The 108,410-nt window shown below is 66.0% G+C and carries 129 protein-coding genes, 4 tRNA genes, 2 pseudogenes and 1 riboswitch (1 of these 136 only partly in view); of the genes and pseudogenes, 50 read left to right on the top strand and 85 right to left on the bottom strand.

The features are described 5' to 3' along the window. Positions 1–209: 209 nt before the first annotated feature. Positions 210–689, bottom strand: a complete 480-nt coding sequence (locus ACH49N_RS05685; RefSeq protein WP_358270995.1) for a thioredoxin family protein — start codon at positions 687–689, stop codon at positions 210–212. Continuing rightward, positions 686–1,465 carry an LmeA family phospholipid-binding protein gene (locus ACH49N_RS05680; protein WP_358270993.1) on the bottom strand — a complete coding sequence of 260 codons (780 nt, stop codon included), beginning with the start codon at positions 1,463–1,465 and terminating at the stop codon, positions 686–688. The genes ACH49N_RS05685 and ACH49N_RS05680 overlap by 4 nt, the downstream gene beginning before the upstream one ends. Before the next feature lie 204 nt (positions 1,466–1,669). Between ACH49N_RS05680 and ACH49N_RS05675 the strand changes: the two genes are divergently transcribed. From ACH49N_RS05675 to pstB, 6 genes are all read left to right on the top strand, one after another. Then, complete coding sequence (locus ACH49N_RS05675; protein WP_109327247.1) at positions 1,670–2,425, top strand: response regulator transcription factor; 756 nt, start codon at positions 1,670–1,672, stop codon at positions 2,423–2,425. Continuing rightward, positions 2,425–3,336 carry a mycothiol synthase gene (gene mshD, locus ACH49N_RS05670; RefSeq protein WP_358270991.1) on the top strand — a complete coding sequence of 304 codons (912 nt, stop codon included), beginning with the start codon at positions 2,425–2,427 and terminating at the stop codon, positions 3,334–3,336. The genes ACH49N_RS05675 and mshD overlap by 1 nt, the downstream gene beginning before the upstream one ends. Before the next feature lie 218 nt (positions 3,337–3,554). Then, positions 3,555–4,673, top strand: a complete 1,119-nt coding sequence (gene pstS, locus ACH49N_RS05665) for a phosphate ABC transporter substrate-binding protein PstS (RefSeq protein ID WP_159919659.1) — start codon at positions 3,555–3,557, stop codon at positions 4,671–4,673. A gap of 64 nt (positions 4,674–4,737) precedes the next feature. Then, positions 4,738–5,817, top strand: a complete 1,080-nt coding sequence (gene pstC / locus ACH49N_RS05660; protein ID WP_159919661.1) for a phosphate ABC transporter permease subunit PstC — start codon at positions 4,738–4,740, stop codon at positions 5,815–5,817. Between the two features lie 4 nt (positions 5,818–5,821). After that, complete coding sequence (gene pstA, locus ACH49N_RS05655) at positions 5,822–6,730, top strand: phosphate ABC transporter permease PstA (RefSeq protein WP_109327250.1); 909 nt, start codon at positions 5,822–5,824, stop codon at positions 6,728–6,730. A gap of 31 nt (positions 6,731–6,761) precedes the next feature. Beyond that, positions 6,762–7,538, top strand: coding sequence for a phosphate ABC transporter ATP-binding protein PstB (gene pstB, locus ACH49N_RS05650; protein ID WP_109327254.1), 777 nt, complete (start codon positions 6,762–6,764; stop codon positions 7,536–7,538). Between the two features lie 59 nt (positions 7,539–7,597). Here pstB and phoU read toward each other — a convergent pair whose 3' ends face one another. The 4 genes from phoU to ACH49N_RS05630 form a co-directional block, all read right to left on the bottom strand. Beyond that, positions 7,598–8,293, bottom strand: coding sequence for a phosphate signaling complex protein PhoU (gene phoU / locus ACH49N_RS05645; protein WP_109327259.1), 696 nt, complete (start codon positions 8,291–8,293; stop codon positions 7,598–7,600). 81 nt (positions 8,294–8,374) lie between these two features. After that, complete coding sequence (locus ACH49N_RS05640; protein WP_358270989.1) at positions 8,375–10,402, bottom strand: LCP family protein; 2,028 nt, start codon at positions 10,400–10,402, stop codon at positions 8,375–8,377. A gap of 118 nt (positions 10,403–10,520) precedes the next feature. Continuing rightward, positions 10,521–11,663, bottom strand: a complete 1,143-nt coding sequence (dusB, locus tag ACH49N_RS05635) for a tRNA dihydrouridine synthase DusB (RefSeq protein WP_109327263.1) — start codon at positions 11,661–11,663, stop codon at positions 10,521–10,523. Between the two features lie 78 nt (positions 11,664–11,741). Next, positions 11,742–12,698 (bottom strand): acyl-ACP desaturase, encoded by a 957-nt coding sequence (locus tag ACH49N_RS05630; RefSeq protein ID WP_109327265.1) that lies wholly within the window; start codon positions 12,696–12,698, stop codon positions 11,742–11,744. Positions 12,699–13,183: 485 nt separating this feature from the next. Here ACH49N_RS05630 and ACH49N_RS05625 point away from each other — a divergent pair, with 485 nt between their 5' ends. Continuing rightward, positions 13,184–13,771: a hypothetical protein gene (locus ACH49N_RS05625; RefSeq protein ID WP_159919665.1), complete on the top strand. Its 588-nt coding sequence runs from the start codon at positions 13,184–13,186 to the stop codon at positions 13,769–13,771. 10 nt (positions 13,772–13,781) lie between these two features. On the opposite strand, the gene ACH49N_RS05620 is transcribed toward ACH49N_RS05625, so the two are convergent. Together ACH49N_RS05620 and ACH49N_RS05615 are read right to left on the bottom strand one after the other, a co-directional pair. Then, on the bottom strand, positions 13,782–14,870 hold the full coding sequence (locus ACH49N_RS05620; protein WP_358270986.1) for an NAD(P)-dependent alcohol dehydrogenase: 1,089 nt from the start codon (positions 14,868–14,870) through the stop codon (positions 13,782–13,784). 48 nt (positions 14,871–14,918) lie between these two features. Beyond that, on the bottom strand, positions 14,919–15,392 hold the full coding sequence (locus ACH49N_RS05615; protein WP_358270985.1) for a DUF4334 domain-containing protein: 474 nt from the start codon (positions 15,390–15,392) through the stop codon (positions 14,919–14,921). Positions 15,393–15,520: 128 nt separating this feature from the next. On the opposite strand from ACH49N_RS05615, the gene ACH49N_RS05610 reads away from it, so the two are divergent. Beyond that, positions 15,521–16,105: a TetR family transcriptional regulator gene (locus tag ACH49N_RS05610; protein WP_358270983.1), complete on the top strand. Its 585-nt coding sequence runs from the start codon at positions 15,521–15,523 to the stop codon at positions 16,103–16,105. A gap of 249 nt (positions 16,106–16,354) precedes the next feature. Beyond that, positions 16,355–17,245, top strand: a complete 891-nt coding sequence (locus tag ACH49N_RS05605) for a tyrosine-type recombinase/integrase (protein ID WP_397504481.1) — start codon at positions 16,355–16,357, stop codon at positions 17,243–17,245. 360 nt (positions 17,246–17,605) lie between these two features. Here ACH49N_RS05605 and ACH49N_RS05600 read toward each other — a convergent pair. Next, positions 17,606–17,678 (bottom strand) — tRNA-Lys (locus ACH49N_RS05600). A 41-nt stretch (positions 17,679–17,719) separates the two neighbouring features. Between ACH49N_RS05600 and ACH49N_RS05595 the strand changes: the two genes are divergently transcribed. The 7 genes from ACH49N_RS05595 to ACH49N_RS05565 all read left to right on the top strand — a co-directional run bounded on the left by ACH49N_RS05595 (position 17,720) and on the right by ACH49N_RS05565 (position 20,311). Then, positions 17,720–18,088, top strand: a complete 369-nt coding sequence (locus ACH49N_RS05595; RefSeq protein ID WP_397504480.1) for a hypothetical protein — start codon at positions 17,720–17,722, stop codon at positions 18,086–18,088. A 12-nt stretch (positions 18,089–18,100) separates the two neighbouring features. Beyond that, positions 18,101–18,550: a hypothetical protein gene (locus ACH49N_RS05590; protein ID WP_397504479.1), complete on the top strand. Its 450-nt coding sequence runs from the start codon at positions 18,101–18,103 to the stop codon at positions 18,548–18,550. 111 nt (positions 18,551–18,661) lie between these two features. Then, positions 18,662–18,826: a hypothetical protein gene (locus ACH49N_RS05585; protein WP_397504478.1), complete on the top strand. Its 165-nt coding sequence runs from the start codon at positions 18,662–18,664 to the stop codon at positions 18,824–18,826. Positions 18,827–18,830: 4 nt separating this feature from the next. Beyond that, the gene (locus tag ACH49N_RS05580) at positions 18,831–19,259 is read left to right on the top strand and encodes a hypothetical protein (RefSeq protein WP_397504477.1); all 429 of its coding nucleotides are present in this window, start codon (positions 18,831–18,833) and stop codon (positions 19,257–19,259) included. Further along, positions 19,256–19,558, top strand: a complete 303-nt coding sequence (locus tag ACH49N_RS05575) for a hypothetical protein (RefSeq protein WP_397504476.1) — start codon at positions 19,256–19,258, stop codon at positions 19,556–19,558. Before ACH49N_RS05580 ends, ACH49N_RS05575 begins: the two co-directional genes overlap by 4 nt. 4 nt (positions 19,559–19,562) lie before the next feature. Then, entirely contained in the window at positions 19,563–20,102 is a 540-nt protein-coding gene (locus tag ACH49N_RS05570) for a hypothetical protein (protein WP_397504475.1), read from the top strand. Next, positions 20,102–20,311, top strand: coding sequence for a hypothetical protein (locus ACH49N_RS05565; protein WP_397504474.1), 210 nt, complete (start codon positions 20,102–20,104; stop codon positions 20,309–20,311). Before ACH49N_RS05570 ends, ACH49N_RS05565 begins: the two co-directional genes overlap by 1 nt. A 119-nt stretch (positions 20,312–20,430) precedes the next feature. Here ACH49N_RS05565 and ACH49N_RS05560 read toward each other — a convergent pair whose 3' ends face one another. The 59 genes and pseudogenes from ACH49N_RS05560 to ACH49N_RS05270 all read right to left on the bottom strand — a co-directional run bounded on the left by ACH49N_RS05560 (position 20,431) and on the right by ACH49N_RS05270 (position 58,760). After that, the gene (locus ACH49N_RS05560) at positions 20,431–20,961 is read right to left on the bottom strand and encodes a hypothetical protein (protein WP_397504473.1); all 531 of its coding nucleotides are present in this window, start codon (positions 20,959–20,961) and stop codon (positions 20,431–20,433) included. Positions 20,962–20,965: 4 nt separating this feature from the next. Next, complete coding sequence (locus ACH49N_RS05555; RefSeq protein WP_397504472.1) at positions 20,966–22,489, bottom strand: hypothetical protein; 1,524 nt, start codon at positions 22,487–22,489, stop codon at positions 20,966–20,968. 22 nt (positions 22,490–22,511) lie between these two features. Continuing rightward, positions 22,512–23,213 carry a hypothetical protein gene (locus ACH49N_RS05550; protein ID WP_397504471.1) on the bottom strand — a complete coding sequence of 234 codons (702 nt, stop codon included), beginning with the start codon at positions 23,211–23,213 and terminating at the stop codon, positions 22,512–22,514. A gap of 1 nt (position 23,214) precedes the next feature. Next, positions 23,215–24,282, bottom strand: coding sequence for a hypothetical protein (locus ACH49N_RS05545; RefSeq protein ID WP_397504470.1), 1,068 nt, complete (start codon positions 24,280–24,282; stop codon positions 23,215–23,217). Beyond that, a complete protein-coding gene (locus tag ACH49N_RS05540) occupies positions 24,282–24,662 on the bottom strand; it encodes a hypothetical protein (RefSeq protein ID WP_397504469.1) in 381 nt (126 codons plus the stop codon). Before ACH49N_RS05540 ends, ACH49N_RS05545 begins: the two co-directional genes overlap by 1 nt. Next, positions 24,655–25,020 carry a hypothetical protein gene (locus ACH49N_RS05535; protein WP_397504468.1) on the bottom strand — a complete coding sequence of 122 codons (366 nt, stop codon included), beginning with the start codon at positions 25,018–25,020 and terminating at the stop codon, positions 24,655–24,657. Before ACH49N_RS05535 ends, ACH49N_RS05540 begins: the two co-directional genes overlap by 8 nt. Next, positions 24,993–25,412, bottom strand: coding sequence for a hypothetical protein (locus ACH49N_RS05530; RefSeq protein ID WP_397504467.1), 420 nt, complete (start codon positions 25,410–25,412; stop codon positions 24,993–24,995). Before ACH49N_RS05530 ends, ACH49N_RS05535 begins: the two co-directional genes overlap by 28 nt. Beyond that, positions 25,409–25,792 (bottom strand): hypothetical protein, encoded by a 384-nt coding sequence (locus tag ACH49N_RS05525; protein ID WP_397504466.1) that lies wholly within the window; start codon positions 25,790–25,792, stop codon positions 25,409–25,411. The genes ACH49N_RS05530 and ACH49N_RS05525 overlap by 4 nt, the downstream gene beginning before the upstream one ends. Before the next feature lie 2 nt (positions 25,793–25,794). After that, positions 25,795–25,905, bottom strand: coding sequence for a hypothetical protein (locus ACH49N_RS05520; protein WP_397504486.1), 111 nt, complete (start codon positions 25,903–25,905; stop codon positions 25,795–25,797). Positions 25,906–25,932: 27 nt separating this feature from the next. Continuing rightward, positions 25,933–26,079: pseudogene (locus ACH49N_RS05515) on the bottom strand (hypothetical protein); the annotation flags it as partial. Between the two features lie 27 nt (positions 26,080–26,106). Next, positions 26,107–26,823 (bottom strand): annotated as a pseudogene (locus tag ACH49N_RS05510) (M15 family metallopeptidase); the annotation flags it as partial. Positions 26,824–26,836: 13 nt separating this feature from the next. Further along, complete coding sequence (locus ACH49N_RS05505) at positions 26,837–28,432, bottom strand: hypothetical protein (protein WP_397504465.1); 1,596 nt, start codon at positions 28,430–28,432, stop codon at positions 26,837–26,839. Further along, positions 28,429–29,307 (bottom strand): hypothetical protein, encoded by an 879-nt coding sequence (locus ACH49N_RS05500; RefSeq protein WP_397504464.1) that lies wholly within the window; start codon positions 29,305–29,307, stop codon positions 28,429–28,431. Before ACH49N_RS05500 ends, ACH49N_RS05505 begins: the two co-directional genes overlap by 4 nt. A gap of 2 nt (positions 29,308–29,309) precedes the next feature. Beyond that, positions 29,310–33,647 carry a phage tail tape measure protein gene (locus ACH49N_RS05495; RefSeq protein ID WP_397504463.1) on the bottom strand — a complete coding sequence of 1,446 codons (4,338 nt, stop codon included), beginning with the start codon at positions 33,645–33,647 and terminating at the stop codon, positions 29,310–29,312. 46 nt (positions 33,648–33,693) lie between these two features. Next, positions 33,694–34,017 carry a hypothetical protein gene (locus tag ACH49N_RS05490; protein WP_397504462.1) on the bottom strand — a complete coding sequence of 108 codons (324 nt, stop codon included), beginning with the start codon at positions 34,015–34,017 and terminating at the stop codon, positions 33,694–33,696. Between the two features lie 23 nt (positions 34,018–34,040). Next, complete coding sequence (locus tag ACH49N_RS05485) at positions 34,041–34,457, bottom strand: hypothetical protein (protein WP_397504461.1); 417 nt, start codon at positions 34,455–34,457, stop codon at positions 34,041–34,043. Positions 34,458–34,696: 239 nt separating this feature from the next. After that, positions 34,697–36,637, bottom strand: coding sequence for a hypothetical protein (locus ACH49N_RS05480; RefSeq protein WP_397504460.1), 1,941 nt, complete (start codon positions 36,635–36,637; stop codon positions 34,697–34,699). 183 nt (positions 36,638–36,820) lie between these two features. Then, positions 36,821–37,396 carry a hypothetical protein gene (locus tag ACH49N_RS05475; protein ID WP_397504459.1) on the bottom strand — a complete coding sequence of 192 codons (576 nt, stop codon included), beginning with the start codon at positions 37,394–37,396 and terminating at the stop codon, positions 36,821–36,823. A 10-nt stretch (positions 37,397–37,406) separates the two neighbouring features. Then, positions 37,407–37,793 carry a hypothetical protein gene (locus ACH49N_RS05470; RefSeq protein ID WP_397504458.1) on the bottom strand — a complete coding sequence of 129 codons (387 nt, stop codon included), beginning with the start codon at positions 37,791–37,793 and terminating at the stop codon, positions 37,407–37,409. Between the two features lie 6 nt (positions 37,794–37,799). Further along, the gene (locus ACH49N_RS05465; RefSeq protein ID WP_397504457.1) at positions 37,800–38,039 is read right to left on the bottom strand and encodes a hypothetical protein; all 240 of its coding nucleotides are present in this window, start codon (positions 38,037–38,039) and stop codon (positions 37,800–37,802) included. 2 nt (positions 38,040–38,041) lie between these two features. Next, the gene (locus ACH49N_RS05460) at positions 38,042–38,317 is read right to left on the bottom strand and encodes a hypothetical protein (protein WP_397504456.1); all 276 of its coding nucleotides are present in this window, start codon (positions 38,315–38,317) and stop codon (positions 38,042–38,044) included. Further along, on the bottom strand, positions 38,317–38,667 hold the full coding sequence (locus ACH49N_RS05455; protein ID WP_397504455.1) for a hypothetical protein: 351 nt from the start codon (positions 38,665–38,667) through the stop codon (positions 38,317–38,319). The genes ACH49N_RS05460 and ACH49N_RS05455 overlap by 1 nt, the downstream gene beginning before the upstream one ends. 2 nt (positions 38,668–38,669) lie before the next feature. Then, complete coding sequence (locus ACH49N_RS05450; protein ID WP_397504454.1) at positions 38,670–39,203, bottom strand: hypothetical protein; 534 nt, start codon at positions 39,201–39,203, stop codon at positions 38,670–38,672. Between the two features lie 208 nt (positions 39,204–39,411). Then, positions 39,412–40,731, bottom strand: a complete 1,320-nt coding sequence (locus ACH49N_RS05445; RefSeq protein WP_397504453.1) for a phage major capsid protein — start codon at positions 40,729–40,731, stop codon at positions 39,412–39,414. A 31-nt stretch (positions 40,732–40,762) separates the two neighbouring features. Continuing rightward, positions 40,763–41,551, bottom strand: a complete 789-nt coding sequence (locus ACH49N_RS05440; protein WP_397504452.1) for an HK97 family phage prohead protease — start codon at positions 41,549–41,551, stop codon at positions 40,763–40,765. Between the two features lie 2 nt (positions 41,552–41,553). Continuing rightward, entirely contained in the window at positions 41,554–42,816 is a 1,263-nt protein-coding gene (locus ACH49N_RS05435) for a phage portal protein (RefSeq protein ID WP_397504451.1), read from the bottom strand. Further along, positions 42,816–43,061: a hypothetical protein gene (locus ACH49N_RS05430; protein ID WP_397504450.1), complete on the bottom strand. Its 246-nt coding sequence runs from the start codon at positions 43,059–43,061 to the stop codon at positions 42,816–42,818. Before ACH49N_RS05430 ends, ACH49N_RS05435 begins: the two co-directional genes overlap by 1 nt. Continuing rightward, positions 43,058–44,557, bottom strand: a complete 1,500-nt coding sequence (locus tag ACH49N_RS05425; RefSeq protein ID WP_397504449.1) for a terminase — start codon at positions 44,555–44,557, stop codon at positions 43,058–43,060. Before ACH49N_RS05425 ends, ACH49N_RS05430 begins: the two co-directional genes overlap by 4 nt. Beyond that, a complete protein-coding gene (locus ACH49N_RS05420) occupies positions 44,538–44,858 on the bottom strand; it encodes a hypothetical protein (RefSeq protein ID WP_397504448.1) in 321 nt (106 codons plus the stop codon). The genes ACH49N_RS05425 and ACH49N_RS05420 overlap by 20 nt, the downstream gene beginning before the upstream one ends. Continuing rightward, positions 44,845–45,333 (bottom strand): hypothetical protein, encoded by a 489-nt coding sequence (locus tag ACH49N_RS05415; protein ID WP_397504447.1) that lies wholly within the window; start codon positions 45,331–45,333, stop codon positions 44,845–44,847. Before ACH49N_RS05415 ends, ACH49N_RS05420 begins: the two co-directional genes overlap by 14 nt. A 211-nt stretch (positions 45,334–45,544) precedes the next feature. Beyond that, positions 45,545–45,868: a hypothetical protein gene (locus ACH49N_RS05410; RefSeq protein ID WP_397504446.1), complete on the bottom strand. Its 324-nt coding sequence runs from the start codon at positions 45,866–45,868 to the stop codon at positions 45,545–45,547. Next, positions 45,862–46,212, bottom strand: coding sequence for a hypothetical protein (locus ACH49N_RS05405; protein WP_397504445.1), 351 nt, complete (start codon positions 46,210–46,212; stop codon positions 45,862–45,864). The genes ACH49N_RS05410 and ACH49N_RS05405 overlap by 7 nt, the downstream gene beginning before the upstream one ends. Then, entirely contained in the window at positions 46,209–46,580 is a 372-nt protein-coding gene (locus ACH49N_RS05400; protein WP_397504444.1) for a hypothetical protein, read from the bottom strand. Before ACH49N_RS05400 ends, ACH49N_RS05405 begins: the two co-directional genes overlap by 4 nt. Positions 46,581–46,732: 152 nt before the next feature. Beyond that, positions 46,733–46,885: a hypothetical protein gene (locus ACH49N_RS05395; protein ID WP_397504443.1), complete on the bottom strand. Its 153-nt coding sequence runs from the start codon at positions 46,883–46,885 to the stop codon at positions 46,733–46,735. Between the two features lie 20 nt (positions 46,886–46,905). Beyond that, positions 46,906–47,655 (bottom strand): hypothetical protein, encoded by a 750-nt coding sequence (locus ACH49N_RS05390; protein WP_397504442.1) that lies wholly within the window; start codon positions 47,653–47,655, stop codon positions 46,906–46,908. Continuing rightward, on the bottom strand, positions 47,648–47,878 hold the full coding sequence (locus ACH49N_RS05385; protein ID WP_397504441.1) for a hypothetical protein: 231 nt from the start codon (positions 47,876–47,878) through the stop codon (positions 47,648–47,650). The genes ACH49N_RS05390 and ACH49N_RS05385 overlap by 8 nt, the downstream gene beginning before the upstream one ends. After that, positions 47,875–48,015 (bottom strand): hypothetical protein, encoded by a 141-nt coding sequence (locus ACH49N_RS05380; protein ID WP_397504440.1) that lies wholly within the window; start codon positions 48,013–48,015, stop codon positions 47,875–47,877. Before ACH49N_RS05380 ends, ACH49N_RS05385 begins: the two co-directional genes overlap by 4 nt. Next, entirely contained in the window at positions 48,012–48,170 is a 159-nt protein-coding gene (locus tag ACH49N_RS05375) for a hypothetical protein (protein ID WP_397504439.1), read from the bottom strand. Before ACH49N_RS05375 ends, ACH49N_RS05380 begins: the two co-directional genes overlap by 4 nt. Continuing rightward, positions 48,167–48,460: a hypothetical protein gene (locus ACH49N_RS05370; RefSeq protein ID WP_397504438.1), complete on the bottom strand. Its 294-nt coding sequence runs from the start codon at positions 48,458–48,460 to the stop codon at positions 48,167–48,169. The genes ACH49N_RS05375 and ACH49N_RS05370 overlap by 4 nt, the downstream gene beginning before the upstream one ends. 295 nt (positions 48,461–48,755) lie before the next feature. Further along, positions 48,756–49,151: a hypothetical protein gene (locus tag ACH49N_RS05365; protein ID WP_397504437.1), complete on the bottom strand. Its 396-nt coding sequence runs from the start codon at positions 49,149–49,151 to the stop codon at positions 48,756–48,758. A gap of 69 nt (positions 49,152–49,220) precedes the next feature. Further along, a complete protein-coding gene (locus tag ACH49N_RS05360; RefSeq protein WP_397504436.1) occupies positions 49,221–50,000 on the bottom strand; it encodes a hypothetical protein in 780 nt (259 codons plus the stop codon). A gap of 2 nt (positions 50,001–50,002) precedes the next feature. Continuing rightward, a complete protein-coding gene (locus ACH49N_RS05355) occupies positions 50,003–50,209 on the bottom strand; it encodes a hypothetical protein (protein ID WP_397504435.1) in 207 nt (68 codons plus the stop codon). 4 nt (positions 50,210–50,213) lie between these two features. After that, positions 50,214–50,504 carry an HNH endonuclease gene (locus tag ACH49N_RS05350; RefSeq protein ID WP_397504434.1) on the bottom strand — a complete coding sequence of 97 codons (291 nt, stop codon included), beginning with the start codon at positions 50,502–50,504 and terminating at the stop codon, positions 50,214–50,216. Next, a complete protein-coding gene (locus ACH49N_RS05345) occupies positions 50,501–50,779 on the bottom strand; it encodes a P27 family phage terminase small subunit (protein WP_397504433.1) in 279 nt (92 codons plus the stop codon). The genes ACH49N_RS05350 and ACH49N_RS05345 overlap by 4 nt, the downstream gene beginning before the upstream one ends. After that, positions 50,772–51,425, bottom strand: a complete 654-nt coding sequence (locus ACH49N_RS05340) for a hypothetical protein (RefSeq protein WP_397504432.1) — start codon at positions 51,423–51,425, stop codon at positions 50,772–50,774. Before ACH49N_RS05340 ends, ACH49N_RS05345 begins: the two co-directional genes overlap by 8 nt. Before the next feature lie 3 nt (positions 51,426–51,428). After that, complete coding sequence (locus ACH49N_RS05335) at positions 51,429–52,058, bottom strand: DNA cytosine methyltransferase (RefSeq protein ID WP_397504431.1); 630 nt, start codon at positions 52,056–52,058, stop codon at positions 51,429–51,431. Between the two features lie 110 nt (positions 52,059–52,168). Next, the gene (locus ACH49N_RS05330; RefSeq protein ID WP_397504430.1) at positions 52,169–52,795 is read right to left on the bottom strand and encodes an endonuclease VII domain-containing protein; all 627 of its coding nucleotides are present in this window, start codon (positions 52,793–52,795) and stop codon (positions 52,169–52,171) included. Continuing rightward, positions 52,792–53,616 carry a hypothetical protein gene (locus tag ACH49N_RS05325; protein ID WP_397504429.1) on the bottom strand — a complete coding sequence of 275 codons (825 nt, stop codon included), beginning with the start codon at positions 53,614–53,616 and terminating at the stop codon, positions 52,792–52,794. Before ACH49N_RS05325 ends, ACH49N_RS05330 begins: the two co-directional genes overlap by 4 nt. Positions 53,617–53,645: 29 nt before the next feature. Next, a complete protein-coding gene (locus ACH49N_RS05320) occupies positions 53,646–53,978 on the bottom strand; it encodes a hypothetical protein (protein ID WP_397504428.1) in 333 nt (110 codons plus the stop codon). Positions 53,979–54,095: 117 nt separating this feature from the next. Next, positions 54,096–54,482 carry a hypothetical protein gene (locus tag ACH49N_RS05315; protein WP_397504427.1) on the bottom strand — a complete coding sequence of 129 codons (387 nt, stop codon included), beginning with the start codon at positions 54,480–54,482 and terminating at the stop codon, positions 54,096–54,098. Further along, the gene (locus ACH49N_RS05310; protein WP_397504426.1) at positions 54,479–55,540 is read right to left on the bottom strand and encodes a recombinase RecT; all 1,062 of its coding nucleotides are present in this window, start codon (positions 55,538–55,540) and stop codon (positions 54,479–54,481) included. The genes ACH49N_RS05315 and ACH49N_RS05310 overlap by 4 nt, the downstream gene beginning before the upstream one ends. Further along, on the bottom strand, positions 55,537–56,403 hold the full coding sequence (locus ACH49N_RS05305; protein ID WP_397504485.1) for a YqaJ viral recombinase family protein: 867 nt from the start codon (positions 56,401–56,403) through the stop codon (positions 55,537–55,539). The genes ACH49N_RS05310 and ACH49N_RS05305 overlap by 4 nt, the downstream gene beginning before the upstream one ends. 43 nt (positions 56,404–56,446) lie before the next feature. Continuing rightward, positions 56,447–56,794, bottom strand: a complete 348-nt coding sequence (locus ACH49N_RS05300; RefSeq protein ID WP_397504425.1) for a hypothetical protein — start codon at positions 56,792–56,794, stop codon at positions 56,447–56,449. After that, entirely contained in the window at positions 56,791–57,072 is a 282-nt protein-coding gene (locus ACH49N_RS05295; RefSeq protein WP_397504424.1) for a hypothetical protein, read from the bottom strand. Before ACH49N_RS05295 ends, ACH49N_RS05300 begins: the two co-directional genes overlap by 4 nt. After that, positions 57,069–57,578 carry a hypothetical protein gene (locus ACH49N_RS05290; protein WP_397504423.1) on the bottom strand — a complete coding sequence of 170 codons (510 nt, stop codon included), beginning with the start codon at positions 57,576–57,578 and terminating at the stop codon, positions 57,069–57,071. The genes ACH49N_RS05295 and ACH49N_RS05290 overlap by 4 nt, the downstream gene beginning before the upstream one ends. Before the next feature lie 3 nt (positions 57,579–57,581). Continuing rightward, positions 57,582–58,007 (bottom strand): hypothetical protein, encoded by a 426-nt coding sequence (locus ACH49N_RS05285; RefSeq protein ID WP_397504422.1) that lies wholly within the window; start codon positions 58,005–58,007, stop codon positions 57,582–57,584. Then, positions 58,007–58,270 (bottom strand): hypothetical protein, encoded by a 264-nt coding sequence (locus ACH49N_RS05280; RefSeq protein WP_397504421.1) that lies wholly within the window; start codon positions 58,268–58,270, stop codon positions 58,007–58,009. The genes ACH49N_RS05285 and ACH49N_RS05280 overlap by 1 nt, the downstream gene beginning before the upstream one ends. Continuing rightward, a complete protein-coding gene (locus tag ACH49N_RS05275; RefSeq protein ID WP_397504420.1) occupies positions 58,267–58,494 on the bottom strand; it encodes a hypothetical protein in 228 nt (75 codons plus the stop codon). Before ACH49N_RS05275 ends, ACH49N_RS05280 begins: the two co-directional genes overlap by 4 nt. Before the next feature lie 98 nt (positions 58,495–58,592). Next, a complete protein-coding gene (locus ACH49N_RS05270; RefSeq protein WP_397504419.1) occupies positions 58,593–58,760 on the bottom strand; it encodes a helix-turn-helix domain-containing protein in 168 nt (55 codons plus the stop codon). 168 nt (positions 58,761–58,928) lie between these two features. Here ACH49N_RS05270 and ACH49N_RS05265 point away from each other — a divergent pair, with 168 nt between their 5' ends. The 11 genes from ACH49N_RS05265 (at position 58,929) to ACH49N_RS05215 (ending at position 67,138) form a co-directional block, all read left to right on the top strand. Further along, positions 58,929–59,249, top strand: coding sequence for a helix-turn-helix domain-containing protein (locus ACH49N_RS05265; protein WP_397504418.1), 321 nt, complete (start codon positions 58,929–58,931; stop codon positions 59,247–59,249). A 351-nt stretch (positions 59,250–59,600) separates the two neighbouring features. Beyond that, positions 59,601–60,257 carry a TetR/AcrR family transcriptional regulator gene (locus ACH49N_RS05260; protein ID WP_250770647.1) on the top strand — a complete coding sequence of 219 codons (657 nt, stop codon included), beginning with the start codon at positions 59,601–59,603 and terminating at the stop codon, positions 60,255–60,257. Positions 60,258–60,355: 98 nt separating this feature from the next. Further along, positions 60,356–60,428: transfer RNA gene (locus ACH49N_RS05255), tRNA-Glu, on the top strand. A gap of 110 nt (positions 60,429–60,538) precedes the next feature. Beyond that, positions 60,539–60,612: transfer RNA gene (locus tag ACH49N_RS05250), tRNA-Asp, on the top strand. 66 nt (positions 60,613–60,678) lie between these two features. Further along, positions 60,679–60,755: transfer RNA gene (locus ACH49N_RS05245), tRNA-Phe, on the top strand. Positions 60,756–60,942: 187 nt separating this feature from the next. Next, complete coding sequence (locus tag ACH49N_RS05240; RefSeq protein WP_358270981.1) at positions 60,943–61,596, top strand: TetR family transcriptional regulator; 654 nt, start codon at positions 60,943–60,945, stop codon at positions 61,594–61,596. An 869-nt stretch (positions 61,597–62,465) separates the two neighbouring features. Next, on the top strand, positions 62,466–63,284 hold the full coding sequence (locus ACH49N_RS05235) for an SDR family oxidoreductase (RefSeq protein ID WP_358270979.1): 819 nt from the start codon (positions 62,466–62,468) through the stop codon (positions 63,282–63,284). Further along, positions 63,281–64,096, top strand: a complete 816-nt coding sequence (locus tag ACH49N_RS05230; RefSeq protein WP_358270977.1) for an enoyl-CoA hydratase-related protein — start codon at positions 63,281–63,283, stop codon at positions 64,094–64,096. Before ACH49N_RS05235 ends, ACH49N_RS05230 begins: the two co-directional genes overlap by 4 nt. Continuing rightward, positions 64,074–65,327: an acyl-CoA dehydrogenase family protein gene (locus tag ACH49N_RS05225; RefSeq protein WP_358270976.1), complete on the top strand. Its 1,254-nt coding sequence runs from the start codon at positions 64,074–64,076 to the stop codon at positions 65,325–65,327. The genes ACH49N_RS05230 and ACH49N_RS05225 overlap by 23 nt, the downstream gene beginning before the upstream one ends. 1 nt (position 65,328) lies before the next feature. After that, positions 65,329–66,111, top strand: coding sequence for an SDR family oxidoreductase (locus tag ACH49N_RS05220; protein WP_358270974.1), 783 nt, complete (start codon positions 65,329–65,331; stop codon positions 66,109–66,111). Then, entirely contained in the window at positions 66,104–67,138 is a 1,035-nt protein-coding gene (locus tag ACH49N_RS05215; protein WP_358270972.1) for a phosphotransferase family protein, read from the top strand. Before ACH49N_RS05220 ends, ACH49N_RS05215 begins: the two co-directional genes overlap by 8 nt. 232 nt (positions 67,139–67,370) lie before the next feature. Here ACH49N_RS05215 and ACH49N_RS05210 read toward each other — a convergent pair whose 3' ends face one another. Continuing rightward, positions 67,371–68,012 (bottom strand): TetR/AcrR family transcriptional regulator, encoded by a 642-nt coding sequence (locus ACH49N_RS05210; protein ID WP_358270970.1) that lies wholly within the window; start codon positions 68,010–68,012, stop codon positions 67,371–67,373. Between the two features lie 147 nt (positions 68,013–68,159). Between ACH49N_RS05210 and ACH49N_RS05205 the strand changes: the two genes are divergently transcribed. The 5 genes from ACH49N_RS05205 to ACH49N_RS05185 all read left to right on the top strand — a co-directional run bounded on the left by ACH49N_RS05205 (position 68,160) and on the right by ACH49N_RS05185 (position 73,259). Further along, positions 68,160–69,377: an acetyl-CoA C-acetyltransferase gene (locus tag ACH49N_RS05205; protein ID WP_358270968.1), complete on the top strand. Its 1,218-nt coding sequence runs from the start codon at positions 68,160–68,162 to the stop codon at positions 69,375–69,377. A 20-nt stretch (positions 69,378–69,397) separates the two neighbouring features. Then, on the top strand, positions 69,398–70,129 hold the full coding sequence (locus ACH49N_RS05200) for an SDR family NAD(P)-dependent oxidoreductase (protein ID WP_358270966.1): 732 nt from the start codon (positions 69,398–69,400) through the stop codon (positions 70,127–70,129). 31 nt (positions 70,130–70,160) lie between these two features. Beyond that, positions 70,161–71,957 (top strand): acyl-CoA dehydrogenase, encoded by a 1,797-nt coding sequence (locus ACH49N_RS05195; RefSeq protein ID WP_358270965.1) that lies wholly within the window; start codon positions 70,161–70,163, stop codon positions 71,955–71,957. A 15-nt stretch (positions 71,958–71,972) separates the two neighbouring features. Continuing rightward, entirely contained in the window at positions 71,973–72,734 is a 762-nt protein-coding gene (locus ACH49N_RS05190) for a glucose 1-dehydrogenase (protein WP_358270964.1), read from the top strand. 66 nt (positions 72,735–72,800) lie between these two features. Beyond that, positions 72,801–73,259 carry a MaoC family dehydratase gene (locus tag ACH49N_RS05185; RefSeq protein ID WP_358270963.1) on the top strand — a complete coding sequence of 153 codons (459 nt, stop codon included), beginning with the start codon at positions 72,801–72,803 and terminating at the stop codon, positions 73,257–73,259. A gap of 154 nt (positions 73,260–73,413) precedes the next feature. Here the strand turns inward: ACH49N_RS05185 and ACH49N_RS05180 are convergent, their stop codons facing one another. After that, positions 73,414–74,196, bottom strand: coding sequence for an SDR family oxidoreductase (locus ACH49N_RS05180; RefSeq protein WP_358270962.1), 783 nt, complete (start codon positions 74,194–74,196; stop codon positions 73,414–73,416). Between the two features lie 162 nt (positions 74,197–74,358). On the opposite strand from ACH49N_RS05180, the gene ACH49N_RS05175 reads away from it, so the two are divergent. Next, a complete protein-coding gene (locus ACH49N_RS05175) occupies positions 74,359–75,087 on the top strand; it encodes a VIT family protein (protein ID WP_250777204.1) in 729 nt (242 codons plus the stop codon). Between the two features lie 13 nt (positions 75,088–75,100). Here the strand turns inward: ACH49N_RS05175 and ACH49N_RS05170 are convergent, their stop codons facing one another. Further along, entirely contained in the window at positions 75,101–75,982 is an 882-nt protein-coding gene (locus ACH49N_RS05170) for a universal stress protein (RefSeq protein ID WP_358270960.1), read from the bottom strand. A 262-nt stretch (positions 75,983–76,244) separates the two neighbouring features. Between ACH49N_RS05170 and ACH49N_RS05165 the strand changes: the two genes are divergently transcribed. Then, entirely contained in the window at positions 76,245–76,853 is a 609-nt protein-coding gene (locus ACH49N_RS05165) for a transglycosylase family protein (RefSeq protein WP_358270959.1), read from the top strand. A 22-nt stretch (positions 76,854–76,875) separates the two neighbouring features. Here the strand turns inward: ACH49N_RS05165 and ACH49N_RS05160 are convergent, their stop codons facing one another. Continuing rightward, positions 76,876–77,850, bottom strand: a complete 975-nt coding sequence (locus tag ACH49N_RS05160; protein WP_397504417.1) for a pseudouridine synthase — start codon at positions 77,848–77,850, stop codon at positions 76,876–76,878. A 134-nt stretch (positions 77,851–77,984) separates the two neighbouring features. Between ACH49N_RS05160 and ACH49N_RS05155 the strand changes: the two genes are divergently transcribed. After that, the gene (locus ACH49N_RS05155) at positions 77,985–79,967 is read left to right on the top strand and encodes a CocE/NonD family hydrolase (protein ID WP_358270958.1); all 1,983 of its coding nucleotides are present in this window, start codon (positions 77,985–77,987) and stop codon (positions 79,965–79,967) included. Positions 79,968–80,007: 40 nt separating this feature from the next. Continuing rightward, positions 80,008–80,886, top strand: a complete 879-nt coding sequence (locus ACH49N_RS05150; RefSeq protein ID WP_358270957.1) for an oxidoreductase — start codon at positions 80,008–80,010, stop codon at positions 80,884–80,886. 19 nt (positions 80,887–80,905) lie between these two features. On the opposite strand, the gene ACH49N_RS05145 is transcribed toward ACH49N_RS05150, so the two are convergent. Together ACH49N_RS05145 and ACH49N_RS05140 are read right to left on the bottom strand one after the other, a co-directional pair. Then, positions 80,906–81,328, bottom strand: coding sequence for an organic hydroperoxide resistance protein (locus ACH49N_RS05145; protein ID WP_159919782.1), 423 nt, complete (start codon positions 81,326–81,328; stop codon positions 80,906–80,908). Between the two features lie 4 nt (positions 81,329–81,332). Further along, positions 81,333–81,791: a MarR family transcriptional regulator gene (locus ACH49N_RS05140; RefSeq protein ID WP_358270955.1), complete on the bottom strand. Its 459-nt coding sequence runs from the start codon at positions 81,789–81,791 to the stop codon at positions 81,333–81,335. Positions 81,792–81,873: 82 nt separating this feature from the next. Next, positions 81,874–81,977: riboswitch (TPP riboswitch) on the top strand. Positions 81,978–82,025: 48 nt separating this feature from the next. On the opposite strand from ACH49N_RS05140, the gene ACH49N_RS05135 reads away from it, so the two are divergent. The 3 genes from ACH49N_RS05135 to ACH49N_RS05125 all read left to right on the top strand — a co-directional run bounded on the left by ACH49N_RS05135 (position 82,026) and on the right by ACH49N_RS05125 (position 85,600). Further along, positions 82,026–82,790: a 3-oxoacyl-ACP reductase gene (locus tag ACH49N_RS05135; RefSeq protein ID WP_358270954.1), complete on the top strand. Its 765-nt coding sequence runs from the start codon at positions 82,026–82,028 to the stop codon at positions 82,788–82,790. Then, positions 82,790–84,088 (top strand): LLM class flavin-dependent oxidoreductase, encoded by a 1,299-nt coding sequence (locus ACH49N_RS05130; protein ID WP_358270953.1) that lies wholly within the window; start codon positions 82,790–82,792, stop codon positions 84,086–84,088. Before ACH49N_RS05135 ends, ACH49N_RS05130 begins: the two co-directional genes overlap by 1 nt. Before the next feature lie 108 nt (positions 84,089–84,196). Further along, positions 84,197–85,600, top strand: a complete 1,404-nt coding sequence (locus ACH49N_RS05125) for an SLC13 family permease (protein WP_358270951.1) — start codon at positions 84,197–84,199, stop codon at positions 85,598–85,600. Positions 85,601–85,611: 11 nt separating this feature from the next. Here ACH49N_RS05125 and ACH49N_RS05120 read toward each other — a convergent pair whose 3' ends face one another. Next, positions 85,612–85,803: a hypothetical protein gene (locus tag ACH49N_RS05120; RefSeq protein ID WP_159919791.1), complete on the bottom strand. Its 192-nt coding sequence runs from the start codon at positions 85,801–85,803 to the stop codon at positions 85,612–85,614. A gap of 119 nt (positions 85,804–85,922) precedes the next feature. Between ACH49N_RS05120 and ACH49N_RS05115 the strand changes: the two genes are divergently transcribed. Continuing rightward, positions 85,923–87,536 (top strand): FAD-dependent monooxygenase, encoded by a 1,614-nt coding sequence (locus ACH49N_RS05115; protein ID WP_358270949.1) that lies wholly within the window; start codon positions 85,923–85,925, stop codon positions 87,534–87,536. Positions 87,537–87,708: 172 nt separating this feature from the next. Next, a complete protein-coding gene (locus ACH49N_RS05110) occupies positions 87,709–90,129 on the top strand; it encodes an ATP-dependent Clp protease ATP-binding subunit (RefSeq protein WP_358270948.1) in 2,421 nt (806 codons plus the stop codon). 265 nt (positions 90,130–90,394) lie between these two features. Here ACH49N_RS05110 and ACH49N_RS05105 read toward each other — a convergent pair whose 3' ends face one another. Beyond that, positions 90,395–90,862 (bottom strand): DIP1984 family protein, encoded by a 468-nt coding sequence (locus ACH49N_RS05105; RefSeq protein WP_250777196.1) that lies wholly within the window; start codon positions 90,860–90,862, stop codon positions 90,395–90,397. A 261-nt stretch (positions 90,863–91,123) separates the two neighbouring features. Between ACH49N_RS05105 and ACH49N_RS05100 the strand changes: the two genes are divergently transcribed. Then, a complete protein-coding gene (locus ACH49N_RS05100) occupies positions 91,124–91,909 on the top strand; it encodes an IclR family transcriptional regulator (RefSeq protein ID WP_109327326.1) in 786 nt (261 codons plus the stop codon). Here ACH49N_RS05100 and ACH49N_RS05095 read toward each other — a convergent pair. From ACH49N_RS05095 to ACH49N_RS05075, 5 genes are read right to left on the bottom strand one after another with little or no spacing between them, the layout of a single operon-like run. Further along, the gene (locus tag ACH49N_RS05095; RefSeq protein ID WP_358270946.1) at positions 91,875–92,867 is read right to left on the bottom strand and encodes a glycerate kinase; all 993 of its coding nucleotides are present in this window, start codon (positions 92,865–92,867) and stop codon (positions 91,875–91,877) included. The genes ACH49N_RS05100 and ACH49N_RS05095 overlap by 35 nt on opposite strands. After that, positions 92,864–93,859: a D-glycerate dehydrogenase gene (locus tag ACH49N_RS05090; RefSeq protein WP_358270944.1), complete on the bottom strand. Its 996-nt coding sequence runs from the start codon at positions 93,857–93,859 to the stop codon at positions 92,864–92,866. Before ACH49N_RS05090 ends, ACH49N_RS05095 begins: the two co-directional genes overlap by 4 nt. After that, positions 93,856–94,794 carry a hydroxymethylglutaryl-CoA lyase gene (locus ACH49N_RS05085; RefSeq protein ID WP_358270942.1) on the bottom strand — a complete coding sequence of 313 codons (939 nt, stop codon included), beginning with the start codon at positions 94,792–94,794 and terminating at the stop codon, positions 93,856–93,858. The genes ACH49N_RS05090 and ACH49N_RS05085 overlap by 4 nt, the downstream gene beginning before the upstream one ends. Next, a complete protein-coding gene (locus tag ACH49N_RS05080) occupies positions 94,791–96,044 on the bottom strand; it encodes a CaiB/BaiF CoA-transferase family protein (protein ID WP_358271407.1) in 1,254 nt (417 codons plus the stop codon). Before ACH49N_RS05080 ends, ACH49N_RS05085 begins: the two co-directional genes overlap by 4 nt. Positions 96,045–96,069: 25 nt before the next feature. Then, entirely contained in the window at positions 96,070–97,521 is a 1,452-nt protein-coding gene (locus ACH49N_RS05075) for an SLC13 family permease (RefSeq protein ID WP_358270940.1), read from the bottom strand. Between the two features lie 360 nt (positions 97,522–97,881). Here ACH49N_RS05075 and ACH49N_RS05070 point away from each other — a divergent pair, with 360 nt between their 5' ends. After that, entirely contained in the window at positions 97,882–98,970 is a 1,089-nt protein-coding gene (locus ACH49N_RS05070) for a 3-deoxy-7-phosphoheptulonate synthase (protein ID WP_358270938.1), read from the top strand. A gap of 4 nt (positions 98,971–98,974) precedes the next feature. On the opposite strand, the gene ACH49N_RS05065 is transcribed toward ACH49N_RS05070, so the two are convergent. Beyond that, on the bottom strand, positions 98,975–99,622 hold the full coding sequence (locus tag ACH49N_RS05065; RefSeq protein WP_358270936.1) for an alpha-ketoglutarate-dependent dioxygenase AlkB: 648 nt from the start codon (positions 99,620–99,622) through the stop codon (positions 98,975–98,977). 222 nt (positions 99,623–99,844) lie between these two features. Here ACH49N_RS05065 and ACH49N_RS05060 point away from each other — a divergent pair, with 222 nt between their 5' ends. Beyond that, positions 99,845–100,492 (top strand): LysE family translocator, encoded by a 648-nt coding sequence (locus tag ACH49N_RS05060; protein WP_358270934.1) that lies wholly within the window; start codon positions 99,845–99,847, stop codon positions 100,490–100,492. Positions 100,493–100,562: 70 nt separating this feature from the next. Next, positions 100,563–100,988 (top strand): VOC family protein, encoded by a 426-nt coding sequence (locus ACH49N_RS05055; protein WP_109327342.1) that lies wholly within the window; start codon positions 100,563–100,565, stop codon positions 100,986–100,988. Between the two features lie 62 nt (positions 100,989–101,050). On the opposite strand, the gene ACH49N_RS05050 is transcribed toward ACH49N_RS05055, so the two are convergent. Next, positions 101,051–102,082, bottom strand: a complete 1,032-nt coding sequence (locus ACH49N_RS05050; RefSeq protein WP_358270932.1) for an AraC family transcriptional regulator — start codon at positions 102,080–102,082, stop codon at positions 101,051–101,053. Continuing rightward, positions 102,079–103,266 carry a pyridoxal phosphate-dependent aminotransferase gene (locus tag ACH49N_RS05045; protein WP_358271406.1) on the bottom strand — a complete coding sequence of 396 codons (1,188 nt, stop codon included), beginning with the start codon at positions 103,264–103,266 and terminating at the stop codon, positions 102,079–102,081. The genes ACH49N_RS05050 and ACH49N_RS05045 overlap by 4 nt, the downstream gene beginning before the upstream one ends. Positions 103,267–103,410: 144 nt before the next feature. On the opposite strand from ACH49N_RS05045, the gene ACH49N_RS05040 reads away from it, so the two are divergent. Beyond that, positions 103,411–104,013 carry a carboxymuconolactone decarboxylase family protein gene (locus ACH49N_RS05040; RefSeq protein WP_358270930.1) on the top strand — a complete coding sequence of 201 codons (603 nt, stop codon included), beginning with the start codon at positions 103,411–103,413 and terminating at the stop codon, positions 104,011–104,013. Here ACH49N_RS05040 and ACH49N_RS05035 read toward each other — a convergent pair. Next, a complete protein-coding gene (locus ACH49N_RS05035) occupies positions 103,988–104,908 on the bottom strand; it encodes a sigma-70 family RNA polymerase sigma factor (protein ID WP_358270929.1) in 921 nt (306 codons plus the stop codon). The two genes, ACH49N_RS05040 and ACH49N_RS05035, sit on opposite strands and share 26 nt — an antisense overlap. A 280-nt stretch (positions 104,909–105,188) precedes the next feature. On the opposite strand from ACH49N_RS05035, the gene ACH49N_RS05030 reads away from it, so the two are divergent. The 4 genes in view from ACH49N_RS05030 to ACH49N_RS05015 are tightly spaced (at most 43 nt apart) and all read left to right on the top strand, a layout consistent with a single transcriptional unit that may run on beyond the window. Further along, entirely contained in the window at positions 105,189–106,259 is a 1,071-nt protein-coding gene (locus tag ACH49N_RS05030) for an ABC transporter substrate-binding protein (protein WP_159919823.1), read from the top strand. A 43-nt stretch (positions 106,260–106,302) separates the two neighbouring features. Next, complete coding sequence (locus tag ACH49N_RS05025; RefSeq protein ID WP_159919825.1) at positions 106,303–107,139, top strand: ABC transporter ATP-binding protein; 837 nt, start codon at positions 106,303–106,305, stop codon at positions 107,137–107,139. Beyond that, on the top strand, positions 107,132–108,025 hold the full coding sequence (locus ACH49N_RS05020; protein WP_159919827.1) for an ABC transporter permease: 894 nt from the start codon (positions 107,132–107,134) through the stop codon (positions 108,023–108,025). The genes ACH49N_RS05025 and ACH49N_RS05020 overlap by 8 nt, the downstream gene beginning before the upstream one ends. Positions 108,026–108,060: 35 nt before the next feature. Continuing rightward, positions 108,061–108,410, top strand: partial view of an LLM class flavin-dependent oxidoreductase gene (locus ACH49N_RS05015; protein WP_358270927.1) — the 5' portion only. Its footprint extends 1,015 nt past the window's final position; only the first 350 of its 1,365 coding nucleotides appear in the window; the start codon lies at positions 108,061–108,063; its stop codon lies beyond the right edge, outside the window.

Below are 108,410 nucleotides of genomic sequence, written 5' to 3'. Positions count from 1 at the left end.
AATGCTTGCCTGGCTCCGACGGGCGACGAACATCGTCGTCATCGGTTTCGATCACGTGAGCGGAGTCCGCGGTGTCAGCAGAAAGTGACAGCCCTGGTGATCAGCAGCAGGTACAGCAACAAGCCCCGAGGCGGCACAGGTCAACCGTGCGGCGTCGGGTGAGCATGAGCTCGTGGCTGGATTGCACGTCGGTGAGTTTACCCGGTTCTTCAGGAATTTGAAGCGGGGGGCCGGGAGAGGGGCTCCAAGGCGGCGCGCAGGTCGGCTGCGGCAGGCACACCGGACACCCGAAAGCGTTCGCGCAGGTCGCTGTCCAGAATGAACGTCGTCGGCAGGGACAGAACGCCCAGTTCCTTGGCGAGAGCGGGGTATTCGTCGATGTCGAGTTCCACTTCCGCCGGTGGGTGCGGCTCGTCGGCGAGGTCCTGGACGACCTGTCCCACCACCCTGCGCACGGCGGCGCACGGGCCGCACCAGTCTGCGGAGAAATGCAGCACGGTCGCCGAATGGTGAGACGCTGCCGCTTCGGAGCCCACACCGGCGGCCGCGAGGAGCCGTCGCCGTTCGTCGGTCACGAGAGAATCAGGCGACCCGCTCGTGGTGCGAACCCTGCCTTGCCTCCGTTGCCACCAAAGCCCGAACGCGACGGCGACGAGCAGTGTGACGATCAACAATGTGATTCCGGTCATCTGTTCTGCAGTTCGTCGAGGTCGATCGTCACGTCGTTGCCCACACCTTCGATGACTATCTGCGAACCCTCGGCGTATACCTCTGTGGGCTGGACCCCGAAGGGCAGTTCTCTGGGGTCGATCGTCCGGGTGAAGAGTCCGAGGATGGCGGGAGCCAGGGGATCGGGGATGCTGAAGTCGGCGTGACCTTCCGGTCCGAAGTAGAAGTCGCTGGCCACGATCTTCACCTGGCCCCCCTCGAGAACGAGGTCGGCCTGCACGCTGACCGTCGTCTCGATCGGCCCGACCGGAACCGTGCCCGTGAGGACGACGCCCCCCGCCGTGGGCATGCCCGAGCCACCCGATCCGCCGGTGCCGTCCGATTTGCTCGCCGGTGGTGCCGACACCTGCAGGTCAGGTATGCCGAGGAATCTGCCAAGGTCGGTGGCGTCGATCAGCATCCGGCCTGTCAGGTGATCGACGGGAAGCGTCTGGACCGAGCCGTCCACCAGATCGGACAGCGGGGCCGAGACGCCCTGGAGAGTGGACTCGATCGTCACCTCGCCCACCACATCACTCTGTACCCCCTGTGCCCGGATTTCGATGTTGTCGTACTCGCCCTCCCAGGCCTGGGTGAGGAACGGGAACCCGTGAACGGTGACCTCCGGATCCGCCGTGAGCGAGGCACCCGCCCGCAGCTCCCTCGACACCCGGTACTCCGCGTAGGCCGCCGCCCCGAAGTCGACGACGAGACCGAGGGCGACGAGGAAGACGATTCCCATGATGAGTTTCCGCACGGCCCCATTGTGACCGACACGGTGACCGTGGGCGCCGGTGCAACCATCGGCGCCGGGCCTCGAGGGTTCGGTGCAACGAACAGCTCTGGTGGCGCGCTACTCTGTCACCGACAAAAGTGTCGATACCTTCAGGGTCGATCTACCTGCACCGGCTGTCTCACCAGTCGGCCGGTCGGGTACGACGGTGACGAGATGGGAGGCTGTGTGGAGCTACTGCTTCTTACCTCCGACCCCAACCCGGAGGCGGTCCTACCGGCCCTCTCCCTGTTGGCGCATTCGGTGCGGCCTGCTCCGACGGAGGTGTCTTCGCTTCTGGAAGCGAGCTCCGCTGATATCGCCCTGGTGGACGCGCGGACTGATCTTGCGGCCGCCCGTGGCCTGTGCAGGCTGCTGGGAAGTACCGGTTCTGCCGTACCGGTGGTGGCCGTGCTGACCGAGGGTGGCCTGGTGGCCGTCAATTCCGACTGGGGATTGGACGATATCCTTCTGCCCGGCACCGGACCTGCCGAGGTCGACGCACGTTTGCGTCTTCTCGTCGGGCGCAGCGGTGGAGTTGCCAGCCCGGAGGCCTCGGGCAAGATCACGCTGGGCGAACTCGTCATCGACGAGGGCACCTACACGGCCCGGCTTCGCGGCCGTCCCCTCGACCTCACCTACAAGGAATTCGAGCTCCTCAAGTACCTGGCGCAGCACGCGGGACGCGTCTTCACCCGCGCGCAGTTGCTGCAGGAAGTGTGGGGTTACGACTTCTTCGGCGGCACCCGCACCGTCGACGTCCACGTGCGGCGCCTCCGGGCGAAGCTGGGCAGCGAGTACGAATCCTTGATCGGTACAGTCCGCAACGTGGGATACAAGGCTGTTCGACCCGCCAGGACCAAGTCGGGTACACCGGTTGTGCCCGTCGACGACATGGATGCCGACGACATCGACTTCGAGTCGGCCGAGGGGCCGGCGATCTGATGAGTGCTTCGGTGCAGTCCTGGCAGGATCGACTCGACGCGGCTCAGGCCGTCGAAGTGTCCGCGCTGTTGGAGCGGGCAGCGGAGACGGATGGGACCGCCGCGGTGTCGGAGCAGGGTATCCACGCGCTGGCCGGCGTCGGCGAGGCGCGACATCTCGTGTGGACCGACGAACATCGCGTGGTCGGGTACGCGCAGTTGCAGCCGGGTCACGGCGAGCACCCTGCAATGGCGGAACTCGCGGTCGACCCGCAGGCCCGTGGCCGCGGAATCGGTGGCCGCCTGGTCGCCGAGGCGCTGGACGAGGGTGGCCCTGACTCGCGAGTCTGGGCGCACGGCAATCTGCCGGCCGCGCAGGCGGTAGCGCGGCGTCTCGAACTGACCGGTGCACGTGAATTGTTGCAGTTGAGGCGCCCGCTCGAGGGTGCCGATCTGCCAGAACTCGTTGCGCCGCAGGGGGTTACGCTGCGCGCCTACCGTGGAGTCGAGGACGACTCCGAGGTGTTGCGGGTCAACGCCGCCGCATTCGCCTGGCATCCCGAGCAGGGTTCGTGGACCGCCCGCGAGATCGCGGAGCGTCGCGCCGAGGACTGGTTCGATCCCGCGGGGCTGTTCATGGCCTTCGAGGCGTCGGACGAGCGCACCTTGCTCGGATTCCACTGGACGAAGGTGCATCCCGCGCAGGGTGAGAATCCGGCGATCGGTGAGGTCTACGTCGTGGCGATCGACCCGTCGGCGCAGGGGCGTGGACTCGGCCGATTCCTTACGCTCGCCGGACTGCATTATCTGCGCGACCGGGGAATCGGTGCAGTACTGCTCTATGTGGAAGGCGACAACGCTGCCGCGCTCCATACCTATGAGCGTCTGGGCTTCGCGCCGTTCCACGTCGACGTGGCCTACGCGCGCCGCTGACGGTCTCCACTACGTTCCGGTCGGCCGTACGTCCGGGAAATCTGGACGAATGCGTGGTCTGTTCACTTTCCGTTCACCGATCATGGTCCTACTGGACATTCACTACCCCTAGGTTTCTCCATGGGCAGCGCCGTGTTGCCTGGTGCAGGATTCAACCAGCGATCCGCGCCTCATGTCGCCGCCCGATCGTGGGCGAGACGATATTTCCGGAGGACTAGGTGAATTTCAAGCGCAATGGTGCCCTGCTCGGTGCAGTGGCCCTGGGTGCCATGACCTTGGCCGCGTGTGGCAGTGACAACAACGCCGCAACGAGCGGAGTCGACGTGTCGGCGTCCAACGCCACGTGCGAGGGCAAGGCCAACCTCTCTGCCGCTGGTTCCTCGGCGCAGAAGAACGCGATGGACCAGTTCGTGTCCACCTACATCTCCGTCTGCCAGGAAAAGGGCAAGACCGTCAACCTCGCGTACAACCCCAGCGGATCCGGTGACGGCCGTACGCAGTTCATCGCCGGCCAGATCGACTTCGCCGGTTCCGACTCGGCAATCAAGGCCGAGCAGGCCGAGCAGGCGAAGGCCCGCTGTGTCGGCGGCGAGGCCTGGAACCTTCCGCTCGTCTTCGGGCCCGTCGCCGTCGCGTACAACCTGGACGGCGTCGAGGACCTCGTGCTGAACGGCGAGGTGACGGCCAAGATCTTCAACGGCACCATCAAGAAGTGGAACGACCCGGCCATCGCCGCGCTCAACGAGGGCGCCACCCTGCCGGATCAGGACATCACCGCGATCATCCGCTCGGATTCGTCGGGCACCACCGACAACTTCCAGCAGTACCTCACCGCCGCCTCGAACGGCGCCTGGACCACCGGTGCCGGCTCCGACTTCACCGGTGGTATCGGTGAGGGTGCCAAGGGTTCGGCCGGTGTCGCGCAGGCAGTGGCCTCCGCCCCTGGTTCGATCACCTACGTCGAGAAGTCCTTCGCCGACCAGAACAAGCTGTCGGCCGCGCAGATCGACAACGGCTCCGGCCCCGTCACGCTGTCCGACGAGTCCGCGGCGAAGGCGATCGAGGGTGCGCAGTTCAAGGGTGAGGGCACGGGCGACCTGACCCTCGACCTCGCTTCGATCTTCGGTACCCAGGAGTCCGGCGCGTACCCGTTGGTGCTCGCCACCTACGAGATCGTGTGCTCCAAGGGATACGACGCCGACACCTCCGCTGCGATCAAGTCGTTCCTGACCAGTGCCGCGAACGAGGGTCAGGCCGACCTGGCCGAGCAGGGCTACGTGCCGCTGCCCGACACGTTCAAGGAGAAGCTGAACGCGTCGATCGCCGCCATCGGCTGATAGCACGCAGTTCGTTCGGACCGCTCATGTCTCTATATCCTGACGAGAAAGAATGCGAGCGCAGATGAGTGAAGCGCCCACCGAATCAGCACCTCGCACCTCCGGCTCCGCTTCAGGCGGGGCCGGGGTGGGCGGTCCGAACGGCACCCCGGAGGCCGAGTTGAGTTCTACCCAGGCCGAGACCCCGACCCCGACTTCGGCGGGAGGGACCCCCGGCAAGGCGGTCACCAGGCCCGGAGACCGGGTCTTCCGCTCGCTCGCGACCAGTTCGGCGATTTTTGTCTCCGTTCTCATCGGGGCGATCGGCATCTTCCTCGTGTGGCGCGCGGTTCCTGCTCTGAGCCGGAACGAGGTGAACTTCCTCACCAGCCGTGAGTGGGTCACCGTCGACATCAATGCGATGGCGTTCGGTGTGCTCGACCTCTTCCAGGTGACCCTGCTGGTGTCGGTGTTCGCGCTGGTGCTCGCAATGCCTGTGGCTCTAGGAATCGCGATCTTCCTCACGGCCTACTCACCGAGTTGGCTCAAGCGCCCGCTGGCATACGTCATCGACCTGCTCGCCGCGGTGCCGTCGATCGTGTACGGGTTGTGGGGTCTCCTCGTCTTCGCCCCGGCAATCAAGCCGTTCGCCATCTGGCTGAACGAAAATCTCGGCTGGTTTCCGCTGTTCGCGACCGGCAGCGGTTCCATCCTCGGCGGCGGCACCATCTTCACCGCGGGCATCGTTCTCGGTGTGATGATCTTGCCGGTAATCACCGCGGTCACCCGGGAAGTCTTCGTTCAGACGCCCACCGCGCACATCGAGGCGGCGCTCGCGCTCGGCGCCACCCGGTGGGAGGTCGTCCGGACCACGGTCATCCCGTTCGGCAAGTCCGGTTACATCAGTGGTTCCATGCTCGGCCTCGGCCGCGCTCTCGGTGAGACCATGGCGCTGTACCTGATCTTGCGGACCACCTCGCAGTCGTTCTCCTGGTCCTTGTTCGACGGCGGCGCCACCATCGCCTCCAAGATCGCTCTCGGCTACGCGGAGTTCAACAACGACATCCAGGCCGGCGCCTACATCGCCGCCGGTCTCGTGCTCTTCGTGCTCACCTTCGTCGTGAACGCCGCTGCCCGCGCCGTGATCGCAGGAAAGAAGGACTGATCCCATGACCGCGACCCTCGACAAGCCGGTCAAGGCGCCCACCTTCCGGGGTGTCGGTACCCGGCGCCGTATCACGGACGTCACCGCTACCGTGCTCGTCACGCTGGCCGTACTCATAGCGTTGATTCCGCTGGTGTGGGTGCTGTTCACCGCGATCGCCAAGGGAATTCCCGCCCTGACCTCGGCCACCTGGTTCACCCACTCGCTCAGTGGCCTGACGTCCTCGGCGGCCGGCGGTGGCGTTTACCACGCGCTGATCGGCACGATCCTGCAAGGACTCGTCTGCGCGCTGCTGTCCATCCCGCTCGGCCTCTTCGTGGCGATCTACCTCGTCGAGTACGCCGACCGGCAGTCGCGGCTGGCCAAGCTCACCACCTTCATGGTCGACATCCTGAGCGGTGTCCCGTCGATCGTGGCGGCCCTGTTCATTTATGCACTGTGGATCGCGACCTTCGGCTTCCCGAAGTCGGGATTCGCGGTGTCGCTCGCGCTGGTGTTGCTGATGGTTCCCGTCGTCATCCGCAGTACCGAGGAAATGCTCCGCATCGTCCCCCAGGACCTGCGGGAAGCGTCCTACGCACTCGGTGTTCCCAAGTGGAAGACGATCGCCAGGATCGTGCTTCCCACTGCGCTTCCCGGCATCATCACGGGTGTCATGCTGGCTCTCGCCCGCGTGATGGGAGAAACGGCTCCGCTGCTGATCCTCGTCGGCTACGCACCGTTCATCAACTTCGATCTGTTCGGTGGTGAGATGGGGACGCTGCCCGGCGTCATGGTGTCCGAGATGAACAACCCCACCGATGCGGGCACCAACCGCATCTGGGGCGCGGCGCTGACGCTGATCCTGCTCATCGCCATCCTCAACGTTCTGGCCAAGGTCATCGGCCACTTCTCACAGGTTCGTAGCAAGTGACACATACACATACATCAGTAGGGAGCCGGTAATGGCCAAGCGTCTGGATCTCAAGGACGTCAACATCTACTACGGCAAGTTTCATGCCGTCGCCGATGTCGGGCTGTCGGTTCCCCCGCGGAACGTGACTGCCTTCATCGGACCGTCCGGCTGCGGCAAGTCGACCGTCCTGCGCACCCTCAACCGGATGCACGAGGTGACTCCCGGTGCGCGCGTTGAGGGTTCGATCCTCCTCGACGGTGAGGACATCTACGGTTCGGGCACCGACCCGGTCGGTGTCCGCAAGACCATCGGCATGGTGTTCCAGCGTCCCAACCCGTTCCCGACGATGTCCATCAAGGACAACGTGGTGGCCGGTCTCAAACTGCAGGGCGAGCGCAACAAGAAGCGGCTCGACGAGGTGGCGGAGCGCTCGCTGCGCGGCGCAAACCTGTGGAACGAGGTGAAGGACCGTCTCGACAAGCCCGGTGGCGGCCTCTCCGGTGGCCAGCAACAGCGTCTGTGCATTGCCCGTGCCATCGCGGTATCGCCCGACGTGCTGTTGATGGACGAGCCGTGCTCCGCTCTCGACCCCATCTCGACGCTCGCGATCGAAGACCTCATCACCGAGTTGAAGAAGGACTTCACCATCGTCATCGTCACCCACAACATGCAGCAGGCAGCGCGGGTGAGTGACCAGACGGCGTTCTTCAACCTCGAAGCGACCGGCAAGCCGGGCCGTCTCGTGGAGATCGACGACACCGAGAAGATCTTCTCGAACCCGACGCAGAAGGCCACCGAGGATTACATCTCCGGCCGCTTCGGATAGCGCCCGACGACGAACGCCCCGACCGCAATTCGGTCGGGGCGTTCGTGTTGGAAAGGCTCTTACAGATCGGGGTAGGTGGTCAGGTTGTCGGCATCGGCCACAGGGCCGGTCTCGTCGGGCAGCTTGCCGGTGACCAGGAAGATGACGCGGCGGCCCACCTCGACGGCATGGTCGGCGAAACGCTCGTAGAAACGGCCCAGCAGCGTGACATCGACGGCCGCGGCTACGCCGTGCTTCCATTCACGATCCATCAGGACGGTGAACAGGTGGCGGTGCAGGTCGTCCATCGCCTCGTCCTCCTCGCGGAGGCGTGCGGCCCGCTCGGGGTCCCGGGTCTCGAGAACCTCACGGGCGGCTGCACCGATGGAGACCGCGATGCGCCCCATCTCGGCGAAGTAGCCGTTGACCTCTTCGGGCAGAACGTGATTGGGATGTCGGCGGCGCGCGATCTTGGCGACATGGAGGGCGAGGGCCCCCATGCGGTCGATATCGGCGACGATCTGGATTCCGCTGACGACGGAGCGGAGGTCGCCGGCAACAGGTGCCTGAAGGGCGAGGAGGGCGAACGCACGCTCCTCGCAGATGGTGCTGAGATCGGTGATCTTGTCGTGCTCTCCGATCACCTGCTCGGCAAGGGAGAGGTCGGCCTGGAGCAGTGACTGGGTGGCCCGCTCCATGGCGGCCCCCGCAAGCCCCGCCATCTCACCGAGCAGGTCGGCAAGCTCGGTCATTTGTTCGTTGTAAGCCACGCGCATGAGGTCACAGCCTACGGTGCACGGGAGTCCAAGTCACGATCGCAGGGTGAACGCGGGGTGAACGACGTGCCTGATCAGCGCTCAATCACAGGACGCGTCGCCGGCATTGACCACCGCGAGATCGGCGGGGATCTCGACGTCCTCCGGCTGGCCGACACGCACCCCGGACATGTCCAGCGGGGTGTCGATCGCGCTCGGTGCCTGCACGGTCCCGGAGAAGTTCGACCCGACCGCAACCTCGGTCACCGTTCCCAACCAGGAGGTCGACTCGAGGATCGCGCCGGGGAAAGCCGACGCGAGGGTGGCGGCTTCGGCTTCGTGCCCGGGGGAAAACCGGACGACCGTCTCGGCACTGGTGGCGGTGTAGTTGCCGACGTTGTAGATCTGAAAACCCTGCGCGGCCAGCGCGTCCGCGGTGGTCGCGGCCAGCCCCGATTCGCCGGAAGCGTTCGATACCTGCACCGACACGCTGGTCGGGTCGACCGCGAAAACGGGAAGGGGTGCGCTCGTCGTCGGAACGGGGGCCGACGCTGCAGCCTCGATCGGTTCGGCCCGCTTCTCCCCGGGAAGCGGGGCGTCGTCGATGATGGCGCGGAAGATGGCCTTGATGTCATCGGTGCGGGGAATTTCGTTCCCCCAGTCGGTGGTTCCTGCGGTCGGGACAGTCAGGAAGGTGACCGCGCCGGCGTCGACGTTCTGCAGCGAACGGCCGAGCGTGACCAGGGACTTGGTGTCGATGTTCTCCACGAACGTGTCTCGGGTGAAGGCGTTGATGAACCCGTTGAGCTTGCCGGGGTTGAGGAGAACCTGACTGGACAGTGCTCCCCTGAGAAGTGCAGACAGGAACCGCTGTTGACGGTTGATGCGGCCATAGTCACCGTTGCCCTCCGCCTCCACATGGCGGGCGCGGACGAAGTTCAGCGCTGTCTTTCCGTCGAGCACCTGAGTGCCGGCCTCGGGAAGCACGGTGCCGAGGACGAAATCCTCGAGCGGCTGTGTGGTGCAGATCTTGACGCCACCGATCTCGTTGACCATCGACTCGAAACCGGCGAAGTCCATGCCGACGAAGTGGCCGATCTTCAGGCCCGACATCTTCTGGATCACCTTCACCAGACACTTCGGCCCGCCCAGGGCGTAGGTGGCATTCAGCTTGTCGCCCTCGGCGGAGGGGAACGTTTCCTCGGTGTATGTCCCGGTGGCGTTGTCCCAGCCCTGGCAGACTGGGCGCTCGACGTCGAGGTCGCGGGGAAAGGAGACCGCCACGACGCGGCTGCGATCAGCAGGAATGTTGACGAGCATCACGGTGTCGGCGCGCGAACCCTCGGCGTCCTCGACCGTTCCGGCGCCGATCGCGCCGCTGGCACCGGCTCGGGTGTCGGTGCCAACGATGAGATAGGTCTCGTCACCGGTCTGCCCACCTGCGTCGACGATGTCCGTCGACTCGGTGTCGAGGGCGGCAATCTGATCGAACTTGCCTTCGGTGGAACGCAAGTAGCCCCACACGATTCCTGTTCCGGCGAGCGCGATCACCGCCACCAATGCGACGAACGCGCGTCCCACCGCCCGCAGGCGGCGGCGTCGACGGCTCTTGCTCAACGCCAGACGAGTCAATCCCGGATTACCGACCACCTGAGGAGTCGCGGTGGTTTCGGCGTCCGCATGCCAGCCGGTCTCTGCGTCGCCGGTGGAGAGTTGTGAGGGCGGAGGTGTGAACGTCGGCTCCGGTGGGGCGACGGCACCAGGTGGGGGATGTCGCTCGTCGACTGGCGCGATCGTCTCGGTCTTGTCCGGATCATCCGGTCGCTGTGGTTCATCTCCGGCGACCTTCTTGACGAGGTCTGCAACGGAGAGGCCTTCGGTGGGTCCGCCGGCCGCGCGCCGGCCGATGCGCCCGCTGTCCTGGCGGATGGCGTCCGTGCGCTCGATCGGGGGACGACGGTCCGACGGAGCCGGACGTTCGGGAGGCCGCTGTTCCGGAGGTGGCTGGCGTGGAGGCAGCCGACGTTGTCGTCCCGACTGCGCTTCCCGATAGCGTTGATCGGCGAGAGGGCGTTCCCAGGGGGCGCGCGATTCGGGCGTCGGGGCGTCCGAACTGTGATCATCACCCACCGATACAACCTGCCCTTTCCGCCGACCCGGACCTCCGTCGGGGCCGACGGATTCCAGTCATAGTACTTATCGAACGTCGGCGCTCCACTCGGGAAGCGATGCGACTCGCCCCCTGCTCCTAACCGCCCGAGTGCATCATGTCCGCTCCAGCCGGAACCAGGCAGTCCTCGGGATCGTCGAGCCAGCCCTCGGGGAGGGCCACGGTTCCGGGCGAGCCCTGGCGTCCCCGGGGTCCCTCGGCGTCCTTGGGGAAGGGGATCGACGGATCGAGCTGGGCGAGGAGCCCGTCGAGTTCGGTGAGGGTGCTGACGAGGGCCATGGCCACGCGCAGATCGGAGCCGGCCGGGAATCCGCGCAGATACCAGGAGACGTGCTTGCGCAGTTCCCGGAGGCCTTTGTCTTCGCCGTGGTGAGCGGCGAGGAGTTCGGCGTGCCTACGGATGATGGTCGCGACTTCACCGAGGGTGGGCGGCGTCGGCAGTGGTAGTCCGTTCAATGCGGCGCTCAGCTCGGCGAACAACCACGGCCTGCCGAGGCATCCGCGGCCGACGACGACGCCGTCACACCCGGTCTGGTCCATCATGCGGGCCGCGTCCCCGGCGTCGAAGATGTCACCGTTTCCGAGCACCGGAACGTCCGTGACGTGTTCCTTGAGCCGCGCGATCTCGTTCCAGTCGGCCGTACCCGAGTACCGCTGGGACGCGGTGCGCGCGTGCAAGGCGACAGCGGCGGCGCCCTCGGCCGCGGCGATGCGGCCGGCGTCGAGATGCGTGTGGTGCTCTGCGTCGATGCCGACACGGAATTTGACCGTCACCGGGATGTCGGTGCCCTCGGTGGCCTTGACGGCGGCCGCGACGATCCGGCCGAACAGGTTGCGCTTGTACGGCAAGGCCGCGCCGCCACCCTTGCGGGTCACCTTGGGCACCGGGCAGCCGAAGTTCATGTCGATGTGGTCGGCCATGTTCTCGTCCACGATCATCTTGGCCGCCGCGTATGTCGTGTCGGGATCGACCGTGTACAGCTGCAGCGACCTCGGCGTCTCCGTCGGCCCGAACGTGGTCATGTGGAGAGTTGCGGGTTGCCGTTCGACGAGTGCCCGGGCGGTCACCATCTCGCAGACGTAGAGGCCGGACGTGCTCCCCGCCCGCTCCGTCTCGAGTTCCCGGCACAGCGTGCGGAACGCGACGTTGGTGATGCCTGCCATGGGAGCGAGCACCACCGGGCTGCGCAGTTCGAGCGAACCGATACGAAGGGTAGACATTGACGACCTCTGGGAAAGTTATGACAAAAAGCGTGCCCGGCACCGAATCCGGTACCGGGCACAGGATAGCTGTTTCGGCTACGAAGCCTTCTGCTCACGCTTCTTGGCCTCGCGAGCAAGCATGCGGTCGCGCTGCTCCTCGAACTTGGTGGCCTGGCCCTCGAGGTTCTCGAGGAAGGCGCCGAGCGACTCGCGGATTTCTTCGCCGCGGGCCGTGAAGTCGGAGCGCTCGAAGATGTTCCACTTGCGCAGGACCGGCATGACGACCTCTTCGAGGTGCTGCCGGAGGTCGTAGATGCCGTGCTTGGCCATGAGCACGCCGTTGCGGCGGAAGTTCGGCATTCCCGCGCCCGGCATCTGGAAGTTCTGGACGATCATGTTGATGGCCTCGAGTGCCTGGTCGGGCGCGAGATCGAGGGCTGCACCGCACATGTTGCGGTAGAAGATCATGTGCAGGTTCTCGTCGGCCGCGATGCGCTGCAGCATCTTGTCGGCGACAGGGTCCTTGCAGGCTTTACCGGTGTTGCGGTGGCTCACCCGGGTGGCCAGCTCCTGGAAGGTGACATATGCCACCGAGTGAAGGAAGCCGGCATCGACGTCGGCGGGGGAGGCGAAGCCGTTCGTCATGTGCTCCATGCGGAAGCGCTCGAGCTGGACGGGGTCGACGGCGCGGGTCACGACGAGGTAGTCACGCATCACGATGCCGTGACGGTTCTCCTCGGCGGTCCAGCGGCCGACCCACGTTCCCCACGCGCCGTCCTGGGAGAAGTTCTCGGCGATCTCACGGTGATACGAGGGAAGGTTGTCCTCGGTGAGCAGGTTGGTGATCATGGCGGCCTTGGCGACCTCGTCGAGCTGTGACTGCTCCGGATCCCAGTCGATCCCGCCCATCGCAGCGAAGTTGCGGCCTTCGTCCCACGGAACGTAGTCGTGCGGATGCCATTCCTTGGCCATGGAGATGTGGCGGTTGACGTTCTCTTCTGCGACCGGCAGCAGCTCCTGCAGCAGCTCGAGTTGGGTCAGATCCCTCGCCATGTGTTTAGCCTCCATATAGCTCACTGTGACTGTCGTTCAGCCTACGGCACCGTAAGTACGTCGGTAAACGCCTTCGGTGCGCCGGAGACCGAGGAAGTTACCGATCCGTAATCGAATCTCCGGGGTCTGTCGCCGCGATACGGCCGACCGTTACAGACAGTGTACTGGGAGACTCCGATGGGCAGTGACCTGCGCGGTTATGCGGGAAAGATCATCACGTCGGCTGGCCGGGCACTGTGGGCGGTCACAGATTGCGGCGTTTGCCGAGGTCGTCGTTACGTGCCCGAGTCGTAGGCCGTGCACTCGTTGACCGTTCCGTGTCCGATTTCTTCGGTGTGTCGTGCCGTGATGTGAGTCCCGACACGCCGTGACGCTTCTCCACGAAAAACCGGCTTCTTCACGACGGCAGTGCACGTGGTTGCGCTGGGCCCCGGCACAGCCAACAATCGGGTCATGGCAACTGTGCCGACGCAGGGGGACGAACGATGACGGCAGACATCAGCGGTTCCACCACACCAGCGAAGCCGGGCTTGCCCGCCTGGGCGAAGAAGGCTATTGCTGTCGCTGCGGTCCTGGTAGTCCTGGTCATCGCCTATTTCATTCTGGCGGCCTACCTTCCGCGGGCGTGGGCGCAGAACGTCGGTGGGCTGGCCGACGGCAGCTTCGGTGCCGGGATTCTCTGGGGCTTGTTGTTCGGCTTCCTGTGCACTCTCATTCCACTCCTGCTGTTCCGCGGAGCGTGGCGATTGTTCCGCCGGCGCCGATTCAAGCCGATGCAGGTCATCATGCTGGTTGTCGCCGTGATCGTCGCGCTGCCCACTCTCCTGACTCTCAGCGTGGTGCTCGGCGGAAACAGTGCGGCACATGCGGGCGAACGGATCATGGATGTGGACGCGCCCGGGTTCCGGGGGGCGTCTCTGGCCGGCGCGATCATCGGCGTCGTCGTCTTCCTCGGCGTCATCGGCCTCACCTACACCTATCGCAAGCGCGGCGAGGATCTGGCCGAGCTCCGTGCCGATGCCGATTCGAAGGGCTCGGCGACTGGACCCGGCGAGGCGCCGTCCGCACCCTGAGGGTTGCCGATCACCACACCAGCACCGGTTTGACGACGCTGCCGGAGATCTGATCGGCCACGGCACGATCGATGTCTGTGAACGGGTATCGGGTGACGAGCCGGTCGACCGGGAACTTTCCGTCCGCGTGCAGGGCGAGGAGCCGCGGAATGAAGGACTGCACCGACGAGTCGCCCTCGATGCAGCCTCGTAGCGTCTTGCCCTTGCGCATCAGGTCCTGGATGTTCACTGTGACGTCCGGTGCGCCGAGTCCCACCACGACGGCCGTGCCCCTTTCCCGCAGTACCGAGACGGCCTGGCCGATCACCGCCGGAATTCCCGTCGTATCGAGCGTATGGGTGGCGCCGCCGCCGGTCAGTTCCCGAATCTCGGCGACGACGTCCTGGGTGGCCGGATCGAGGGCCACGGCACCGAAATCCTCCGCGAGGGCGCGTCGCGCAGGAACGGTATCGACCGCGCACAGCGTCGCAACCCCGCTCGCGCGGGCAGCGAGAAGGGCTGCGAATCCGACGCTTCCGGCGCCGAAGACCACCACGGTCGAATCGTCCTCCGGAGCAAGTACATTCAGAACTGCGCCCGCCCCCGTCTGGAAACCGCATCCGAAGGGCGCCGCAAGGGCGAGATCCACGGACTTGTCCACCACGACCACGTTGTCCGCCGTCGCCACCACGTACTCGGCGAAGCTGGACTGGCCGAAGAAAGCGGCCCGCACGTCTCCACCGTTCTGGGTGATCGTCGTCGATCCGTCCGGTCGGCGTCCCGAACTGTTGAGCTGTTGAGCGCGTTCGCAATAGGCGGGATGCCCGCCGCGGCACTGCCGGCAGGCGCCGCAGTGCCGATAGCTGAGCACCACGTGGTCACCCGGTGAAATATCCATTACCAGTGCGCCCACCTTCTCGACGACTCCGGCGCCCTCGTGCCCGAAGACGGCCGGCCCCATCGCGGCGGGAAGCGTCGACTTGGCGAAGAGGTCGGTGTGGCACAGGCCGGTGGCAACGATGCGCACGACCACCTCGTCGGGACGCGGACGATCGAGCTCGACCGTTTCGAGCGAGAAGGACGACTGCGGGCCACGGGAGAGTGCGGCCTTCATCTGCATGGGGGTGTCCTCGGTGTCGAGGGTGCGATTCGTCGATTCGTCACCGGGTCAGTCTCTTTCGAGAACGAAGTAGTAATGCCGGCCACCATCGAGGACGAGTGCGGACTTGCCGTTCATGATGCCCATCAAGGTCGTGTCGTCGACCCGTTTGAAGTGATCGAAGATGGGCGCGCCGTCGTAGACCATGGTTGCGGTAACCTCACCCCGGAACTCGATGTTCCACAGGCTTGCCTCCCCGTTTCCGCTCGCGATGTCGGAGAAGAGGTTTCCGTCCGCGTCGCGGCAGATCAAAGGTTTGGCGTCTTCGAGCGAAGTGAACGTCTTTCCGTGCCAACGGCTCGCGGCGAGTTTCTCGTGCAGGCGATGTCCGGTGGCGAAGTCGTCACCCTTCCACTGCCCGAGGATCCCTTCGGCGGGCACCGGGTCGAGCGCTGCCCACACTGCGTCGAGGTCGTCGGGGGATACGCCGCTCTCGAGCCGGCGGAGTGTGCTGAAGGTGCTGCGTGCCTCATCGATGTCCATGGAGAGTCCTCCGGAGAGAGCGCGTGGAGTCTGCGCTCGGCGTGATGTTCGCGAACCAGTTGGTTCGCCGAGATGGAACCCTACGCCGAACCAAATGGTTCGGCAACGGTCAACTTAGGATGTTCCGTATGCGTTCAGCCGGTGAAGCCACGAGGGAACGGATTCTCGCTGCGGCGAAGGAGGAGTTCGCTCGCCACGGAGTGGCCGGGGCCCGGATCAATCGCATCGCGGCGGCAGCCCGTGCGAGCAAGGATCGGTTGTACGCCTACTTCGACAGCAAGGAAGCGCTCTTCGACGCGGTCTCGCACCAATGGATTGTCGAAACGACCGAAGAGACCGCGCTGCGCGGAGACGACCTGCCCGGATACGTCGGCCGACTGTTCGACAACTATCTGGCTCATCCCGAGAACGCGAGACTGCAGGAATGGGCCGATCTGGAGATGGGCGAGCTGGACGACGAGAACGACATGCGGATCCGCGCACTGCGGCCCAAGATCGCCGAGATTCGTCGCGGCCAGGAGGCGGGGTTCATCGACCCGTCGTGGAACCCCGCTGAGTTGCTACTGGTCATCACAGACATCGCGCGCACGCTCGCGGCGACACGTTTCGCGTTTCACGGCGGAAGATCGTGCCAGCGCGGCGCTGCAGACCGAAGGCAGACGGCTGTCGAGGCCGTGCGGCGACTGATCGCGGTGCAGGGCGCCGAGCCCTGAACGGGCCGCTGACCCTTACCCGGCGAAGGCGCCGAGTAAGGGGAGTGGTGGTGCCCCCAGTAGGGCTCGAACCTACGACCTGCGGATTACAAGACCTTTACTAGCTCTTTACCTATAACCTCGCGTACACCGTTAGCGCCTGTAACGAAACCTCCGTGCCCTCCCGATAACAGACCGGAGGACATGTTAAGACGTAGCTTGTCCAGCATTTCCCCTGTTATGTCTAACACTGGATCGTGAGGTTCCCCCGTGACCACCGCCGCATCCCAATACTTCGGTAAAGACCGCGTCAAGTCACTCGACCCCGAGACAGACCACCTGTGGTCGCTGCACATGAAAGCCCGTTCACTCTCCCAGAACACCGTCGACGAACGCCTCCGCGTCATCGCCCAGCTCAGCCAGGACGTCGGCCGGCCCGCGCGCGAGCTCGGCGCGGACGACGTCGCCGGCTGGCTTGCCGCCGGCCCCTGGTCCGCCAGCACCCGCGCCACCTATCACGGATATCTCCGCGCGTTCTTCCAGTGGCTACAGGCCCAGGAACTCCGCGTGGACAATCCCATGGTGAAGATCCCCGCCCCGCGGGCCGTGAAGCGCACCCCGCGCCCGCCGGCGGATCCGCACGTCGCCCGACTCTTCCGGATCCGACTCCGCCGCAACACCCGCGCCATGGTCCTACTCGCCGCATTGGCCGGCCTCCGCGTCCACGAAATAGCGAAGATCCGCGGACAGGACGTCGACCGGATCGCCGGCACCCTCCGCGTGATCGGGAAGGGCGGCACCGACGAGACCCTGCCACTGCACCCCATGCTGGACACCGTCGCCGCCGAAATGCCGACCCGCGGATACTGGTTCCCCGCGAACAGCGGAATCGGCTGCATCCGATCGCGGTCCGTCACCGACCTGATAGCCGCCGCCATGCGCCGCGCCGGCGTGCCCGGCACCCCACACAGCCTCCGCCACTGGTACGCAACGACCCTGGTCGACTCCGGCGCCGATCTGCGCACCGTCCAGGAACTCTTGCGGCACTCGTCGATCGCCACCACGCAGATCTACACCAAAGTTTCCGACCGCCGCCGGTTCGACGCGGTCCGCCGCCTGGACCCGTTCCGCGCCGACCTCGAGCCGGACCCGGCCGCATGATGATTAAAAACCGCAGTTCGCGTCTACGATCACAATGTGACTCAGACGCGGAGCCGAGAGAGCTACAACGCCTACATGCGCGACTACATGAAGCGCCGCTACCACCGACGCCGGGACCAGTTCGCGGAGTCCCGCGGGAACGCGTGCGAGCAATGCGGAGCCGGCGGGCCCTTCGATGTGGACCACCGCGACCCACTCACGAAATCGTTCAGCGTCGCGAAAGCGTTCGCGTCCATGAGTACCGCCCGACTAGCCGCCGAGCTGGAAAAATGCCAGCTCCTATGCCTGGACTGCCACCGGCGGAAGAACCGACACGACATACCGGCAGCCAGAGCCGCGCGGCGCGCCGCGCGGGAATTGTGCCCCCGGTCGGTCTCGAACCGACGACCCGCGACTTAAAAGGACGCTGCTCTGCCAACTGAGCTACGAGGGCAGTCACAACGTACACCATCCCAACCCGAAGGACACCACCACTTGCCGATCACCACCAGTGTTACCACCGTCGCAATGCTCGTCACCGTGTTTCTGTTCGCCGGCTCGAAAGCCGCCGGCCGCAACACGTCGGATATGTACCCGCCGCCCGGCAGCGTCGCCGACGAACACGGGCCCCGCGCGCACTACCGCGCCCAGATCGAAGACGCGACCGGAATCACCGTCGACGCGGCCAGCCTGGACGAGCTGGCCCGGCGAGTATGCGACGCTGTGGACGCGCACGCCGGCGGCCCGGATCCGGTCGCCGACGCCGCAGCCGAGATGAAACGCAGCATCGGCGCACCACCGAAAGGAACCATGCGCGACGCGTTCCACATCATCGTCGCCGAAGAATGCCCGCAACCACGCTGAAGGGACCACCCCATGTTCAGAATTGCCGCAGTCTCCGCCGCCGCCGTCGCCCTGGTCGCCCTGGTCGCGTGCGCCGGCCCGCCGCAACCCGTCACCCCGACCGCGGATCCCGTCGTCATCAGCTCCGCAGTCGAGGCGCCACCGAAGCACGTTCCGGCCGACGTTCTCGGTTGCGTGTCCAACGTGGCGGCCGGCCCGCGGCCCACCGGTCCCGCGTCCCAGGACGCGACCGCGACGTATCTCCGCCGCCTCCAATGCATCAACGGTGGGCATGCCGTGCCGGCCGTCGAGGGTATCGCCGTCGCCGACCACGTGTGTACGGAAGTACTTCCGAACAGTCCCGGCGACGTGGACACCGCAACGGCCCGGATGGACGCCGTCGCGAACGGTCCGGCGCCGGCCGGTTTCAGCCGCGCGACCGTATTGGCGGCCGGCGCGTTCCGGTGCCCGCACCTGCTGTAACAGCCGCATAACGATTGGGAATCGGGCCCACTTTCGGGCCCGTTTTCCCAGCTCAAACCGTTGTAGCGCGCTACAATAGAATGGTACCGCCGCCCCGAAGGAGTCCCGAAGATGTTCACCACCGCGAAGATCAACAGCAACCCGAAGGTTCACTACTGCTACACCGACGAGACCGGGATCACCGGCACCGCGTGCAAGTCCCGCGGCGCCTACCGGATCTATCAGGAGACCACCGAGGCCGCCACGTGCGCCCGTTGCGTCAAGATCGCAGGCTGAGACCATGGCCGGACTATTCGACCTGGACACCACTGCGCCCGACCACCCCGCCGTCCACATTGCGGACCGCGCCGCCGCAGACGCGAAAGAGTCCGCAGACACCGCCGAGCACGTCGCCCGCAACGGTTGCCCACAAATGGCAATGGCCGGCACGCTCCGCCACCTCGAGGACGCGAAGCGCCACCACTTCACCGCCGAGGACGCCGCCGAGCGCGTCGGCACCAGCGACGCGCGCCGGTTCGCCGACGCCGCGCACGGCCACGTGGTCCGCGCCGCCGCCGCCTACCGGCACGCATGCGAAGCCGCCGGCCGGCAGGAATTCAACCGGGAAGCGCCGGCCACCGAGACGCGCACGTGGGACGAGCTCGACACCCTCGAGCAGAGCCAGTGGATCGTGTTCGCTTACGCGAGCACCCCGAAGTGGATCCGATGACCGGGCCCGCGATCGACCAAGACGGATTCCAGTACGCCGGCGACCTAGTCACGCTGGCCCAGAATGAAGGGATGGACGACGAACCCGACCCCACCGCCGCGCACCGCGGCGCCCTTAACCGCGTGCGATCGTTCCGGACCGAGCTCGAGCTACACCGGCGCCGCGCCGAACAGCTCGAGGACGAACGCGACGACGCCGTACGCGACGCCCTCGAAGCCGGCGTGTCCGTGATCCAAGCCGCGGACGCCGCCGGACTCACCAAGTGGCGTGTCTACCAGATCAGAGACAGGAGACGTTGACCCCATGTACCCACTCACCGACTACCCCGACAGCCTGATCCAGTTCGGCGCGTTCGCCGAGCTCCGCGAGCACGTCGAGAACCTGCCCGAAGACCTGAACCAGATTCTTTCGTGGGACTTCAGCGGAGACGACGCAGGGCCGGCCGACTGGTTCGCCCTACTCATTCACAGCCCGCGGAAGAACAAGGCTCACCAGCTCGATACCCCGTTCGATCACGTCGAGGACCGGGCGAGGATCGACGCGTGGATCCGCGACTACGTAAAGCCCCGGACCGATCGCTGGTACGGCTGGAGGAAGGAGGACCACAGCGCCATTTCGCCGTCGAACTTCACGACGTGGCCCGGGATCAGTTTCCGGCCGCTCGACGTGACCGAAGCCCCCGCGCCGACGCGATCGCCGGCCGACGTGATCGCCGACCAGCAGACTTACCATATGGCCGAATTGCAGATGTACCGCCGCGCGCGCCGACTCGACGAACGGATACTAGAAGCGCTCGACGAAGCCGGATGGGCAATCGTGCCCAAACATGAAGGGAAGCACTGATGGAACTACCACCGAACCCACGCGCCGACGTCGCCGACGACCAGGCCCACGTCCAGATCACCGTCCTACTTCCGGACGGCACCCGAGAAACCCTCAGCCGCCGAACGACGGAACCGGATAACCCAATGATGCTCCGCCGGCTACTCCGCGGCGCCGCCGCCGAGCTGGATCAGCGGATCGCCGGTATGACAACGAACCCCAACGCCTAGAGACGCGGAACGGCCCGGGAACTATGCAGAGTTCCCGGGCCGCCGTCCCGATCGCCAACTACCCATCCCAAGGAGCCGCACCGACAGAATAACCAGCCGCCGGCCGCCGGCGCGACACCCTAGAGCGGGACCGCCGTCAGATACGACCCCGTCGTGATCGTGTTGTTAGCGTCGATCGTGGATCCTGTGTCGTCGACCTGGACGGTAACGACGTCCCCGGTGTTCACCGACACGTCGAACGTCCGCGCCGCACTGTCGTTGTTCATGGTGAAGGACGACGTGACCGGTGTCCCGTTCACGCACAGCCGGCACGGGACCATGCTCAGGTTGCTCGACGTCGAACGTGTGAAGTCGAACGTGAGCCGGACCATCCCCGTCCCACCCATGACGAGCCCGTTGTTCTGGATCACCGTGTCCGGGAACCCGGAGCGGACAGCCCAGTTCGGGACGGTAGGCCAGTCCTGCCCCTCGAAATAGAATTCGCCGACCTTGTCCATCCCGACCGGTTTCAGCACGTCACCGCTGAAGACTTCCGCCCACGCGGACCCGGTCCACATGTACGCCTTACCAATCTCGGTGAAACCGCCGTCAGCCTTCCCGAGATACATTTTCCCGATCTCGGTTTTCGACGCGCCGAAGTATGAAGGCATCAGCTCACGCTTTCGCGATCAGGTACAGGACGCCGGCCGTCCCGGTGGCCGGCAGCGACGCGACGAGCTGGTGGGCCGGAGCCTTCCCCGCCAACGCCCCATCGAGCCCGGTCACTTGCGCCGTGGTGTGCGTATGCACGGCCGGCGCCGCCCCGACGTCCGCGGCGCCGAGGTTGACCGCCCCGGTTTGGTTGTTCACCGAGGACACCGCGTCGGCCGGCGCCACCATCAGCGCCCACGACGCGAAGTTGTTCGCCGGCCCGGATCCGAGAATGTACGACCCACGGTCCGCGCCGGACGTGATGATTCCGACGTCGCCCTCTTGCGCGGTCAGCGCGAGCAGCGCCGGCCGGTCCGCGACCACGGTCCGCGACGAGATAGCGACCGCCGGGAGCTGGGAGGTCACGATCTGCCCGCCGACCAGGTCCGCTTTACCGGCCAGCGCCGTATCGAGCCCGGTCACTTGCGCCGTGGTGTGCGTATGTGCCGGCACCGACTGAAGCGCCGTGTCCGCCTTGTCGAGCGACGCGTTCACCGACGCGGACAGCTCCGCTTCGGTCCAGCCGCCGGCCGGCGCCCCGACTTCCGCCGCGTCGGCCGCCGCTTGCGCCCGGTTCGCTTCCGTCTGTGCCCGGTTCGCTTCCGTGCCGGCGGTTGCCGCCGACCCGGCCGCCGCCGTTGCGGATCCGGCCGCGGCAGTCGCGGAGTCCGCCGCAGCGTCAGCCGACAGTGCCGCCGCGTCCGCGGATCCGTCCGCCGCCGTCGCCGAGCTCGACGCCGCCGACGCAGACCCGGCCGCCGCCGCTTCCGAAGTATCCGCCGCCGCCGCCGAGGACGCCGCAGCACCCGCAGAGCCGGCCGCAGCAGTCGCCGAACCCGCCGCCGCGTCGGCCGCCGCCTGGACCGTGACCAGCGTCGCCGCAGCAGCTCCCGCGGACCCGGCCGACGCATTCGCCGACGACGCCGCAGCATCCGCCGACGCATCCGCCAGCCCGGCCGCCGTCTCCGCCTCAGTCTTCGCCGCTTCCGCGTCTTGAACCAGCGCCGCGACTTGCGACACGATCGGTTCCGGGTACTCGATAGTCCCGTTCACCACGTCCGCAAGGTTCACTGTCCGCGACCCGTCGCCGGCCGGCACCGGTGGCCCGAAGATCACCGGATCCGCGCGGACCGCGTCGCCCTTCATCCCGAGCCCGGGATCCTCGAACAGCTCCGGCGTCGCCGTCCACACGATCGGGACACCGCCGGCCACCGCCGGCAACATCACACCGTCGCGCGCTTCCCGATCCTGAAGCCGGCCGGCGACGACCGGGAACACCATCGGCCGCACCGACAACGCGAAGGACTCCGCGTCACCGTCCTCCGGTACCCGAATCGTCGCGAACCGGTCCCGTTCGTCCCACTTCGCCGAGAACGTCACCCGCCCCTTCAGCGTGTTGGTTTCCGGGATCGCGTCGACGTCGTCCCGCGAGTCATAATCCGTGATCCGCCACTCACCGACGACGTGTTGGTATTCGATTGCTGCCATGGTTCCCGTCCGTCCCTTCCGCTTACGGTGCCGGCGAATCGGGCACGGTGCCCGGCGCTTGCGGATATGTGTCGTTGTCCCACTTGTTGATCGAGAACGTCGAGTACAACGTCCCGCCCATGAACCGGCGCCACCGCCCGGCCCGGCCGACCGCGAACACCTTGTAACCCATCGCCGGGACCACGAAGGAGTGCGGCCCGCCGATCGTCATGTGGACGCCTTCCGGACAGTCGACCGTGAACCGCTTCACTTCATAGATCGAGTTAGTTGGTGTGAGTACCTGTATTTCGAGGTCCGCCCAGTTGTTGCCGGTAAACGGCGTGTCCCATACTTGCGTGAACACGTCGACACGCCACAGGCCGGCCGAGAGCAGTTGAAACCCGTTGCCCATGTCGTTGCCGGCGCCGATCGTGACCAGGTTCACGCCCTTACGCGGCCCGACCTGTTGCGAATAGGGCATCCACCGCCCCGGATGACCGGCGCCCTCGATAACCCACTGGTTCTTATCCATCGACAGGTTGCCGTAGGCCACGACCCCTTCCAGCAGGTCCGTCCGGCCCTCGAGCCCGTCCAACCGGCCGTCGTGTTCCACGACCCCGTCCCACGCCGAACCGGCCGTGTTGTATGCGTCGCCGGCCGTCGTGCCGAACCGCGCGAGCTCCGCCCACGTCGCTTCAGCGTCCGGCCGTTGCGGAGTAGGCAGATACAGCGGAGTGTCCGGCATATCAGGCCACCCCGACCAGCTTCAGCCGCATTTGCCCGTTCGTGGCCCGCACACCCCACGACGACGTCGAGCCGGCCACCTTCACCGCGGACAGGTACACCGTCGCTTCAGTGTTCGCCGCGATCACGTCTTGGTTACTGCCCGGAATGATCGCCGCCGCGGAGTGTGACCGCAACGGCACGTGCCGCCAGCCGGCGAACGCGTCCGTCCCGACCCCGATCCCGACCAGCGTGCCGGTCACCGCGTCCCCGACGCGTGCCTCTAGGTTCACTTGGTGGCCGACCGCGGACGTCACGTCGCACCCGCCGGCGAGCTCGAGCCGGTACGGGTACGGCTTCGCCGGCAGTGTGACCGACGTCAGAATCTGCCGGACGTCGCCCGAATTCTTTGTGACAGTCGGGAACATCGACGCCGGCAGGACGTACAGCTCCGCCGCATCCATCGCCGGCGGAGCCCACACCAGCTTCCCCAACGCTTCGTCGTGAACCAGCGTGTCCCCGTCGTCCGGCTCCCCGACGACGTCCACCGACGTATAGATGGGACCGGCCGGCCCCGGCGGGCCCGGGTCACCCGCCGGCATTTCCGGGAGCTCGAGCTCAATCGCGTACGGTCCACCGGCGGGCCCGGAGACCTCGACACCGGCCGGCGAGTCCTGGACGACACCACCAATCGTCACCGTCCCACCCTGAAGGACCGGCGCCGGCCCCGGCGGGCCCGCGGTCCCGTACGCGTCCGCGTAGACCGTGAACGCGTCACCGGTCCACACCCACTGCGAATCATCGTCGACGTTCCGGTACGTGTAGTTCAGCTCAGCCGGCCCGAGGACCATCGCGAGCCCGTCGAGCTCCGCCGTCGTCCGGTCGCCCTTGTGCAGCATGCCGGCCGGGCCCGTTTCGCCCGGATCGCCCTTGTAGACCGGCAACCCGAGGACGCCCGACGCGGATCCGTTCTGACGCCGGCGGACGTGAAGGTACGTTTCCGTCATCGGAGGCATATCCGGAGATTGCGGGATCCCGAAAATTTCCAGGTCCACCGACAACCGTTCTACCGGGTCATTCGGAGTCGCCATTACTTGCCGCCCTTCGCGCGTTCAGCCCGTACCTTCTGTTTCAGCGTCGCCCAGGCTGCCGGCCGGTCCAGCTCGAGCGCGATAATTCCCGTCTCACGATGCCGCAGTTTCACCGCTTCGTCGTCACCCAATATCGTGACCTCGACGTCCCCAAACTCCGGCGTGTAGTCCAGCTCCGCCCGCGTGATCCATTCCCCGCCCTCGAAAACCGCGTTCTGAAGCCAGTTCAGCGCCGCTTGCGCCAACAGCTCCGATTGGCCGGCCGGCACCGTCGCGACGCCGCCGTTCGACAGGGGAGCGGAGCGCAGGAACTTCCCGAGCTCCACCACGGTTTCATCCTCGAGCGTGAAGTACACCGCCGCTTGGTCGCCCTTAGCCACGTTCCATTACCTCTCTCGCTAACCCGGTGGGCTCCGGAAGCCGGAGCCCGAGCTCCACCGGTACGTGTGTCTCGAAATACCAACAGACTTCGCGGACATACCGCGCCAGGGCCCGCGATTCCCGCCGCGACACCCCGTGTTCCTCTTTCTCCCGGCGGAGTTCCGCCTCGAGTCCGTCGATCCGCGCGTTCAGCCGCCCGTTCTCCGCCGCTTGCTCACGGAACCGCAGCTCGACCCATTGCCGAACGTCGTCGTCTTTCTCCGATCGGCGCGCCAGTAGGTGACCGAGGCCGCCCACCAGCGCCGCGACGATAACCCCGAGCACCGAAATTACCGCCGCCGTGATGGTTGTACCCACGGAACCAGTTCCTCTCGAATTCCGGCGACGACCACCACCAACGCCGCGATAATCAGGTAGACACAAGCCGTCACCCAGCCGCGAGGAACATCCAGCAGCAGCCAACCGGCGAGATAGGACAGGCCCCAGAACACATGCAGCGCCGACGCGAACCCGAACGCCGCACGGTGCGCGCGCCGCCAGAACACCGCCACCACACACAGCACCCCGACCGTGATCCACACCCACGCGAACGCGTCCACCGACTCCAGCGAGTCCATAAGTGTTGCTTTGCGTATCGGCCGGCTTTCCTTCAGCTCCGGAGCGGACGACAGGACCACGGCGCCGCCGGCGAGGCAGGACACCGCCGTAATGGCGAGTCCTGCCCGCTTCAGCCGCCGGTGATGGATCACGGCGCCACGTCCGGCCTACGGTGCCGGCCGCCGAGCTCCGGCGCCGGCGTCGAGCCGGCCGCTTTCGTCACGCCGAGGACCAGGCCGGCATAGGTGAGCACCGCCGCCCACTGTGACGCCGTCCCGATCGAGTACGCCAGCCCCAACGGCGCCGCCGTCGCGAGGAACGCATACAGCGCCGACCGGGCCGGCGACGTCGAATGAAGCACCGCGAAGAACAGCACCACCGACGCGCCTACGACCGCCGCCCACAATGAAGCGACGTCGTCCGCGATCAGCCCGACGCCGGCGAGCAGCACCACCAGGCCGCCAGTCACCGTGTAGACCTTGTCCCGCGCCGACGCCGGCACCAACCCGCGGAGTGTGTCCAGTACAGCCATGATTACGCCTTTCCCTCGTCGAGCATCCCCACCACTCCGGAGGGATGCCAATACATATCGCCATGCTCGAATCGCTGGACCTTGCCGCCGTCGAAGTCGCTTTCGTTCGACACCGGCCAGCCGTACGGACCGTTCTCGAATCCCGTCCCGGCCCAACGCTTCAGAATCTCCCCGCGGACAAAGTGGCCGGCCGGCGCCGGCTCCCCGTCACGCCCATAACGCCGGTACAGCGTGCCGCCCTCGAAGGACTGGACGTCGCCGCCCGGCAGCACCTTGTGATAGTCCACCGGGTAGCCGAGCGGGCCCGTCTCCCACTTCAGTTCCGCGTACGTCTCAAATAGATGGTTCGGGATAGGCCGGGCCCCGTACTCATGCGTCCAATAGATGTAGCCGGCCTCATATCGGGCCCACTTCCCGCGCCCGTCCGGCGTGCTCTTCTCGAGCTCTTTCGTCAGCTTCTGCCCCAGCCATGGCGCCCGATCCCGCATCTCCGCGATACGGTTCACCACCGGAGCCGGCGCCGGCGTCGGCGCGTTCGGCATAGCCGGCGCCGGCCCGTAGATCCCCAGATGACCCGCGTCGAGCTTCGCCGCGAACGCGCGGACCCGCGGATCCCCTTCGCGCCACCCAATTTGATAGTGCATCTCGTCGGCCCGGGACCAGTCAGCGCCCCAGAAAACGGAGCCCTCGAACAGCCGCAGCCCTTCGCGAATCTTCGCGATACGCGCGGCCGGCATAACTCGAGCGCCCCACGGGTACTTCGGCGCGTTGAAGTCCAACGCCGTCCCGGACAAGTGGTTAGACGACGCAACGTCATTCGTCGCGGACCAACCCCACACCGGCGACGTCAACGGTTCGACGTTCCGGTGGTACCAGATCGTCCACGCATTGAGAATCGTCGCCGCGTCGCCGGCCCGCACCGGCGCCGTGTTGGTGAACGGGACGACGTTCGCCACTACGCATTCGTCCCGGTTGCACATGCGCCAACCGTTTTCGCTGTAGCTCAGCCCGTAAATACTCCGAAACGACATGCCGTTACCTTCCCTATCCGCCGAGCGCGACGCGAGTCAGCGTCGACGCCAATTTCCGGAACTTCCCGAGCGCGATCGCGCCCGGCTCTTGCTCCGCCTGCCCCGAACCGATCTGAAGGACGAACTTCCCGCGCCCACCCGTCGACGACCCTTCGGAGTAACGGATCTCACGCAAGTGCTCGACTTCCACCGTGCCGTCCGGCAGCTCATACGCGATCGGATCGCCCTTGTTGACGTCCCGCCCGACGTAGTACGGATTCCCGTTCGTGACCTCGATCGCCGTCGACTGGTAGCCGCGCACCGCCCACAGGGACGACCACATAGCCGCCCACGTGTTCAGCGACAGGCCGGTACCTTCCGACGCGACGAACGTCTCTTTGAACCGCCACGGGCCGGCCTCATTCGCCAACCGCAGATCCTCCACCGAGTGAAAGGCGAACAGGGTATCTTTCACGCGGTCCGTGATGATCCCCAGCGACAGCCCGGGAATGCCGATCGCCATACCCAGCCAACCGATTACAAAGTTCCCGGCGTTCACGACAATGTCGTTCACCCACGCCGGAGATTTGCCGCCACCGGTGGCCCTGGTCGCCATGGGAATATGCGTCATCTGCTCGACGCGGCCCGTCGTGGCGTACTTCCCCGTCCGGTACAGCGCGAACGGCCGGCCCGGCAGCGTCCCGGCCGCCTTCTGCAAGTAGTCATCCCACGACTCACCGAGAATCGGGTACGAAATCCACTTGATAGCGTCGTCCGCCATTTCGAGGACGGTCCGAATCAGCCCGTCGACCACAGTGCCCGTGAAGCTGAAGTGCGGCCCGAGCTCGACGAACGAAATAATCAGCGTGTTGCGGTCCAGGTGCGCGAATTCCGGGAACGGTTGCGGATCCTCCCCGTAGATGAACAGGTCCGCCCGAATCGAAATGTTGTTGAGCTCCGCGACCTCTTGCGCGACGTCCATGTATTTGTCCATCCGCGCCGCCACCGCAGCCCATTTGGACGTGTCGAATATCCCGGTACCCCGCGGGTTGACGATGATCGGCCACAAGGCATTCCGCAGCAGGTTCCAGGTGCCGAGCTCGAACAGGTTCCCGGTAGGGATGGAGAACAACGGAGCCTGAAGGCGGATCAGGTTCCCGAACAGCAGCCCAGCGAGCACCGTCTTAGCGCCGCCAATGCCGATCGCGTGTTTGCTTGGCTGGAACTCCGGCGGGAAATACCAGTCAGGCCAGATACGGACCCAGTTCAGATGCTCGAGCGCGTGGACGCCCTCGACCTGGATCCACCGTTTCCGCCCTTCGCGGATCCGCCCGAACGACGTCACGAACCAGAGCGTCCGGTACCCGGGAAGGTCGATCACCAGCGGCCGAACCGCGTACTTGCTTTGCCCGTAGAAGTATTCCGCCCAATGGTCGCTATCGGGCACCTTCAGCGAGAACCCGCCGGCCGCGTTCTCTTTGTCCGTGAATTCCAGATCCTCGAAGTCCCCGCACGGCCCCCATACGTCCATCATCTTTGTCATAAACCGCAGGTGGGCCCGAGGATTCGCATACTTCAGTTCGTCCGCGTGGACGTCGCCGGCGAACTGTGCGTATAGCTCCCGGCTCATACCAGCCCCTCTTGCCAGCGCGGGACCATGGCCCAGAGCTTCGTCGAGCTCGACGCCCCCGTGATCTGGAACGAAACCTTCGTGACTTTCTTCGCCGGCACCGGCTCCGCGAACTGTTGGCCCTTCATCAGCGGCCACAGGTTCCGGCCGGGCCCGCCGTCGAGCCGGCGTGTCCGGAGCGTCTGCGCCCCGAACGTCGTATCAATCCGCAGCACTTCGCCAGCCAGGACCGCCGGCAACTTCACGTCATTGCCGGCGTACTTCAGCGACAACGCCCCGGGCCCGGTCAGGATGAACGTCGGCCACCCGTCAATCTCCCGCCCCGGGTACAGGTTCAGCGACCCGCTAGCCGTCGACTTCCCGGTAACGTTCCGCCACTCCGGCGGCACGTGATCCGCAGCCCGCGACAACGGGTTAGGCGCCAGAAACAGCACGTCGAACACGGCCGAGTTAGTGCCGGCCGGATCCCGGTTCAGCGCCGGCTTGAGACTGCCGCGGAGCGTCGGGATCCACCGCCACCCGAGCGCGTTCGTGTACGCACACAGGTACCCGAACCGGTCCCGCGGGATCAGCTCCCGCAACCAGTCCCGCCGCCGGTTGTACTCGTCGACCGAGCTCCCACTGACCTTGATAGGTAGATCAATCTCCGCGTGGCTGTAATCGTCGCCCACGTGCCGTTCCCCGAGCCCACGCGCCGACTTCTCGAATACGTGTTCCACGTCCACGTGCCCGTGCCCGTCCGCGCCGGCGCCGAGCTCGAAACCTTGCGTCCCCGCCAGCCGGCCGCCGGCCAGGTACAACACCACCCCGTCCGGCGACACGTACTGAAGGATTGTGGACCCACCCGGAATGAACCCGTCCGCGACCCGCGACATACTCACCACCCGCCCGTCAAAGCATCCGAGCGCACCAGCCGGCGCGCTTCCCGACCGATCGCGTTCGCCGCTTCATTCACGTTGTCGACGATCAGTTGTTCGATGACCACCAGCGGCCCACCGGCACCCGGGCCGGCCCCACCCGCCGGCGGCTCACTGTCCGCACCCGCCAGCGGCTCCGGAGCCGGCACCGACGACCCACCGGCCACCGGCTCCGCCAAGCTGAAAGCAGCGTCGACCACCTCACCGAGCCCGAAGAACGACGCCGTATCCTTCGCCGTCTCCTCGAATATCTGCATCGGAAGTTGCGTCATAAACCCGGCGAATTCCGCGGACCCGGGAATCTGGCTAAACCCGCCGGCCAACGCGTCCAGTGCGACACCGGCGCCCGGAAGCGCCGCGTTCGCCGCGCCCTGGACCAAAGGCTGGTCCGCGATCCCACCGGCCAGGCTCACCAGCCACGGCACCAGTTGCTCGAACGCCGACGTTTGCCGCGGGTCCAGGACACGTTCCGGGTCCAGGACGTTCTTCAGCATCAGGCCGCGACCGGACGCAAGCCCGCCCTGGTCGTACCACCCGTTCTGCTCCCAGAACCGCTTCGCCGCCAGCGGATCCCCGTACCGGTCCCGGATATACCGCGCGCCGGCCGCACCCTGGATCCCCGGATTCGGATTCTCGTCCGGGAGGTATTGATCCTTCGTCGACCCGAGGAACTGAAACAGGCCGAACGCACCCGAGGACGGGTTACGCGCGGTCGGATTCCACGACGACTCTTTCCCGACAATCCAATCCACCGCATCCCACTGCGCGCCCTGGTCCCACCCGTAGGCCGCGAACGCCTGCCGCACTTGGTCCGCGACCGGGCCCGACCCCGGGATACCAGGAGCCCCACCGGCGCCGGCCTTGTCCTTCTCGTCAGCCTTCCCCAGCAACCATTCGCGGACCTTCCCCGTCACCAGGTCGAACGCCTTCCGCGGCACCGACCCAATCAGGGATCCACCAAAGTCAGGGATAGACGCCCCGATCGGACTTATCACCGAATCGAACGCCTCCGCCACCCGCCGGCGCATGAAGTCCGACACCGCACCGGTCACCGACGACCAGACCCGCCCGAAGATGGATCCGCCGCCGTTCGGATCGCCGAGCTCGTGATCCGCCGCGACGTGAACGTGGTCCCGGTGCTGCGAGTTGGTCGGTTCCCCGAAGTCGAACGGGTTACCGTTGTCGATGTTCTGCCACCCGGCCAACGGGTAATGGATCAGCTCCAGCAGTTCGCCGGCGTAGTTGTCGAAGAAGAACCGCGCCGCCTCCTGCATCCCCGGAGTCGTGTCGGACCCGTCGCTGAAGTCGACCGCGAGCCCTTGCCCGTGATAGTCCGCCGTGTCCCGTTGCGTCGACGTGATCGACATACCCGGGAAGTACTTCTGGACCAGGCCCACAATCGACCCGACGACACCGCCGCCGGCGTACCCGCCGAGGTATTCGCGGACCGCACCGGTACCACCGGACGCCGCCGCCTTGTTCACCCCGTCGACCCACCCGGGCCCGACCGCCCGCGCGACCTCCGGCCGGAGGATCGACTCCCCGCCGGAAAGGTCGATCGCCGCGGACCCGTCCGTCGAGACGAAACGCATGTTGTCCCGGCCCGGCGAGTACCCGGGAAGCGTGCCACCGGACGCGTAGGCGCCCAACCATTCCGGCTTGTATTCCTCGAGCGGATTCAGCCCCAGCCAGCCGGCGACCTTATTCCACGCTTCGCGGATACCGTTGTTGTAGACGGAGTCGATCACGAATTTGATCGGCCGCGCCGCGACCGCCTTCACGCCGTCCCACACTCGACCGATGAAGCCCACCGCGGACTCGAAAGCGGTCCCGACCAGGCCGACACCGGTTTTCATGGACTCGAAGACCGGCGAGACGACGTTATTCCACACCCAGGACACGACCGCGCCGATACCGTCGAACGCTGGCTGTATAGCGTTCTGCCACAGCCACATTCCGGCATCGCCGAGCCCATGAAAAACGCCGATCGCGCCGTTAATGATCGGCGACGCTATGTTGTTCCACCAGAACGACACGACCGCGCCGATACCGTCGAACGCTGGCAGGATTGCGTTCTGCCACAGCCACGTCGCGCCGGCGCCGATCGCCTGGAGCCCGGACACGAAAAACCCGAAGATCGGTTGTAGCACGTTCTCCCAGGCCCAGGACGCCGCCGCCTGGATCCCTTCCCACGCGCCCATCACGATTTCGCGGAAGGTCGAACTATTTTGCCACGCTAAGTAAATGGCCCCGGCAAGCGCCGCCAGCCCGGCTATCAGCAGACCGATCGGGTTAGCGTTCAGCGCCACGTTCAGCAACCATTGCGCCGCCGTCATCGCCCCAGTGGCGACCGTCGTCGCGACCATCGCCGCCCGGGACGCCACGAACGACGCCGCGACACGCGTGTTCGACACCACCCACGCCGCCGCGGTCCGCGTCGCGTTCGCCGTCGCCGAAGCGGACATAGCCACGAACGCACCGACCGCCCGAGCCTGTGCCACGACCCAGCCGCCGGCCGTCTTCAGTTGCGCGCCAGTCCAGGCCGCCGCCGTCTTCGTCGCCTCCACCGTCGCCGTCGCGGACGTCTTCACGAACGACGCCGCCGCCGACGCTTGCGCCTTCACCCAGCCGGCCCCGGACTGGACCGCCGACCAGGCTTGTGTCGCCTGGTCCTTCGCGTCCAGGAACCCATCGCGGAGCCCCAGAACACCGTCCTTGACGGAGTCGAACGTCCCCTTCGCCGTCTCGAAACCGGCGACGACACCGCCCATCCCGGTCATGCCCGCGATCGCCGCGAGGGCGGACCCTTCGTTTTCCTCGAGCGCCCCCGTGAAATCGCCGAGCAACGGGAGGACGTCGTCGCCGACCAGGTCCACAAAGGTGTCCTGGAACCCGCGTTTCATCAGCTCGAGCTTGTTACCGAGCCCGCCGTACATCACCGCGCCGGCATCGTCCGTCGCCCCGGCAATGTCGCCGATCGCATCATCCGCGCCAGCGAGCCCCTGAAGGAACGCGGGAATCTGGTCCACCGAAAGATCCTCGAGCGGAGTACCGAACAGCGCGATCGCCGTGTTAGCCCGCTTGAGCGGATCCTCAATCTTCAGCAGGCCGGCCGCCGTTTGCTGAAGCGCCTCCTGAGCCCCGTCTCCACCGGACGCAACCGCCCGTGACATAGCCTCCGCGTCGAGCCCGATCGCCTTGTACGCCTCTTGTGAGGACTCCGACATATCGGAGCCGAGCAACGTAAATTCTTTGAGAGCGTCCCCGGTTTTATCCAGGGCGAATTTGCCCTGTTGCGAGGCGGAAACAAGCAGATTGAAGGCTTCTTTTCCGTCGAAGCCGAGCCCGCGGAAGTTCGTCGAGTACTCCTGAAGAATCTCCGGCAGCTCCCCACGCATGGAGACCGAGACCTCTTGCATACCGCGGGTCAGCAGGTCGAACGCTTCATCCGCGTTACCCGCGAACCCGTTCACCACCAGCGACGACGCCGTTTCCGCCGCCTCCGCCACGTCCATATCGAAGACGTCCGCGAGTGTCTGCGCTTTGTTCGACAGCGCCCCCAACCGGGCGGACCCCATCGTGTCCAGGGAACCGAACACGCCGGCCGTCGCCTGGACCGCCGCCTGGACGTCCTGAAGGGAACCGCCGAGCCCGCCGGCGTACAGTTCGCCGGCTAGATCCCCGTACCGCTTCGCCTCTTCCGCGGACTCACCGAACGACGCCGCGACCTTCCGGCCGACGCCCTCCCGCTCGATCGCCGCCCCGACCGTCGACATAGCGCCGCCGATACCGGCCGCCGCGATCGCGAAGCCCTTCAGATCCCCGATCGCCCCCGACACGGATCCGCCGAACCCGTGGAACCGCCGGCCCTGGACCTCCACAGCGTCGCCGGCCTCTTGCGCCGCCCGAGCTGCCGCCGCGTTCGCGTCCGCGACAGCACGTGCAGCCGTTTCCTGGTTGCGTTGCGCGGCAACGACGCCACGCGACGCCCGTTCGACCGCCTCTTGCGCCGCCGTGAGCTGTGAAGCGGACGCCCGCCCAGACTGCTCGAGCTCGTTCAGCTTCGCTTGCGCAACGCTCCGCCGGCCCGTCGCGTCGGCGACTTTGTCCTGTGCCGCCGACAGTTTGTCCGTCGCCTTCCGGACGGACGCCTCCGCCCGCTCGAGACCTCCGGCGAACGCGGCGCCGGCGTCCTGCCCGGCCCGCGTCGCCGCGGCCCGTGTCTCCGTCCCGAGCTGGGAAGCGAACCCGCGAAGGGACGGAAGGACCGGCACCCACAACACATCTTCGTCAGCCAACGCCGGATCCTTCCGTAGCCCCCCGAACCTGTTCGATCACCCGCGGTCACTTCCGCTTCGGTGGCGCAATGCTTTCCAGGTAGGCCAACACCTGTTCGGTAGTCGCGTCGCCGCGGTTGCCGAGCTGGACGTCCGACCGCGACCACGGGAACTCCGAGAACTTCGGCCACTTGGCCCGCTTCCCCCGGTGCCACACCAAACGCTGGTCCAGAACCCGGAGGTAATAGACCGCCTGCCAGAGCAGCGCGTCCGTGACCGTCCATTGCCGGCCTTCGTGGTAAGCCCGGGCCCGCGCCGAGTTGGCCGGCAGTCCCTCGACGAGCACGCGTAACCGGCGGGCCGAGATTTCGCCCCGCCAGTACGCGCCCACGACGTCGAACCCGTATTCAGCATCTAGCGCCGCTTCTGTCGCCTCTGGGTACGATTGGAGAACCGACGCCCCTGTGTAGGATTTCCCGCGTCATCCAACGACTGTTGCCGCTCGAGGTACGCGTTCAGCGCTTGCGACCACAGCGACGACGACCCGCCGGCCGCCTTGAACTCCGCCCACTGTTCTTCGCCGAGGTAATGCGCCGTCACGTCACCCGGGACCGTGTCCGGATCCTCCGAAATGGCCCGGAGCTCCGCCGTCCAATCGTCGTCAGCGAGCGTGGGATCCATCGACCACCAGACGCGGCCGGCGAACCCGAACGGGAACTGGTCCCGGGATCCCACCGCCTCTTCACGCTTCGCGAGCATCGCGTCCAGGTCGATAGCACCGACCGGCAACGGCTCCGCAGCAGTGGCCGGCTTCTTCGTGGCTTCAGCCATGTTTCGAGTACTCCCAATGGTGGCGACGCGGTCCGGTGGTTTCACGGCGTGACGGCCGGCGCCGCGAAGCCACCGACACACCGCCGACCGTCACGTATCACAGTTTGCACCAGGACCACGACGTGATCGAACCGCACACCGTGACAGACACACGAAAGCGCCGGCCCCGATCCGAAGATCAGAGCCGGCGCCGGCCGCACATAGTGAGCAATTCTGGGCGGGGGTCAGCTCTCGTCTAGCTAGTCGTTGACCACGTAGCCCAGTGCGTAGGTGCCAAGCGACTGACTGGCCGCTGGTGCGGCAAGAAGCCCAATGTTAAACCCGGTCGCCGTTACATCTTTCACGAACGGGCCAGTGCCGTTCTGGGCCTGGACCGAAGGTGCGACGAACGGTGCCACGGGATACGGTCGTCCGAACGTGACAGAAACCAACACGCCCGCAGCCGGCGAGGTACCCGTTCCGATCTGGATAGTGCCACGACGATCGTTACTCCCAGCGACCAGTGTTGCGGCCGGAGCACCCGCCCCGGCGTTGGCACCTGTCACCAGAGTCGGTGTGCCAACAAGGGACTTCGTGGAATCTCGGCTCAGGACAGACCAAGTGCCCACCGACGAGGACCGGCCACTCACCAACACCTGTTCCCCCGGTGTCAGCGCCAACGACGCGACACCATCAATGGCAGGTGCCGACCCCGAACTGGGTGCTGTGAGGGTTAGAATCGCGGTACCCGCGTTCTTAATCCACATGAAGCTAGTCGAAGAGGCCGGCAGGGTGAGCGTAATCGCGGATGATGCCGTCGAGACGACAACAATGTCGGCGGTTGTCAGCCCGCCCGTGGCGGTGACGGTCCGGTTGATGAGCCGTAGCCCGCCCGCAGCAACGAGGGCACCCGAAGCAGTCATGCCGCCTGTGCCGTCATCGAGTACGTTGCGTGTGGCCCCAGCGGATGTGAGGGTCGTGACCGTGCCGCCGGTGACGCCTGTTGTCCCGGTGCCGCCGATCGACTTGTTTGCCTGCGGTACCACGTACCCTGTGCGGGCATCCGTCAGCCAAGTGGAAGTTGTACCGTCTAAGGACGAGGTGGGGTCGATCTTCACCTTCGCCCCGTAGGATGATTCAACCTTCACGGCAGATGTCACAAATCTGCCAGCCCGCACCCCGACCAGCGCGAAGTCATCCCCGGACACCAGGTGCACGAGGTGAGTGGTGGCGTCAGTCTCATCACCGAGCAGCGCGCCTCCGACGATGAACACGCCCTCTTTAAGGCGTGTGGTCATGGTTCCGCCGCTGGCGTGTTCGATCAGGTAGCCGGGGCCGCCGTAGATGAACGGGTTGACGAGAACCAGGTGCCGGACGTTCCCGATGCGGATCAACGGGTCTACATTGGAGACGCCGCCGTTGTCGTTGGCTGATTCCACATGCAGGTTCGAGATACGCACGAACTCGGCGTAGAACCCATCCGTCTTGGTTCCGCCGTATGCGATGTCGAGTGCGACGTTCTGGCTTCGTTCGATGCTGAGACCGTGGATGTCAAGGGTGTTCGTCTCGTTGCCCTCCGCGGTGGTGGGCGACTTGATGATGACCGCCGCCGCCGTGGATGATCCGCAGTTGTCTACGAAGACGTCGTACCACTTGGTGTTGTTGGCGCGCTTCACGGTGAACGCTGTCCCGGACACCGAAATCATCCGCACATTGCGGAGTGTCGACTCGAATCCGTTCTCAACATGCAGGAGGGGTGCCGTGCTGAAGTTTCCCTGCATCTCAATGTTTTCGAGCACCACGCCACCACCATTGATGATGACCATCGGGAGCACGCTCGACGTTTGATGCTTGAAGATGACAAGCGGCTTGGTGACACCCCCCGAACTGAAGCGTGTCGTACCACCACCGAGGCTGATCAGTCGGGTGAGCGGCCCGAGCGTGAGGCTGTTGATCCGGTACACGCCTGGCGGGAATGACACGGCTGCACCTACAGTTGCGGCGCTATCCACCAACGCTTGCAGGGCGGTGGTTGAGTCGGTCGCTCCGGTCGGGTCGATCCCCGGGCCTTTGGCGATGAGGGTCGACACATAAGTGGCATTCAGGTCCGCTTCCGACAGCCGGCCGTCCAGCGTTTCGTGCGCCTCCGCTATCCCATCCTCGATCCAGTCCAACGCCTCCGCCGCGATCGGAGTCGACACGTCCGGCGAGTCTTTCCAAGCCTCATGAAATTTGTCGTACGGCATCGAAAAACGCCCTTCCGTGTCGTCGCCGCGAAGTGAAACACCAACCAGCCAGGCTCACGCCCCTCACCGTGTCCCCGCCTCAGCCCCGAGGGAAGGTGTCGCCGCCGGGTAGCGTGTTGCTACCCGGCAGCAGGGGCCCTAAGGGGTGGGAAGCGTCCAGCCCTCTTTGAATTCACGCTTCACCGACCAGCCGTCCGGCCCCGGGTACGCCGTGACCGTGACCGGGTAACCGATCAGCTGGTCCTTCCGGTAGGTCAGGCCGCCGCGTTCGGTGACCTCACCGTTCGGGATCGACACCCGGCGCGCATACACGCCGTCGATAACGTCGATACCCCACGCGCGAAGGTCGCGGTCCTTCTTGTCACCGTCGACGAACGACACCACGGCCGTGTCGACGGTACCGACCTCCATATCCGCTTCTTTCACCTTGAAGTAAACGGACACCGTGTCGAACGATGTGGTCCACAACACGGTTTCCCACGTGATGATTTCCGACGTGGTTTCGACGCGGATAGGAGCGTTCGTCTGCCAGGGGGTGAAGGGAGTCGAGTCCGCTTCCCGGTTCTCCGTGATCCCTTCGTCCGAGATGTAACCGAGGTCCACGAACGGCGCCGTCCACGCGCCCATCTCGACAGGGAACGTCGAGCCCTTCGGCGCGACGCGGAGCGCGCCGGTAACGCCCAGCCTCACCAGTGCTTCGTCGTAGTTCGTCATGCTGTGCCCCTTACCTAGTCACCAGCGAAAGCACCGCGCCCCGCCGCCTTACGTTGTCGTTCCAATCAGGCCGGCGCGAGAACGCCGGCGCCCCCAGCACCCCGACCGATGGATGACTGAAGGTGTCCAGTCGCGAACGGACCAGCGCCGCCGAGTCCGCGACCGACTCCGGATCCGTGTCGTACACGTCCACGTCGACGTCCGCCCGGTTCAGCAGGCCCGGCCCGTTCCACGCCCGCGCGGTTTCCCGCGCCGGTAGCGCAATGAACCGGACCGCCGGCAGCCCCTTACCCTCGAAGCCCGGCGGCAGTTCCCCGCCGTAGACCTTGAAGCCCGGCAGCACGCCGGCCGCGTACTGCACTAGGACCACCTCGACGTCGAGCGACGTGTCCGACACGGCCAGTTACTCCGCCGGAGCGTCGGCAGTAGGCGCCGCGCGCCGCACACGCCGGCCGCCGGCGGCAGCCGCGTCGGTAGACGGATCGCCGGCCACCGCAGCAGCCGCGCGAGCCGACTCCACAGCCGGCCCGTCCGCCCGCTTCGCCTGCCCGGCCGCGATCAGCCGCTCCCCGTACTCGTCCGAAACCTCTTCCACCGCGCCGACCTTCGCCGACTCACGATGAATGCTGTATTTCACCAACATGTTCAAACCTCCCGTATCGCCCGGCCCAGTGCCCGCCGGCGCCGTTTCCGTTCCGTCCCGAGCTCTTCACCCGGGTTGTCCGACGTCAGGTTGACGTAGGACCGGCCACCGGGACGGATCCCAGCCTCCAGCCCGATCGTCGCCTCGCCACCCTCTTCGTCCGTGATCTGTTGCGCCCGCACCATCGCCCGCCGCGCGACCGACTGGAGTTGCTGCCGCACCGTCCGGTTACGCATCAGCGCCCGATATTGCTTGTCGGAAAGCTGGCTTCGCACCATCAGCCCTTCACCCTCTCGAGGACCGCCTCGACGTGATGGACCGCGTTCGGCCGGACAGGGTGCGGCCACTTCGCGACGTCCCCGACGACGGACAGCACTTTGTCGCCGTGCCGCACCCGGTCCGTGTCCCTCAGGTCCAGGTCCATGCCGGCCGGCGTGACCAGCATCCACCCGGACACCACCGAAAACCGGTTGTCGCCTTGCTCCCGCGAGCTGGTCGGTTGCAGCGACACCAGCCGTTCGACCGGGATCACTTGCGGGTCCGAGTAGTCCAGCGTCGACGTCCCCGGCGTGTACCGGGAAGGCACGTCCCGCGGCCGGAGTATGTCAATCTTCGCCGTGAACGCCATAGCTACCCACTCCCCGTGATCCGGTGGTTATCCAGAATCTCGAAGTCCGACGCGAAGAACCCGAACCCGCCGACCGTGGTCGCCCACCGCTCGTCAATCTGCCCGACCCGTAACCCGATCTGCCCGCCCGGCGCCGTCATCGCGCGGACCGCGGTCTGAAGAACGACGCCCTCGACGTCCGGCGCCGCGTCGCGCCCGTGATCCACGGTCGCGACGATGCCCTGGAATTCCGACGTCCAGCACCCGACCCGCTTCCGCAGCATCCCCGCCCGAGACCACGTGAACGACGTCGGATCCAGCTCGACGCCGTCCTCCGCGACGGCCACCACGTTGACGACCCGCAGCGACGGAAGCTGAAGCGTCCGCCGCCCAGTGCCGTCGACGACCAGCTCCACACCCTCGAGCACCGGCGCAATATGCCAACCGCAATAGGACCGGACCGCTTCCCAGACCCGATCCAGCACGCGGCCGGCTTCCACCACGTCGTCGAACCGGCCCTGTCCGGCCGTGACTACGTCAGCCCCGGTCAGCGTCACCGGTGCCCCGCTTCCGCCTGGACGTCGTCGAGCTTGTGCCCAACGGCTTAGCCGGCCGGCCCGACTCCGGCGAATCCGCCGGCGCCGGACCGTCGACCGCCTGATGAGACGGACGCGCGGCCCCGCTACCGGCCGGCGCATCTTCCGGCCGGTAGCGGATCCCGTTAACCGTGACCATCTTGTGTTCAGGCATGTTTCACAGCTCCGATCAGGCAGCGGCCGGCTTGATGACGACGAGACGGTTCGGCTTCCAGATGACCTGTGCGGCCCGGAGCTCCGCGCGAACATAGGTCCTGTTTCGCTGTGCGTAGTCCTTGTGCTGGTTGAACGCCATAACCGAAAGGCCCTCACGGTCCAACAGCGCAACCTGTTTGAAGTCGCCGAGGATCGCGTTCGTGTCGACCAACCGCTCAGACGTGACACGCGGACGACCCCACAGGGTTGTCGGGCCGGCGTTGAACGGGCCCTGTCCGAAGAATCGTTCGTTCGCGTCCTGGAGCAAGTCGATCGCTTCGTCCATCTCCGGAGAGAGGACGATCGCGTCGACGGTGCCACCGGGAAGGCGAGTCACCTTCGTGATAGCGCGCCGAGCAGCCTTGACGAACGCCATAGCAGCAGCGTCGTCGATACCGGCCGCCGCCGTGTAGGTCTGTTCCTGGACGCCGGTAGTGCTCAGGATGCCCTTCGGCTCACCCGAGACGCCGGTACCGTTCAGGAGCTTGTCCTCCACAACGTTGTCCAGGCTGTAAGCGAGCTCCTGGTTCATGTACGTAGCGAAGGCCGGCGCGTCAGCGAGAAGCTGGTTCGTCACGTCGTAACCGTCCGCGTACGTGTAAACCTTCGCGTCCGCCACATCGGTTTGCATATCCGACAGAGGCTTGAGACCGGTCGCCGGCGTAGTACCGGTGTCGTCGACAGACTCCGCGACGATCGCCGCGTTCCGGGTAACGCCCGTGATCTGGACGTACTCGAAGTTTCCGGCAGTCCGGCCACGCGACACCAGGTCCAGGAACGTCAACCGGTTACGGTCGACCAGGTCCACGGTAGGCATACGAATCGGCTGGATATTGGCAATATCCGTCGTCAGCCCCGCCTTACGGCCTGCGTACCAGTCCGCCATGCTGCCGACCTTGACGCGCCCAATGTCGATGGGGGAGCCGTTGCCGGGCCCGGACGGGAACGCCTTCTGGAACGCCTTGTACCGCTCCGACTCGATGAACTTCTGACCGAACGCCGTCACGACTGCGCCCTCGAAGCGTGGGCGAGTCTGCGCGCCACCGGACTTCCGACCCGGCTCGTCGCCGCCCTGGTCGCCGTCGTCGTCGGCCGGCTCGTCCGCGATCGCCTTCAGCGCCGCCTCCGCCGCGTCGAGACGTTCAATATCCGCGCGGAGCGACTTCACTTCCGCGTCGAGCGTGCCAATCTCCGCGACCTCTTCCGGCGTGAACGTGTAACCGTCCTCCGCCGCCTTTTTCTTCAGCTCCGCGACACGCTTCAGCTTCGCCGCCAGCTCTTTACGAGGGTCCATTCCCGTTTCCTCCCGTTGCGCCCGAGACGCGTCAGTGTTCGATCAACAGCAGACGCGCCCGAGCCTGCGCCACGTCGCCGTCCACCGCTTCAGAATCCCCAGCGGACTTGACAGGATCAACACCCATCCGATCCGCCTTCCCGCTTTCGTCTTCGCCGGCCGAGTCCAGGACGGACCCGATCGCCTCATGTGCGCCCTTCAGCGTGTCGAAGTTCTTCGCCGACAACACCCGGCCCGCTTTGAGATTCGGCCGCTCAGTCCCGCCGGCCTTGTCGCCGAGCTGCCGCGACTTCGCCGCCAGGAGCTCCGTCTCCCGGTTCGCGCCTATCAGCGTCGGCCCGACCTCGAGCAACCCGAGCCTCCGGAGCTCATAAACCTCATACTTGCCGCCGTCCTCCGCTTCGCGTTCGACCCACTCCGCGTCGAGCACGTCGTACGCGAACGATGCTTGTGTGACCCGCCGCTCTTTCAGCAGTTGGTACACCTTCCGCGAGAACTCGTTTTCCGGTTCGTCGCCGGCGACGTCGAGCGTTGCCAGCGCGTCCAGGCCGGCGTCCGTCTCTTTCGCGTCGTCGACGACCCCGATGTGAGCGAACGGATTCGACCACTGGTGAGACCAGATGAACGGAATAGGATCGCCCTTCGCGGACCACTCCGCCAGGGACTCAGTGAAGGCGCCCGGCATCACGACGTCCCCGTAACTGTCGACGTTCCCGAACACCGAGACCAGCATCCGGACTTGGCCGGCCTTCAGCCCGTCCGATTCGCCGGCCGCCTTGACCTGGACCCGAAAGTCCTTCACCCGCGTGTTGTTGCCCATGGTTACTCTTCCCCTTCGCCGGCCGGACGGCCCTCTACGTCAGTTGGTGAAGCCTGCCCGCCGATCGCGACGTTCAGTGGCGTGACCAGTTCGTCCCCGCCCTCGATCTCCGGGAGGTTCTGGCGGGCCCGAGCTTCGTTCGTCGTCATAAACGGCCGGCCCGTCGCGGTCTGGTAAATCTTCGCTTGCGTCTCGAACGACCCGCGGAGTTTCGCCTCGACGTTGAACTCCGCGTACAGGTCACGGCCGCCGGCGAAGTCCGCCGTCATTTGCGTGTTGAACACACCCTCGAGCTCCGTGAACCAGGGGCCGAGCGTGTCACCGTAGAGCATTTCCCGGAACGCCTGGACGTTCGAGTACGTACCCTCACGCGCGCCGACCAGCTCCGGCGGCACGAAATAGGACGACGCCACTTCCACGTCCGTCAGCCGCCGGCCCTCGAGGTCCAGCGTGTCTTTAGGCCGGAACGCCGGCGCCTCTTTCAACGACATATCGTCTTCCAGCAGCAGCCACGCCCCTTCCGCGCCGCCGCCCTTCCGGTAATTCTCCAAGCCCTGTTGGAATTTCGCCCGCGCCTCACCCGACCACTTCGGCGCCGTCGACGGACGTTCGACGACTTGCGGCACCCGGGCCCCGTTCTTCCACACACCCCGCCGGTACGCGACCGCCTCCCGGCTCTCGTCGAGAATGTCCCGCAACGTCACCATTGGGGAGAGCCCGTTAGACCCTTCGCCCGGCGAGTAGCCGGCCGACAGGACGCACGACTCCGGCGGCAGCTCGACGATCCGACCGTTCGGCGCCGACACCTTCACGCGGATAACGTTCCCGAGCCCGTCGCCGTCGAAGACGGTTCGCCGGGCCGGGATCCGGGTCAGCGTCAACCGGTCCGCGTTCTTTTTGTCGTACCCCCAGACCAGGCAGAACCGGTCATGGATAAGCCGGTCCATCATCACGTCGTGCCAAAATTGTTGGCCCGGCAGCCGCTTCCGCGGCTCCTTCAGCACCGACGCCAAAGGGTGATCCGTGACACGCTTCCGGTCCGTGTCCGAAATCCGTTCGTACAGATGGAACGGCACCGACGCCACGTGACGCGCAATGAACCCGGTCACCTTCCGGACCGAAGGCTGATTACGCAGCACCGCCGCTTCGTCGACCGCCAGGGAACCGAGGTCAGTGAGCGGAACACCGGCGTCCGGGAACGTCACCACCGCGCCGGCCGCCTCGATATGGCTCGACAGTTCGCCGAGAGTCTGAAACGCGACCATCACGGCACCTGCACATGTTGCACGTCGCCGCCGGCCACCAACACTTCGCCGTCCATTGGCGCCCACCGCGGTTCGCGTGCCTTCTCGTCGATCACCGACGCATCCGACAACACCAGCCCGTCCCGCTCCCGCCGAACGAACTTCCCTCGATACGCGACGCCGTCGCGGACCTGGACGATAACCGTCCGCCCCCGCAGCCGGCGGTTCGACAAGAATCGACGCACCAGAACACCTCCCGCAATCATGCGAACACCACTTCGCCGTCCTCATACGCCGAAACCAGCTCTTCTTCCTTAGGTTGCATGGCCCGCCACAGGGCAGCAACACCCGACACCACCGGCGCGACGTCGCCGGCCGCGTTCGCCCGCTCGAAGATCCACGAGTCGCCGGACTTTTTCGACTTCACCAACACGGCCGCCGTCGACAGCCGCGGTTGCCCCCGGTGGCGCAACCGGCCTTGCTCGACGACGTCGAAGAATTGCCCCGACGCGATCGCCAGATCAGGCCCGCCCCACTCGATTACCTCGAGCTGCCGGACCGCGTTCCCTTCACTGTCGTACTCCGCGACTTCCCGGAGCTCCGGAATCAGGGATGAAGCCGGCGCGCCGCGCGCCTGGACAACAACCTCCGGGAACTTTGCCAACCGTTCGCGAAACCAGCCCGCGACCCACGCCGTCCCGGCCCGCGACGCCACCAGCTCGATATGCCAGCGCCCGTCTTCCCGTTGCGCCGCGACAGTCAGGTGGGCCCACTTCCGATCCCACGACACGTCAAGCGCGATCGACACCGGCGCGCCCGGCCGGCGCCGTGACGCCGGATCCCGCAACGCCTCCCACGTCTCCGGCGTAAACACGCCCGGTTCGATCGTGTCAACCCACTGACACAGGTACTCCGTCCGGAATTCCGATTCCGGCATACCCGTTTCCAGGTAGCCGCGGAGCTTTTCCTCCGTGATCCCGTAGCCGAGCGACGGATTCGCGTACGGCCAGAACGTCGGATCCGTATGCGGCACGTCGTCCGGGACGGACCACTCGAATAGGCCCACCTTCGTTTCGGCCGTTTCGCCGAGCTCGATTCGCCGTTTCGCGGAGTCCCGCACGGCCCGAAGGACTATCGACTTCTTATCGCCGGCATTGGACACCGCTACAACCTGAGACCGAGCGACCGCCGTCGTTGTCGGGACGATCGCCGACCACGCTTCCCACGACTGATGTTCGCGGAGCTCGTCCAGGATCGCGAGGTCCGCCGACATAGACCGGCCACCGCGCCGCGTCGCGGTCTGCGCCTTCCACCGACGCCGGCCCGTCAGCGTGATCTTCCGTTTCCCGTTCGTCTGGAGATACTTCACCAGCTCCGGACCTAGCTCCGGGTCACCCTCGATATACGCGGCCCCTTCGTCCAGGAGCTCTTCCGCCTTGTCCAAGTCCTGAGCCGTCGAGATGACCAGGACCGCCATATCCACGAACAGCCGCCACAGCACCAAGCCCAGCAGCCACCGCGTCTTCCCGTTCTGCCGCGCGATCAGGACCAGAATCGTGTCGTACCGGAAGCCCTTCCCGGACGCGTCGAGCTCGAGCGCATGGATATACAACCAACGTTGCCACGGCCGCAACTCCCACCCGAGGACGTCCGTCAGGAACGTGCAGCACTCGAAGCCGAGCGACGTCGCCGGCGTCAGCTCCCGCAGCTCCGGAGTGAACAGCCGCGGAGTCGTATGTCCCTTAGGCGCCGCGGTTCGCACGTAGCCCCGCCAGCTTCCCCGGCCCGCCCGGCTTAGCCGCCGGCCCGCCAGCCAACGCCACCCGACCAGCCGGCGTGCAACCCAACTCCGCGAGAGCCTTCAGCAAATGCGGGCCCAGATACAACGCTTTCGTCGCATCCGGCCCGCCCCGAGCTAACCCAGCTTCAATCTGAAGGGCGTAGCGCATCGCCAAATCGACCGCCGCCTGGTCCGCGTCCGTGACCGTCTTCGCCTTCCGCGCCTCCGCCACCGCCCGCGCCACCGACGCCGGCAACGACTCGTCACGCTCACTCGTCGTCATCGTCGTCGACCTCCGAGACAAGCTGAAGCACCGTCGCCCCGGCAGTCGCCGCATCCCGGATCCGTGCCAGCTTCTCCGCCGGCGACAACACTTCCGGCACGTCGTCGAGCGCCGCGCCGTCCTCCGGGACCAGGTCGCGGCCCGCCGGCTCCGCCGCGTCGAGCTCCGACAGCAGTTCCCCGCGCCGCGCGAGAATCTTCAGTGAGAGGTCGATCGACTTCGGATCGCCCTTCGTCCCGGACCGGTACGCCGGCACCAGCAACGCGTCGAGCCGCGCCAAGTCGAGCCGGACCTCAACCTCATGCGCCACCGCGGGGGAGTCCAGTAGCCGGTCCGCGACCATGGCCGAGACCAGGTTTACCGGCATGTTGTGCCGGTCCGCGATCGAGTCCCAACTGGCACCCTTCAGCCGCAGCGCCAGCACCTTATCCGCCAGCGTGTCCAGACCTTCGCCGCCGTCGTCGCCCTGGTCCACGGCCACCACCCCTTCCAATCACGTCGTGACCCATTCTCACACCATGCGCGAGGCACCGGCGAGAACCGTCACAGCGCCGGCGCCGCGACCGTCGAGTTATGGCGCCCCCGGAACGTCTTCAGGCAAACCAGCAGCCCGTAATCGTGACGCCACCAAGGCCAGACGTAATAGATCGGGTCACCACAGTTCGCACACACGGCCGTCTGGACAGTCACGACGTCACCGGCTCCGGACACCCCGGATCCGCGCACACCGGCGCCGAGCAAAGGTGAAGGCCCACCGACCCGCCCACCGCATACGCCGCCGCGATCCTGTGATGCCCATTACGCACACGACTCGAGTCCCGCCACACCGCGACCGGCTTCAGCTCCGCGCCGGCCGCCGTCCACTTCGTGAGCCGCAGCATCCGGAACGGGTCACGCGACCACAACGCCCGGAATACCGCATCCCACTCCGTCCCATCCGGGAAGTCCGCCAACCCCGGCCGCACCGCCTCCACCAGAACGAGCGCCGGCACCCACGCGCGAGTCACCACGGCAGCGACTCCCACAGCACCACGTCCGCCCGGATCCCACGCGTCCGGACCGTCCACGACGCTTCCGTGGTGAACTCCACCGCCCCACGCCGGGAGCCGAGCCGAGCGAACACGATCCGCTCAGAGCCGCCCGCCCGCTGGATCCGCTCGACGTCATCGCGCCCGGCCGCAAACTCCGACCCGTCCAGCAGATCCAACGCGCGCCGCATCGACACCGGCACGTCCCGACACACGATCACCACCCGGTCGCCGAGCGCCGCCGCAGACAAACCAGCCCGCACCGTCGACGCGTCCGGATCCCAACACGTCGCCGCCAACGCCGCCCGCAGCTCCGCCCGGTTCATTCCCGACCCTCCGGCCCGTAGTGGCGCCGCGACCGATACGTAGTCACCGCCGGCACATGCCGAAACGTCCAACCGGCCGCCTCGAGCTGGTCCCGGTCCGTCGCCTGCCCGACCTCGACGGACATATCCACCGTGTTGTCACCCGACAGGATTTCGTGAGCCGGCTCATGCCGCACCAGCTCCGCACCCACGTCCACCGCCGGCCGCGACGTCGACAGAATCGTGACCGCCGTCATCCATAACCCCGACTCGTCCGGGCCGATCACCTTCACTTCGTCCAGCAGCAACCCCGGGACACGAACCCCGTCCACGCCCACACCGGCCGCCGTGACCTCCACCAGCGCATCCACATCGTCATATGCCGTCATTTACAAGCCCTTTCTTGGTGTATTTACGCGCGCACACGCGCACGCGCGCGCGGGATGGGCCCCATTCAGCCGGGGGGAGAGGACCACCCCGACCCCGATCCGGGCCGGCGCACCGGTGCCTGGTTCCGGGAAAGCCCTTCCCCCTACGTGGGTCATTGCTGGCCCTCAGTGCGACGCCGCCGCTTCCGTTTGAGGTTGCGTGTCAATTGACGCACCAGCTCGACGACCATCCACACAAGCACGCCTGTCGACGCGCATAGGGCAGCGAGGATTACCAGCCCGTAAGCCGCGCCGAGTGTTGCCATGGCCGCAGTCTCGAATGTGTTCACTGTCCGCCCCGCTTCGCTATTGCTGCCGCTTGCAGTTGCTCGAGTCGCCTATCGAACGCGTGCAGTAGGGCAGCGGATCCGGGCCCACGTGGGTACGCCAACAGGCAGGCTATGGACAGACGTACGGCCTTGATGGTGTCCAGCTCTTCGTCGACGTCGCGCGGCTTACTGCCCGCGGGATGCCTTGTCATTGCTGCGTCGATCGCCTTCCCTGTGCTCAGCGTCCAGTCGGGCGTGCCGTCGCCCCATTGCTCAGGCAGGGCCCACCCGCCAGCGCCGAGGTATGGACCGGCGTCAGGGAATTGGGACTCCCATTCATCGACCGGGCGTGGCTTCGCTGGTTCGTCGCAGAGCTCGACGTCGAGAGCGCCGGCCTTGTCGCATGGCGCAGGTAGGCCGGCCTTGCGTCGTAGGACGTCGTCGTATAGGTGGCCGACGTCGCCACCGGTGCGCGCGGCGAGTGTTGCCGCTTCTGTCGCACAGTTGCCGCATACTCCACTGTTTGCGCCGTGTCGTTCGATCGCGCGCCGTACGTGTGTGCGTTCGCAGTGCCCGCACATATCGCCGTCGAACAGGAACACACCGCAGTCCGAGCACCCCGAGGGCTCACGGAATAGGTCACCGGCGACCAGGTCCGCCCCAGTGATCGGCTTCCGCATCGCGTCCACAGTGGCCGACTCGAGTAGCCGATTGAGTGCCGGGTTATCCCACAGTGGCGCCGTCCTCAGTTCGTCGTATTCAGTCACGGTTCGCCGCCCGACTGTCGATCACAGCCTGTCGGACCATGCAGTCCTTTGCCTCGACGAGCTTCCGCAGGCCGGCGGACAGCTCCGGCCCGTCAGTGAGCCGGTTCACCATGTCGTTAGCCAGCACCGAGAAGGATGCCGACACGTTCTGTAGGTGCAACGGAAGATGCTTGTACTCAAACAGTGAGAGCAAGTGATGGGTACCGGGATGCCTGTCGTTCATTTCGCGCCTTTCGTCAGTCGGATTGTCAGTTCATTACGGCCGAGCGCGAAGCACAGGACGACGCTCCCCGTGTCGAGCCGGCCGAGGACGGCACCGAACGCCCACAGTTCCATTCGGTCCCACTTGGTTCGCTTCATTTGTCGCCCCTTGCCAGCGCGTAGTCCCGTTGTTCGCGTTGCTTGTTGTCGGGCCGGCATTCGTCGGCGAACGCCTCGACGATTCGCACGAACGCGACCACCGCGACGTCGAACACGTTGCGCGGCCCCGGCCGGAGTACTGGAGGACGCTTCACCACGACCCCCGGATCCCGTGCGCCATGGCGCCGAGCTTGGCCCGGGCCCGCCGTTGCCGGCCGTCGTCGCGGACTGGTTCGCCGGCCGTGCCGTTGCGCTCGAGCTCGACGCGGATCGCTTCGGTTACGTCGGCCGCGTTGCCGTGGAATACAGCGTGTTCGATATGGAACGTCGGGACCGCCGGCTCTTTCTCGACGCCGGCGGTTTCCTCGAGGCAGTCCGCGAGGAAGTGCATAAACCCGGCGACCAGTTTCGTTGCTTCCCGCGCGGGAGCGTGTAGCGCGCTCACTGGACGAACTCCCATTCGACGTAGTCGTGACAGAACGTCGTCTCGATAGGGCCGGACATTCCGGCCGTGTATCCGCAGTCGGACAAGCTGTCACTCATTGGGCTTGTGCAGTCGTTCTCGAACCATGGAGTCATCCAGCATTCGGCTTGCGGGACGGGCCGATGTTCGTGGTCGTAGTCCCACGATTCGCATTCGCAATCCGGGTAGTTTCGGCAGTCCGCGTCGGGCCCGGCGTTGCACGTGAATTCGATCCGCAGTTCGTCCGTGATTCGGACCGTATGGACGGCTGGCGCGCTCACTTGTCGTCGCCCTTCGTGGGACGGGAGAACGGCCGAATCGTGGCGTCCGGAGCGCCTACCGCGCCGGGAGTGCCTAGCCCGGCCTGTTGCGCCTTCCGAACAATGTCCATCGCTTCGGCCGGCGTCATCTTCTCCAGCCCCGGCGGCATATCGGCATGCGCGCCCGGCATTGGCGCCGACGCTTCAGCAGCGCCGGGCCCACCGAACGGGACCGCGACCGCTTCGCGTGGCTTGCGCTTGATACCGAACACCTTCGCGACCAACTCGACGAGCACCCGGATAACGACGATCACCGCCGCCAGGACGACGACGACGGACGCGACGCAGAGCACGACGAACGCCAACCAGGCGCCCATCGTCGCGTTGTAGCTCATCAAGGTTTCACGATTCATCTTCAGACCCTTTCGAGGGATGGGAATTGCGCGCCTCATTTCCGGTCGCAAAACCGGACACGGCGCAGGTCAGAGAGGCAGAGCGTTTGTCAGTTGCGCGAGTCGTTGCGTGTAGGTCACGTCACGGCCCGGGACGCGTTCGGTCGCGTAGCACGTGTGCCGGCCGTCGATCGCGTAGCCGCGTGCGAACGCGAGGGCGCCGGCCCAGTCGCGCCACCGCTCGAGGGACCACCACGGTTGCATCTGCCCGGCCGTGATCTTCTCGACGACGTCGCCGAACCATTCGAGCCGTTGCGATTGCGTGGACACGCCCATGGTCGCGGTGAGGTCAGCGATTGAGCGGAGGGGATTACCACCGGGAAGGCTGGAGATTGGGTCACCTTGAGCGGACAGCGACCACACCGGGAAATGCGTGTCGTCGACGCGCCAGCCGCCGCGGATCCCGTAACCCTCCGGCTTCACCGCCATGCCCTCGAACTGGTTCGGATCACGGCCGGGATCCGCGAGCATCCCGACGCCCCGACAGTTCGGGTTGATCGACTCGAGCCGGAGGTACATAGCCGCCGCCCGGACGACGTCGCACCCTTGCGAGTAGCCCCACATCACGAACGGCGCCCCGTCGAGCAGCCGGATCCGCTCCAGTAGCGCATTGAGCCCGCGCCGAACAGATTCGTTGTAGGGCATCGACGTCCCGTAGACCGCCGGGTACGGCACCCACTCACCCCGAAACCGTGTCGAGTCGAGCAGCCGCGCCGCGTTCGACAGCATGAACGCCGGCACGGTCCGCTCGTCGCCCTCGAATGTTTCGCTGGTCCCACCGAGGCAGAACACCGCGATCTGGTCGCCCATGGTCACCACCCCGCCAACGAACCAGCAGCAGCCGGCGACGTCGACACCGCGAAACCGACCGCGACCGCGAGGACCAGGACCACGACCGCGAGCCCACCACCGCGCCGGCGCCTACCGCCGCCCAAAGGTGAAGGGCGGAGCCTCCACCACACCCACAAGCACACACCGGCCGCCGCGAGGACGCCCAGCAGAATCAGCCACCAATCCATTTCGTCACCAATCTTCCGAAGGTTCACCGAGCGCGAGGGGAGCCTCCCCGTTGCCGCGCGCGATATTGCAAGCCCGATGCGAGGCCCGGAAGTTCCCCGGATCCTCACGTAGTTCGGGATGGGTAGACCACGGGTAGAAGTGGTCCAGGTTGAAAGCGTCCGGCTCGTCATCTGCCGCCGCGTAGTGGATTTCCTGCCCGCACATCCAGCACGGCGCCATGGACTCGAGGCAGGCCGCCCGGAACTCCCGCTTCAGCGCTTTGTACCGGCGTGACTCGACGCGTGTCTGGCTCACGGCGCGAACCGATCGCCCCACGCTTTGATCGCCGCTTGCGCCTTCCGTTCGATCGCGAATGCGGGATGCTCGACCGCGTTCCCGCGTTCGTCGTTGACTACGGCGCCTTCCCGGTCGATCCGCCGCGCCGCGTCACGGGCCCGCGCCACGGTCACACAGTAGGCATCGAATTCCGGGCCCATGATTTCTTCCGGCGCCCCGTGCCGTTTCACGATTTCCAGCCAGACCGCGCCGGCAGTCTCCGAGAGATGTTCCGGCGGTTTGTATTCAGACATCGACCCGTCCCCGATCCATTACCCGACCACGGTCCACACGGCCGGCGTGTTGCGCCGCCGCGACCCCGTTCACTTCCACGTTCGATTTAGGTTTGAAGTCGCCGAGCGCTTCGGTCTGGAATATGCCGTCGATCACTTCCCGGTGCCATTCGGCCAACTCCCGGTCGTGGGTCACGTCCACATGCTCGAAACGCGTGTTCTGGTTCAGGTTCATGGACGTGCGGATCACTATGTCCCACTGGTCATTCCGCAGGAGCAGGAATTTAGCGTGGGCCCGTAGGGTGCGGATCCGTTCGTCCCCGTAGATCCGCCGGAACTGTTCGCAGTAGCCCGGTTGCCTGGACTGGAATCCCTGGTCGACGACCCACCGAATATTCCGGATCCGGCCTTGTTCCATCAGCTCGTCGACGCGGACCATATCGGCGACCCCGACCGTCCACGTGCAGACGTCGAGGTCCACCGGGCCCGTGTGGTTGTCGATCAGTGCCACCACCACGTCGATCAGCGAGAATTGGCCGTACGTGTAGCACGTCGTTTCGAGTCCGGGCCCGAAGTCCGCTAGCGCCGTCTTAGCGTTCGCGACTTCCCAGAGCCTCGTCGGCCGCCGTCGTGGCGCCTTGTGCGTGTAACTCACCGCGTCGGGCACGACTCAGGCCCTCACGGATTCGAGCGCCGCGAGTACCTGCCGCCCAATGTGCTCCGTGTAAACCGGCGGGATCGACTCCCGCAGCCCGTCCCGGTTCATCCAGTCAATTCCGCCCATCGCTTCCCGTGCCTCCCGCACGCCCGAGAAATTCCCGACGACGTGCATAAACTCGCCAGCGACAGGCGGACGCCCCATTTTCGTCGTACGCGCCACATGCTCCGGATGCTCCGGGACGTCCAGCTCGAGACTCGACTCAAACAACCGGTGCCGGTACGTGCGAAGTCCGAACATGGCCCCACACAGCTCGATCGGATCCCGCAACGGTGCCCCGGGGACGTTCTCGATCACGTACGGGATCCCCTCTGGGATCAGCGAACGTGTCGCGTCGACGTAGTCCGGATGATCGTTCCCGCGGATCTTCTGCGCGTTCGTAAACGCTTGGCAAGGCGGAGACGCGTGGATCGCGTCGAATTCGTGACCATGCTCGAGTAGGTACGCGAGCGCGTCGCCCTGATGGAACTCGAACGGGTACCGCGGTTGTGGGTCAATGTCGACGCCGACGACGTCGAACCCGGCCCGGTGGTAACCCATCGCCGCGCCGCCTTGGCAGCAGTACAGGTCAAGAATTCTCACTGTCGCGTTCTCCTGATTTGGTTCGGTTCCGGGATGGAAGGCGCCGACCGGATCGGGGGGGACAGCTCCGGCCGGCGCCTACGACGAACTATCGCACCCGCCGCCCAGAATCACAACGTGATCGGATCCGCCGGCGTGTCGCGGACGTCACCGACGACCGTCTCAGCGCGCTTGTGAGCGATTGGCACACCCACGCCCGGCCACTCACCCGCGAGGGGCCCCAATCGGCCGCCCTGGTCCGCGAGAGCTACCCGCGCGGCCCGTCGCGCGATCAGCACCGAGCCGAGCCGCAGCGGACCGAGCAGGAACACCAACCGCCGCGCCGCGTCGACGTCGTCGCGGAGCCGGCCGACGATGTGCTGGTTACACCACCCGCAGACCAGGCCCCGAACGCACTTCCCGCAGGCCGGGAGCTCCGGACAGCACGCGTGATCGTGGTCGACCGCGAGCCGCTTCGCCTTCCCCGTCGCGGTTTGGCAGATGAAGCAACGGCCGCCTTGAGCTTCCAGAATCTCCGCGTACTCGCCAGGCTGGAGCCCGAACAGCCGGCACACCCGCCGGTCGTGGGCCCGGTCCTTCGCCGCCTTCACCGCGTCCCGGTTGTGTGACGCGCACCGTGGGCCCGGGAACGGTGCCGGCCGCCGTCCCGCGATCTTCCGGCCCGTCTCGGTGCCCTCGAGCTCGACGGGAATCTCCGCCAGGCAGTCGACGCACGGCCGCCCCTGTCGCCGCGTCATTCGCCGACCACCCGCAGCGCCGGCCGATGGTTGCACCGGACGTTCGTCGCCGACCGGTCGGTGTCGAACGCCCAGCCGTAATCGTCGCACCAGCCGCACGCCATGACCGCGTTACGCCGCTCGAGCGCCTGGAGCCGCAGCCGCTCGACGTGATCCGCTTCCCAGGCTTCCCAAGCGCGCCGCGCGTCAGCGCAGGCGCCGCACGCCGGGACGTTCGTCGCGTCGTGGTGGATAGTGCATCGCTTTGAGGGAGGGACGTCAGGAACGGCGCCCACGTAACGTTCCCTACTTACGTAACCCCTAGATTCTTTTACGGGATACGGGACGGGAGACACCCTAGGTGTCCCGTCGATAGGCCCAATATGTCCCGTCGACACGTGTCCAGTTTCGTTATCCCCAGAGTTATCAACAGAATCCACAGGACACTTAGGTGTCCCGTCGTTCCCGTCGACTCCGAAGTTATCCACAGGTTCCACGGGACACGTAGGTGTCCCGTCGTTTCCGTTATCCACAGCCCCGAAATCCTCTCCGTCGACGTCGTCGCGAGCCCCGTCCGGCCCGAAACGAACGATCCGATACGTGTTCGACACACCGCCGGCGACACCCTTGTTTCCCTTCGCCACCAACTCGACGACGCCGGCCGACACCAAGTCCGACACCGCCCGCGACGCGGTCCGCTCAGACGCGCCCAGGACGGCCGCCAGACGCACCCGGGACACCCGGCCCACCCGGTTGTCCCGACACGCCTCCGCGATCGTCAGCAACGCCAGGAACCCGCGCGGAGTCACACCCCCCGCGCGGAGCTCCACCGCGTTGTCCATCACTTCACCCACTAGCCGGCCGGACATAGCTAAGCGATCCGCCCGACCCGCCGAGCAGCGCGGCCACCGGTCCGCAGCACCGGAGCGCCCGTCCGGATCGCCGTCTCACGCGCGAAGTACTGCACCGCCGCAGCCGGATCCGCCGGCCGCCGGCCGCCACTGGTCCCCGGAAGCGCATAGATCGGGCCCGCTTTCGCCCGCAGCTCCGGCCACGACAGCGACGCCAACGGGAAGTCGCACAGCCAGCGGCCCGTCGAGAGATCCTGAAGCCAGGCCCGCCCGTCGACGTCCCACACCAACGCGTGATAGCCGGGCCCCTCGAGCTCCGGCCCCCGTACATCATTCAGAACGTTCTTCGTCATCACTTGCCCCTTGGGATAGGCAACGCCGGCCGCAGACGACCGGCGTCACTCGAGTTACACCGCAGACCCAGCACCAGCGCGCCGCCGGCGGATCCGCGAATAGATCCAGTTGTTCAGTCACGACGCGGCCGGCGGCCCCGGTTTCTGTTTGCGCCGATACCGCCACCGCCGCACTTCGCCGGCCACGACGCCGTCGATAGTCAGGCCCACCCGGTCGACGTCCGCCAGCCATGCCCGGCACGCGTCGCGGACGGGACAGATCCCGCAGAGCCGCGCCGCCTTTTCCTGCCGGACACGCTTCGCCCGCCACCCTTCGCCGTCCGCGTCGCCTTCCCACAACGTGATCCGGTCCGCTTTGGTGGGACGGAATTCCGCGCGCCGGCAGATCGCCGAGGACTCCGGCGTGTCGCCGCCGGCCCGGTCCATCGCCCGCTCAAACGGGACGAACGCCGGCCCGGTGTCAGACGTGCCGACGAACCCGCCCGGCACTTCGCGCACAGTCACTTCGCGGACTCCGCCGCGTTCTCGTCGAGCAACACCACGACGTCGGCGAGCTCCGCCGTCGTCACGTCGTCCCAGCTATTGACCGCCCGCCCGAGCTGGCCCGTCAGGAACGCGCCGCGTTGCTCGTCCGTCGCGTAGCCGGCATCTTCCATTCGCCGAAGGGCAGCATGAAGGAGGTCAGCCCGTTTCCCCGTGTCCGGCTCCGCGGCCGGCTTGCTCGTCTCCGCCTCCGCAGCAGGCCCCGAATCCTCCGAAGGTGAAGGGGCCGGGTCCGCCGCCTGGTCGATCGCCGCCGCTTCCGCCGCTTTCCTCGCGAGCATCCGCTCCCGAAGCCCGGCAGCACCGCGCCGCGACTCGACCCGCGTCCGCGTCTCAACCAGGGCCCCGTGTTCGTCGATCACCTGGACGGCATCCTCGAGGACCATTCCAGAGAAATCGCTGGGATACGCCAGCCGCCACGCCGCAGCCTCCGCGCACTTCGCGAGCTGGTTCGCCGGCATCTTCCGCCACATACTGTTCGGCCGGACGTTGTCACCGGATCCGCTCGTCTGGACATACTCCGAATAGAGCGCCGTCGCGACGTATTTCATGCCGTTGACGACGATGCACACTTTCGCCGCGGCCGGCGGCCCGTTACCCAACCAGACGTCGTCCCACCCGGTATCACGACCGCGCCACAGGGGCGCCATAACCTCGAGTTCGTCGCCGCGGGCCCGCGCCGTCCGGTGCCCGAGCACCCGGTACCCGTCGATTCCGGTCTGGATTGTGTAGACCGTCACCCAGTTGTCGACCCATTTACGCGACGCGTCGTCAAACTTCTTCTGGTTCGTCCGCCGGCCAATCATGTAAATCTGTTTCGCGAACGGGTCGAGCCCGGTTCGCTTCGCCTGATGGAAGAACAGGTCGATATCGCCGGCCGGCGCGTTCTCGACGCCGAGCTGCCGCAGCACCGAGAGCTGAGCCTCCGTAAACGACGCCTGGTCCGGTGTGATCGTGAGCTCCGTCGAACGCGCGTCGACCAGCTCGACGTCCGTCGACGTTGCTTCGTTCTCGCTCATACCAAAGCCTCCATAGCCTTTTCAGAAATCGGATTCAAAGACACCGCGCCGCCCCGGCCCGGTTTCCGGTACGCCACCCGCTCGAGTACCGGCCCGTCCGCGCCTTCACCGGTCACAATGTCCGCGTGTTTCGCGTCGCCCATCGCGTCGAGTACGCGCGTCTTCAGCCCGCGGAGCCGCTTCTCGACGTCCCGGAACTCGAGGACCGCGTCCAGGTACTCCAGCCCCAGGTCCGTGTCGAGGGTTACGCGCCGCGTGTCGTCAATATCGGGATGCATCGCCCGGATGCATTCATAGGTAGCCACGTGATCGTCGAGCTCCGGCGCCGCGTCCGGATCCTTCAGCCGCCGATAGAACTTCCCGAGCTCGTCGGCAATGTCCGTCGCCACGTCCGCGTCGAACGCGATCCGGTACGTGTGATGCTTGAAGTAGGGGCCCATCACCGTCAGGTCCGCCGGCTCTTTCGTCCAGCCCGTGACCAGTTGTTGCACCCATACCTGGACGACGTAATCCATAGGGGCCCCGGCCTCCGTGAAATCGTCGCCCCACTCCTCGAGCTTCCGCGCCGTCTTCTTCTCGACGACCTTCCGGGCCCGCCCTTTCGACGCGCGCCCATCGACCGTCGCCACCAGTGGGAACCCGAACCGGTCGCCGGCGTTCACCTGGACTTCGCCGTGGGAGAGCCGCCAGCCCGGGTTGTCGAGCTTCCACAGCTCCCGAATCGTCGGTTCGTACGCGTGCCCGACCGCGAATATGTCTTTCGGATCCTCCGGCGGCAGCTCCCCGCGCATCCGGTGCCACAGGGACCGCGCGGACTCCCAACGTGAAACCCCGTACACGGCCGCCGCTTTGGACGGACTCATGTACCGCAGCCACTCCGCCGAGCCCGGCCGGATCAGTGTCGAATTACCCATGGTTCACGTCCGAAAGAATCGTGGCCGGCGCGCACTTGTGGCAGGCGAGCCGAGTCCGCCCGGTATGCCACCCGCGGACGCGGAGCTCCGCCCAGAGAACCTCGAGCGCCGCCTCCGGATCCTTCGCGACCGCGCGGACCTCTTCCGTACGCCCGCAGGCCCAGCACCGCCCGCGGACCGTGATCCCCGGCAGGCCCGCCGGCCGCGTCCGTTTGCCGAACCGCCGCCACAACGCGACGAGCCCGCGCCCGATCAGCACACCGGTATATCCGCCGGCCACGCCGATGACCGCCAGCCACACACCGGCGCCCGTCAGGACCAACGCAGCTTCCAACGTCACTTCTCCGCCTTCCGTGTCGGCTCACATGACGCGGAGTGCTTCAGGTACAGCGGCCGGCCGGCCGCGCGCATCGCCGCCGCTTGCGACGGCTTCACCGGCGCCCCGAACAGTCGCCCCGACACCGGGTAGACGGTGTGCGTTCCGTACCTGGACGGGATCGCCTCGAGTGCCACGGACTTATCCGGGACCGTGGTCCCGCACCAGACGATCAGCGTTGAGCACGCCGAGCACGGTTCCGCGGGCCCGATCTGACCGGGAGCCCGGTCGACGCCGCTCACTGGACGACCAGCCGGACCGCGTCGACGAACGCCCGCGTCGCTTGGATCGCCATAGCCGCCGGCGTGCCCGGGCCCGGCCCGAGCCCGGCCGCTTCGTCGCGGTCTGCCCGCTCGACCGCGTCGAGGGCCCGCCCGATCGCCGGCAGCATCAGCGGCAAAGGCCACGGATCCCCGGCCGCGTTCGCAAGCCCATACCCGTTCACGATCGGCCCGGACGCCGGCGCCTGGTCCGTGTCGACCGCGGCCCGTACCCCGAACCAGTTCACCAGCGGCCCGAACGCTTCCGAAGCGTCGACGTCATGCTCCGCGACTTCGTCGAGAACGAAACCCGCCGCCTCGAATCCGCCCACGACGCCTTCCAGGACGATGAACGGGTAATGATCCGACACCGGCCCGCCTGGATCCTTCATGCCGTGCCGGCGCATCAGCTCGAGCAGCCCGGCGCCGGCCTGGTCGACCCATTCCGCCGCATCTTTCGCGAACGCGTCCCATCGTTGATTCGTCATCGTTCAGCCTTTCGGTTCAAGTTCGGTCACTGGCCCGTGATAGGCGAGCAGTTCCGCCCATTCGAGGGCCGGCAGACGCCGGCTCACGCTCCCCGCTACGACCTGCCAGGAACCGCTATCGTCGAGCTCCCACGTCCGCCCGAACCGGTCCCGCACCCAGGCGCCCGGATCCGGTTGTGGCGAACCGACGTCGAGGTAAATCTCCGCGTCCACGACGTCGTCGCCGTCGTCGAGCTCCCGCGCGTAGAGCAGTCCTTCCAGCGGCAGCGGCACCCACACCCGCGCCAGCTCTTTACCGTCGTCCAAGCGGACGTCGTCGAGGACCAGATAGCCCGGCTCTTGCACCGTCGACGCGATACCGGTTCCCGTCATGGATCCGGACGGCAGGGAGTAGCTGAAGGTAAGCCGAGACTTTCCCGCGGACCGCATCACAGCACCCCGTCCCGCGCGTCGCGTGCCGCGTCGAGCGCCGCGTCCGGGTCCACCGTGTCCGCTTCGTGGAAGCCGGCGACGTCGACACCCAACAGCAACCCGTCGCACGCGTCGCCCAGGATCTGTTCGACGTCGTCCGCGGACACCCGGGCCCCGACCACGTCGAGCGCTTCCACTACTTCCCGGCCGGCCCGCGCGAACGTGCCCGCCAGCAGCTCCGCAAGCCGGGCCCGCCGGACGCTTTCGTGCCGCGCCGTCACAGCGAACCGCCGACGACCAGGCCGGACAGGAACCGGATTAGCTGGACGACGACGCACGCGCCGCCGAGGAACAGCACCATGGGAATCAGGATCACGGCCGCCGCGTCGCCCGACTCGCACGGTTCGATCGTGAGCCCGTGATCGTCGTCCGGCGTCACGTGTTGCGGAATGGTCGCGAAGTGTTCGGCGAGCGGGTCCGCGAAGGTGGGATGGATATGTGGCATGATGTGCCCTCTCGTTCAGATAGCGAGACGATCCCCAAAATTCTTGGTGGGTTCGGTTGGTTCGGGCCGGCGCGACCTAACGGAGCGCCGGCCGCGGATCAGGTAGCGGCAGAACGCTTCTCGCGCTTCGCCTTCAGTTGCTCGACGTCCCGCCGATGGAACATGCGCGCCCCGCGGGAGCCGGGAGCCTTGAACGCTTCCCGCAGATCACCGCGTGCGACGAGGCGCCAGACGCCGGACGGTGTCATGCCGAGCGTTTCCGCCACTTGGCGAGTTGGGATTAAGTCGAGTTGGTTCGTCACAATGTGATTCTTACACGCGTTTCGACGAGAATCACAACGTGACGCGCCGGCGTGTCTTGTGAGGGTCACTAGGTTGTGACAGACTGACCAGGAAAGACGACCCAAAGTCCCAGGTAAACGGAAGGTAAAACAATGACGCATCCCAGCATCCCCGCGTTGCACGTCCCCAAGTTCGACCAGGCCGACCGCATGCGGAAGGCACTGCGCGACGTCGGTATGACGGTGACCGAAATGGCCGAGTACTTGGGCATCACCCGCGAGACCGCCGGCCGCTACATGAACGGCAGCGCGAAGGTTCCCCTTCAGACGTTGCGGTTGTGGTCGCTCCGGACCGGTGTCCCGATGGAATGGATCACGGACGGAGTCGTGCCGGCCGATCTGGACAAGGCCACCGATCCGCCGGCGAAAAAGCGCGCGTCGACGCGTGCGAAAAAGTCACGGTCTTTGGATTAAAAGTCCGTAGCTCTACCAACTGAGCTATAGGGGCGCGGAGCCAGAGTCTAGTGCGCGGACGGCCGGGATGAGAACTGGACCCCCCGACACGCCGTCACCTGTCTCGAACCGACGGGTGGGCTCGGGTGCGCACCCCCTGCAGCGCACCCGAGCCGAACTCAAATATACCACTCGGTGTGTTTTTGGCAGGGGTCTGTTTACCGCCCCATAAAAATCCTGAAGTCTGATCGAGCGCTGTTTTTCATAGCGGACAGACTGTTGTGTCGGTTTTTTCGAAACGGGCATACTGTTATGTGAGACTTCGCGTCCTGGACGTCGGAGCCCGGAACAGCCGGAGAGGGACCTACCGCCATGCCACGTCAACAGGAGCGTGCGCGACGTACTCGCGCTGCACTGGTGGAGTCAGCCGCGATCGAATTCGCCAAGCGCGGTTACGCCGCTGCGTCGGTGAACACGATTCTCGAGGGCTCGAACGCCACCAAGGGGGCGATGTACTTCCACTTCCAGTCCAAGGAAGAACTCGCCCGAGCTGTTCTGCAGGCTGGGGTCGAGCAGTTCACCGCCCTGACGGAACGCTGGACGCGTCGCAACGACCTGGACCCCTTCGAGGCGCTGCACTGCCTCGTCGTCGATCTGGCCGAGCTGTTCCGCACCAATGTGATCGTGCAGGCCGAATTCCGGCTCATCATCGAGCCCGAGTTCTACGCGGACGTGCAATCCGGTGGTTCGCAGGTGTGGGGCGCCACCGCTCGCCAGTTCGCCCTGCGCGCGCAGAAAGAAGGGCTGCTGCGGGAAGGTGTCGACACGGAGAAGTTCACCCGGGTGCTGGCGGCCTCGTTGGCCGGTCAGAGGTACATGGCGGATCTGACGGAGCTGAGGGGCGATCTGGCCGACCTCTTCGAGGAATCGCTCGAGGTGGTCCTCGCTGCGATGGCATCCGAGCAATGGCTCGAGAAGTTTGCGGGGCAGGGGTGGCCCGAATGTCGGTCAGATCTGCCCGAATCATAGTTTGACCTGGCGATTTGGGATTTTCTCGATCTGTGTCCTAAGCTATCCAAGCTCCCAACGGAACGCCGTTGAGGTACTGGTTCGGAGAAATCCGACGGGCCCCCTTCGTCTAGCGGCCTAGGACGCCGCCCTTTCAAGGCGGTAGCGCGGGTTCGAATCCCGTAGGGGGTACGTTTGACCGGTGTCGAGCATGCGGTATGGTTCGACAGCAGTAAAAGCGGGACAGCAGTAAAAGTGACATGCAGTATCGCTTCACTTGTGAAGCACAGCAGCACAAGCAAGGCCCTGTGGCGCAGTTGGTTAGCGCGCCGCCCTGTCACGGCGGAGGTCGCGGGTTCGAGTCCCGTCAGGGTCGCAGATGCGTATCCGATACCCGGTATCGGATACGCAATGCGATAGGCATTCGGTTCGGGTGCCGTCCGGCCAGGTAGCTCAGTTGGTACGAGCGTCCGCCTGAAAAGCGGAAGGTCGCCGGTTCGATCCCGGCCCTGGCCACCAAGCACACTCCGTTGTCGGATCGTCGACAGCGGAGTTTTTTCATTCCGCGCCCCACGACGACGCCACTTTCGACTATCTGCGGGACCGGTGGCTCTGTACGCCCCGGCGAGGAAGTCTTCCCGTGCTGTCCGGGTTGCCGGGCAACCGCCACCGGGGGAGGCCACGGCTGACTCGCTAGGCTGACCCCATGAGCACTGCTGAAGAGCCGTTGACCGCGGGCCGCGACGGGCTGTTGTCGTTGCTGCGTCACGGACAACTCCCCTCACGGGCAGCGAAGGCACCGCAGCGGGAGCGTTATCAGCGCATCGTCGCGGCGGCCATGGAACTCGCGTCCGAGGGTGGTTACGACGCCGTGCAGATGCGGGCGATCGCAGATCGGGCCGGCGTCGCACTCGGCACCGTGTATCGGTATTTTCCCTCGAAGAATCACATGCTCGTCATGGGACTCCTCATGGTGTTCGAGGGAATGCGCGCCCGCTTCGAGAACGTCGTGATTCCCGGGGACACGCCCTCCGAGCGGATTCTGTTCGTTCTCCGCAAGAACACGGAAGTGCTGGAAAAGGACCGACCGCGATACGAGGCGCTGGTTCGGGCGTTCATGTTCGCCGACGCGTCGGCGTCGGCCGAACTCGATGCCTTCGGCGCGCTGATGACCGAGATGTTCGCCAAAACCATCGGGGTCGAGAAGATCTCCGACGACCAGTTGAACGCAATACGCGTGATCGGTGACGTCTGGATGTCGAGCCTGGTGTCGTGGGTGGCCGGCCGCATCTCGGTGGACGAGGTCATGTCGCACCTCACTCTTGCTGTCCGCCTAGTGTTCCGGCGACTGGGCGGCTGAAGGTCGGGCTACTCCCGACAACGACTGTCGCTGACGGATGTGCACGTCGGCGACGCCCTGCAGGCACCGCTGCACACGGGCGAAGCTCGACATCAAGCCAGTGACGCCAGGACCGGCGTACCACCATCGCAGCACAGTCTGTGGCACGAAACCGCACGTGGACCGCCCTCGACGGATCAACTCCACTCAGATCAGCCACGGTTCCGCCCCGCCGGCAGATGGTTCGGCGCCAATCGTCCTTCGCTACCCACCTGCCCAGGAGGAGCTGGACCGTACCCCGTTCACCGGATTGGAAGCTGACGCGCAGGCGAGGGCACCTCCCTGCACGAAGGCTTGGGCGAATGTCCCACTAATACGGATCCGGGCGGCGAAAAAGTACCGGGCTGAACAATCATTCGTTGCACGGATTCGATTAGAAACCGGATCTGGCTGGCAATCGTACAGCTCGACTGTGGACTCGTCGTCTGAGCCAGATACTCGCCCTGCACGAGGCACCCGCCGAGCGGTGGAAGCCGAACGTCTGCGGCTACGCATCTTCTCGGTCGCAGGCCGGATCGTCCGACACGCCCGCCGCACCCCGCTGACGCCCGAACACCCCGGGCAGAGGCGATCACCACCGGACTGAATGGCCTCAACTCACTGCCAGCTCCGACTCGGCCAGCACAGATCCAACCATCCGAGACAAAAGAACACCTACCTTCAGGCCCGTGGAACCCGGCGGCCACCCGACCGTGTCGGGCAACTGCCGTTGCCGACCACCGGATCCACGGCCGAAACAATCTGAACCACCTCCACTTGAACTTGACGCCAGATTCGACTATACAAAAAGCGACGCGAGTCACAATGCACGGCGAAGGAGAGGAAGCCTCGTGAAGGTTGCACGGAGGGTCGCCATCGTGACCGGCGGTGGGAACGGGATCGGCGGAGCGATCGCCGAACGTCTCGCCGAACGGGGTGCGCGGGTACTTGTGGCCGATCTCGACCCGAAAGCAGCCACCGCGGTTGCGGACCGCATCAATGAACGGCACGCCGGATCGGCTCTCGCGGAAGGTGCGGATATCGCAGATTCCGAGCAGATTCGGCGCGTCATCGAGCGGGCAGAGACCGAATTGGGTCCGGTCGACCTCTATTTTGCCAACGCCGGGATCGGGGGAGCGCCGGGCCTCGACGCCGACGACGCTGCCTGGGATCGAGCTTTCGATGTCAACGTCCGCGCCCACATCCGCGCCGCCCAGCAGTTGGTACCCACGTGGATCGAGCGCGGCGAGGGCTACTTCGTCACGACGGCGTCTGCAGCAGGCTTACTCACTCAGATCGGCTCCGCCACCTATGCAGTCACCAAGCACGCGTCTGTCGCGTTCGCCGAATGGCTGTCGGTGACATACGGAGACCGAGGAATCCGGGTGAGCTGCCTCTGCCCGATGGGAGTGGAGACGAAGTTGATGCGCTCGGGTGAAGACTCGGGGGACCCGCTCGGCGTTGCGGCCACCCGGGCCGTGATCTCTGCGGGGGACGTGCTGCAGCCGGCGGAGGTCGCCGACATTGTGCTCGACGCCGTCGATCGCGAAACGTTCCTGATCTTGCCCCACGAGAGCGTCCTCACCATGTACCGGCAGAAGAGTTCCGACTACGACCGCTGGCTGCGCGGGATGCGCCGCTACCAGAGCTCGCTGCTGGAACACGCATGACGGGTGCGCAGCAGGATTTCGTGCTCGCCGAGCGCCGCGGACCTGTGCTGGTTCTGACGTTCAACCGGCCGTCGAAACTCAACGCCTGGACGAACGAACTCGAGGACCGTTATTTCGATCTGCTCGATGCAGCCGAAGACGACCCGGACGTGCGTGCTGTCGTCGTGACGGGTGCCGGCCGCGGGTTCTGTGCCGGTGCCGACCTGACGGACCTGCAGGCGGTGGGTGATGTCGCCGAGCTGCTGGATCGTCGGCCGCGTGACGTCCCGCTGCAGTTGCGCAAGCCGCTCATCGGTGCGGTCAACGGCGTCGCGGCAGGGCTCGGCATGGTCGAGGCGCTCTATTGTGATGTCCGGTTCGCCTCGCCGGCTGCGCGTTTCACCACCGCCTTCGCTCAGCGTGGGCTGATCGCCGAATACGGCATCTCGTGGATGCTGCCACGGTTGGTCGGACGAAGCCGCGCCGCGGATCTGCTGTTGTCGAGTCGGATCGTCGACGCAGAGGAAGCGTTGCGTATCGGACTGATCGATCACCTGATCGTCGACGGAAACGTGCTCGCCGCGGCGGTGTCGTACGCCCAGCAGCTGGCCACGCAGTGCTCACCGACCTCGATGGCCGTGATCAAACAACAACTACAGACCGACGCGGACGGCACCTACGCCGACTCCGTGTCCCGCGCGGAAGGTCTGATGTTCGACGCCTTCCGAGGTGAAGACCTCGTCGAGGGCGTGCAGAGCCACCTCGACAAGCGCACACCCACCTTTCCGTCCCTACCTACAAGGAGTTCCCGTGTCCCTGTTCGACATCTCTGACCGCGCGAAGAAGTACCAGACCGATCTGCTGGAGTTCATGGACTCCCATGTGTATCCCGCGGAGGCGGTGTACGAAGAGCAGATGCGCGAATCGGGCGATCCACACTTCCAGCCGCCGATCCTCGAAGAGCTGAAGGTCGAAGCCCGTAGTCGCGGGTTGTGGAACCTCTTCCACCCCCATCCCGACTCTGGTCCGGGGCTGACGAACCTCGAGTACGCGCCGCTGGCGGAGATCATGGGCCGCAGCCACATCGCCTCGGAGGCGTGTAACTGCAATGCACCCGACACCGGGAACATGGAAGTGCTCGAACTCTTCGGCACCGAAGAGCACAAGGAGAAGTATCTCGAGCCGCTGCTCGACGGGACGATGGCCTCGGCATTCGCGATGACCGAGCCGGCGGTGGCGAGTTCCGATGCTACCAATGTCGAGCTGTCGATGGTTCGCGACGGCGACGAGTATGTGCTCAACGGTCGGAAGTGGTTCGCGTCCAATGCGTTGCATCGCAACTGCAAGGTGCTGATCGTGATGGGTAAGACCGATCCGTCGGCGGCGCCGCACCGGCAGCAGTCGATGATGGTCGTCCCCATAGATGCGTCCGGTGTCACGGTGATGCGGGGCCTGCCGGTGTTCGGATATCAGGACCGAGAAGGGCACGCGGAGATCGACTTCGCCGACGTTCGGGTTCCGGCCAAGGATGTGCTCAAGGGTGAGGGCGAGGGATTCGCGATCTCCCAGGCGCGCCTGGGCCCGGGACGCATTCACCACTGTATGCGGGCGATCGGGATGGCCGAGCGGGCGCTCGAGCTGATGTGCCGGCGGGCGTCGTCGCGGGTGACGTTCGGGAAACCGGTCAGCGAGAACGCGAACATCCAAGACTGGATCGCCGAGGCCCGGATCGAGATCGAGATGATCCGGTTGCTCACGCTGAAGGCGGCCTACCTGATGGACACCGTCGGGAACAAGGAGGCGCGCACGGAGATCGCGGCGATCAAGGTGGCGGCGCCCAACATTGCGCTGAAGATCGTAGATCGGGCGATTCAAGTGCACGGCGGTGCCGGGGTGACCGACGACTTCCCGCTTGCCATGGCCTGGGCGCACCTGCGCACACTGCGTCTCGCGGACGGCCCCGACGAAGTACACAAGCGGTCCATCGCCACCCAGGAACTACGGCGGTACCGGGATGGCGCGCCCGCGCCCTCGACCAACGGACACAAGGTTGCGGTGAGCTGAGATGACCGGACTCGACCTCACCGGGCGCACCGCCATCGTCACCGGCGCGTCCCGCGGGATCGGCCTCGCGGTGGTTGAGGCCATCGCGGCCGCCGGCGGCAACGTGGTGCTCACCTCTCGATCGCAGGACTCGGCGGACGCCGCTGCAGCAACGGTCGGAGGAACCGCGATCGGCGTCGCTGCCCATGCCGTCGACGAAGACGCCGCCCGGCGGTGTATCGATCTGACGCTCGAGCGATTCGGCAGCGTGGACATCCTCGTCAACAACGCGGGCACCAACCCGGCATTCGGGCCGGTGATCGATCAGGACCATGCCCGCTTCGCGAAAACCTTCGACGTCAATCTGTGGGCGCCGGTGCTCTGGACGGGGCTGGCCACGAAGGCATGGATGGGTGAGCACGGCGGCGCCGTCGTCAACACCGCCTCCGTCGGCGGGATGGCGTTCGAGGCGAATATCGGCGTGTACAACGCGTCGAAGGCGGCGCTCATTCACCTCACGAAGCAACTGGCTCTGGAACTTTCACCGAAGGTGCGGGTCAATGCCGTCGCTCCCGGTGTGGTGCGGACCAAGCTCGCCGAAGCGTTGTGGAAGGAACACGAGCAGGCGGTGTCCGCGTCCACAGCCCTCGGACGCATCGGTGAACCCGAAGACGTCGCCTCGGCGGTCGCGTTCCTCGTCTCCGACGCCGCCAGTTGGATCACAGGCGAAACTCTGGTCATCGACGGCGGGCAGGTGCTCGGTGACGTTCTTCCCTTCCGGCAGGGGGTCCAGCTCGGTGTCTAGCGTGGGTATCGTCGGAATCGACACCGTCGCCGTGGCCCGATGGTTGCACACCATCGGTGTCGATTGCACGGGCACACTGACCTTCGACCGGATCGGTCTCGGACAGTCGAACCTCACCTACCTCGTTCGCGACAGCGTCGGTGGACGGTGGGTGCTGCGGCGCCCACCGTTGGGGCACCTCCTCGCGTCGGCACACGACGTGGCTCGTGAGGCCCGAATACTCTCCGCGCTGGAGGAGACCGCGGTGCCGACCCCGCGGGTGTTCGGCTTCACCGAAGACCCGGCGGTCACCGACGTGCCGCTGCTGCTCATGGAGTTCGTCGAGGGGCAGGTGGTCGACCGGATGTCGGTGGCGCAGGCGCTGGCACCCGAGCGACGGCGGGCGATCGGCCTGTCCCTGCCTCGCACGCTCGCGAAGATTCATGCGGTCGACCTCGAGCAGACCGGATTGATCGATCTGGCCAGCCACAAGTCGTATGCGCAGCGTCAACTCAAACGGTGGGCGGGACAATGGGAACAATCGAAGACCCGCGAGTTGCCCGCCCTCGACGATCTGACGCGTCGGCTCGTCGAGTCGGTGCCCGAACCACACGAGCTGACATTGGTGCACGGGGACTTTCATCTCCGCAACGTCATCACGTCCACTGACACCGGCGACGTCACCGCGGCACTTGACTGGGAATTGTGCACCCTGGGCGAACCACTCGCCGATCTCGGCAGTCTGCTCGCCTACTGGCCGGAGCCCGGCGAGACGTTCGGTGGTGAATTCCCGGCTTCGACCCTCGACGGCTTTCCCGACCGAGCCGAGATCGCCCAGGTGTATTTCGAAGAGACGGGGCGCGACCCGGAGGCGCTCGGATTCTGGCATGTTCTAGGTCTGTGGAAGGTCGCGGTCATCGCCGAGGGTGTCATGCGCCGGGCGCGAGATGAACCGCAGAACAAAGCAGAAGCAGGAACGCCGACGGTGGAGCGTATCGACGCGCTCGCGGAAAAGGCATGCGACATCGCCTCCCGAGCCGGAATCTGACTCGAGTTCTGGGCCGGCGAGTGATGACTACCAAGACCACGCCGTTGGTCAGCGGCGTTCTCGGACAAGCACGGTTTCACCTCAACAGGTTTGAGACAAAACTCGGATGCTAGCCGTCGAGGTTGAGCGGGAGACCGATCCAGGCGGACGCCACCGCCGGGCTGCTCTCCGGCGCAGGTTTCGCCAGCTTCGGTGACAGCCGTTCTCGAATCCTCCAGTCCAGCAACACGCGTCAAGAAGGCTTGTCGAGGGGTTGGCGGTCGGCACACCCGACCATTCGGAGGGCAAGTTCGACGTAGCGAGCCGCGATAATGCGTGGGTCGGAGTAGGTATGAGAGGGGAACCACCTGCTGACATCGACGCCGAGGGACGTGATTGCCAGCGCGGCGGCCTCGATGTCGAAGGGGTGGAAGTCGCCTGCCGTTGTGCCGGCTTCGATGATCCGCTTGAACACCTTCGTGGTGGACCGGCGGATGTCCGCAATGATTGCGAAGTGCACAGGCGAGAGCGAACGTAATTCGTACTGCGCGACCCGGGCGCTCGCGCGGTTGTCGGCGTGCCAGATCACGTAGGCCGTCACGGTCGACGTCAGCCGGTCGGGCGCCGCGACATCGGGACTATCAGCGGCGGTGATGGCCGCCAGTACCGAATGGTGGCCCTCGAGGCTGATGGCGTAGAGAAGGGATTCCTTCGTCTTGTAGTGCGGGTATACGGCTCCTGGGCTCATGTCGAGGCTGGCGGCGATCTCCCGGGTAGTGGCGGCGCCGTACCCCTTGGCGGCGAACACCTCGATGGCCGCGGCGCGTATCCGCGCAGCGGCTTTCGAGGTACCCAGTTCGCTGACCGCTCCGGTCAGTGGTGGTGCGTCCGTCACACTGTTGCCTCTCGGTTGGCGGGGGTTGACAGGTCTCCTCCGACACCGCCAGTATATGCAAACGCATAGCAAATATGCGGTTGCATATTTTTGGCTAAATAGCTTCCCCATCACCGTCGCCAGACGACCCGCACCCAGGAGTTCCGCATGCCCGAGGCTGTAATCGTTTCCATCGCCCGTTCCCCGATCGGTCGCGCCATGAAGGGATCGCTCAAGGGCATGCGCCCGGACGACCTGGCCGCGCAGATGGTGCAGGCGGCACTGGACAAGGTGCCCGCCCTCGATCCCACCGACATCAACGACCTGATCCTGGGTTGCGGACTGCCCGGCGGTGAGCAGGGCTTCAACATGGGCCGCAACGTCGCCGTGCAGTTGGGCTACGACTTCATTCCCGGCACCACCATCACCCGCTACTGCTCCTCGTCGCTGCAGACCACCCGCATGGCGCTGCACGCGATCAAGGCCGGTGAGGGCGAGGTGTTCATCTCCGCCGGCGTCGAGACCGTGTCCCGGTTCACCGCGGGCAGCTCCGACTCGCTGCCCGACACCCAGAACCCGCTCTACGCCGACGCCCAGGCCCGCACCGAGAAGCTCGCCCAGGGCGGGCAGCGGTGGGTCGATCCCCGCGAGGAGGGCCTGGTCCCGGACACCTACATCGCGATGGGCCAGACCGCGGAGAACGTCGCCCAGATCACCGGCATCACCCGCGAGGAGCAGGACCGGTGGGCGGTGCGCTCGCAGAACCGGGCGGAGGCGGCCATCAACAGTGGTTTCTTCGAGCGGGAGATCACCCCGGTGACGCTGCCCGATGGCACCGTGGTGTCGAAGGACGACGGCCCCCGCGCCGGCACCACCTACGAGGCGGTCAGCCAGCTGAGACCGGTGTTCCGGCCGGACGGCACCGTCACCGCCGGCAACGCCTGCCCGCTCAACGACGGCGCCGCCGCCCTGGTGATCATGTCCGACACCAAGGCCAAGGAACTGGGGTTGACCCCGCTGGCCCGGATCGTGTCCACCGGGGTGTCCGGTTTGTCGGCGGAGATCATGGGGTTGGGTCCGATCGAGGCCACCAAGCGGGCCCTGGCCATCGCCGGGATGGGTATCTCCGATATCGACCTGTTCGAGATCAACGAGGCGTTCGCGGTGCAGGTCCTCGGGTCGGCGCGGGAACTCGGCATCGACGAGGACAAGCTGAACGTCTCCGGCGGTGCGATCGCCCTCGGTCACCCGTTCGGCATGACCGGTGCCCGGATCACCGCGACCCTGCTCAACAACCTGCAGTCCAGCGACAAGCAGTTCGGCGTCGAAACCATGTGCGTCGGCGGTGGCCAGGGCATGGCCATGGTCCTCGAACGCCTCAGCTGAGAAGAAGGACAGGAAACACGATGGGCAACATCACGTACGACTTCACCGGCAAATCGGTCATCGTCACCGGCGCCGCCCGCGGCATCGGCCAGGCCCTGGCCCGCCACTTCGCCGAGGCCAAGGCGAGAGTGTTCATGGTGGACTTCGACAAGGACGAACTCGACAAGGCCGCCCGCGAAATCGGCGCCATCGGCATCCCGGCCGACGTCAGCGACACCGGTGACGTCGAGAACGTTGTCTCTACCGTGATCGCCGAGACCGGGCGGGTGGACATTCTGATCAACAATGCCGGGATCCTGCGCGACAAGGTGCTGTGGAAGCTGACCGACGAGGACTGGGACCAGGTCCTGAATGTCCACGCGGGCGGCACGTTTCGGTTCACCCGCGCCTGTGTTCCGCATTTCCGGAGCCAGGAATTCGGGCGGGTCGTCAACATCACCTCCTACACCGGGCTGCACGGCAACCGCGGGCAGGCCAACTACGCCACCGCGAAGGCCGGGATCATCGGGTTCACCAAGACCGCCGCGAAAGAGCTCGCCGCTTTCGGGGTCACCGTGAATGCGATCTCCCCGAACGCTGCGACCCGGATGACCGCCTCCATTCCGAAGGAGAAGATCGCCGAGGTCACCGGTCCGATCTCGCGGTTCGCCGACCCCGCCGAGATGGCCGACGCCATCTGCTTCCTCGCGTCCGAGGAAGCAGGCTACGTCACCGGCGTCGTCCTCCCGGTCGACGGCGGCATCTCCATCTGAGCGAGCCCACCTTTGAACGGATCTGATTCTCATGACTGATGTACTTTCTCGCCGCGATCTCGATTTCCTGCTGTACGAGTGGCTCGACGTGGTCGCGCTGACCTCGCGTAAACGCTTCGCCGAACATTCGAAGGACACCTTCGACGCGGTGCTCGACCTCAGTGCGGACCTTGCGCACAAGCATTTCGCCACGCACAACAAGAAGGCCGACGCGCACGAGCCGACCATGCGTCCGGACGGCACCGTCGAGATGATTCCGGAGGTCAAGACGGCGCTCGACGCTTACGCGGCGTCGGGTTTGATCGCCGGGGCATTCGACGAGAGCGTCGGCGGGATGCAGCTGCCCACCACGGTGGCGCGGGCGGCGATGGCCTGGTTTCAGGGGGCTAACGCCAGCACTTCGTCCTATCCGTTCCTGACGATCGCCAACGCAAATCTGCTTGCCACGTACGGCACCGAGCAGCAGATCGACGACTACGTCCGTCCGATGCTCGAGGGCCGCTGGTTCGGCACCATGTGCCTGTCCGAGCCGCAGGCCGGATCCTCGCTGGCGGACATCACCACCCGGGCGGTACCGCAGGAAGACGGCAGCTACCGGGTCACCGGAACCAAGATGTGGATCTCCGGAGGCGACCACGAACTCACCGAGAACATTGTGCACCTGGTGCTGGCGAAGACACCGGGTGGCGGCCCGGGTGTCAAGGGCATCTCGCTGTTCATCGTCCCGAAAAACCTTCCCGGCGCCGACGGTGCCGCCGGCGAACGCAACGACGTCACCTTGGTGGGCCTCAACCACAAGATGGGCAACCGCGGCACCACCAACACCCTGCTCGCTTTCGGCGACGGCACCCACACCCCCGGTGGGAAATCGGGTGCTGTCGGTTTCCTGGTCGGCGAGGAACACCGCGGCCTGTCCTACATGTTCCACATGATGAACGAGGCCCGGATCGGTGTCGGGTTCCTCGCGATCGCCCTCGGCTACGTGGGATACCGCAAGTCGCTCGAATACGCGACGGTGCGGACCCAGGGCCGCCCTCTCGGAGCCAAGGATCCCTCCTCGCCGCCGGTGCCGATCATCGAACACGCCGATGTCCGCCGCATGCTGCTGGCCCAAAAGTCCTACGTCGAGGGCGCGCTCGCGCTCGGCCTCTACTGCTCGCGGTTGGTGGACGAACACGACACGGCCGACGATGCGGCCACCGGCGACGAGGCGACGTTGCTCCTCGACGTGTTGACTCCGATCGCGAAGAGCTGGCCATCGCAGTGGTGCCTCGAGGCGAACAGCCTCGCGATCCAGGTGCACGGCGGTTACGGCTACACCCGCGACTACGACGTCGAACAGTACTACCGCGACAACCGATTGAATCCGATCCACGAGGGCACGCACGGGATCCAGGGGCTGGATCTGCTGGGCCGCAAGGTCATCATGCAAGACGGTGCCGGGCTGCGGTTACTCGGATCGAAGATCGGCGCCACCGTCGCGCGGGCTCGGTCTCTCGGTGGCGACGCCACCGGTTACGCCGACGCCCTCGACACCGTCTGGAACCGCGTCGTCGACATCACCGCCGCCTTGTGGGCGGCCGGTGACGCGGCGGCCGCGCTGGCGAACTCGTCGGTCTATTTGGAAGCCTTCGGGCACACGGTCATCGCGTGGATGTGGCTCGAACAGCTCATCGCCACCGAGGGTAAGAGTGGTGACTTCTACGACGGAAAGCGCATGGCAGCCCGTTACTTCTACACCCACGAGCTACCCAAGGTCGGCCCGCAACTCGATCTGTTGGCCAGCGGAGATCGGACCACTCTCGACATGAACCCCAGCTGGTTCTGACCCAGGAGGCATCACATGAGTGTGCTCGACAAATTCCGTCTCGACGGCCGCACCGCCATTGTCACCGGCGCCTCGTCCGGCCTCGGTGTGGCCTTCGCTCAGGCCCTCGCCGAGGCCGGCGCGGACGTCGTCCTCGCGGCCCGGCGCGTCGACAAGCTAGACGACACAGCCGCACTTGTCCGTGCCACCGGCCGGCGGGCACTGCCCGTGGCCACCGACATCGCTGATCCGGATCAGTGCGCCGCTCTGGTCGACGCGGCAATGACCGAGTTCGGCCGCGTCGACGTTCTCGTCAACAACGCCGGCGTCGCCACCGCCCATCCCGCCACCCGCGAAACCCCCGACCAGTTCCGCTCGGTGCTAGACATCAACCTGTCCGGCTCGTACTGGACCGCCCAGGCGTGTGGGAAGGTCATGCAACCCGGCAGTTCCATCGTCAACATTTCCAGCGTCCTCGGGCTCACCACCGCCGGCCTGCCCCAGGCCGCCTACAGTGCCAGCAAGGCCGGCATCGTGGGTTTGACCCGGGATCTCGCCCAACAGTGGGGCCTCCGCAAGGGAATTCGCGTCAACGCGCTCGCCCCGGGCTTCTTTGCCTCCGAGATGACCGACCAATATCACGACGGCTACCTCGACAGCCTCGCGTCACGGATGGTGCTCGGGCGCACCGGCGATGCTGCCGAACTCGCCGCCACCCTTGTCTGGCTCGCCTCCGACGCCGCCGGGTACGTCACCGGACAGACTCTGGCGGTCGATGGCGGCATGACCATAACCTGACCGAACGGCGCGCTCCCGACATGCACACCACCCGCTGATCTCTTCACTCTCCGAGAGAAGGTAGCCATGCCCACCACAATCGACGACGTCGACGCCCTCCACGGCCTACTCGGACAGCAACTCGAAAGTAGCGACTGGTTCGACATCACCCAAGACCGGGTGAATACCTTCGCCGACGCCACCGACGACCACCAATGGATCCACGTGGATGTCGAGCGCGCCAATAGCGAAAGCGCCTATGGCGGGCCCATCGCCCACGGTTACCTCACGCTGTCGTTACTCAGTGCCATGTTCTCGCAGGTCCTGGAGGTTCGGCAAGCGTCGATGGCGGTCAATTACGGTCTGAACAAAGTCCGATTCCCCGCTCCGGTTCCGGTCGGGTCCAAGGTCCGACTGAGCGCGGAGCTGATTACCGTCGAAGACATCGCCGGCGGCATCCAGATCATCCTCCGAGCAACAGTGCACTGCAGCGCAGTGGACAAGCCAGTGTGTGTGGCCGAACCGGTATTCCGGTTCTATCGCTGAGTCGCTCGAGGCCCACAAACTCGAACCGACATACTCACGGCGAATATCGGGATACTGGTTGAGCTGCTGGGACTGTCAACGCTGGAATCTTTGGTGGATCCGAATCTGGCAAGGTACACCGGCCGCACGGTCTCCCATTACACATGGCGGCCTGTTACGCCGTGTATCCACCGTCGACGTCGAGTTTCTGTCCGGTGATGAACCCCGCACGGTCACTCGCCAGGAAACACACGGCCTCGGCGATGTCGGTGGCCGTGCCGAAACGGCGCAGCGGGATGCGGCTCATGGCCACGTCGAGTGCGCGCTGGTCGAGATCGGCTGAAGAGATGAGGCGCTGCGCCATTCCGTCGGTGAGCATGCCAGGGCCGACGGAGTTGAAGCGGACCCCGAAGCGGCCCTCCTCGGCCGCGAACCCCTTGACCAGTTGCTCGACAGCACCTTTGGTGCCTGCCGAGAGGCCGTCGCGTACGGGGTAGCGGCTGGTGGCGGCGGTCGTGACCGCGACCACGGAACCTGCGGATTTCCGCAGTGCCGGGAGGGCGGCGCGGACGACGGTGAAAAACGCGACAGCCTCCTGTTCGAGATGGACGGCGTAATCCTTCGGCGTGATCTGCGAGAGGTGGACCATCGGAATGTGCGGTCCCGCTGCGTGAATCAGGATGTCGAGCCCGCCGAAGTGCTCAACCGTCTGCCGAACGACCTCGGCGACGCGAAGTTCGTCGACGAGATCAGTGGAGAAGGCGGCGCAGGTGACACCGGTCTGCTCGAGTTCGGTCACCAGGTCGGCCGCGACATCGGCGTGGGATCGGTAGGTGATGGCCACGTGGTGCCCGAGGTCCGCGAGTTGCCGCGCCACGGCGGAACCGATGCCGCCCGTGCCGCCGGTGACCAGAGCGGACAGTCGCCGCGGGGGAGCGCTGTTGCCGGGTGCCGCCATAGGGACTCCAATGATCGGGGACGAGCCACAACAACCTAGCAACTGCTTGCGCGCTGGGAACCGATCGACAGCGCTGCGAACCGAGCGACAGCGCTGCGAACCGAGCGACAGCGCAGCCTTGCCTCGCTATCGGGCAACACCATGCGGGCCTAGCCTGAACCCATGTCCGCAGAACGCGCTGAGTCCTCGCATGCCGCCGTGGAACCGCACGGCCCCACCCTGGCCGGTCGCCTCAACTGGTTGCGTGCCGGGGTTCTCGGAGCGAACGACGGCATCGTGTCCACCGCCGGTCTGGTGGTCGGTGTCGCGGCGGCCACCACCGAGCGATCGGCGATCTTCACCGCAGGTTTCGCCGGTCTGGCGGCCGGCGCCGTGTCCATGGCTCTCGGCGAGTACGTGTCGGTGAGCACGCAGCGCGACACGGAACGGGCGTTGCTGTCGAAGGAACAACAGGAACTTTCCGAAACCCCGACTGCCGAATTCGAAGAGCTCGTGGCGATTTACGAGCGAAAAGGGTTGCGCGAGGACACTGCCCGCACGGTGGCCCGCGAACTCACCGAACACGATGCCTTTGCCGCGCACGTCGACGCCGAGTTGGGTCTCGATCCGGACGAACTGACCAATCCGTGGCAGGCGGCCGGGTCTTCGGCGCTGTCCTTCACTCTCGGTGCTGCCATTCCCTTACTGGCGATTCTTCTCACGCCGGTGCACCTTCGCGTCCCTGTGACTTTTCTGGCCGTACTGTTCGCACTGGCCCTGACCGGGTCGGTGAGTGCCACTCTCGGCGGCGCTCGGCGGACCCGCGCCGTCCTGCGGGTGGCGCTCGGCGGCGCACTCGCCATGGGGGTGACCTATGGCATCGGTCAGTGGGTGGGGACCGGCATCACGTAGCGCCGGAGGAGTCTCAGCTTCGACAGATCATGACTGGAGTGGTGGCGTGGTGGAGCAGGTTCTGGCTCGTCGATCCCATCAGCGCGCCGAGCAGCGGTCCACGGCCATGGCTGCCCACGACGATCAACTGGGCGTCGGCGGCGTGCTGGAGAATGACGTCCGCGGCGGCGCCCTGCTGAGCCACCTTCGTGACGGCGACGTCCGGGTATCGCTCCGCCTCGCCGGCCAAGCCCTCCGACAGGACGGCGGCTTCCTCCTGTTTCACGGCCTCCCAGTCGACGAGCATGCCGGTGCCGCCCGCTCCGAATGTCGGCGAGCCCTGCCAGGTGTGGACCGCAACCAGGGGCGCGCCGAAGAAGGAGGCGAACTCGAATGCGTGCGACACCGCGTCGCGACTGAGTTCGCTTCCGTCGACTCCGACCACGACGGGACGACCGTCCGGCGCACTCGCCTCGCCGCGCAGCACGACGACCGGGCACTCCGCACGGTTGGCCACGTGCAGCGCGGTCGATCCGAGAAGGACCGACCGGAACGCCCCTGCTCCGGTCGAACCCAGCACGATGAGCCGGGCCCAGTCGGCGGCTTCGAGCAGCGCCGTGCCCGCCGGTCCGGGACTGATCGTCGTCTCGATCGTGAGATCCGGGTATTGCTGTCCCAGTAGCTTCTTCGCGGTGTCGACGATGGCCTCGCCGTCCTCTCTCAATTGGCTGAGAAACTGCGATTCCAGCATGATCGACGCCGGGCTGTACAGCGGGCCGTCCTGCGGCAGCGCGTGGACGAGTGACAGTGTGGCGCGCCATTTCGCTGCTACTGCGGCGCCCCACGTGGCGGCGGCCGTGGACGCGTCGGATCCGTCGAGGCCGACGACGACGGAATGGCTTGAAGAGGTGCTCACGTCTGGTTCCCTTCGTCGGGCTGTACTCGTCCGGTGTCCACAGTGCCTTATGCGCGTACTTTGCGGACCCACCTCCGGCATGTAACGGACTCGTCACGACACGGCCACGGATCGGCGTCGAAAATCCGGAATTCCGAAGATTCACCTGTCACAACACAATAGTCGTACACCTGTACTTTACTTCTGCCTCAGAGGTATCGGGAGGAGGTCACGAAGGGGAGAAGCCGACCATGTCCGCGAGCGCGGAGAGGAAGGACTCAGCATGACCACATGCCACATCGAGAGGCGCACCCTGGGGTGGATTGCCACGATCGGCGCAGCCGTGACGGTTCCACTGGGCCTGAGCGCCGGTGTTGCGTCTGCCGCACCGCACAACTGGGACGCCGTCGCCGAATGCGAAAGCGGCGGCGACTGGACGATCGATACCGGAAACGGTTACTACGGGGGCCTGCAATTTCTGCCCGAGACCTGGAAATCCCATGGCGGAAAGGGAGACCCGTCGGAAGCGAGTCGAGCGGAACAGATCCGTATCGCCGAAAAGGTGCTCCAGAGCCAGGGGGTCGGCGCGTGGCCGGACTGCGGCCAGTACCTGACAGACCCCGTCGAGGTGCCGGAAACGAACGAGCCGCCGGAAACGCCGGATGTGGGCGAGGTGCCGGAAGTGGCTCCGACGCCCCCTGTGCCCGAAGTGGCTCCGTCGTCGCCCGTGCCCGAAGTGGCTCCGTCGTCGCCCGGGGATCTCACTCCGGCCGAGAAAGCGGCCGCGGTGAAGGCGGCTGCCCAGGAGGCTCTGGACAGTGCCCGCCGCCTCGCCGAGCAGAACGGCTCCGGTCAGGTTCTGGAGCAGAGGGTGGCGGCCTCGCAGGAGTAGTTCGACGTCCCTTCGCTGAGTGTCAGTGCGCCGGAGGTGTGGACGTCGGCCATGTCAGGGTCCGCTCACTGACGAACCGGCGGCGTGCACCCGACAAGGGATCGGTGAATTCCACCGAGCGTGCGAGTAGGCGCAACGGAGTCGAATAGTCGTTCCCGGCAACGTCATAGAAGTCGGGGTAGAAATTGTCACCGAAAATCGGGATGCCGAGTGAGCTCATGTGCAACCGCAGCTGGTGCGTCTTGCCGGTGTGCGGGAGCAGTCGATAGCGCGCGGCGCTACCGCGGATTTCGAGCAGTTCGATGCGACTCTCGCTGTTCGCGGGCCCCTCCGTCTCGAAAGCCTTCAAGACGCCGCGTTGCTTGACGATGCGGCTGCGGACCGTTGCCGGAAGGGTCAACTCGGGGTCGTAGCGGGCAAGCGCCTCGTACTCCTTGCGCACTTCCCGTCGATCGAACAGCGACTGGTAGTCCCGCCGGACTTCGCGTCGCACGGTGAAAATGAGAACTCCTGCGGTGAGACGATCCAGCCGGTGCACGGGCGTCAGGTCGGGAAGTCCGAGACTCCTGCGCAACCGTACGAGTGCGGACTCGACGATGTACGCGCCCCGTGGTGTGCTGGCGAGAAAATGGGGCTTGTCGACGACGAGCAGATTCTCGTCGCGATGCAGGATCTCGACCTCGAACGGCACCCGCGATTCCACCGGAGGATCCCGGTAGAGGTAGACGTCTCTCCGCGGGACGAACGCCGTCGACTCGGTGACGGGGTGCCCCCGCTCGTCGACCACCTCCCGCGCGGCCACCTTCTCGCGGAGCCGTGTTTCGTCGTGGGGAAAGCGGCCGACGAGGTACTCGAGGACGGTGGGCCACGGTCCGTCGTCGGGCGTCCTCAGCCGCGTCGGGTTGAGGCCGTCACGAACGGGAAGCGGGGCGTCGGGCACACCGTCGACGGTAATGCAGCTTGTCTGTAACTCGGCGTTGACCTGGCGCGAACCCATGGTTACTATCCGGTAAGTTTGTGACGCGGGCCACCCTGGCCGCTGAGGCGCGTCATCGGAAAGTTCACGGGGGTTCTTAGGTGATCGTGCGTCGCTGGGCGTTTCGACCAGGTGTATTGGCAGTCGCGGTAGCAATGTCCATAGGGCTCGCTGTCGCGCCCACGGCGTCCGCTGACCCGACCGGAGGACCCGCAGCCGCACAGTGGCTGGCTGCCGTCGATACACCGCCGGCCTACCCGGTCGTCGCCATCGACTGGGACGTGCCCATCACGATGAGCGACGGGACGGTGCTGAAGGCGAACGTCTACCGGCCCGCCGACGCGGCAGGCATTCCGGTCCACACGAAGACGCCCTCGGTGCTCAGTGTCACGCCTTATACCAAGTTGATCGGCAACGTCGTCGACTCCGTGCTCGCGGTCCCGGGGCTCGAAGACACCGTTGTCGACCTGGTGAATTCCTACAACCTCGCCGGGACGCCGTTCGACGGCATCACCGAGGCCGCGAAGGTTCTGTCAGGCGGCGGCATGCGTGTTTTCGGTGTCAACCGCGACCTCGTGCAGAACGGGTACACGCAGGTGGTCGTGGATGCGCGGGGCACCGGCTTCTCGCAAGGCGAATGGCAGGCACTCGGCCCGGTCGAGCAGCGCGATTCCGTCGAGGTGATCGATTGGATCAGCAAGCAGAGCTGGTCTGACGGCAGAGTCGGGATGGGCGGCGTGTCCTATTCGGGCATCAACTCCCTGCAGGCCGCGGGTCATCAGCCGCCTGCCCTGAAGGCGATCTTCCCCACTGAACCCGGAAACGATCTGCTCCGCGACATCGTCGGGACCGGCGCCGGACTGGGTGTCGGTTTCATGCCCCTCTGGCTCTCGCTGGTGAATGGTCTCAAGTTCGTTCCGGACGTGCAGGCGCTCGCGCAGGGCCGCTTCGACCAGACCTGGCTTCAGGATCGGCTTCGTGATCCCCTGACGCTGTTCCCGGCTCTCCTCGAGGCCATGACAGCGCCCACCGTGAACGACCTGGATCCCGGCACGCTGCGGGTAGCGCAGGATGGGGAGTTCTACGAGGAGCGCAAAGCCCGGGTGGACAACATCGAGGTGCCGACGATGCTCTACGGCGCGTGGCACGACATCTTCGCCAACAGCGAGCCCCGGGTCTACAACGACATCCCCCTGCCGGCGGGCGAGAAGCAGCTGATCATGAGCGACGCCTACCACATCAACTTCGGCGGTGGGTTCGGTGAGCCGGGCGCCCCGCCGCGCCTCGACGTTCTCGAACGCGCTTGGTACGACAAGTGGTTGAAAGGTGTCGACAACGGAATCGACGGCTACGGCCCGGTCACGCTGTATCAGCAGGGCAACGGATGGACCACTACCGATTCGTTCCCCCGGGCCGGCGTCGACTACCAGCGGATGTATCTGTCGAACGCGCCGAGCGGCACGGCGGGGCATGCTGCGCACGACGGCAGCCTCGTCGCGGCGCAGCCCGCCGATTCCGCGAATCTCACGGTGGCGCCGGGCCTACGGGCGCTGTGCTCGCGTGACGGCGCCCAGGGGACGGCCGGGGCGGCCGTGATCTTCGGATCTGCCTGCACCAAGGACTCCCGTTTCAACGAGGCCGAAGGCCTCACATTCACCAGCGCTCCCGTCACCCGGCCCACCGAGTTGTCGGGGCCCGTCAACCTGCATCTCGAGACGGTGCTCGACGCCACCGACGGTTTCTGGGCGGTCACACTCAACGACGTCGCCCCCGACGGTACGTCGACGACCTTGACCAATGGGGCGCTCACTGCGTCGATGCGTGCGGTGGACGATGCGCAGAGCACGAAGTCTCCCAACGGCGACTACACCGAACCGCATCACTACCTGACGGTGGCGGCGCGCCAGCCCCTCGTTCCCGGGGAGGTCACACCCGTGGACATCAACTTCGTGCCCACCGACGCCGTCCTGGCGCCCGGACACCGGTTGCGTGTCGACGTGTACGCGAGCAGCTTTCCGCGTTATCTGCCGCTCGGACCGATGCTCGCGGACAGCCAGTTGAAGCCGCAGCATGTCCGGTTGTCGCCGGACAGACCGAGTTTCGTCAACCTCCCGCTGGTCGGAGCAACGGCGTGGTGACGGGTGTTGGCCGCGTCCCGACTTCCGTAGGGTTGCTCTCATGACCAAGTGGACAGCAGCGGACATCGCGGATCAGCAGGGCCGGACGTTCGTCGTCACGGGCGCCAACAGTGGATTGGGGGAGGTGGCTGCGCGCGCACTCGCCAAGGCGGGCGCCCACGTCGTCCTCGCCTGCCGCGACACCACGAAAGGCGACGCGGTCGGGCGCACCATCGGTGACAACGCCGAGGTCCGCCGACTCGACCTCGCCGATCTGGCATCGGTGCGGGACTTCGCCGCGGGCATCGATTCGGTCGACGTGCTGGTGAACAACGCCGGAGTGATGGCGGTTCCCCGGCGTAAAACTGTCGACGGTTTCGAAATGCAGATCGGCACAAACCATCTCGGCCACTTCGCGCTCACCGGCCTGCTCCTCGCCAAGATCACCGACCGAATTGTCACGATGTCGAGCACCGCACACAAGATGGGATCCGTGGACCTCGACGATCTCAACTGGGAAAACCGCAAGTACAACCGGTGGAGCGCGTACGGACAGTCGAAACTCGCGAATCTTCTGTTCACCTACGAGCTACAGCGCAGACTCGCGGCGGCGGGGTCGTCGGTCAAGGCTGTGGCCGCGCATCCCGGTTACGCATCGACCAATCTGCAGGCCCACACCGAGTCGGTACAGGACAAGCTGATGGCCGTCGGTAACCGAATCTTCGCGCAGTCAGCGGAGATGGGTGCGCTGCCCATGCTGTACGCGGCCGCCGCTCCCGATGTGGCGGGCGGTAGTTACCTCGGGCCGGACGGGCTGTTCGAGCAGCGTGGTCACCCGAAGGTGGTCGGTTCCAATAGCAAGTCGCGGGACGAGAAGACCGCGGGTGCCTTGTGGTCGCTGTCCGAGAACCTGACGGGCGTCGAATACACGTTCGCGTGACCGACGCCCGCCGGTAGGTTCAGTCCTCGGTGACGTCGAGGGTGACCTCGACGTTTCCCCGAGTTGCGTTGGAATACGGGCAGACCTGGTGCGCCTTCTCGGTCAATTCGAGGGCCTCGTCCCGCGAGAGGTGGGGGAGTGACACCTCGAGGGTCACGGCGAGACCGAAACCGCCGCCGTTCGCCGAGCCGATTCCGACGCGCGCACCGACCGCCGAGTCGGTGACATCGGCCTTGGCCTGGCGGGCGACCATCTGCAGTGCCGAGTGGAAGCACGCGGCGTAGCCGGCGGCGAACAACTGCTCCGGGTTCGTGCCGTTGCCCGAACCGCCCATCTCGACGGGGATGGCAAGGTCGAGATCGAGTCGGCCGTCCGAGGTGCGGGCGTGGCCGTTGCGGCCTTCTCCGGTGGCGAGGGCTTCGGCGGTGTAGAGAATCTGCACGGGATTACTTCCTTTTCGGGGGATCGGTTGCGGTGTACTGGTGTAGCGATTCGGTGAGACGACTCAAGGTGTCCCGCAGGGCGACGAGCTCGTCGACGTCCATACCCGTGGAGCCGGCCAGTGCGGCCGGAATGCCCAGAGCGGAATGCCGTAGTTGGGTCCCGGCCTCGGTGAGGTGGATACCGACCCGCCGCTCGTCGGCCGAGTCGCGACGACGCTCGACCAACCCGAGTGATTCGAGTCTTTTGAGTAGCGGTGACAGGGTGCCGGTATCGAGATCCAGGGCGTCGCAGATGTCGCGCACGCCGCGGCCGTCCCGCTCCCACAGCACCAGCAGAACCAGGTACTGCGGGTACGTCACGCCCAATTTCTCGAGCAGCGACCGGTAGGTGGCCGTCATGGCCCGCGATGCCGAGTAGAGGGCAAAGCACAACTGGCGGTCGAGGGTGAGAGGGTCGGTCACCCCAGAATGGTTGCACACAACTTAATTGTGCGCAACAAAGACGGGTGCGGCTTTCTCTTTTCGCGACTGCGCTTAGACTGTCGCCAGTGACACGGGGTGCTGCCCGGCGAGAGCTGGGCGGCTGAGAACACACCCGTCGAACCTGAACTAGGTAGTGCTAGCGAAGGGATGTCGCGCCGACCGCTGATGCGTGCGGTCGTCCGGCGTTCCTCGCGGCCGGACGAAAGGTGCGCAATGCAGATCGACAAGCAGATCGTTCTCGTGACCGGGGGTGGGCGCGGCCTCGGTTCCGCCATCGTGCGCTCGTTCGCCGAGCAGGGCGCACGGGTGGTGGTGAACTACCGTCGTAGCCGAGACGCGGCCGAGGACCTCGCGGCGGAGGCGGGCGCCGGGCATGCCATCGCGCTTCAGGCCGATGTCACGGACCGCGAACAGGTCGACGCCCTGTTCGGCGCGGCGGCAGACCACTTCGGCTCACCGGTCACCACCGTGATCAACAACGCCCTCGCCGATTTCTCCTTCAACGGCGACGCCCGCGACAAGGCCGACGCCATCTCGTGGGACGCCTTCGTCGCGCAGCTGCAAGGGAGTGTCAAGGCGACTCTGAACACCACGCAAGCCGCACTACCGGGCATGCGCTCAATCGGCTTCGGCCGCATCGTCACCATCGGAACCAACTTGTTCCAGAACCCCGTGGTTCCCTACCACGATTACACGGCGGCCAAGGCTGCAGCACTGTCACTGACCCGCACGCTCGCCGCCGATCTCGGTCCCGACGGCATCACGGTGAACATGGTGTCGGGCGGGCTGCTGCGCACCACGGACGCGAGCGCCGCCACTCCGGACGAGGTGTTCGACCTCATCGCGGCGAGTACGCCCCTGCAACGCGTCACCACTCCGGAAGAATTCGCCGACGCGGTGCTGTTCTTCGCCTCTCCGTGGTCGCGTTCGGTGACCGGCCAGAATCTCGTCGTCGACGGGGGATTGGTCAAAGACTGATGGCAGCACGTAAGCAACTGCACCTCAACGCATTTCTTTTCGCCTGCGGACACCACGGCGCCGCCTGGCGGCACCCGGCGTCGCAGGTGGAACGGCTCACCGACATCGCCTATTACGAAGAGTTGGCGCAGACCGCAGAACGTGGCTGCTTCGACGCCGTCTTCTTCGCCGACGGACACTCGGTGCGAGACCCCGCCGCCGGCGGACTGTGGTTTCTCGAACCGCTGACGGCGTTGTCGGCGATGGCCCGGGCGACGGAGCGAATCGGGCTGGTCACCACCGTGTCCAGCACCTTCTACACGCCCTTCCACGCCGCCCGGATGCTTGCATCGCTCGACCACATCAGTGGCGGCCGGGCCGGGTGGAACGTCGTGACCTCCATGTTCGACGCGGAGGCCCGTAACCATGGACTCGAGGAAATGCCGCCGCACGACGAGCGGTACTCGCGCGCCGCCGAGTTCGTCGACGTGGCACTCGCGCTCTGGGATTCGTGGGATGCCGACGCGTTGGCACCCGACCGGGGCGGGATGTTCGCCGACCCGGCGAAGGTCGCCCCGATTCATCACCGCGGCAAGCATTTTCTGGTGGACGGCCCGCTGAACGTGCCGCGGTCGCCGCAGGGGCGTCCCGTCCTCTTCCAGGCCGGTGCCTCCGAGCAGGGTCGGGACCTGGCGGCCCGCTGCGCCGAGGGGATCTATGCCGTGGCCTACGACCTCGAATCCGCGCAGAGTTACTATCGAGACGTCAAGCGGCGCATCCGTACTGCGGGCCGCGACGCCGACGCCGTGACCGTGATGCCGGGTCTCGTCACCTACGTCGGATCGACCACAGAAGAGGCACGCAGGAAGAAGGCCGAACTCGACGCCCTGCTGCCGGTCGAACAGTCGATCGCGCAACTGTCCCTGTTCACGCATCAGGATTGCAGTGAGTGGGAACTGGACGCGCCCGTCCCCGATCTGCCGCCACTCTCCGAGTTCACCGGACCGCAGGGCCGCTACGACACCATCCTGCGCATCATCGAGAAGGATCGGCCCACGGTCCGCGCGTTGCTGGGAACACTGGCCGCCGGTGGTGGGCACTGCACGATGATAGGGACGCCGGAGTCGATCGCCGACGACATCGAACGGTGGTTTCACGGAGGTGGCGCCGACGGCTTCAATCTGATGCCGCCGATCTATCCGGACGCTCTCACCGACTTCGTCGACGAGGTCGTTCCCGTACTGCAGAAGCGTGGACTGTTCCGGACCGAGTACGAGACGGCGACGTTGAGGGAACATCTGTCTTCGCCACCACAATGAACACAACCTTCTCTACGTCCGTAACAGTGACTGTGAGCGCCCGCTCGATCAACACTTGCTGTTGTCGCGATCACAGTGCGACTTTTCAGGTGCGGACGAGGAGTGGCAATGCTGGTAGCACTCGGCTTTCTGATGGTGGCCGTGTTCATGTTCTTGATCATGTCCAAACGGGCCACCCCAGTGGTCGGGCTGATTGCCGTCCCGGTCGCGTTCGGTATCGCGGCCGGGGCCGGTCTGGGTATCGGCGACATGATCACCGACGGGATCAAAGCGCTGGCGCCCACTGCGGCACTGCTGTTCTTCGCGATCATCTTCTTCGGGATCATGATCGACGTCGGGCTCTTCGACCCACTGGTGAAGGTGATTCTCAAGCTCGTCCGCAACGATCCCATGCGGCTCGTCGTCGGCACGGCAGTCCTGGCCATGGTGGTGTCGCTGGACGGTGACGGGTCGACGACCTTCATCATCGTCACCTCGGCACTGCTCCCGCTCTACCTGAAATTGAAGGTGAGCCCCGTCGTCCTCACCGTCGTCGCCGGGCTTTCGAACGGTGCGATGAACATCATCCCGTGGGGTGGGCCGACCGTCCGAGCTGCTGCGGCCCTCGGGATCTCCCCGTCCGACGTCTTCGTGCCGATGATTCCTTCGCTCGTTGCCGGACTGGTCATCGTGCTGCTCTTCGCCGTGCAGCTCGGCTACTCCGAACGGCGACGCATCGGCACCCTGGTTCTCACATCCGAGCGTCTTCTCGTCGGCGCGGGATCCGGTCGGACTCGGCTTGGTTCCGGCGGCGCAGACGGTGGCAGCGGCAACGCAACCGGCGGTTCCAGAGATTCCGGGTCGGACGACGGGCTCGACGGCTTCGTCGACGGACTGGACCCCGAGCGGCCGACGCTGCGACCGAAGCTGTTGTGGTTCAACGCTGCTCTGAGCGTGGGTCTGCTTGCCGTGCTCGTGATGGACGTCCTGCCCATCCCGGTGCTCTTCATGGTGGCGGCATCGATCGCCTTGATGGCGAACTTCCCGCGCGTCAAGGAGCAGCAGGAAGCCATCACCCGGCACTCGTCGAGCATCGTCTCGGTGGTGGCGATGGTGTTCGCCGCAGCCGTGCTCACGGGAGTCTTCCAGGGCACGGGCATGGTCGAGGCAATGGCGCAGTGGTTGCTCGAGATCATCCCGGCATCGCTCGGACCGCACCTCGCCGTCATTACGGGTGTCCTGAGCTTGCCCTTCACGTTCTTCATGAGCAACGACGCCTTCTACTTCGGTGTGATGCCCGTGCTCGCCGAAACCGCGTCCACCTACGGCATCGAGCCCGTCGAGATGGCCCGCGCTTCGATCACCGGACAGACCTTCCACATGCAGAGCCCGTTGGTCCCGGCCATCCTGCTGCTCGTCACACTGGCAGGCGTGTCCCTGGCCGACCACCACAAGAAGGTGCTGTGGCGGGCCGCGCTGGTGTCGCTGACCATGCTGGTGGTCGGTGTTCTCGCCGGTCAGATCCCGATGTAGTCCTCGCGGCGTCAGTCGTCAGTGTCGGTGGCGGGCCCCTCCGGGGTCGCGCCACCTTCGCCGCTCCAGTCCGCACCCGAACCCTTGTCGTCCTCCGCGGGATCGGACATCACGTCTTTGTGGGCACCCGATTTGCCACTCTCCGTACTCGTCGTCGCCGGGCCGGGTGTGTTCTCGTGCTGCTCGGTGTCCTTGTGCGTCATGTCCGACGGTTACCCACACGGCTGCACGTTCAAAAATCGGGAGCTCGTCTGCCTCCAATTTCCGCGGCGGCCAGGCATACTGATCGAAACTCGATCCCTCCTGGTGAGGCGGTGTCTTCGTGGTGGATCCCGAGGTATTGGTGGTCGGAGCGGGTCCGGTAGGACTGACTGCGGCGATCGAACTACGTAGGCGCGGCATCTCCTGCCGCATCATCGATCCGCTCCACGAGCCGCCGCAGTACGCCAAGGCGGTGGGGATCCAACCCCGGACCCTCGAAGTGTTCGAAGGTATGGGCGTGCTCGGGCGAGTGCTCGACGCGGCGGTTCCATTTCGTGGGCAGATCCTCTACGTCGACGGAGTCGAGGTCGCGCGAATGGAATTGGCCTTGCCCGCGGATGTGCCGTTCGGGTTCATCGGACTGCCCCAGTACGAGACCGAACGCATACTCACCGAACATCTGGCTTCCCTGGGCACCAGGGTCGAACGCGGAATCGGCCTGGTCTCGTTCGAACAGGACGAGGGCGGAGTGGTCGCCACGGTGAGCGGGGACGGCGGCGGGACCATCCGGTCGCAGTACCTCGCCGGATGCGATGGCGCGCACAGTGTGGTGCGCAAGGGTCTCGGTCTCACGTTCGAGGGCGGCGCCTTCGCTGAGCAGTACATGCTCGGTGACGTCGAAGTGGACTGGTCGTTGCCGCGTGGCTACAATATTCGTTCGGTCCGTCACACGGAGGACGGACCCGACGATGTCCTCGTGTGCATTCCCTTGCCCGGTCGTCGTCGGTACCGGATGTCGATGCTGGTGCCCGCGGAACTGTCGAATACCGGCGCCTCGGCCGGCGACAACATCCGGCACGGATTCGAGTCGGGGCCCACGCCGCAACTCGGGCACATTCAGGCCGTACTCGACAGGCTGGCTCCCGAACCGGCCCGGGCATCGAACCTTCGGTGGTCCTCCGTCTTCCGCATCAGCCACCGCATCGTCGACTCCTACGGACGTGGACGCGTGTTCGTTGCCGGCGACGCCGCCCATATCCACCCGCCCACCGGGGCGCAGGGCATGAACACCGGGATCCAGGACGCCCACAACCTGGCATGGAAGCTTGCGCTCGCCGTGTCCGGAGTCGCGGCACCCGACTTGATGGACAGCTACGACCTCGAGCGGCGGCCGGTCGGCGAGGAGGTCGTGGGTCGCACCATCCGCAGCGCGCGGGAAGGGATCGGCGCGGGTGCTTCGGACCCCGAACTGGTCATGCGCCGCGAAGCGCAGCTGCTCATCGACTACTCCGACAGCCCTATCGTGTCCCGGACCGAGGGCGCGACCACGCTGCGGCCCGGTGAGCGAGCGCCCGACGCGCGCGGGTTGACCCGCGCTGGCGTCGCATTCCCGATCCGGCTGTTCGGGTTACTGGGACGCGACCGGCACACATTGCTGCTGTACGCCGACGACTCGGTCGACGCGCGGGGTCTGGCCGTGCTGGAGGCTGCTGCGGCGTCGGCCGGAACCGCGGCCCAGGGCCTGCTCGACACCTATCTGATCGCGACTCCGGGTGCCGAGGTCGGTGAAACGATTCTTCCGCTCGTGCGGGACGAGGCCGGCGAATTCGCCGCGGCCTATGGCGCCGAGGGTTGCGCGGCGTACGTCGTCCGTCCGGACGGCTATCTGGGCTTCCGGATGGCGCCCGTCTCGATCGAGGGTCTCGCCGAACACCTGAAGTCGACTTTCCGCTGACACCGCCGGGAAGAGCGGGTCGCTGTCCGGTGTTGTAGGAAGTTCCGCGCGCCGGGCAGCCGTCCCTGCATATGACGGCCATCACAATGAAACGCCCCCCGCTTCGGGAATTGATCGGAGCACTGGCACGTTAGTTGAGTGAGTAACGCTCAACTTCTTAGGAGGCTTCGGAATGCCAGCATTCTTCGGGCCGGAGGGCCCTGGTCGCATCGACATCAGCCGTCTCATGAGCCGCTCCACCCAGGAACTCATGGCAGCCGCCGCGCGGTTCGCCGCCGGTCGCGGTGACTCCGACCTCGATGCACTGCACGTTCTGCGCGTCATGGCTGAACAAGACCCGGCCAAGACGTTGATGCAGCGAGCGGGCGCCGACGTGTCAGCCGTGTCGGACGCCGTGGAACTGCGTCTTCCGCAGGGCCGGAACTCGTCCGGATTCGCCGTGCCGTCGCTGAGCGGTGCGCTCAAGACCGCGCTGCTCGAGGCGCATCAGCTCGCCCGCGCTCTCGGGTCGACGTACATCGATCCCGAGCACCTGTTCCTCGCGCTCGCCGCAGATCAGGACCATGCCGCAGGCCGCCTGCTGGCCTCGGAGGGTGTCACCCCGGAACGTCTACAGACCGCCATCCAAGGCGGGTCGGCCGAGCAGGCGCCGGACTCCGACACTCCCACCCTCGACAAGTACGGTTTCGATCTCACCGAACGTGCCCGCAGCGGCGGCGTCGACCCGGTGATCGGCCGGGCCGACGAGATCGAACAGACCATCGAGATCCTGTCGCGGCGGACCAAGAACAACCCCGTCCTCGTCGGTGAGGCCGGCGTCGGCAAGACGGCGATCGTCGAGGGCCTGGCTCAGCGGATCGTCGACGGCGACGTACCCGACCGTCTGACCGGTAAGCGCATCGTGCAACTCGACCTGTCGAGCATGGTGTCGGGAACCCGATACCGCGGCGACTTCGAGGAACGCCTCACCAAGGTGATCGACGAGATCGTCGCCCACAAGGACGAGTTGATCGTCTTCATCGACGAGGTTCACACCATTGCCGGCGCCGGTGGCGGAGCCGAGGGTGCGATGGATGCCGGAAACATCCTCAAGCCGAAGCTCGCCCGTGGTGAACTGCACATCGTCGGTGCCACCACCCTCGACGAGTACCGCAAGCACATCGAGAAGGATCCGGCGCTCGAACGCCGATTCCAGCCGGTCACGGTGGCGGAGCCGAGCATCGAGGACGCAGTGGCCATTCTGTCGGGTCTCCGCGACCGATACGAAGAGCACCACGGCGTGCGCTACACCGACGACGCCATCACCGCCGCCGTCGAGCTCTCTGCCCGGTATATCGGTGACCGCTTCCTGCCCGACAAGGCGATCGACCTGATCGACCAGGCCGGGGCCCGGTTGCGGCTGCGCATGCCGAGCGTCGACGTGGAGGCTCTGCGGAAGCATGTGGAGGAGTTGGAACAGGCCAAGAATCAGGCCGTCGCCGACGAGCAGTACGAGAAGGCGTCGGGACTGCGTGACCAGATCACGAAGCTGCAGGCCCGCATCGGTGGCAAGGCCGACGCGTCGGACATCACACCGGACGTGACCGCCGAGCAGATCGCCGAGGTCGTGTCGCGGTCGACGGGTATTCCCGCGAGCCAGATGACCCAGGAGGAGAAGGAACGCCTCCGCCGGCTCGAAGACGAACTGCACCGGCGGGTCATCGGGCAAGACGATGCCGTGCGGGCCATCGCCCGGGCGGTGCGTCGGAGCCGGACCGGTATGAACGATCCCGACCGCCCCGTCGGCAGCTTCCTGTTCCTCGGCCCGACCGGTGTCGGCAAGACCGAACTGGCGAAAGCATTAGCGGCCACCCTGTTCGGTGACGAGAACAAGATGCTGCGACTCGACATGAGCGAGTTCGGTGAACGGCACACGGTCAGTCGCCTGGTGGGTGCCCCTCCCGGCTACGTCGGCTACGGGGAGGCAGGACAGCTCACCGAGCAGGTTCGGCGCAACCCGTACTCGGTGATCCTCCTCGACGAGATCGAGAAGGCGCACCCCGACGTGTTCAACACGCTGCTGCAGGTGCTCGACGACGGGCGGTTGACCGACGGTCAGGGCCGGACGGTGGATTTCAAGAACACCGTTCTGATCATGACCAGCAACCTGGGGTCCGACATCATCTCCAGCAAGTCGGGCGGACTGGGCTTCACCACCGGTGACGCCGAGGCGTCGGAGAAGCCGCTGCGAGACCGGGTGATGGGCCGGCTGCGCGAGTCGATGCGGCCGGAATTCCTCAACCGGATCGACGAGATCGTGATCTTCCGCAAGCTGGACACCGAACAGCTGCACCGGATCACCGACCTACTGTTGGACGACAGCCGGAAGCGGCTCGAGGCCAAGGGTATCGAGATCTCGTTCAGCGACGCCGCGGTGGACTGGATTGCCGAACACGGACACCAGCCCGAGTTCGGGGCACGCCCGCTGCGCCGGTCGATCCAGCGTGCGGTCGACGACCGGATCGCGGACCTGCTGCTCGACGACATTCTGGTCGAGGGTGGCAGCGTGACGGTCGGTGTCAACGACGACGAGCTGGATCTGGTCGTCGGCTGAGCCGGTGTGAGTGGCACAGTATGCTTCGGCGTACTGTGCCACTCACGTGTGTGCTGGGAGCCCCTTACCCGCCCTCGCCGTCTTGGATCGGCACCTGGTGATGAGCTGTGCGTCGTGCGCAGTCACCTGTGCGATGTGCTGGGCTGCATTGTGATCCGGGTGTATGCCCGGGGTGCGCTGCCTACCACGCAGGAGAAGTGGCCGGATTGCCGCCGACCGCGGTGTGTGCCCGCCTCTGAAACGGTTACCTACTGCCCAGCAATATTCAGTCGAGGAGGTCGACCTCCCAGTTCGCTTGCTGCACTCGAAGATCGACTTCTCGGATCTGCCGCGCCAAATCGTCGGCAGTACGCCGCAGATCCCGGACCGGCAACGCCGCGACGAAGACGAGCTCCGAGCGTAATTGTCGGCCGTACCGGTCCTGCTCACGACCGGAGGCGGCATCCGCGGCGGCGGACACCACCCGGTGCCGGATGCGCAGCATGTCCCGGCGGGCCAGGGCGTCCGTGATGCTCTCATCGCCAAGGGGCGCAGACGTATTGGTTCGATTGATTCTTCGGACGAGGATCTCCAGGCGGTCCAGGACCTCCTCGAGTTCGTCGAGTAGCGCCGCGGCGTCCTCCGCGGGCGACTCGCCCTCTTGGTGTCGCGCATTCGTGAGGATGCGCGATTTCAGGTGCTCCACCCGACGAGTCAGATCGCCGCGTTCCGCCAGTGCCGCTGCTAGTTTCATCTCTACCTCCCCACCCTGTTCGATTGAATGTTCCCCTCGTCTGCGCGAGTGTGCGCCAACGATTTCGAGCGTCGACGGACACGCAGGGTGGAGGGGTCACGACATCGGAGGGGCGCCGATCGAAGCGTGGGGAGCGGATCTCGGTGGGCGCTCATGCGCCTTTCGTCGAGTCGCGATTCAGCATTCTCAACAACTACCACATCTCTGCGCTCGGCGCGAGCATCAATGTCCTCGGTGGGCGATGGCGACTATCGTTGAGGCATGCGAGCGGAAGACGGCGAATTGACCTCCAAGCACCAACCGTTGCTGGTCTTGAGCAAGATCACGGAGATCCTCGATGCGTTCAGCCTGTCGCGTCCGTCGATGACGCTGGGCGAGATCCAGCAGGCGACGGGTCTGCCGACCTCGACAGTCCAGCGGCTCGTCAGCAACCTGGTGGCGCAGGAATTCCTCGACCGGTCCGGCGACCAGATCCGGATCGGCGTGAAGATGGCGTTCTGGGCTGCGACGGCCACCAAGGGACTCGACGTGCTTGCTGTCGTCACGCCGGTGCTGAAGGAGATCCGCGACGCCACCGGCGAGACCGCCAGCTTCTTCCGGGTCGAGCAGGGCTACCGCGTGTGCGTGGCCATCGCGGAGACCGAGCACGCGCTGCGCCGGAACATGTACGTCGGAAAGATCGTCCCCTTGCCCGCGGGTTCGGCGGGCCGGGTGTTGCTCGCCTGGAACCCGGAACTCACCGAACAGGTCCTCGCCGGCCCCATCGAGCCGATGACCGAGGGCACCGTCACCGACACCGCGGTGCTGCGTGAACTGATCCACCAGGCCCGGGCCGACGGGTACGCCATCACCGCCGGGGAGCGGGAAGACAGCGCATCGGGATTGGCTGCGCCCGTGTTCGATTCGTCCGCCGACGTGATCGGTGCCCTCGCGATCAGCGGGCCGACGCTCCGGATGCCGCGCGAACAGTGCGAGAAGTGGGTGGATCTGCTCGTCGGCAGCGCCGAGAAGGTCACCCGCACGCTGGGTGGCCGCTACCCGTCATGAGCTGCGTCGCGATCGCGCGGCCGGCTTCGTGCATGGCCACGGCGTCGGTGGCAACCAGGACGCCGGCGAACCGGGACCGGTAGTCGCCGAGATCGTCGCCCACGGAGCCGACGACGGCGTACACCGGGGTGGTGCCCGCGCGGGCGAGGATCGCTGAGATGATCTTGCCCGCTTTCGTCTGTCCGTCGAGCCTGCCCTCGCCCACCACGATCGCCGACGCGTCCGCGGCGAGGGCGTCGAAGCCGGTCACATCGAGGATGTACTCGGCGCCGGAGCGGAGTTCGGCGTCGTACCGTGCCCACATGCCGCCGGAGAACCCGCCTGCCGCGCCGGTGCCGTCGACTTCGGACGGGTCGCGGGGCAGAGCCCGAGCCTTCGCCTCGAGTCGCCGCGTGAGCAGTTGCACAGCTTCCGCGTCGGCACCCTTCTGCGGTCCGAACACCCTGGCGGCGTCGACGTACCGGGTGGTGACGTCGGTCAGCACGGTGACGGAAGCGCCCCGGAGCCCGCCGCCTGCCTCGATGGCGGCGATGGCGCCGGTGCCCCCGTCCGTCGTGGCGGAACCACCGGCCGCGACGACGATGTGCCGGGCACCGCGCCGGGCTGCGTCGGCGACGAGCATCCCGGTGCCGTAGGTGGTGGCGGTGATCGGGTCGCGGGGACCGTCGTGCGGCGTGGTGATCCCGGAGGCTGCGGCGATCTCGATGACCGCCGTCCCGTTTTCGGACAGTCCGTACGTCGGCCGGCACGGACTGCCCCAGGGGTTGCGGGCGCGGGCGACGACCGGGCGCAGTCCGAGGGGGACCGCGAGAACGTCGAGGGTGCCCTCGCCGCCGTCGGCGACCGGCAGCCGGATCGCGGTACTTCCGGACGACTCGACCCCGCCTGCGACGGCGTCGGCGACCTCGCCTGCGGTGTAGGTGCCCTTGAAACTGTCGGGGGCGATCAGAACCGTCATGGGTTCCACGCTTCCGGGTTGACCGGATGTGGGGGGATCCGGTTCTGCGCCATGGCCACAGCGTTCTCCGCGCACAGCCTCGCCATCTCGGCGCGCACCGACACCGTCGCACTGCCGAGGTGGGGGAGCAGCACCGTGTTCGACTGTTCCGCGAGTCCCGGGGCGAGCGCGGGTTCGTCCTCGTAGACGTCCAGCCCGGCGCCGGCGATCTCCCCGGATTTCAGGGCGGCGACGAGGGCGGCTTCGTCGACGACGAGACCGCGGGCCGTGTTGATCAGGATCGCGGAGGGTTTCATCGCCGTCAGCACGCCCGCATCGACCAGGTGGCGGGTCTGCGCGTTGAGGGGCACGTGCAGCGACAGGTAGTCGCTGGTGGCGACGAGGGTGTCCCAGTCGGTGTGGGTGACGAGTCCGGCGAACTCCCCGAGTTCCTCGTCCGTCACCGGCCGGTCGCCGGGAGGCCGGGGGCAGAACTGCACCTGCATCCCGAAGGCAAGTGCCCGTTTCGCGGTCGCCCGCGCGATCCGCCCGAACCCGGCGAGACCAAGCGTGCGCCCCGAAACGTCCTGGCCGAGCAGCAGGTTCGGCTCCCATCCGGTGAACTTTCCGGCGCGGACGAACGTGTCGGCCTCCACGGCACGGCGGGCGGTGGCCATGATCAGCAGCATCGCGACGTCGGCGGTGGCGTCGGTGAGCACCCCCGGTGTGTTGCCGACGAGGATCGAGTTCGCGGTGGCCGCCCCGATATCGACGTTGTTGAACCCGACCGCGTAGTTGGAGATCCCGCGAATCTTCGCGGCGGCCAGGAGGTCGGCGTCGAAGGAGTCGCGCAGCTGGGACACCACCACGTCGTAGTCGCCCGACACGCACGCGTCCCGTAGTTGCGCGGGTTCGGGCAACGCGTCGGGGACGTGGACGCTGCCCGCGGCGCGCAGCAGCGTGAGACCGGGTTCGGGAATCGGGGTGGTGACGTAGAACCGGGCGCCGCTCATCGGCTGCTGCCGATGACCCACTCGAACGCGTTGGCGTTGGAGCGTGCGCCCTGAGCGGCCTTGGACCGGTTGGCCTCACCGAGTTCCGCGAGCGTCTTCTCGGACAGTTCCACCAGCGACCCGAAAACGTTGGGGTTCAGCCAGTCCGGGCGGGTGGCGAACAGCAGGTCCTCGCTGGCGGTGTTGCCGCTGGCCCCGGGCGCGAAGGGGCAGCCACCGAGACCGCCGAGCGCGCCGTCGACGGTCATCGCGCCGGCCGCGACCGCGGCGAGGCTGTTCGCGACCCCCAGACCCCAGGTGTCGTGGCCGTGGAAGACGATGCCACGCTGCGGGGTGTCCAGCCGGACCCGGGAGACGAGCGAGTACACCTCGGCGGGGACGGCCTGGCCGAGGGTGTCGCAGACGACGACGTCGACGGCGCCATGGGCGCGCGGGTCATTGGCGATGTCGATCACCCGCTGCTCGGGCACCCGGCCCTCGAACGGGCAGGTGAACGACGTCGCAATGCACAGTTGGATGCTGCCGCCGACCTGCTGGGCGAGTTCGATCGCCGCCGGCATCGCGGCGAGGCTGTCCTCGGTCGAACGTCCGATGTTCGCCTGGTTGTGGGAATCGGAGGCGGAGAAGCAGTACTGGAAATGGCGTGCACCGGCCGCGGCGGCCTTCTCCACGTGCCGGGGCGTCGCCACCCACACCCAGCAATGGTCCAGTTCCTCCGGGGTCAGTTCGGAGATCACCTCGACGGTATTCGCCATCGGCGGGACGAGGTCGGGACGGGCCATCGACCCGATCTCGAGCGCGGGCACGCCGAGGTCGAGGAGCCGGCGGGCGATCTCGAGCTTCCGGGCGGTGGGCAGCATCTTGCCCGTCAACTGCAACCCGTCGCGCAGGGTGACGTCGCGGAGCAGGGTGCGTGATTCGAAGGACTGCGTCATGAGAGGCCACCTACTGTGTCGTTGACGAGGGAGTCGATCTGTTCCGGGGTCTTGCCGAGCAATGTTTCCAGGACCTCCCGGGTGTGCTCGCCGAGGTCCGGTCCGACGTTGCGGATGGGCAGCGACGTGCCGCCGATCACCGGGACGATGCCGGGGAAACCGACCTGCTTCGGCTCGGCCTCACCGGTGTCGACAGTGAATTGCTGAATCATGTTGCGGGCGGCGTACTGCTCGTCGCTGCAGATATCGGCGGCGGTGTTGATCGGACCCGACGGCACCCCGGCGGTGTCGAGGATCTTCAGCGCCTCGTCGCGGGAATACTGCGCGGTCCATTCGCCGATCGCTGCGTCGAGTTCGTCGCGTCGCTCCCAGCGGCCCGCGTTGGTCTGCAGACCCGGGTCGGCGCCGAGGTCGGGTCGGCCGATCGTGTCCATGTAGCGCTGGAAGATGGCGTCACCATTGCCCGCGATGATGATGCTGTTGCCGTCGTTGCAGAGGTACGCGTTCGACGGGGCGATGCCTTCCATCCGTCCACCGACACGTTCACGTTTGACGCCGTACGCGAGGTAGTCGGGGATCAGCGACTCCATCATCGACAGGATCGACTCGTTGAGCGCGACGTCGATGATCCGATGCGGCAGGGACGGGCCCTGCGTTCCGGCGACTTTCGCAGCCTCCCGCTGGAACAGGGCCATCACCGCCCCGAACGCCGCGTAGAGGCCGGCGATCGAGTCGCCGATCGACACCCCTACCCGCACCGGTGGCCGGTCCGGGTCGCCGACGAGTTCACGGAATCCGCCCGCGGCCTCCGCGACCGCGGCGAACCCCGGCCGCTGTGACATCGGCCCGGTCTGCCCGAACGCCGAGATGCGGGTGATCACCAGGTCCGGGTTGGCCGCGTTCAACGCCTCCGGTCCGATGCCCCACTTCTCGAGGGTGCCGGGCCGGAAGTTCTCCAGCAGGATGTCGCACTTGGCGGCGAGGTCGAGGACGAGCTGCCTGCCTTCCTCGGTCCGCAGGTCCAGCACGATCGACTTCTTGTTGCGGTTGATCGTGCGGTACAGCATCGAGGTGTCGCCGGAGTAGAGGCGCCAGTTGCGCAGTTCGTCACCGGTTTTCGGACGCTCCACTTTGATGACCTCGGCCCCGAAGTCGGCGAGCATGCGTCCCGCGGTCGGGGCGGCGATGTAGTTACCCAGCTCGAGTACTCGTACGCCGTCGAGGGGGCGGATCGTGTTTTCAGACATGATGTTCCTTCAGGGGTGCGAGGGGCGGTCAGAAGAACAGGCTCATCGGAAGGATGAGCAGGATGGCGACCACCGACGCCACCGATACTCCTACGGAGCACGTCTTCAGCGTGCCACGTGTGGTCTGCCCCATGAGGGATTGCAGAAGCCAGAAGGTGTTGCTGGTGACGTGCACGGCGAACAGTGAACCGGCACCGGCCGCCAACGCGATCAGGACCGGATCGAGGCCGATGATCGGTGCGACGGGGGCGAGGACGCCGGCGGCGGTAATCGCGGAGATCGTCACCGAGCCGACCGCGATGTGCAGGGCAGCGGCCATCACCCACACCATGAGCAGCGGGGCGGCGTGGTTGGCGGCGAAATACTGACCGAGAATGTCCCCGAGTCCGACGGCCGCGATAGTGGCGGCGAGTGAGCCACCGACTCCGGTGAGAATCAGGATCTGGCCGCTTTCGCTGAAACCACTGGCGATTGCCTTCTGCACGCGATGCTGGCCGATGGTGAGTCGTCCGATGAAGCTCGTGCCGATCAGACCGATCAACAAAGCGATGAGCGGTTCGGACACGAAGTCGATAACCGGATTGCTGACTTCGGCGATATCCAGAATGGCGCCGGTCGCGATGAGTAGAAGTGACACGAGCAGCGGAGCGAGCAGGACGATGAGCCGGCCCTCGTGCCGGGTCACGACATCATTGCCCGTGGTCGGGCGCAGGCTGGTGCTGGTGCGCTCGGCCTGGGCGACGCTGCGACCGGGCACGGGCCGCGGGCTCGAGGCACCTACGCCGCCATCGGGAGTCGCGTCCTCTTCCTCGTCGTCCACCACTGTCTGATGGAAGTGCTCCTCGTCCTTCTCCGGGTTCCACCAACCGTGGGTGAACAGGAACGACATGATCGCCACCGAGATCGCCACCGTCGGGATCACCAGGATCAACCCGAAGATCAGCATCTTGCCGAGCGGCACACCGAGAAGTCCGGCGAGCGCCAGCGCGCCCACACCCGGGACCATGAACACGATCCCGCACTCGAGCCCGATCGCCAGCGCAGTGGCCATCCGCGCGGTGCCCATCCGGCCGATCTTCGGGGCGAGGTTACGTGCGAGCGGTGCGGAGATGACCAGCAGTACGTCGAGAAAGATGGACTGCAGCAACGTCGCGATGGTCAGCGACAGCGCGTAGGGCATCCGCTTGGGACCGAAGACCCGCAGCAGCGTTCCCACCAGACGTTGGATCGCACCCATTTCCCGCAGCATGGCGCCCATCAGGACGCCGAAGGAGATAAGCAACCCCACTTCGGCCATGATGTCGCCGAAACCGGTGGCGATCGTCTCCACCGTCTTCGCCGTTCCGAGCCCGGAAGTGAGGCCGAGATAGGCGGATCCCACGACCAGCGACACCACCGGGTTGAACTTGAAACGCACGATCATCAGCACCACGGCCGACACGGCGATCGCAGTGTTGATCAGGATTGCGAGGTCTGACATTGACGCGTCCTAACGAGGAGGCGGATAGTGACTACAGTCACAAGGTCACTCATATTATGAACACAAACTCACGATATAAGCAACGGGCCTCCGGCCCCGGTGCGCCTTTCTGGTCGTTCCGGCAACCAGAAAGGCGCACGAGGCCGGAGGCCCCTAGGGGTGGGTGTGGCGCCGATCGGGGGCGGCCGCTACTGTGGGCGCCATGCAGCGCGTGTATTTCTGGTTTAGCAGGCCGGCCCCGGGTGGGTCGGTCGGCGTAACCACGCGCTGATCACTTCCACCCCAGAGCCGGATTACAGACCGGCTCGCGGGATTCTTCACAGTCTTCGAGGGTCGGCCTGAGAACAGGAACCCCACCCCATGACTGTCACTCTCGACACCGCGTCCCATGCTGATCGCCTCGACGACCAGCGCACAGTGAGCATCAGCCCCCTGGTGGCCCCCTCTGTCGTGCGCCGTGAATTCGCGCCCGACGATGTCGCGGCTGCGACTGTGCGTAGCGGCCGCGCCGACACGGTGAACGTGCTGAACGGCGACGACGACCGCCTGCTCGTCGTGGTCGGCCCGTGCTCGGTGCACGATCCGGCGGCTGCGATGGACTACGCGCGCCGACTCGCTGCGAAGGCGGAGGAACTGCGGGACGATCTGCACATCGTCATGCGTGTGTACTTCGAGAAGCCGCGCACGACCCTGGGATGGAAGGGCCTGCTCAACGACCCGCATCTGGACGGCACCTTCGACATCGACACCGGTCTGCGGATGGGGCGGAAACTGCTGCTCAACGTGTCCTCGCTCGGGCTTCCCGTCGGATGCGAATTCCTCGACCCGATCATGCCCCAGTACATTGCCGACCTGGTCACCTACGGCGCAATCGGTGCGCGCACCGCCGCCAGCCAGGTGCATCGACAGCTCTGCAGCGCGCTGTCGATGCCGGTAGGTATCAAGAACTCCACGGAGGGTGACGTGCAGGTGGCGGTCGACGGGACAAGGGCCGCGGCGGCGAGTCATGTGTTCCCCGGCACGGATCTGGACGGTCAGGCCGCTCTGATCCGAACGATGGGCAACCCCGACTGCCATGTGATCTTGCGTGGCGGAACCGACGGACCCAACTACGACTCGGAGACGGTGTCCGACACACTCGCCCGGCTGCGGAAGTCGGGACTGTCCGAGCGGGTCGTGATCGATGCGAGCCACGGCAACAGCAGCAAGAATCACGAAAAGCAGGTGGAGGTGGTCGGCGACATCGCGGCGCGGCTCGAGGCGGGCGAACGCGGCGTCGTCGGCGTCATGATCGAGAGCTTCATCGAGGCCGGCCGTCAGGACCTCACCCTGGGCCGCGCCGAGGACCTCACCTACGGGCAGTCCATCACCGACGCCTGCATCGACTGGGACACCACCGCGGCGCAGCTCGACCGGTTGGCGCAGGCGGTCGCGGCCCGGCGGGGGTGAGCAATCATCGGACTCCTCGCATGCGGAACTGGACGCTGATGCGTGGACCCACCGGGCGGCTGCTCTTCGGTACGCAATGCTCCCAGGTGCGTTGGCAGGATCCACCCATCACCAGTAGGTCGCCGTGCCCGAGCGAGTACCGGATCGACTGCCCTCCACCGCGCGGCCGCAGCAACAACGGTCGCGCGGTGCCGAGGGAGAGGATGGCCACCAACGTGTCCTCGGTGCGGCTACGGCCGGTGTCGTCGCCGTGCCAGGCCACGCTGTCGGAGCCACCCCTGTAGAAGCAGAGACCCGAGGTCACGAACTTTTCTCCCAGTTCAGGCAGGTAATGCGTGCACAACGCCTCGCGCGCCGCGACCAGGAGTGGATCGGGAAGCGGTTCGTTCTCCCCGTAGAAGCGGACGAGGCGCGGAACGTCGACCACGCGGTCGTACATCTGCCTGCGCTCTGCCCGCCACGGAACGGTGTCGACGAGCTCGGTGAACAGCTCGTCGGAGCCCGTCATCCAGCCGGGGCGCACGTCGACCCAGGCGCCGGCAGTGAGGGTTCGGCGAGTGACCGTCGATCCGAGTTCGCCCAGTTCGACACCGCCCGACGCGTCGTCGAACAGCGAAGCTTGGAGCGCGTACCGCGCGTCCGCGGAAGTCATGCAGTCATACTACCTCGAGGTTCGAACGTATGTTCCCATCACTTTCGGGCGTAGTGATGACCGCGCAGCGCACCCGATTTCTGTAGCTGCACTACCTTTCGGGCCCTAAAAGAAGTGCGGCTGCGAAGAAGGGGTGCGTCTCTGTAGAAAGAGCGCGGCACCGGTCCACCGAGGCCGGACTGGACCGTGACGGCGAGGGGCGCTGGTGGGATCGTCACGACCATGATCGATTCGACGGCAATGCTCGGGGTGGCGGCGATCGCGCTCGGATTGGTACTGACGCCGGGACCCAACATGCTGTACCTGGTCTCGCGCAGCATCACTCAGGGCCGAGGAGCAGGTTTGATATCGCTGGGCGGAGTCGCGATCGGATTTCTGGTGTATCTGGCAGCGACGACGCTGGGGATTTCGGCGGTATTCTCTGCGGTTCCGCAGGCATACACGGCATTGAAACTGGCAGGTGCATGTTACCTCGGCTGGCTGGCGTGGCAGGCGCTCCGGCCGGGCTCGGGTACACCGTTCGCCCCGAGGCAGACACTGCCGCGCGATTCGCCTGCCCGCCTGTTCACGATGGGACTCACCACGAACTTGCTCAATCCCAAAATCGCGGTGATGTACCTGGCGTTGATTCCGCAGTTCGTCGATTCCGACTCCGGACCGGTGTGGTCGCAAAGTCTGATGCTGGGAAGTGTCCAGATTGTCGTCGCGGTGGTCGTCAATGCCGCAATCGTCTGCCTTGCAGGGTCTGTCGCCGGCTTGCTGCAGGGGCGGCCGCGGTGGATCCGCGCTCAGAAACTCATGATGGGCAGTGTGCTGGGCGGGCTCGCGGTACATCTTGCGTTCGATCGCGGTCGCCCCACGGTGGTCTGACGTCCGTCGTACAACTCCCGCGGCGTCGTACTCGCTTCAACCTGTCGGTACCTCGCTATACCGTCGGAACATGGGATACGAATTTCAGGTCACCGTCGATTCGGAGAACCCGCACAGCCTCGCGAAGTGGTGGGCGCAGACGCTCGGTTGGGAGGTGGAGCCGAGCAACGAGGAATTCATCCGCGGACTGGTGCAGGCCGGTCACGCGAAAGAATCCGACACCATGATCTTCGAAGGTGTTCTCGTCTGGCGGGAGGGTGCCGCCATTCGGGATCCGGCGCATTCGGAGCGGCCACGGGTGCTGTTCCAACTCGTTCCCGAGTCGAAGACGGTGAAGAACCGCCTGCATCTCGACCTGCGGGTGGGCGACGGGCGAGAAGACCTCGCCAGGGAACTGGAGGAATCCGGCGCGAAGGTGCTCCACCGGGGACGGCAGGGTCCGAACGAGTGGATCACCATGGCCGATCCGGAGGGCAACGAGTTCTGCCTCGCCTGACCGAGCAGGCCGGGGACGCAGTGGGCCGAAAACGCAGTGGGCCGAAAACGCAGTAGCCGAGGTCAGCGGTACGCGCTGGGAGTAGTGCCGGTCCACCGCTTGAAGGCGCGCCGGAATGCGCTGGGCTCGGAGAATCCCAGGCGTGCGGACAGATCGTCGACCGTCTCACCGCGTCGCAGACCCGCGACTGCGGCGTCGCGCAGAACCTCCTCGCGGAGCTGATTGAGCGAGGTGCCTTCCTGCCGGAGTAGGCGCCGTAGGTGGGGCACGCTGATCGACAGCATCTCCGCGATCTCCTCGGCGGTGGACGTGCGGCCCTTCATGCCCAATTCCAGCACCCTCCGCACCTGGGATGACGCCGTGCTGTCGTAGTCGCGCTCGGACATCAGCAACGTCGGCGATTCGCGGAGGTACTCCTCGAGCGTGTCCTCGGTCTGGATGATCGGCAGCCGCAGCACTGCATTGTCGAATTCGATTGCGGGAATTGCGCAGTCGAACGTGACGGGGACACCGAAGATGTGGTCGTAGTTTTCGGCGAGGCGTGGAAGCGGTGCGGGGTACGGCATGTCGACGGCGAGCAACCGGACGCGCTTACCCACCAACCACGCTGCGAACCGGTGCAGGAGAATGAGGAGGAAGTCGGTGGTGACGCGCGCCGCCTCGAGAGACAACTGTGCATCCTCGGCCGACTGGACCTTCGCGCCGGGACGGATATCGAGCGTCATGCGCGTTCCGCCGTGGTTGCCGGGGACGATGTGGAGAGCGGGAAGTGAGGGCAACGCCCGGAGAATGTCTGCCATCCGCTCGAGCGCGGCAGAGAGGTCGGCGGTGTGGATCAACGCCAGACACACCAGCCGAAAGGTGCCGCGCGGCACCGGAGCCGGTCCGAGACCGAACAGTTCGTCGCCCGTGATCTGCCAGACCGCTTGCGTGAACGCGGTGACCTGGGTCGGTGTGAGCCTGGCCAAGGGGTCCTGCAGCGATGCCGTCGTGATCCCTGCGACGGATAAGGCGGGGGAGAGGTCGACGCCACTGCGAGCCGACAGTTCCAGTGATCGCCGGACGAAGTCGGCGGGGATGGTGCGAGCAGTCACGAGCCAGGCTTTCCGAGAGCCCGCAATCGCCGTGCGGCCTCGGCGAGCACGTGGTCCTGTTTGCAGAAGGCGAAGCGAACCAAGGGCTTCCACTGATCGGGGTGGTCGGTGAACACGCTGACCGGCACACCGGCGACACCGATCCGCGCCGGAAGATCGCGACAGAACTCGATACCGTCGTGCTCGCCGATCCGCGTGATGTCGGCGCAGAGGTAGTACGTGCCCCCGCCGGAACGGACTTCCAGGCCGGCCGCCACGAGAGCGTCGTAAAGAACGTCCCTCTTCGCTTGCAAGCTGTCCCGTAGTTGTGTCACCCACTGCTGTTCGTGCGTCAGCGCGTGAGCCACCGCCGGCTGGAACGGGCCGCCGCCCACGAACGACATGTACTGCTTCGCGGTGCGCACGGCGTCGATCAGTTCGGCGGGTCCGCATGCCCAGCCGATCTTCCAACCGGTGACGTTGAACGTCTTGGCGGCACTCGACACGCTGACCGTGCGTTCGTACATCCCGGGGAGGGTGGCGACGGCGGTATGGGTCCGGCCGTCGAAGACCAGGTGTTCGTAGACCTCGTCACTGAGGACCAGCAGGTCGTGCTCGCAGGCCAGGCGAGCGATGGCCTCGAGTTCTTCGCGGGTGAACACCGTGCCGGTGGGATTGTGCGGTGTGTTGAGCACCAGCATCCGGGTCTTGCTCGTGACTGCATCCCGGAGTCCGTCGAGGTCGACGGCGAAGCTTTCGCCGGCGGGAACGAGGGGCACGGTGCGGCGCACCGCGCCCGCCAGTGCGACGGAGGCCGCATAGGAGTCGTAGTACGGCTCGATCAACACCACCTCCTCGCCGGGCTCCACGAGACCGAGAATTGCCGCGCTGATCGCTTCCGTCGCGCCAACGGTGATCAGCACCTCGGAGTCCGGGTCGTGGTCGAGACCGTAGCGAGCCAGCCGGTCGGCGGCCACCGCACGCCGCAACACGGGCATTCCGGGCCCGGGCGGGTACTGGTTGAGGCCGTCGGCGATGGCCGCACGCGCGGTGTCGAGCATCGATGACGGCCCATCAGTGTCGGGGAAACCCTGACCGAGGTTGATGGCGTCGTGTTCCACCGCGAGTGCGGTCATCTCGGCGAAGATGGTCGACGCGAACGGCTGCAGGCGCGAGACGGTTCGATTACGCGGCGTAGCCGACAGGCGATTGCGCGGCGTTTCGGGCATTACTGCAGCGTAGTCGGTGTGCCACCGAACCTCGCACACGGCCGTGTCACGTTCCGCGGGGCTGTCTCGTCTTCTCTGTAGACGGCGCGCGAAGGGCGCCCGGTGACGATGGAGGACACAATGCCCCGCATTCCCGCAGTGGCCCCGGCGGACGCGAGCCCGCTGGTCAAGGTTGCGTACAAATTCGCTGCCCGCAAGTTCGACGAGGTCCCGGAGCCGTTCGCCGTGCTCGCCCACCACCGCAAACTGTTCGTCGCCTCGGCCCGCCACGAGATGGCAGTGCAGAAGGCGTCGACAGTTCTTCCGGCCAGTGTCCGGGAGCTGGCGGTGTACCGCGTCGCCTGGACGATCGGCTGCTCATGGTGCGTGGACTTCGGGACGATGCTGCAACGCCTGGACGGGCTGGACACGGCGAGGCTCGAAGACATCGGCAACTACGCCGACTCCCCGGCGTACAGCGAGGACGAACGTGCGGCCATCGCCTATGCCGACGCGATGACTGCGACGCCCACGACGGTCACGGACGAACAGGTGGCCGACCTCGAACGCCGTTTCGGCAGGGACGGTGTCGTCGAACTGTCGTATCAGATCGGGATCGAAAACATGCGGGCCCGGATGTATTCGGCACTGGGCATCACCGAACAGGGTTTCAGCACCGATTCGTGTCGGGTGCCGTGGGCCTCGAACGACGCCCAGGTCACGAAGGGTGGTCCGGAAGCCTGATTCCGACGAGCTTCTCCGGATTCGCGATGTCGTAGGCGGCGTAGACGAGTCCGTTCCGGACGGTGAACCCACCCACTCGCGGAGGCGAGCTGCGGTGGGTCCCGCCGCCGGCGATCCCGGCGCTGAAGAAGCCGAGCTGACCGTTGACCAGGACAGGCTGCATGGTGGTGAAGGCGGCGGCGCCGTACTTTCGGATGAGGCCGAGATAGAAGCGAGCGAACTTGTCCGCTCCCCGGATGACGTTGACGGCGGTACTGGTCGTGCCGTTGGCGTCGCCGATGACGAGGGCGTCGGGGTGCAGTGCCGACACCACCGCATCGATGTCGCCGGAGGCGAGGGCTCCGAGAAGTCGCTGCACCGCGCGTGAATGCTCCTCGTCCGGGACCGCGGGAGTGGTTGCCGCCGCGGCCTTACGGGCGCGGGACGCGAGCTGCCGCGCCGCCGGGACCGCGATCCCCAACAGGTCTGCCACCTCGTCGAAGGGCACCCCGAACCCGTCGTGGAGCACGAAGGCGACGCGTTGCTGCGGAGTGAGCGTGTCGAGCACGATCAACGCCGCCAGCCGGTTGTCTTCCTCCTGTACGACCGCTTCGAGCGGATCCGGCTCCGCAGACGGTCCCAGCCCGGTGACGATGGGTTCCGGAAGCCACTGCCCGACATACTGTTCCCGCCGCACTGCGGCCGATCGCAGCCGATCGAGGCAGATTCTGCCGACCACGGTGGTCAGCCAGCTCCGGAGGTCCCGTATGCCGGTGGCATTCTCTTCGTCGAGTCGCAGCCACGACTCCTGGACGGCATCCTCGGCGTCGCTGACACTGCCGGTCAGCCGATAGGCCACCGACAACAGATGCCGCCGGTGGCCCTCGAATTCGTCTACCAGCGTCGCTGACGGCATGCCGACATCGTACGTCCGATCCAGACATAAAATCCGTGGTGCGCGTAACCGTTGACCCTGGTGGGGGCACCGGACGTACTGTGGGACAACCACACGACGTCAGGGAGTTCTGCCATGTTCCAGTGTTGTAGCTGTCGCAGCTGACCTGGCTTTTCTGCACCCCTTCTCTTCGCAGGCACTGCTCGATCCCGCGGGACCGTCCCGGTCTCCGGTCGAACGGTGCGCATCACCCGACCCGCCACCCTTTCCGTGTGCGGGCATCACCCTGAGGAAGATCCCGATGATTCGTCCACGTCTGGCGCGGACTCTGGCCGCCGCGGCCGCCCTGCTCACCTTCGCCGGCCTCACCGTCGCCTGCTCGAGCGACAAGACCGTCACGACCGCCGACGGTAAGACCGTCCTGCGCTACGAGGGAACCACCGGCCAGGTCTCCTTCTCGGAATTGGCGGCCGACCTGGGCTACTACCAGAAGGTCGAGCTGAACTGGATCGGCGACACCACCAGTGGGCCCCAGAGCATCCAGAACGCCGCAACGGGACAGACCGATTTCGGTGGGGCGTTCAACGGGGCGGTACTGAAGCTGGCCGCCGCGGATTCACCCGTCACCTCGGTCATCGGCTACTACGGCTCCGACAAGGAAACGTTCAACGGGTACTACGTGCTCGAGGACAGCCCGATTCGCACCGCCCGAGATCTCATCGGCAAGAAAGTCGGGATGAATACCCTCGGCGCGCACCACGAGTTCCTGGTCCGTGAATGGCTGGCGCGAGAAGGGCTCACTCCGGACGAGATCAAGCAGGTGGAGCTCACCGTCGTACCCCCGGTGAACACCGAACAGGCACTGCGACAGGGACAGATCGATGTCGGCACACTCGGGAGCGTGTTCCGCGACAAGGCCGTGGAGAAGGGCGGCATCCGCGCGCTGTTCACCGACGAGTCCATCTTCGGTTCGTTCACGTACGGCTCGCTGCTGTTCCGCAACGACTTCATCGCAAAGAACCAGGAGGCAGTGGCCGACTTCGTGCAGGGCACGGCCCGGGCGATCCGCTGGACACAGACCACGCCCCGCGATCAGGTGATCGCGAAGTACAAGGAGATCATCACCGAGCGTGGACGCAACGAGAACACCGACCTCGTCGACTACTGGAGGTCGCCCGGTGTCGCCGGTCCCGGTGGAGTGATCACCGACAAGGAAATCCAGACCTGGATCGACTGGCTCGTGCGCAATGGAGAACTCGAGGACGGCAAGCTCACGCCGGCCGATGTGTACACGAACGAGTACAACCCCTACGCCAACGGCACGTATCCGGCGGACAGCGGTCCGGACGGGCAGGCCCTGGCCACGAAATGACAGTACCGAGCAGAACTGACGGAGAAGTATCGGAAGGACAGACATGAGCACGACCGCTTCGGACCGAGGTCAGGTCACACCCCCCAAACTCCGCCTCGAACACGTCACCAAACAATTCGACGTGCGCGGAACGAAGGACAAGTTCACCGCGATCGAAGACATCGACATCGATCTCGCCGCCGGTGAGTTCCTCGTCCTCGTCGGACCCAGCGGTTGCGGAAAGTCGACGCTGCTGGACCTTCTCGGAGGTTTGAGCACACCGACCTCGGGCCGCATTCTCCTCGACGGAAAGCCGGTGACGGGGCCGGGACTCGACCGAGGCATCGTCTTCCAGCAGTACGCGCTTCTCCCATGGCGCACTGCGCGGCACAACATCGAGTTCGGGTTGGAAGCCAAGGGGCTGCCCAAGAAGGAGCGCCGAAGCCTCGCCGAGCACTACCTCGAGTTGGTGGGCTTGCACGGCTTCGGTGACCGGTATCCGCACGAACTGTCCGGTGGGATGAAGCAGCGTGTCGCAATTGCCCGCAGCCTGGCCTTCGATCCCGAAGTGCTGCTGATGGACGAGCCGTTCGCCGCGCTCGACGCGCAGACCCGCGAATCACTCCAGGACGAACTGCTGCGCATCTGGAAGGCAACGGGAAAAACCATCCTGTTCATCACCCACGGCATCGACGAGGCCATCTACCTCGGGCAGCGGGTTGCGGTGCTGACCTCGCGACCCGGGCGGGTGAAGACGTTCGTCGACATCGACATCGACCGCAGCGGTGAGGACGTCCGATCCAACGAGCAGTTCCGGCAGTACCGGCACAAGATCTGGACGTTGTTGCACGGTGAAGTGGAGCGAGCACAGGTAATCGAGAAGGAGGAGGCTCATGTCTAGCGCACTTGCCACACCGACAGACCTCGACGAGGCGCCTGTCGTCGCCGATCCACTGCAGACCCCGGCAACGTCACCCGCACCGGAGGTCGGGCCGGCGACACCAGGCGCCGCGAAGCGCGCCGGCGCGGTCGTGGGACCCGTCGCCTGGCGAATCCTCAAGCCTTCGATCGCGATCGTCGCGTTTCTCTCGCTGTGGGAGTTCGCGCCCCGAATCGGATTGGTGGACGAGGTGTTTCTGCCACCGTTCAGTACGGTGGTCGAAGCCTTTCTCGACCTGGCCGCCAGCGGTGAACTGGGGCAGCACGTGTCGGCGAGTCTTTCGCGGGCCCTGATCGGCTTCTTCGTGGCAGTCGCGATCGCGATCCCACTGGGTATCGCGATCGCCTGGTACCGCCCGGTGTCGGACTTCCTGAACCCCATTCTCGAGCTCTTCCGTAACACGGCCGCGCTGGCCCTGCTACCCGTCTTCATCCTGATCCTCGGCATCGGTGAGGAGTCGAAGATCGCGCTGGTGATCTACGCGTGCACGTTCCCCATTCTCCTCAACACGATTTCCGGTGTGCGTACCGTCGATCCGCTGTTGATCAAATCGGCTTCGTCGCTGGGATTGTCGTCGGTGCGCCTGTTCCAGAAGGTGGTGCTGCCCGCCGCTGTTCCCACCATCTTCACCGGTATCCGCATGGCGGCGGCGTCCTCCATTCTCGTCCTGATCGCCGCTGAAATGGTGGGCGCCAAGGCCGGGCTCGGCTATCTGATCACCGCCTCCCAGTTCAACTTCCAGATCCCCAACATGTACGCGGGCATCGTCGCGATCTCTGTTCTCGGGCTGTCCCTCAACGCGATTCTCGTGTTGATCGAACGCAGGTTGTCGCGCTGGCGGGTCTGAACGGCCTGCTGCTCATCTCGTAGAAAAGAAACTCGATGTCACAAGGTTCCCAGCACTTCCATCTCAATGCCTTTCTCATGGGCGTGGGTCACCACGAGGCGGCGTGGCGGCATCCACGCACGGAGGCCCACCGGGTTCTGGACGTGAAGCACTTCCAGGAACTCGGGCGGATCGCGGAACGCGGCAAACTCGACTCCGTGTTCTTCGCCGACACCCTGGCAATCGGTCCGCGGCTCGAGCACAACACGCAGGCGATCTTCGAACCCGTCACGCTGCTGTCGGCCATCGCCGTCGCCACCGAACACGTGGGACTGATCGCCACGGCGTCGACGAGTTACGGCGACCCCTACAGCCTGGCGCGGAAGTTCACCTCTCTCGACCACAT

Source organism: Rhodococcus sp. NPDC019647 (genome assembly GCF_044389235.1).
GTDB classification, from domain to species: Bacteria; Actinomycetota; Actinomycetes; order Mycobacteriales; family Mycobacteriaceae; genus Rhodococcus_F; species Rhodococcus_F oxybenzonivorans.
This window is presented reverse-complemented; position numbering and strand designations above follow the sequence as displayed.

Excerpts from the sequence above, each read along its gene's own strand:
- ACH49N_RS05685 (WP_358270995.1), bottom strand. The coding sequence starts at position 689 with ATGACCGGAATCACATTGTTGATCGTCACACTGCTCGTCGCCGTCGCG.
- mshD (WP_358270991.1), top strand. The coding sequence starts at position 2,425 with ATGAGTGCTTCGGTGCAGTCCTGGCAGGATCGACTCGACGCGGCTCAG.
- pstC (WP_159919661.1), top strand. The coding sequence starts at position 4,738 with ATGAGTGAAGCGCCCACCGAATCAGCACCTCGCACCTCCGGCTCCGCT.
- pstA (WP_109327250.1), top strand. The coding sequence starts at position 5,822 with ATGACCGCGACCCTCGACAAGCCGGTCAAGGCGCCCACCTTCCGGGGT.
- pstB (WP_109327254.1), top strand. The coding sequence starts at position 6,762 with ATGGCCAAGCGTCTGGATCTCAAGGACGTCAACATCTACTACGGCAAG.
- phoU (WP_109327259.1), bottom strand. The coding sequence starts at position 8,293 with ATGCGCGTGGCTTACAACGAACAAATGACCGAGCTTGCCGACCTGCTC.
- dusB (WP_109327263.1), bottom strand. The coding sequence starts at position 11,663 with ATGTCTACCCTTCGTATCGGTTCGCTCGAACTGCGCAGCCCGGTGGTG.
- ACH49N_RS05630 (WP_109327265.1), bottom strand. The coding sequence starts at position 12,698 with ATGGCGAGGGATCTGACCCAACTCGAGCTGCTGCAGGAGCTGCTGCCG.
- ACH49N_RS05625 (WP_159919665.1), top strand. The coding sequence starts at position 13,184 with ATGACGGCAGACATCAGCGGTTCCACCACACCAGCGAAGCCGGGCTTG.
- ACH49N_RS05620 (WP_358270986.1), bottom strand. The coding sequence starts at position 14,870 with ATGCAGATGAAGGCCGCACTCTCCCGTGGCCCGCAGTCGTCCTTCTCG.
- ACH49N_RS05615 (WP_358270985.1), bottom strand. The coding sequence starts at position 15,392 with ATGGACATCGATGAGGCACGCAGCACCTTCAGCACACTCCGCCGGCTC.
- ACH49N_RS05610 (WP_358270983.1), top strand. The coding sequence starts at position 15,521 with ATGCGTTCAGCCGGTGAAGCCACGAGGGAACGGATTCTCGCTGCGGCG.
- ACH49N_RS05590 (WP_397504479.1), top strand. The coding sequence starts at position 18,101 with ATGTTCAGAATTGCCGCAGTCTCCGCCGCCGCCGTCGCCCTGGTCGCC.
- ACH49N_RS05585 (WP_397504478.1), top strand. The coding sequence starts at position 18,662 with ATGTTCACCACCGCGAAGATCAACAGCAACCCGAAGGTTCACTACTGC.
- ACH49N_RS05580 (WP_397504477.1), top strand. The coding sequence starts at position 18,831 with ATGGCCGGACTATTCGACCTGGACACCACTGCGCCCGACCACCCCGCC.
- ACH49N_RS05575 (WP_397504476.1), top strand. The coding sequence starts at position 19,256 with ATGACCGGGCCCGCGATCGACCAAGACGGATTCCAGTACGCCGGCGAC.
- ACH49N_RS05570 (WP_397504475.1), top strand. The coding sequence starts at position 19,563 with ATGTACCCACTCACCGACTACCCCGACAGCCTGATCCAGTTCGGCGCG.
- ACH49N_RS05565 (WP_397504474.1), top strand. The coding sequence starts at position 20,102 with ATGGAACTACCACCGAACCCACGCGCCGACGTCGCCGACGACCAGGCC.
- ACH49N_RS05560 (WP_397504473.1), bottom strand. The coding sequence starts at position 20,961 with ATGCCTTCATACTTCGGCGCGTCGAAAACCGAGATCGGGAAAATGTAT.
- ACH49N_RS05555 (WP_397504472.1), bottom strand. The coding sequence starts at position 22,489 with ATGGCAGCAATCGAATACCAACACGTCGTCGGTGAGTGGCGGATCACG.
- ACH49N_RS05550 (WP_397504471.1), bottom strand. The coding sequence starts at position 23,213 with ATGCCGGACACTCCGCTGTATCTGCCTACTCCGCAACGGCCGGACGCT.
- ACH49N_RS05545 (WP_397504470.1), bottom strand. The coding sequence starts at position 24,282 with ATGGCGACTCCGAATGACCCGGTAGAACGGTTGTCGGTGGACCTGGAA.
- ACH49N_RS05525 (WP_397504466.1), bottom strand. The coding sequence starts at position 25,792 with ATGGCTGTACTGGACACACTCCGCGGGTTGGTGCCGGCGTCGGCGCGG.
- ACH49N_RS05505 (WP_397504465.1), bottom strand. The coding sequence starts at position 28,432 with ATGAGCCGGGAGCTATACGCACAGTTCGCCGGCGACGTCCACGCGGAC.
- ACH49N_RS05500 (WP_397504464.1), bottom strand. The coding sequence starts at position 29,307 with ATGTCGCGGGTCGCGGACGGGTTCATTCCGGGTGGGTCCACAATCCTT.
- ACH49N_RS05485 (WP_397504461.1), bottom strand. The coding sequence starts at position 34,457 with ATGGCTGAAGCCACGAAGAAGCCGGCCACTGCTGCGGAGCCGTTGCCG.
- ACH49N_RS05475 (WP_397504459.1), bottom strand. The coding sequence starts at position 37,396 with ATGACGAACTACGACGAAGCACTGGTGAGGCTGGGCGTTACCGGCGCG.
- ACH49N_RS05465 (WP_397504457.1), bottom strand. The coding sequence starts at position 38,039 with ATGTTGGTGAAATACAGCATTCATCGTGAGTCGGCGAAGGTCGGCGCG.
- ACH49N_RS05460 (WP_397504456.1), bottom strand. The coding sequence starts at position 38,317 with ATGGTGCGAAGCCAGCTTTCCGACAAGCAATATCGGGCGCTGATGCGT.
- ACH49N_RS05455 (WP_397504455.1), bottom strand. The coding sequence starts at position 38,667 with ATGGCGTTCACGGCGAAGATTGACATACTCCGGCCGCGGGACGTGCCT.
- ACH49N_RS05445 (WP_397504453.1), bottom strand. The coding sequence starts at position 40,731 with ATGGACCCTCGTAAAGAGCTGGCGGCGAAGCTGAAGCGTGTCGCGGAG.
- ACH49N_RS05440 (WP_397504452.1), bottom strand. The coding sequence starts at position 41,551 with ATGGGCAACAACACGCGGGTGAAGGACTTTCGGGTCCAGGTCAAGGCG.
- ACH49N_RS05435 (WP_397504451.1), bottom strand. The coding sequence starts at position 42,816 with ATGGTCGCGTTTCAGACTCTCGGCGAACTGTCGAGCCATATCGAGGCG.
- ACH49N_RS05430 (WP_397504450.1), bottom strand. The coding sequence starts at position 43,061 with ATGATTGCGGGAGGTGTTCTGGTGCGTCGATTCTTGTCGAACCGCCGG.
- ACH49N_RS05420 (WP_397504448.1), bottom strand. The coding sequence starts at position 44,858 with ATGACGACGAGTGAGCGTGACGAGTCGTTGCCGGCGTCGGTGGCGCGG.
- ACH49N_RS05405 (WP_397504445.1), bottom strand. The coding sequence starts at position 46,212 with ATGAACCGGGCGGAGCTGCGGGCGGCGTTGGCGGCGACGTGTTGGGAT.
- ACH49N_RS05400 (WP_397504444.1), bottom strand. The coding sequence starts at position 46,580 with ATGACGGCATATGACGATGTGGATGCGCTGGTGGAGGTCACGGCGGCC.
- ACH49N_RS05395 (WP_397504443.1), bottom strand. The coding sequence starts at position 46,885 with ATGGCAACACTCGGCGCGGCTTACGGGCTGGTAATCCTCGCTGCCCTA.
- ACH49N_RS05385 (WP_397504441.1), bottom strand. The coding sequence starts at position 47,878 with ATGAACGACAGGCATCCCGGTACCCATCACTTGCTCTCACTGTTTGAG.
- ACH49N_RS05380 (WP_397504440.1), bottom strand. The coding sequence starts at position 48,015 with ATGAAGCGAACCAAGTGGGACCGAATGGAACTGTGGGCGTTCGGTGCC.
- ACH49N_RS05365 (WP_397504437.1), bottom strand. The coding sequence starts at position 49,151 with ATGAATCGTGAAACCTTGATGAGCTACAACGCGACGATGGGCGCCTGG.
- ACH49N_RS05360 (WP_397504436.1), bottom strand. The coding sequence starts at position 50,000 with ATGGGCGACCAGATCGCGGTGTTCTGCCTCGGTGGGACCAGCGAAACA.
- ACH49N_RS05355 (WP_397504435.1), bottom strand. The coding sequence starts at position 50,209 with ATGGATTGGTGGCTGATTCTGCTGGGCGTCCTCGCGGCGGCCGGTGTG.
- ACH49N_RS05345 (WP_397504433.1), bottom strand. The coding sequence starts at position 50,779 with ATGTCTGAATACAAACCGCCGGAACATCTCTCGGAGACTGCCGGCGCG.
- ACH49N_RS05330 (WP_397504430.1), bottom strand. The coding sequence starts at position 52,795 with ATGACGCGGCGACAGGGGCGGCCGTGCGTCGACTGCCTGGCGGAGATT.
- ACH49N_RS05325 (WP_397504429.1), bottom strand. The coding sequence starts at position 53,616 with ATGGACAACGCGGTGGAGCTCCGCGCGGGGGGTGTGACTCCGCGCGGG.
- ACH49N_RS05320 (WP_397504428.1), bottom strand. The coding sequence starts at position 53,978 with ATGACGAAGAACGTTCTGAATGATGTACGGGGGCCGGAGCTCGAGGGG.
- ACH49N_RS05310 (WP_397504426.1), bottom strand. The coding sequence starts at position 55,540 with ATGAGCGAGAACGAAGCAACGTCGACGGACGTCGAGCTGGTCGACGCG.
- ACH49N_RS05305 (WP_397504485.1), bottom strand. The coding sequence starts at position 56,403 with ATGAGTCCGTCCAAAGCGGCGGCCGTGTACGGGGTTTCACGTTGGGAG.
- ACH49N_RS05290 (WP_397504423.1), bottom strand. The coding sequence starts at position 57,578 with ATGACGAATCAACGATGGGACGCGTTCGCGAAAGATGCGGCGGAATGG.
- ACH49N_RS05285 (WP_397504422.1), bottom strand. The coding sequence starts at position 58,007 with ATGCGGTCCGCGGGAAAGTCTCGGCTTACCTTCAGCTACTCCCTGCCG.
- ACH49N_RS05275 (WP_397504420.1), bottom strand. The coding sequence starts at position 58,494 with ATGCCACATATCCATCCCACCTTCGCGGACCCGCTCGCCGAACACTTC.
- ACH49N_RS05265 (WP_397504418.1), top strand. The coding sequence starts at position 58,929 with ATGACGCATCCCAGCATCCCCGCGTTGCACGTCCCCAAGTTCGACCAG.
- ACH49N_RS05260 (WP_250770647.1), top strand. The coding sequence starts at position 59,601 with ATGCCACGTCAACAGGAGCGTGCGCGACGTACTCGCGCTGCACTGGTG.
- ACH49N_RS05240 (WP_358270981.1), top strand. The coding sequence starts at position 60,943 with ATGAGCACTGCTGAAGAGCCGTTGACCGCGGGCCGCGACGGGCTGTTG.
- ACH49N_RS05230 (WP_358270977.1), top strand. The coding sequence starts at position 63,281 with ATGACGGGTGCGCAGCAGGATTTCGTGCTCGCCGAGCGCCGCGGACCT.
- ACH49N_RS05220 (WP_358270974.1), top strand. The coding sequence starts at position 65,329 with ATGACCGGACTCGACCTCACCGGGCGCACCGCCATCGTCACCGGCGCG.
- ACH49N_RS05205 (WP_358270968.1), top strand. The coding sequence starts at position 68,160 with ATGCCCGAGGCTGTAATCGTTTCCATCGCCCGTTCCCCGATCGGTCGC.
- ACH49N_RS05200 (WP_358270966.1), top strand. The coding sequence starts at position 69,398 with ATGGGCAACATCACGTACGACTTCACCGGCAAATCGGTCATCGTCACC.
- ACH49N_RS05195 (WP_358270965.1), top strand. The coding sequence starts at position 70,161 with ATGACTGATGTACTTTCTCGCCGCGATCTCGATTTCCTGCTGTACGAG.
- ACH49N_RS05190 (WP_358270964.1), top strand. The coding sequence starts at position 71,973 with ATGAGTGTGCTCGACAAATTCCGTCTCGACGGCCGCACCGCCATTGTC.
- ACH49N_RS05185 (WP_358270963.1), top strand. The coding sequence starts at position 72,801 with ATGCCCACCACAATCGACGACGTCGACGCCCTCCACGGCCTACTCGGA.
- ACH49N_RS05180 (WP_358270962.1), bottom strand. The coding sequence starts at position 74,196 with ATGGCGGCACCCGGCAACAGCGCTCCCCCGCGGCGACTGTCCGCTCTG.
- ACH49N_RS05175 (WP_250777204.1), top strand. The coding sequence starts at position 74,359 with ATGTCCGCAGAACGCGCTGAGTCCTCGCATGCCGCCGTGGAACCGCAC.
- ACH49N_RS05165 (WP_358270959.1), top strand. The coding sequence starts at position 76,245 with ATGACCACATGCCACATCGAGAGGCGCACCCTGGGGTGGATTGCCACG.
- ACH49N_RS05160 (WP_397504417.1), bottom strand. The coding sequence starts at position 77,850 with ATGGGTTCGCGCCAGGTCAACGCCGAGTTACAGACAAGCTGCATTACC.
- ACH49N_RS05155 (WP_358270958.1), top strand. The coding sequence starts at position 77,985 with ATGTCCATAGGGCTCGCTGTCGCGCCCACGGCGTCCGCTGACCCGACC.
- ACH49N_RS05150 (WP_358270957.1), top strand. The coding sequence starts at position 80,008 with ATGACCAAGTGGACAGCAGCGGACATCGCGGATCAGCAGGGCCGGACG.
- ACH49N_RS05135 (WP_358270954.1), top strand. The coding sequence starts at position 82,026 with ATGCAGATCGACAAGCAGATCGTTCTCGTGACCGGGGGTGGGCGCGGC.
- ACH49N_RS05130 (WP_358270953.1), top strand. The coding sequence starts at position 82,790 with ATGGCAGCACGTAAGCAACTGCACCTCAACGCATTTCTTTTCGCCTGC.
- ACH49N_RS05125 (WP_358270951.1), top strand. The coding sequence starts at position 84,197 with ATGCTGGTAGCACTCGGCTTTCTGATGGTGGCCGTGTTCATGTTCTTG.
- ACH49N_RS05120 (WP_159919791.1), bottom strand. The coding sequence starts at position 85,803 with ATGACGCACAAGGACACCGAGCAGCACGAGAACACACCCGGCCCGGCG.
- ACH49N_RS05110 (WP_358270948.1), top strand. The coding sequence starts at position 87,709 with ATGCCAGCATTCTTCGGGCCGGAGGGCCCTGGTCGCATCGACATCAGC.
- ACH49N_RS05105 (WP_250777196.1), bottom strand. The coding sequence starts at position 90,862 with ATGAAACTAGCAGCGGCACTGGCGGAACGCGGCGATCTGACTCGTCGG.
- ACH49N_RS05100 (WP_109327326.1), top strand. The coding sequence starts at position 91,124 with ATGCGAGCGGAAGACGGCGAATTGACCTCCAAGCACCAACCGTTGCTG.
- ACH49N_RS05095 (WP_358270946.1), bottom strand. The coding sequence starts at position 92,867 with ATGACGGTTCTGATCGCCCCCGACAGTTTCAAGGGCACCTACACCGCA.
- ACH49N_RS05090 (WP_358270944.1), bottom strand. The coding sequence starts at position 93,859 with ATGAGCGGCGCCCGGTTCTACGTCACCACCCCGATTCCCGAACCCGGT.
- ACH49N_RS05085 (WP_358270942.1), bottom strand. The coding sequence starts at position 94,794 with ATGACGCAGTCCTTCGAATCACGCACCCTGCTCCGCGACGTCACCCTG.
- ACH49N_RS05075 (WP_358270940.1), bottom strand. The coding sequence starts at position 97,521 with ATGTCAGACCTCGCAATCCTGATCAACACTGCGATCGCCGTGTCGGCC.
- ACH49N_RS05070 (WP_358270938.1), top strand. The coding sequence starts at position 97,882 with ATGACTGTCACTCTCGACACCGCGTCCCATGCTGATCGCCTCGACGAC.
- ACH49N_RS05065 (WP_358270936.1), bottom strand. The coding sequence starts at position 99,622 with ATGACTTCCGCGGACGCGCGGTACGCGCTCCAAGCTTCGCTGTTCGAC.
- ACH49N_RS05060 (WP_358270934.1), top strand. The coding sequence starts at position 99,845 with ATGATCGATTCGACGGCAATGCTCGGGGTGGCGGCGATCGCGCTCGGA.
- ACH49N_RS05055 (WP_109327342.1), top strand. The coding sequence starts at position 100,563 with ATGGGATACGAATTTCAGGTCACCGTCGATTCGGAGAACCCGCACAGC.
- ACH49N_RS05040 (WP_358270930.1), top strand. The coding sequence starts at position 103,411 with ATGCCCCGCATTCCCGCAGTGGCCCCGGCGGACGCGAGCCCGCTGGTC.
- ACH49N_RS05035 (WP_358270929.1), bottom strand. The coding sequence starts at position 104,908 with ATGCCGTCAGCGACGCTGGTAGACGAATTCGAGGGCCACCGGCGGCAT.
- ACH49N_RS05030 (WP_159919823.1), top strand. The coding sequence starts at position 105,189 with ATGATTCGTCCACGTCTGGCGCGGACTCTGGCCGCCGCGGCCGCCCTG.
- ACH49N_RS05025 (WP_159919825.1), top strand. The coding sequence starts at position 106,303 with ATGAGCACGACCGCTTCGGACCGAGGTCAGGTCACACCCCCCAAACTC.
- ACH49N_RS05020 (WP_159919827.1), top strand. The coding sequence starts at position 107,132 with ATGTCTAGCGCACTTGCCACACCGACAGACCTCGACGAGGCGCCTGTC.